Annotated in this window: 113 protein-coding genes, 1 other RNA gene and 1 riboswitch (1 of these 115 running past the window's edge); of the genes, 16 read left to right on the forward strand and 98 right to left on the reverse strand. The window is 37.8% G+C overall.

Features of this window, described 5'->3' with window-relative positions; all coding sequences use genetic code 11:
* The 7 genes from LQZ75_RS06660 to LQZ75_RS06690 all read right to left on the reverse strand — a co-directional run.
* On the reverse strand, window positions 1-2,619 hold a 2,619-nt coding region (locus tag LQZ75_RS06660), incomplete at its 3' end, for a KxYKxGKxW signal peptide domain-containing protein (protein ID WP_230097059.1).
* 293 nt (window positions 2,620-2,912) lie between these two features.
* The gene (frr, locus tag LQZ75_RS06665; protein ID WP_230097060.1) at window positions 2,913-3,470 is read right to left on the reverse strand and encodes a ribosome recycling factor; all 558 of its coding nucleotides are present in this window, start codon (window positions 3,468-3,470) and stop codon (window positions 2,913-2,915) included.
* Window positions 3,471-3,475: 5 nt separating this feature from the next.
* Window positions 3,476-4,201, reverse strand: a complete 726-nt coding sequence (gene pyrH, locus LQZ75_RS06670) for a UMP kinase (RefSeq protein WP_230097061.1) — start codon at window positions 4,199-4,201, stop codon at window positions 3,476-3,478.
* Window positions 4,202-4,306: 105 nt separating this feature from the next.
* Complete coding sequence (tsf, locus tag LQZ75_RS06675; RefSeq protein WP_230097062.1) at window positions 4,307-5,185, reverse strand: translation elongation factor Ts; 879 nt, start codon at window positions 5,183-5,185, stop codon at window positions 4,307-4,309.
* 186 nt (window positions 5,186-5,371) lie between these two features.
* Window positions 5,372-6,151, reverse strand: coding sequence for a 30S ribosomal protein S2 (gene rpsB, locus LQZ75_RS06680; protein ID WP_230097063.1), 780 nt, complete (start codon window positions 6,149-6,151; stop codon window positions 5,372-5,374).
* Between the two features lie 166 nt (window positions 6,152-6,317).
* Window positions 6,318-6,593, reverse strand: coding sequence for a GIY-YIG nuclease family protein (locus LQZ75_RS06685; RefSeq protein ID WP_230097064.1), 276 nt, complete (start codon window positions 6,591-6,593; stop codon window positions 6,318-6,320).
* Entirely contained in the window at window positions 6,583-7,335 is a 753-nt protein-coding gene (locus LQZ75_RS06690; RefSeq protein ID WP_230097065.1) for a tRNA1(Val) (adenine(37)-N6)-methyltransferase, read from the reverse strand. Before LQZ75_RS06690 ends, LQZ75_RS06685 begins: the two co-directional genes overlap by 11 nt.
* Window positions 7,336-7,416: 81 nt before the next feature.
* Between LQZ75_RS06690 and LQZ75_RS06695 the strand changes: the two genes are divergently transcribed.
* Window positions 7,417-8,055, forward strand: a complete 639-nt coding sequence (locus LQZ75_RS06695) for a lysophospholipid acyltransferase family protein (RefSeq protein WP_230097066.1) — start codon at window positions 7,417-7,419, stop codon at window positions 8,053-8,055.
* Window positions 8,056-8,104: 49 nt separating this feature from the next.
* On the opposite strand, the gene LQZ75_RS06700 is transcribed toward LQZ75_RS06695, so the two are convergent.
* From LQZ75_RS06700 to LQZ75_RS06770, 15 genes are all read right to left on the reverse strand, one after another.
* Complete coding sequence (locus LQZ75_RS06700) at window positions 8,105-8,320, reverse strand: YneF family protein (protein WP_230097067.1); 216 nt, start codon at window positions 8,318-8,320, stop codon at window positions 8,105-8,107.
* 65 nt (window positions 8,321-8,385) lie between these two features.
* Window positions 8,386-8,625 (reverse strand): DUF896 domain-containing protein, encoded by a 240-nt coding sequence (locus LQZ75_RS06705; protein ID WP_230097068.1) that lies wholly within the window; start codon window positions 8,623-8,625, stop codon window positions 8,386-8,388.
* A gap of 17 nt (window positions 8,626-8,642) precedes the next feature.
* Window positions 8,643-9,272, reverse strand: coding sequence for a transcriptional repressor LexA (lexA, locus tag LQZ75_RS06710; RefSeq protein WP_230097069.1), 630 nt, complete (start codon window positions 9,270-9,272; stop codon window positions 8,643-8,645).
* A gap of 94 nt (window positions 9,273-9,366) precedes the next feature.
* A complete protein-coding gene (locus LQZ75_RS06715) occupies window positions 9,367-9,729 on the reverse strand; it encodes a hypothetical protein (RefSeq protein ID WP_230097070.1) in 363 nt (120 codons plus the stop codon).
* A 101-nt stretch (window positions 9,730-9,830) separates the two neighbouring features.
* A complete protein-coding gene (locus LQZ75_RS06720; RefSeq protein WP_168721933.1) occupies window positions 9,831-10,130 on the reverse strand; it encodes a DUF1292 domain-containing protein in 300 nt (99 codons plus the stop codon).
* A gap of 10 nt (window positions 10,131-10,140) precedes the next feature.
* Window positions 10,141-10,578: a Holliday junction resolvase RuvX gene (gene ruvX / locus LQZ75_RS06725; RefSeq protein ID WP_230097071.1), complete on the reverse strand. Its 438-nt coding sequence runs from the start codon at window positions 10,576-10,578 to the stop codon at window positions 10,141-10,143.
* A complete protein-coding gene (locus LQZ75_RS06730) occupies window positions 10,575-10,826 on the reverse strand; it encodes an IreB family regulatory phosphoprotein (protein WP_230097072.1) in 252 nt (83 codons plus the stop codon). The genes ruvX and LQZ75_RS06730 overlap by 4 nt, the downstream gene beginning before the upstream one ends.
* A 103-nt stretch (window positions 10,827-10,929) precedes the next feature.
* Window positions 10,930-13,578: an alanine--tRNA ligase gene (alaS, locus tag LQZ75_RS06735; RefSeq protein WP_230097073.1), complete on the reverse strand. Its 2,649-nt coding sequence runs from the start codon at window positions 13,576-13,578 to the stop codon at window positions 10,930-10,932.
* A gap of 298 nt (window positions 13,579-13,876) precedes the next feature.
* Window positions 13,877-14,218, reverse strand: a complete 342-nt coding sequence (locus LQZ75_RS06740; RefSeq protein WP_230097074.1) for a DUF1831 domain-containing protein — start codon at window positions 14,216-14,218, stop codon at window positions 13,877-13,879.
* 126 nt (window positions 14,219-14,344) lie between these two features.
* Complete coding sequence (locus tag LQZ75_RS06745; RefSeq protein ID WP_230097075.1) at window positions 14,345-14,869, reverse strand: phosphoribosyltransferase; 525 nt, start codon at window positions 14,867-14,869, stop codon at window positions 14,345-14,347.
* A gap of 20 nt (window positions 14,870-14,889) precedes the next feature.
* Window positions 14,890-16,188 (reverse strand): adenylosuccinate lyase, encoded by a 1,299-nt coding sequence (gene purB, locus LQZ75_RS06750; RefSeq protein WP_230097076.1) that lies wholly within the window; start codon window positions 16,186-16,188, stop codon window positions 14,890-14,892.
* Window positions 16,188-17,486, reverse strand: a complete 1,299-nt coding sequence (locus LQZ75_RS06755) for an adenylosuccinate synthase (RefSeq protein ID WP_230097077.1) — start codon at window positions 17,484-17,486, stop codon at window positions 16,188-16,190. Before LQZ75_RS06755 ends, purB begins: the two co-directional genes overlap by 1 nt.
* A gap of 276 nt (window positions 17,487-17,762) precedes the next feature.
* Window positions 17,763-19,100 carry a hemolysin family protein gene (locus LQZ75_RS06760; protein ID WP_230097078.1) on the reverse strand — a complete coding sequence of 446 codons (1,338 nt, stop codon included), beginning with the start codon at window positions 19,098-19,100 and terminating at the stop codon, window positions 17,763-17,765.
* A 169-nt stretch (window positions 19,101-19,269) separates the two neighbouring features.
* Window positions 19,270-19,419 carry a 50S ribosomal protein L33 gene (gene rpmG / locus LQZ75_RS06765; RefSeq protein WP_168721942.1) on the reverse strand — a complete coding sequence of 50 codons (150 nt, stop codon included), beginning with the start codon at window positions 19,417-19,419 and terminating at the stop codon, window positions 19,270-19,272.
* A gap of 123 nt (window positions 19,420-19,542) precedes the next feature.
* Entirely contained in the window at window positions 19,543-21,621 is a 2,079-nt protein-coding gene (locus tag LQZ75_RS06770) for a peptidoglycan D,D-transpeptidase FtsI family protein (RefSeq protein WP_230097079.1), read from the reverse strand.
* 211 nt (window positions 21,622-21,832) lie between these two features.
* On the opposite strand from LQZ75_RS06770, the gene LQZ75_RS06775 reads away from it, so the two are divergent.
* Window positions 21,833-24,448, forward strand: a complete 2,616-nt coding sequence (locus LQZ75_RS06775; protein ID WP_230097080.1) for a YfhO family protein — start codon at window positions 21,833-21,835, stop codon at window positions 24,446-24,448.
* Between the two features lie 139 nt (window positions 24,449-24,587).
* Here the strand turns inward: LQZ75_RS06775 and LQZ75_RS06780 are convergent, their stop codons facing one another.
* From LQZ75_RS06780 to LQZ75_RS06795, 4 genes are all read right to left on the reverse strand, one after another.
* Window positions 24,588-28,892, reverse strand: a complete 4,305-nt coding sequence (locus LQZ75_RS06780; protein WP_230097081.1) for a PolC-type DNA polymerase III — start codon at window positions 28,890-28,892, stop codon at window positions 24,588-24,590.
* 70 nt (window positions 28,893-28,962) lie between these two features.
* On the reverse strand, window positions 28,963-29,958 hold the full coding sequence (locus LQZ75_RS06785) for an aldo/keto reductase (RefSeq protein WP_230097082.1): 996 nt from the start codon (window positions 29,956-29,958) through the stop codon (window positions 28,963-28,965).
* A 38-nt stretch (window positions 29,959-29,996) separates the two neighbouring features.
* Window positions 29,997-30,176 (reverse strand): hypothetical protein, encoded by a 180-nt coding sequence (locus LQZ75_RS06790; protein ID WP_230097083.1) that lies wholly within the window; start codon window positions 30,174-30,176, stop codon window positions 29,997-29,999.
* A gap of 48 nt (window positions 30,177-30,224) precedes the next feature.
* Window positions 30,225-30,515 (reverse strand): HesB/YadR/YfhF family protein, encoded by a 291-nt coding sequence (locus LQZ75_RS06795; protein ID WP_230097084.1) that lies wholly within the window; start codon window positions 30,513-30,515, stop codon window positions 30,225-30,227.
* A gap of 218 nt (window positions 30,516-30,733) precedes the next feature.
* On the opposite strand from LQZ75_RS06795, the gene greA reads away from it, so the two are divergent.
* Window positions 30,734-31,219: a transcription elongation factor GreA gene (gene greA / locus LQZ75_RS06800; RefSeq protein WP_230097085.1), complete on the forward strand. Its 486-nt coding sequence runs from the start codon at window positions 30,734-30,736 to the stop codon at window positions 31,217-31,219.
* A 196-nt stretch (window positions 31,220-31,415) separates the two neighbouring features.
* On the opposite strand, the gene LQZ75_RS06805 is transcribed toward greA, so the two are convergent.
* From LQZ75_RS06805 to racE, 6 genes are all read right to left on the reverse strand, one after another.
* Window positions 31,416-32,363: an L-lactate dehydrogenase gene (locus LQZ75_RS06805; RefSeq protein WP_230097086.1), complete on the reverse strand. Its 948-nt coding sequence runs from the start codon at window positions 32,361-32,363 to the stop codon at window positions 31,416-31,418.
* Between the two features lie 125 nt (window positions 32,364-32,488).
* Window positions 32,489-36,274, reverse strand: a complete 3,786-nt coding sequence (gene addA / locus LQZ75_RS06810) for a helicase-exonuclease AddAB subunit AddA (protein ID WP_230097087.1) — start codon at window positions 36,272-36,274, stop codon at window positions 32,489-32,491.
* Window positions 36,267-39,839, reverse strand: coding sequence for a PD-(D/E)XK nuclease family protein (locus LQZ75_RS06815; RefSeq protein ID WP_230097088.1), 3,573 nt, complete (start codon window positions 39,837-39,839; stop codon window positions 36,267-36,269). Before LQZ75_RS06815 ends, addA begins: the two co-directional genes overlap by 8 nt.
* A 90-nt stretch (window positions 39,840-39,929) precedes the next feature.
* Window positions 39,930-40,457: a YfcE family phosphodiesterase gene (locus LQZ75_RS06820; protein ID WP_230097089.1), complete on the reverse strand. Its 528-nt coding sequence runs from the start codon at window positions 40,455-40,457 to the stop codon at window positions 39,930-39,932.
* Entirely contained in the window at window positions 40,457-41,062 is a 606-nt protein-coding gene (locus LQZ75_RS06825) for an XTP/dITP diphosphatase (RefSeq protein ID WP_230097090.1), read from the reverse strand. The genes LQZ75_RS06820 and LQZ75_RS06825 overlap by 1 nt, the downstream gene beginning before the upstream one ends.
* Window positions 41,063-41,065: 3 nt before the next feature.
* Complete coding sequence (gene racE, locus LQZ75_RS06830; protein WP_230097091.1) at window positions 41,066-41,893, reverse strand: glutamate racemase; 828 nt, start codon at window positions 41,891-41,893, stop codon at window positions 41,066-41,068.
* A gap of 176 nt (window positions 41,894-42,069) precedes the next feature.
* On the opposite strand from racE, the gene LQZ75_RS06835 reads away from it, so the two are divergent.
* Entirely contained in the window at window positions 42,070-42,522 is a 453-nt protein-coding gene (locus LQZ75_RS06835) for a DUF2507 domain-containing protein (RefSeq protein WP_230097092.1), read from the forward strand.
* Between the two features lie 143 nt (window positions 42,523-42,665).
* Here LQZ75_RS06835 and LQZ75_RS06840 read toward each other — a convergent pair whose 3' ends face one another.
* The 22 genes from LQZ75_RS06840 to LQZ75_RS06945 form a co-directional block, all read right to left on the reverse strand.
* Window positions 42,666-43,145, reverse strand: coding sequence for an S-ribosylhomocysteine lyase (locus tag LQZ75_RS06840; RefSeq protein WP_230097093.1), 480 nt, complete (start codon window positions 43,143-43,145; stop codon window positions 42,666-42,668).
* A 265-nt stretch (window positions 43,146-43,410) separates the two neighbouring features.
* A complete protein-coding gene (accA, locus tag LQZ75_RS06845; protein ID WP_230097094.1) occupies window positions 43,411-44,193 on the reverse strand; it encodes a carboxyltransferase subunit alpha in 783 nt (260 codons plus the stop codon).
* Entirely contained in the window at window positions 44,193-45,026 is an 834-nt protein-coding gene (locus LQZ75_RS06850; RefSeq protein ID WP_230097095.1) for an acetyl-CoA carboxylase carboxyltransferase subunit beta, read from the reverse strand. Before LQZ75_RS06850 ends, accA begins: the two co-directional genes overlap by 1 nt.
* Window positions 45,013-46,395 carry an acetyl-CoA carboxylase biotin carboxylase subunit gene (locus LQZ75_RS06855; protein ID WP_230097096.1) on the reverse strand — a complete coding sequence of 461 codons (1,383 nt, stop codon included), beginning with the start codon at window positions 46,393-46,395 and terminating at the stop codon, window positions 45,013-45,015. The genes LQZ75_RS06850 and LQZ75_RS06855 overlap by 14 nt, the downstream gene beginning before the upstream one ends.
* 18 nt (window positions 46,396-46,413) lie before the next feature.
* Window positions 46,414-46,851: a 3-hydroxyacyl-ACP dehydratase FabZ gene (gene fabZ / locus LQZ75_RS06860; protein ID WP_230097097.1), complete on the reverse strand. Its 438-nt coding sequence runs from the start codon at window positions 46,849-46,851 to the stop codon at window positions 46,414-46,416.
* Window positions 46,852-46,910: 59 nt separating this feature from the next.
* Complete coding sequence (gene accB, locus LQZ75_RS06865) at window positions 46,911-47,372, reverse strand: acetyl-CoA carboxylase biotin carboxyl carrier protein (RefSeq protein ID WP_230097098.1); 462 nt, start codon at window positions 47,370-47,372, stop codon at window positions 46,911-46,913.
* Window positions 47,372-48,604, reverse strand: a complete 1,233-nt coding sequence (gene fabF, locus LQZ75_RS06870; RefSeq protein ID WP_230097099.1) for a beta-ketoacyl-ACP synthase II — start codon at window positions 48,602-48,604, stop codon at window positions 47,372-47,374. Before fabF ends, accB begins: the two co-directional genes overlap by 1 nt.
* Before the next feature lie 12 nt (window positions 48,605-48,616).
* Window positions 48,617-49,345, reverse strand: coding sequence for a 3-oxoacyl-ACP reductase FabG (gene fabG / locus LQZ75_RS06875; RefSeq protein ID WP_230097100.1), 729 nt, complete (start codon window positions 49,343-49,345; stop codon window positions 48,617-48,619).
* Window positions 49,332-50,264 (reverse strand): ACP S-malonyltransferase, encoded by a 933-nt coding sequence (locus tag LQZ75_RS06880; RefSeq protein WP_230097101.1) that lies wholly within the window; start codon window positions 50,262-50,264, stop codon window positions 49,332-49,334. Before LQZ75_RS06880 ends, fabG begins: the two co-directional genes overlap by 14 nt.
* A 15-nt stretch (window positions 50,265-50,279) precedes the next feature.
* On the reverse strand, window positions 50,280-51,233 hold the full coding sequence (locus LQZ75_RS06885; protein ID WP_284707469.1) for a nitronate monooxygenase: 954 nt from the start codon (window positions 51,231-51,233) through the stop codon (window positions 50,280-50,282).
* Between the two features lie 19 nt (window positions 51,234-51,252).
* Window positions 51,253-51,495 carry an acyl carrier protein gene (locus LQZ75_RS06890; protein ID WP_230097102.1) on the reverse strand — a complete coding sequence of 81 codons (243 nt, stop codon included), beginning with the start codon at window positions 51,493-51,495 and terminating at the stop codon, window positions 51,253-51,255.
* 36 nt (window positions 51,496-51,531) lie between these two features.
* Window positions 51,532-52,497 carry a beta-ketoacyl-ACP synthase III gene (locus tag LQZ75_RS06895; protein ID WP_230097103.1) on the reverse strand — a complete coding sequence of 322 codons (966 nt, stop codon included), beginning with the start codon at window positions 52,495-52,497 and terminating at the stop codon, window positions 51,532-51,534.
* A gap of 27 nt (window positions 52,498-52,524) precedes the next feature.
* Window positions 52,525-52,962 (reverse strand): MarR family winged helix-turn-helix transcriptional regulator, encoded by a 438-nt coding sequence (locus tag LQZ75_RS06900; protein ID WP_230097104.1) that lies wholly within the window; start codon window positions 52,960-52,962, stop codon window positions 52,525-52,527.
* Window positions 52,963-53,011: 49 nt separating this feature from the next.
* A complete protein-coding gene (gene fabZ, locus LQZ75_RS06905) occupies window positions 53,012-53,485 on the reverse strand; it encodes a 3-hydroxyacyl-ACP dehydratase FabZ (RefSeq protein ID WP_230097105.1) in 474 nt (157 codons plus the stop codon).
* 276 nt (window positions 53,486-53,761) lie between these two features.
* On the reverse strand, window positions 53,762-54,031 hold the full coding sequence (gene rpsN / locus LQZ75_RS06910; protein WP_230097106.1) for a 30S ribosomal protein S14: 270 nt from the start codon (window positions 54,029-54,031) through the stop codon (window positions 53,762-53,764).
* Between the two features lie 113 nt (window positions 54,032-54,144).
* Window positions 54,145-54,558: a hypothetical protein gene (locus tag LQZ75_RS06915; RefSeq protein ID WP_230097107.1), complete on the reverse strand. Its 414-nt coding sequence runs from the start codon at window positions 54,556-54,558 to the stop codon at window positions 54,145-54,147.
* Window positions 54,558-55,475, reverse strand: coding sequence for a hypothetical protein (locus tag LQZ75_RS06920; protein ID WP_230097108.1), 918 nt, complete (start codon window positions 55,473-55,475; stop codon window positions 54,558-54,560). The genes LQZ75_RS06915 and LQZ75_RS06920 overlap by 1 nt, the downstream gene beginning before the upstream one ends.
* A gap of 130 nt (window positions 55,476-55,605) precedes the next feature.
* Window positions 55,606-57,411 (reverse strand): oligoendopeptidase F, encoded by a 1,806-nt coding sequence (gene pepF / locus LQZ75_RS06925; RefSeq protein WP_230097181.1) that lies wholly within the window; start codon window positions 57,409-57,411, stop codon window positions 55,606-55,608.
* A 63-nt stretch (window positions 57,412-57,474) separates the two neighbouring features.
* Entirely contained in the window at window positions 57,475-58,554 is a 1,080-nt protein-coding gene (locus LQZ75_RS06930) for a competence protein CoiA (RefSeq protein ID WP_230097109.1), read from the reverse strand.
* A 67-nt stretch (window positions 58,555-58,621) separates the two neighbouring features.
* Entirely contained in the window at window positions 58,622-59,353 is a 732-nt protein-coding gene (locus tag LQZ75_RS06935) for an adaptor protein MecA (protein WP_230097110.1), read from the reverse strand.
* 134 nt (window positions 59,354-59,487) lie between these two features.
* Window positions 59,488-59,892: a transcriptional regulator Spx gene (gene spx, locus LQZ75_RS06940; protein WP_230097111.1), complete on the reverse strand. Its 405-nt coding sequence runs from the start codon at window positions 59,890-59,892 to the stop codon at window positions 59,488-59,490.
* 129 nt (window positions 59,893-60,021) lie between these two features.
* Window positions 60,022-60,762 (reverse strand): MBL fold metallo-hydrolase, encoded by a 741-nt coding sequence (locus LQZ75_RS06945; protein ID WP_230097112.1) that lies wholly within the window; start codon window positions 60,760-60,762, stop codon window positions 60,022-60,024.
* Between the two features lie 77 nt (window positions 60,763-60,839).
* Here LQZ75_RS06945 and LQZ75_RS06950 point away from each other — a divergent pair, with 77 nt between their 5' ends.
* Window positions 60,840-61,340 carry an antibiotic biosynthesis monooxygenase family protein gene (locus tag LQZ75_RS06950; protein WP_230097113.1) on the forward strand — a complete coding sequence of 167 codons (501 nt, stop codon included), beginning with the start codon at window positions 60,840-60,842 and terminating at the stop codon, window positions 61,338-61,340.
* 41 nt (window positions 61,341-61,381) lie between these two features.
* On the opposite strand, the gene LQZ75_RS06955 is transcribed toward LQZ75_RS06950, so the two are convergent.
* The 8 genes from LQZ75_RS06955 to LQZ75_RS06990 form a co-directional block, all read right to left on the reverse strand.
* Window positions 61,382-63,094, reverse strand: a complete 1,713-nt coding sequence (locus tag LQZ75_RS06955; protein WP_230097114.1) for a proline--tRNA ligase — start codon at window positions 63,092-63,094, stop codon at window positions 61,382-61,384.
* Between the two features lie 24 nt (window positions 63,095-63,118).
* Window positions 63,119-64,405, reverse strand: a complete 1,287-nt coding sequence (gene rseP / locus LQZ75_RS06960; protein ID WP_230097115.1) for an RIP metalloprotease RseP — start codon at window positions 64,403-64,405, stop codon at window positions 63,119-63,121.
* A gap of 19 nt (window positions 64,406-64,424) precedes the next feature.
* Complete coding sequence (locus tag LQZ75_RS06965; RefSeq protein ID WP_230097116.1) at window positions 64,425-65,222, reverse strand: phosphatidate cytidylyltransferase; 798 nt, start codon at window positions 65,220-65,222, stop codon at window positions 64,425-64,427.
* Window positions 65,223-65,237: 15 nt separating this feature from the next.
* Window positions 65,238-66,008: an undecaprenyl pyrophosphate synthase gene (gene uppS / locus LQZ75_RS06970; protein ID WP_230097117.1), complete on the reverse strand. Its 771-nt coding sequence runs from the start codon at window positions 66,006-66,008 to the stop codon at window positions 65,238-65,240.
* 93 nt (window positions 66,009-66,101) lie between these two features.
* A complete protein-coding gene (gene pknB / locus LQZ75_RS06975) occupies window positions 66,102-67,949 on the reverse strand; it encodes a Stk1 family PASTA domain-containing Ser/Thr kinase (protein ID WP_230097118.1) in 1,848 nt (615 codons plus the stop codon).
* 2 nt (window positions 67,950-67,951) lie between these two features.
* Window positions 67,952-68,692, reverse strand: a complete 741-nt coding sequence (locus LQZ75_RS06980; RefSeq protein WP_230097119.1) for a Stp1/IreP family PP2C-type Ser/Thr phosphatase — start codon at window positions 68,690-68,692, stop codon at window positions 67,952-67,954.
* Window positions 68,693-68,870: 178 nt separating this feature from the next.
* Complete coding sequence (locus LQZ75_RS06985; RefSeq protein ID WP_230097120.1) at window positions 68,871-69,365, reverse strand: hypothetical protein; 495 nt, start codon at window positions 69,363-69,365, stop codon at window positions 68,871-68,873.
* A gap of 38 nt (window positions 69,366-69,403) precedes the next feature.
* Window positions 69,404-69,805, reverse strand: coding sequence for a DUF948 domain-containing protein (locus LQZ75_RS06990; protein ID WP_230097121.1), 402 nt, complete (start codon window positions 69,803-69,805; stop codon window positions 69,404-69,406).
* A 182-nt stretch (window positions 69,806-69,987) separates the two neighbouring features.
* On the opposite strand from LQZ75_RS06990, the gene LQZ75_RS06995 reads away from it, so the two are divergent.
* Window positions 69,988-70,503, forward strand: a complete 516-nt coding sequence (locus LQZ75_RS06995) for a hypothetical protein (RefSeq protein ID WP_230097122.1) — start codon at window positions 69,988-69,990, stop codon at window positions 70,501-70,503.
* Between the two features lie 118 nt (window positions 70,504-70,621).
* On the opposite strand, the gene LQZ75_RS07000 is transcribed toward LQZ75_RS06995, so the two are convergent.
* A complete protein-coding gene (locus tag LQZ75_RS07000; RefSeq protein ID WP_230097123.1) occupies window positions 70,622-71,989 on the reverse strand; it encodes an RsmF rRNA methyltransferase first C-terminal domain-containing protein in 1,368 nt (455 codons plus the stop codon).
* Window positions 71,990-72,097: 108 nt separating this feature from the next.
* Here LQZ75_RS07000 and LQZ75_RS07005 point away from each other — a divergent pair, with 108 nt between their 5' ends.
* Complete coding sequence (locus tag LQZ75_RS07005; protein WP_230097124.1) at window positions 72,098-73,234, forward strand: ArgE/DapE family deacylase; 1,137 nt, start codon at window positions 72,098-72,100, stop codon at window positions 73,232-73,234.
* A gap of 76 nt (window positions 73,235-73,310) precedes the next feature.
* Here the strand turns inward: LQZ75_RS07005 and rbsK are convergent, their stop codons facing one another.
* The 10 genes from rbsK to LQZ75_RS07055 form a co-directional block, all read right to left on the reverse strand.
* Window positions 73,311-74,240, reverse strand: coding sequence for a ribokinase (rbsK, locus tag LQZ75_RS07010; protein ID WP_230097125.1), 930 nt, complete (start codon window positions 74,238-74,240; stop codon window positions 73,311-73,313).
* An 88-nt stretch (window positions 74,241-74,328) separates the two neighbouring features.
* Window positions 74,329-74,838, reverse strand: coding sequence for a hypothetical protein (locus LQZ75_RS07015; protein WP_230097126.1), 510 nt, complete (start codon window positions 74,836-74,838; stop codon window positions 74,329-74,331).
* A gap of 2 nt (window positions 74,839-74,840) precedes the next feature.
* Complete coding sequence (locus LQZ75_RS07020; protein ID WP_230097127.1) at window positions 74,841-75,824, reverse strand: hypothetical protein; 984 nt, start codon at window positions 75,822-75,824, stop codon at window positions 74,841-74,843.
* Window positions 75,817-76,695: an exonuclease SbcC gene (locus tag LQZ75_RS07025; protein WP_230097128.1), complete on the reverse strand. Its 879-nt coding sequence runs from the start codon at window positions 76,693-76,695 to the stop codon at window positions 75,817-75,819. The genes LQZ75_RS07020 and LQZ75_RS07025 overlap by 8 nt, the downstream gene beginning before the upstream one ends.
* A gap of 257 nt (window positions 76,696-76,952) precedes the next feature.
* Window positions 76,953-77,198, reverse strand: coding sequence for a DNA-directed RNA polymerase subunit omega (gene rpoZ, locus LQZ75_RS07030; protein ID WP_230097129.1), 246 nt, complete (start codon window positions 77,196-77,198; stop codon window positions 76,953-76,955).
* Window positions 77,195-77,815: a guanylate kinase gene (gene gmk / locus LQZ75_RS07035; protein ID WP_230097130.1), complete on the reverse strand. Its 621-nt coding sequence runs from the start codon at window positions 77,813-77,815 to the stop codon at window positions 77,195-77,197. The genes rpoZ and gmk overlap by 4 nt, the downstream gene beginning before the upstream one ends.
* 74 nt (window positions 77,816-77,889) lie before the next feature.
* Complete coding sequence (coaE, locus tag LQZ75_RS07040) at window positions 77,890-78,489, reverse strand: dephospho-CoA kinase (protein WP_230097131.1); 600 nt, start codon at window positions 78,487-78,489, stop codon at window positions 77,890-77,892.
* Between the two features lie 18 nt (window positions 78,490-78,507).
* A complete protein-coding gene (mutM, locus tag LQZ75_RS07045) occupies window positions 78,508-79,341 on the reverse strand; it encodes a bifunctional DNA-formamidopyrimidine glycosylase/DNA-(apurinic or apyrimidinic site) lyase (protein ID WP_230097132.1) in 834 nt (277 codons plus the stop codon).
* 26 nt (window positions 79,342-79,367) lie between these two features.
* Window positions 79,368-82,046 (reverse strand): DNA polymerase I, encoded by a 2,679-nt coding sequence (gene polA, locus LQZ75_RS07050; protein WP_230097133.1) that lies wholly within the window; start codon window positions 82,044-82,046, stop codon window positions 79,368-79,370.
* Window positions 82,047-82,075: 29 nt separating this feature from the next.
* Window positions 82,076-84,874, reverse strand: coding sequence for a helicase C-terminal domain-containing protein (locus LQZ75_RS07055; protein WP_230097134.1), 2,799 nt, complete (start codon window positions 84,872-84,874; stop codon window positions 82,076-82,078).
* A 217-nt stretch (window positions 84,875-85,091) separates the two neighbouring features.
* Here LQZ75_RS07055 and mvk point away from each other — a divergent pair, with 217 nt between their 5' ends.
* The 5 genes from mvk to LQZ75_RS07080 are packed head-to-tail and all read left to right on the forward strand — an operon-like array spanning window position 85,092 to window position 89,637.
* Window positions 85,092-86,057 (forward strand): mevalonate kinase, encoded by a 966-nt coding sequence (mvk, locus tag LQZ75_RS07060; RefSeq protein WP_230097135.1) that lies wholly within the window; start codon window positions 85,092-85,094, stop codon window positions 86,055-86,057.
* Window positions 86,050-87,024 carry a diphosphomevalonate decarboxylase gene (mvaD, locus tag LQZ75_RS07065; protein ID WP_230097136.1) on the forward strand — a complete coding sequence of 325 codons (975 nt, stop codon included), beginning with the start codon at window positions 86,050-86,052 and terminating at the stop codon, window positions 87,022-87,024. The genes mvk and mvaD overlap by 8 nt, the downstream gene beginning before the upstream one ends.
* A 14-nt stretch (window positions 87,025-87,038) precedes the next feature.
* A complete protein-coding gene (locus LQZ75_RS07070) occupies window positions 87,039-88,118 on the forward strand; it encodes a phosphomevalonate kinase (RefSeq protein WP_230097137.1) in 1,080 nt (359 codons plus the stop codon).
* Between the two features lie 2 nt (window positions 88,119-88,120).
* Entirely contained in the window at window positions 88,121-89,158 is a 1,038-nt protein-coding gene (gene fni / locus LQZ75_RS07075) for a type 2 isopentenyl-diphosphate Delta-isomerase (protein ID WP_230097138.1), read from the forward strand.
* Between the two features lie 17 nt (window positions 89,159-89,175).
* Entirely contained in the window at window positions 89,176-89,637 is a 462-nt protein-coding gene (locus LQZ75_RS07080; protein WP_230097139.1) for a flavodoxin domain-containing protein, read from the forward strand.
* Between the two features lie 83 nt (window positions 89,638-89,720).
* Here LQZ75_RS07080 and LQZ75_RS07085 read toward each other — a convergent pair whose 3' ends face one another.
* The 4 genes from LQZ75_RS07085 to LQZ75_RS07100 form a co-directional block, all read right to left on the reverse strand.
* Complete coding sequence (locus LQZ75_RS07085; protein ID WP_230097140.1) at window positions 89,721-90,296, reverse strand: hypothetical protein; 576 nt, start codon at window positions 90,294-90,296, stop codon at window positions 89,721-89,723.
* Between the two features lie 120 nt (window positions 90,297-90,416).
* Complete coding sequence (locus LQZ75_RS07090; protein WP_230097141.1) at window positions 90,417-91,304, reverse strand: RluA family pseudouridine synthase; 888 nt, start codon at window positions 91,302-91,304, stop codon at window positions 90,417-90,419.
* A 19-nt stretch (window positions 91,305-91,323) separates the two neighbouring features.
* On the reverse strand, window positions 91,324-92,124 hold the full coding sequence (locus tag LQZ75_RS07095) for an NAD kinase (protein WP_230097142.1): 801 nt from the start codon (window positions 92,122-92,124) through the stop codon (window positions 91,324-91,326).
* A 13-nt stretch (window positions 92,125-92,137) separates the two neighbouring features.
* Window positions 92,138-92,743 (reverse strand): GTP pyrophosphokinase, encoded by a 606-nt coding sequence (locus tag LQZ75_RS07100; protein WP_230097143.1) that lies wholly within the window; start codon window positions 92,741-92,743, stop codon window positions 92,138-92,140.
* A gap of 235 nt (window positions 92,744-92,978) precedes the next feature.
* Between LQZ75_RS07100 and LQZ75_RS07105 the strand changes: the two genes are divergently transcribed.
* Window positions 92,979-93,569, forward strand: coding sequence for a DsbA family protein (locus LQZ75_RS07105; protein WP_230097144.1), 591 nt, complete (start codon window positions 92,979-92,981; stop codon window positions 93,567-93,569).
* Between the two features lie 151 nt (window positions 93,570-93,720).
* Here LQZ75_RS07105 and LQZ75_RS07110 read toward each other — a convergent pair whose 3' ends face one another.
* The 4 genes from LQZ75_RS07110 to LQZ75_RS07125 are packed head-to-tail and all read right to left on the reverse strand — an operon-like array spanning window position 93,721 to window position 97,325.
* Window positions 93,721-94,368 carry a TIGR01906 family membrane protein gene (locus LQZ75_RS07110; protein WP_230097145.1) on the reverse strand — a complete coding sequence of 216 codons (648 nt, stop codon included), beginning with the start codon at window positions 94,366-94,368 and terminating at the stop codon, window positions 93,721-93,723.
* Entirely contained in the window at window positions 94,352-95,128 is a 777-nt protein-coding gene (locus LQZ75_RS07115) for a TIGR01457 family HAD-type hydrolase (RefSeq protein WP_230097146.1), read from the reverse strand. Before LQZ75_RS07115 ends, LQZ75_RS07110 begins: the two co-directional genes overlap by 17 nt.
* 19 nt (window positions 95,129-95,147) lie before the next feature.
* Entirely contained in the window at window positions 95,148-95,936 is a 789-nt protein-coding gene (locus LQZ75_RS07120; RefSeq protein WP_230097147.1) for a YutD family protein, read from the reverse strand.
* A gap of 9 nt (window positions 95,937-95,945) precedes the next feature.
* Window positions 95,946-97,325, reverse strand: coding sequence for a bifunctional metallophosphatase/5'-nucleotidase (locus LQZ75_RS07125; RefSeq protein WP_230097148.1), 1,380 nt, complete (start codon window positions 97,323-97,325; stop codon window positions 95,946-95,948).
* 153 nt (window positions 97,326-97,478) lie between these two features.
* Window positions 97,479-97,573, forward strand: a riboswitch (THF riboswitch).
* 45 nt (window positions 97,574-97,618) lie between these two features.
* Here LQZ75_RS07125 and LQZ75_RS07130 point away from each other — a divergent pair.
* Window positions 97,619-98,161, forward strand: coding sequence for a folate family ECF transporter S component (locus LQZ75_RS07130; RefSeq protein WP_230097149.1), 543 nt, complete (start codon window positions 97,619-97,621; stop codon window positions 98,159-98,161).
* Between the two features lie 91 nt (window positions 98,162-98,252).
* Here LQZ75_RS07130 and LQZ75_RS07135 read toward each other — a convergent pair whose 3' ends face one another.
* The 14 genes from LQZ75_RS07135 to LQZ75_RS07200 all read right to left on the reverse strand — a co-directional run bounded on the left by LQZ75_RS07135 (window position 98,253) and on the right by LQZ75_RS07200 (window position 108,468).
* Window positions 98,253-99,764, reverse strand: a complete 1,512-nt coding sequence (locus tag LQZ75_RS07135; RefSeq protein ID WP_230097150.1) for a carboxypeptidase M32 — start codon at window positions 99,762-99,764, stop codon at window positions 98,253-98,255.
* An 85-nt stretch (window positions 99,765-99,849) separates the two neighbouring features.
* Window positions 99,850-101,040: an acetate/propionate family kinase gene (locus LQZ75_RS07140; RefSeq protein ID WP_230097151.1), complete on the reverse strand. Its 1,191-nt coding sequence runs from the start codon at window positions 101,038-101,040 to the stop codon at window positions 99,850-99,852.
* 28 nt (window positions 101,041-101,068) lie between these two features.
* Window positions 101,069-102,022, reverse strand: a complete 954-nt coding sequence (locus LQZ75_RS07145) for a class I SAM-dependent methyltransferase (protein ID WP_230097152.1) — start codon at window positions 102,020-102,022, stop codon at window positions 101,069-101,071.
* 85 nt (window positions 102,023-102,107) lie between these two features.
* Window positions 102,108-102,443, reverse strand: coding sequence for a hypothetical protein (locus tag LQZ75_RS07150; RefSeq protein ID WP_230097153.1), 336 nt, complete (start codon window positions 102,441-102,443; stop codon window positions 102,108-102,110).
* Window positions 102,406-102,879, reverse strand: coding sequence for a prepilin-type N-terminal cleavage/methylation domain-containing protein (locus LQZ75_RS07155; protein WP_230097154.1), 474 nt, complete (start codon window positions 102,877-102,879; stop codon window positions 102,406-102,408). The genes LQZ75_RS07150 and LQZ75_RS07155 overlap by 38 nt, the downstream gene beginning before the upstream one ends.
* Window positions 102,848-103,045 (reverse strand): hypothetical protein, encoded by a 198-nt coding sequence (locus LQZ75_RS07160; protein ID WP_230097155.1) that lies wholly within the window; start codon window positions 103,043-103,045, stop codon window positions 102,848-102,850. The genes LQZ75_RS07155 and LQZ75_RS07160 overlap by 32 nt, the downstream gene beginning before the upstream one ends.
* Complete coding sequence (locus LQZ75_RS07165) at window positions 103,011-103,460, reverse strand: hypothetical protein (protein ID WP_230097156.1); 450 nt, start codon at window positions 103,458-103,460, stop codon at window positions 103,011-103,013. Before LQZ75_RS07165 ends, LQZ75_RS07160 begins: the two co-directional genes overlap by 35 nt.
* Window positions 103,457-103,789 (reverse strand): competence type IV pilus major pilin ComGC, encoded by a 333-nt coding sequence (gene comGC, locus LQZ75_RS07170; protein ID WP_230097157.1) that lies wholly within the window; start codon window positions 103,787-103,789, stop codon window positions 103,457-103,459. The genes LQZ75_RS07165 and comGC overlap by 4 nt, the downstream gene beginning before the upstream one ends.
* Window positions 103,786-104,838, reverse strand: coding sequence for a type II secretion system F family protein (locus LQZ75_RS07175; RefSeq protein ID WP_230097158.1), 1,053 nt, complete (start codon window positions 104,836-104,838; stop codon window positions 103,786-103,788). The genes comGC and LQZ75_RS07175 overlap by 4 nt, the downstream gene beginning before the upstream one ends.
* Window positions 104,759-105,733 carry a competence type IV pilus ATPase ComGA gene (gene comGA / locus LQZ75_RS07180; RefSeq protein ID WP_230097159.1) on the reverse strand — a complete coding sequence of 325 codons (975 nt, stop codon included), beginning with the start codon at window positions 105,731-105,733 and terminating at the stop codon, window positions 104,759-104,761. The genes LQZ75_RS07175 and comGA overlap by 80 nt, the downstream gene beginning before the upstream one ends.
* Before the next feature lie 116 nt (window positions 105,734-105,849).
* Window positions 105,850-106,989 (reverse strand): THUMP domain-containing class I SAM-dependent RNA methyltransferase, encoded by a 1,140-nt coding sequence (locus LQZ75_RS07185; protein ID WP_230097160.1) that lies wholly within the window; start codon window positions 106,987-106,989, stop codon window positions 105,850-105,852.
* A gap of 85 nt (window positions 106,990-107,074) precedes the next feature.
* An RNA gene (gene rnpB, locus LQZ75_RS07190) (RNase P RNA component class B) lies at window positions 107,075-107,452 on the reverse strand.
* A 28-nt stretch (window positions 107,453-107,480) separates the two neighbouring features.
* Window positions 107,481-107,834, reverse strand: a complete 354-nt coding sequence (gpsB, locus tag LQZ75_RS07195) for a cell division regulator GpsB (RefSeq protein ID WP_230097161.1) — start codon at window positions 107,832-107,834, stop codon at window positions 107,481-107,483.
* 70 nt (window positions 107,835-107,904) lie between these two features.
* Window positions 107,905-108,468 carry an SLOG family protein gene (locus LQZ75_RS07200; RefSeq protein WP_230097162.1) on the reverse strand — a complete coding sequence of 188 codons (564 nt, stop codon included), beginning with the start codon at window positions 108,466-108,468 and terminating at the stop codon, window positions 107,905-107,907.
* Between the two features lie 119 nt (window positions 108,469-108,587).
* On the opposite strand from LQZ75_RS07200, the gene recU reads away from it, so the two are divergent.
* Complete coding sequence (recU, locus tag LQZ75_RS07205) at window positions 108,588-109,202, forward strand: Holliday junction resolvase RecU (RefSeq protein ID WP_230097163.1); 615 nt, start codon at window positions 108,588-108,590, stop codon at window positions 109,200-109,202.
* A gap of 40 nt (window positions 109,203-109,242) precedes the next feature.
* A complete protein-coding gene (locus LQZ75_RS07210) occupies window positions 109,243-111,573 on the forward strand; it encodes a PBP1A family penicillin-binding protein (protein WP_230097164.1) in 2,331 nt (776 codons plus the stop codon).
* A 44-nt stretch (window positions 111,574-111,617) separates the two neighbouring features.
* On the opposite strand, the gene LQZ75_RS07215 is transcribed toward LQZ75_RS07210, so the two are convergent.
* The 3 genes in view from LQZ75_RS07215 to rnz are tightly spaced (at most 43 nt apart) and all read right to left on the reverse strand, a layout consistent with a single transcriptional unit that may run on beyond the window.
* Window positions 111,618-112,142 carry an adenine phosphoribosyltransferase gene (locus LQZ75_RS07215; protein ID WP_230097165.1) on the reverse strand — a complete coding sequence of 175 codons (525 nt, stop codon included), beginning with the start codon at window positions 112,140-112,142 and terminating at the stop codon, window positions 111,618-111,620.
* 43 nt (window positions 112,143-112,185) lie between these two features.
* Window positions 112,186-114,486, reverse strand: coding sequence for a single-stranded-DNA-specific exonuclease RecJ (gene recJ / locus LQZ75_RS07220; protein WP_230097166.1), 2,301 nt, complete (start codon window positions 114,484-114,486; stop codon window positions 112,186-112,188).
* Window positions 114,487-114,501: 15 nt separating this feature from the next.
* A protein-coding gene (gene rnz / locus LQZ75_RS07225) for a ribonuclease Z (protein ID WP_230097167.1) crosses the window boundary here: on the reverse strand, window positions 114,502-115,343 show its 3' portion. 94 nt of this gene lie beyond the right edge of the window; 842 of the gene's 936 nt are visible here — the last part of the coding sequence; the start codon falls outside the window, past its right edge — the gene reads right to left on this strand; it ends in the stop codon at window positions 114,502-114,504.

The following is a 115,343-nucleotide window of genomic DNA, read 5'->3' on the forward strand; positions in this document are numbered from 1 at the left end:
TGTTGACTTAACTGCTGAATCACTTGTACTTGTTGACAATGAGTCAGCGGTTGATTTTGATGTTGAGTTTGACTTAACTGTTGAAGCTGAATCAGATTCTGATGTACTCAATGACGTTGACTTAACTGCTGAATCACTTGTACTTGTTGACAATGAGTCAGCGGTTGATTTTGATGTTGAGTTTGACTTCACTGTTGAAGCTGAATCAGATTCTGATGTACTCATCGATGTTGACTTAACTGCTGAATCACTTGTACTTGTTGATAATGAGTCAGCGGTTGATTTTGATGTTGAGTTTGACTTCACTGTTGAGTCAGATACTGATGTGCTCATTGATGTTGACTTAACTGCTGAATCACTTGCACTCGCAGAACGAGAAGGTTGCAAGATACTGTCACTTTGTGACATCGAATCACTCATACTCATAGAATCACTAGTACTTACAACCTTTGAGGTACTTGCTGGAATCGAATTACTAATACTTGTTGATTGTGATGTACTATTTGAGATTGAAGTCGAGTTTGATGGTGTATTTGAGATCACATTCAAAGTTGCTTTGTTTGTCGTGAATGAACTTGTATGTGATTGACCCTTACTATCAATTGACGTAGTTGTGATAATAGCATAGTATTGTGAACCATTATCCTTAGATGTTGTGTTTGGGAGTACTAATGTTGGCCCAGTTTGACCATCTAACTTTGTATCAAGTATTGATATTGCACCAGCTTTATACCATTGGTAAGTATTGGTTGTTGTACTATCTGCTGGTTGCGCCTGACCAGCTTTACCTTGAAGATTAAAGGTAGCGGGATTACCTGCCAAAACAGTTTGGTCGTTCAATCCACCACCGACTTGGACTTGAACAGAACTCGAAAGAGTCGTGCCATCTGGATTAGTTATTGTTGCTGTAAAAGTTACGACACCTGACTTACCATTGTTATTTGCCGTAATAAATCCTGTTTGCGAATCAATCGTTGCAAGACCAGTATTACTTGATGCCCATGTAATCGTACCCGTACCATTACCAACGTTAGCAGTCGCTTGCGCATTTTGTCCATTGTAATACAAGTAATTGTTATCAACACTTGTTGAAATTGTAGTTGCGTTTTGTGGCTTATCAAAAACATGAACAGTAATAATATAACTGTAGTACGTTGTAGAAGGAATAGAACCAAATACAATGTTAACCGTAGACTGCACTTGGAAATAATAGGTACCGGCCTGAGATGCCGTAAAATTAACTGTCGAACCAAAAAGTTTATTATTGTCCGTAAATCTTGCAACCCATTGAGATGTTGCATTATCATATTGATACCACGTATAGAAATTCTGACCTGTGAAAAGCACCGCATCAACACCCGTCATGACATTGGTTGCTGAAAGCTTTGTTGGTTGATTAACAACCGCATTAACCACTTTTGGTCCAGAAGTAAATCCACCTTGATAGAAAATTATAAACCAAAGTGGGGCTGCACTAGGTGTTTTGAATGGCTGTGGCATCCCATTAGCTGCCGCAACATTTAATTGTTTTGGTTGTGTCAAGAAGCTTTGGTAACTACCAGCTAAGGCCGATTGAAATTCATCTGAATTAATTTGTGCTTGAGTATACAAATTATTTTTAGTTACATATGAAAGAACTGAACTCTTGTAATCACCAAAGTTTTTAGGTGTTGTATCATCAGCCGTCGTTGCATCACGGTGGTTGAAGTTAACTACCAAGCCATTTGCTTCCGCATAAGCTTGCGCTGCATTCAAGATGGCCGTGCTTGGTGTTTGATCATTTACTAACACGATTGATAATTCGTGTGTTGTAGAATCAACTACCAAGTTCGCATCACTTGGTAATACAGCAGCTAAAGCTTTTTGTGCATCAGCTGTAGCATCCTTATCAGCAGTGAGTGAAGTTACCGTAGTGCTAGTTGGAAGACCATTTGAGGCACTAGTACTTGCATCAGATGCGCTCAAGCTTTGACTTGTAGAAGCAGTGGTTGAATCACTTGCTGTTGAAGTGCTTGCATCTGATGTACTTGTGGTTGAGTCACTCTTTGATTCACTTGTAGTTGAAGTGCTTGAGTCTGATGTACTTGCTTTTGAATCACTCTTTGATTGACTTGCTGTTGAAGTACTTGCATCTGACGTACTTGCAGTTGAGTCATTCTTTGATTCACTTGTAGTTGAAGTACTTGCTGGTGTCTTGCTTACTGAAGATGTACTTGATGAAGCAGTACTTGCATCATCTTTAGTAGTAAGTTGACTCTTACTAGTAGATGCTTGAGTTGTACTTTCAGATTGACTTACTGAAGTACTTTCAGAAAGACTCTTTGATGTTGAAGTACTTTGGCTTGTACTATCAATAGTTGAAGTACTTGTTGAAGCTGCCGGAATTGTCGCCGTTTTTTGTGTGGCGAGCACCGTCCCCTGATCAACTTCTTTAGCAGTGTCATTGTTACCATTAGTAACATCAGCGTGTGCTACTTGTGTACCAACAGCGCTTGCTCCTAATATTCCCCCGAATAATGACATACCGGCAACAAACCATTGCTTACCAGCTTTATACATTTTAAAGTGTTCATACTTTGTTTCATGCATTAATTTGTAATAATTGTTCTTCTTGGACATAAAAAATCCCCCACATTAATTTAGTTTTAGAACTATACTTATTATTACATCAAATATTAATATGGTTTGTTTATTCTCAATCATGGGAAACCGTCTACAAAAAACGACATTTTCTTTTTATTTATTTTATGTTTTATACACATTATTAAAAAATGTACAAAACTCTTGAGCATATCACTTGCTTTAATTAAAAACATATGGCTAAAAACATAAATATTATTTATCGCTAATAAAAAAATAAGGTCTGGAAAATATATATTTTCCAGACCTTATTTTAATGATTATCAATTAGCTTAGATAGTTAACAATTCTTGTTCCTTATTCTTAGCAATTGCATCAATATTTTTAACAGCCGCATCAGTTGCCTTTTGAACTTGCTCTTCTAAATCGTGCAAGTCATCTTCGGTAATTTCATTGGCTTTTTGTTGTTTCTTAAGTGAATCCATTGCATCACGACGAATGTTACGCACTGCCACTTTAGTACCTTCCGCTTCACCCTTCACATCCTTAGCTAATTCCTTACGACGTTCTTCCGTCAATTGTGGAATAACCAAGCGAATTGATGAACCGTCATTTGATGGTGTCAAACCAAGATCAGACGCATAAATAGCGTGTTCAATTGCGTCCAAAGCTGATTTGTCATATGGTGTGATCAATAATACCCGGGCTTCAGGCACTTGAATAGATGCCATTTGGTTAAGGGGTGTCATGGCACCATAGTATTCTGCTTCAACGCGGTTTAATAAACCAACGTTGGCGCGACCAGCTCGAATGTTTTGTAATTCACGTTGGAGCGCTTCACCAGCTTTTTCCATCCGTGCTTGAGCATCAGTAATAATTGCGTTTGGCATAGTAATTATTTATCTCCTTTAACAGTAGTTCCGATGTTTTCACCTTCCACTACACGTTTGATGTTTCCTTGTTCATTAAAGTTAAAGACGATCAATGGCATATCAGTATCCATTGATAATGAGCTTGCTGTTGAATCCATAACTTGAAGACCCTTGCTCAAGATATCCAAGTGCGTTAAAGTATCGAATTTTTCAGCATCTGGGTTAGTACGTGGGTCAGCAGAGTAAACTCCATCAACCCCGTTTTTAGCCATCAAAATCGCATCGGCGTTAATTTCAGCAGCCCGTAAAGCAGCTGTTGTATCAGTTGAGAAGTAAGGTGAACCAGTTCCCGCTGCAAAAATAACAATGCGGTTCTTTTCGAGGTGGCGTACAGCCTTACGACGAATATATGGTTCAGCAATCTGACGCATTTCAATTGAAGTTTGTACCCGTGTTGGGACATTAAGGTTTTCAAGGCTATCTTGCAGTGCTAAGGCGTTCATAACTGTCCCGAGCATTCCAATGTAGTCAGCCTGTGAACGTTCCATTCCAAGTTCAGCTCCCGCTTCCCCACGCCACATGTTACCACCACCAACAACGATGGCAATCTCAACACCTAAATCATGTACTTCTTTGATTTCTTCTGCAACTTGTTTCACAAAGATCGGATTAATGCCCCGTCCTTGATCTCCAGCGAGGGCTTCCCCACTTAACTTCATCAAAACACGCTTATATTTTACTTCCGTCATTCGTATTAATGCTCCTTTAGCAAATCTCTTTAACGTCCCATTTTTCTTAAAAAAAAGAGGTGCGCCCGAATGCGCGCCTCTTTTAAATAACTAATTAATTTAAAATTAGTTGATTTGGCCCATAACTTCAGCAGCGAAGTCAGTGTTCTTCTTTTCCATACCTTCACCAACTTCGTAACGGATGAATGACTTAAGTGAACCATTCTTTGATTCTACGTACTTAGCAACAGTTTGGTCACCATCTTTAACGAATGGTTGGTCTGCCAATGAAATTTCAGCAAGGAACTTGTTTAAACGACCTTCAACGATCTTTTCCTTGATGTTTTCTGGCTTACCAGCCATATCTTCGGCGTTCATTTGAACTTCTTTTTCGTGTGCTACAACTTCTGCAGGCACTTCTTCGCGTGAAACGAATTGTGGGTTGATTGCAGCAACGTGCATAGCAACGTCCTTAGCAGTTTCAGCATCTGCACCGTTAAGCAATACAAGTGATGAGATACGGCCACCCATGTGTGAGTATGCACCGAAGCTTTGTGAGTCTTCTTTTTCAACGATAACAAAACGACGGAGAGTAATCTTTTCACCAGTGATTTGTGTAGTGTGGATGATTAAGTCGTTAAGAGTTTCTGCATCATCGTTAACTTTAAGTTCCAAAGCAGCTTCAACATCAGCTGGTTTGAATTCAACGATTGCGTTAGCAACAGCGTGTAATAAGTCGTTAAATTCTTTGTTACCGGCAACGAAGTCAGTTTCAGAGTTTAATTCAACGATAGCTGCGGCGTTATCCTTAACAGCAACGTAAGTCATACCTTCAGCAGCGATACGATCACCCTTCTTAGCAGCCTTAGCCATACCCTTTTCACGGAGTAAGTCGATAGCTTTTGCCATGTCTCCATCAACTTCGACAAGCGCCTTCTTGGCGTCCATCATACCAACACCTGTTTTTTCACGTAATTCTTTAACTTGAGTAGCAGTAATAGCCATGAGTTATTAAATCTCCTTAAAATCGTTATTATAAAAAATTATCTTCTTGCTTAATTGTACCTTAAATCTGACAAAATAGCAGTTAAAAAAGCTAGAAACCTAGTTTTTTTCAAAAAAATAGACCACCACATGGTTAGCTAGAATAATCTAGCAGAACTATTGTGACAGCCTACTCTAAACATTTAATTACTTTTCAGCGTTGTCGCCTTCAACTACGGCAGCGATTTCTTCGATTGATTCAACTGAATCATCTGCACCAAATGAGTTTTCATCAACTTGGTCTTCACCTTGGTTACCTTCGATGATTGCGTCAGCCATCTTAGCAGTGATCAAACGTACGGCACGGATAGCATCATCGTTAGATGGAATCTTAACATCGATGTCATCTGGGTCGGCGTTAGTATCAACCATAGCCACGATAGGAATGTTCAACTTGTGTGCTTCTTGAACAGCAAGTTGTTCCTTACGAGGGTCAACAACAAATAACAAATCAGGAATCTTAGGCATATCTTCGATACCACCCAAGAACTTTTCAAGCTTAGCAGTTTGCTTTACAAGTAAAGAAACTTCTTTCTTAGGAAGACGGTCAAAAGTACCATCTTCAGCCATAGCTTTAAGTTCCTTCAAACGTGCGATACGCGCTTGAATAGTGTTCCAGTTTGTCAAAGTACCACCCAACCAACGGTGGTTGATGTAGTATTGACCTGCACGCTTTGCTTCTTCAGCAATAGCATCTTGAGCTTGTTTCTTAGTACCAACGAACAATACAACGGCACCGTCTTTAGCAGCGTCACGTACGTAGTTGTAAGCTTGGTCAACAAGTTTTACAGTCTTTTGTAAATCGATGATGTAAATACCGTTACGTTCAGTAAAGATAAATTCTTTCATCTTAGGGTTCCAGCGACGAGTTTGGTGACCAAAGTGGACACCGGCTTCGAGCAATTGCTTCATTGAGATAACTGCCATGAGTTATTCCTCCAAAATTTTGTTTATTCCTCCCCTAATCGCATCTGCAGCTGGACGATCGCTCGCAACCCAGTCGACATTGATTAAGGTGTGAATTGGTTTTAACACCGTTTAATATGTTACCAAATATAAATCTTTGTTGCAAGCAAAATTATGCAATTTTTTATTAGATATCAACCCCATGCTCTCTGAGGTACATTTCTTTTTGTGCCCGGCTTTGATGTTTAAAATGCCACTCCGCAGACAACGCGTCATGTTTAGTGGCAAATGCTTCCTGGTACAACAACGTCAGCGGATGTTTGCTTTTAATCTTTGTAAACTTCGCTCCTTTAAACGCCTGATGCGTTGCAAAGCGCCGGGCCACATCATCAGTAAAACCGGTATACAACATGTTGTCGGCTGTTAAAATGACATACATATAATATTCTTTTTCACTCACCATATAGTACCTGATGAACCATTGGTGTATATTGACCATCTTGGTCATAAACGACGATTGGTTCTAAAACCCGCACCCCACCGCTTTTACCATTTTTAATCGCCTCAATCAGTACCATGTTGGCTTTTTTACCGACTTTAGGATACACAAATTGAATGCGTTTTGGCGCTAATTTTACTGCTTGCATTGCACTTACCACATCAACTAAACGATCTGGGCGGTGAACCATAAATAACTTACCGTTCATTTTAAGTAATCGACTTGCAACATCACACACGGTATCGAGATTGGTTGTAATTTCATGCCGAGCAATCGCTAAATGTTCATTCGGATTTTTTTGCGAAGTTTCACTGCTCAAAAAGTATGGCGGATTACATAATACCGTTTCAACTGAACCACCTTTGATATGTTGTAACGTATCAGCTAAATCAATATTTAAAACATTCATCCGTTCATCTAAATGATTCAGCTCAATTGAGCGTTCTGCCATATCAGCCAAGCGTGGTTGTAATTCAACTTCCGTAATGTGACCAGAACTTTTTTGTGAATAAAAAAGCCCGATTGCCCCATTCCCGGCACATAAATCAACTGTCAGTCCCCGACCACCTTTGGGGGCATTAGCAAAATGCGCTAATAAAACGGCATCTAATGAGAATGCAAAAACACTAGCACTTTGAATTATTTGAATATCTTGACTGAACAATTGATCAATTCGTTCATCAGATTGTAGTTGTACATTTGTCATAAAAATTTCCCTACTTGCTTTACGGAGCTAAATTTTGCATACTTAAAAAGTATAAAAGTTTTTTAAAGGAGCTCCAAGATAATGTTTTATTCTATTGCACGGACAATAGTTCGTTTTCTGCTTTTTATTATTAACGGAAAAACCAAAATTTACAACCACAATAAACTTCCTGAAGGAACTTTCATCCTCGCAGGTCCTCACCGGACTTGGTGGGATCCTTTGTTTTTTGCGGTTGCTGGTGCACCACTCAAATTCAGCTTCATGGCCAAGATTGAGTTATTTAAAAATCCCATTCTTCGCTGGATTTTAGTCCATGCCAATGCCTTTGCTATTGACCGTCAAAATCCTGGTCCATCTGCTATCAAGACGCCGGTTAAGAATCTCAAGAGTGAAGATCTTGGCTTAATCATCTTCCCAACTGGTTCACGTCACAGTAGTGAATTAAAGGCCGGGACAATGATGATTGCTAAGCTTTCTGGTCGCCCAATTGTGCCAGTAGTTTACCAAGGACCCGTTAAATTCTCACAACTTTTCAAACGTAATAACGTATCAATCATGTTCGGTGATCCGATTTATGTTGAACGTCGTGAAAAACTTGACGATACTAACGTAGCGGCCTTCACACAGAAATTACAAGCATCTTTTGATAAATTAGACCATGATTTGGATCCAACGTTTAAATATATCGATCCAAAACCAAAGACTCCTACAAAAGAATAGCATACAAAAACCGGCTAATGAATTTAAATTCATCAGCCGGTTTTTTTAATTATTTAGTGTGGCTCTTCATTGATGCCATCACTTGCTTCAAACGTTTTTGTGAAGGTGATTGACCCATTGAAACCATCATTGAACGTACCATTTCTTCAGAAATTGGTGGGTTGTTCTTTAAGTAAGTTTCCATGTATTTGCGGGCAGCAAAGAAACCACCAACAAATCCAACTACAAGCGCTAAAATAATTAAAACAACAGCTAAGAAAGACATGTAAGCTAACTCCTCAATATTTGTAATACATTTAGTTTACTTTATTCTGACTAATAAAAAAAGGGTTAATCGTCACGGAGACCCTTCTTACGTTGAATTTCTTTAACTTTATCCGGTGTAACTTCCTTACCTTCTTTGTCAAAGAGTTGCATCATTTCAATTTGTGAACGAAATGCTTCCCGGAAGTTAGCTAAAAACTCTTCCCGTAATGCTTGCCGTTCAATTTCTTCCGCTTCAGTTAAGCCTTCTTTTTTATGCTTAGCTGACAATTCATTAATCCGTTGACGTAATTGTTCTCGTTCCACTATCTTTACCTACCTTATTAATATACTGAGTTACGGTACAGACCTACAACTTTACCTAAAATTGTAACTGTATCCAAGATAATCGGTTCCATTGTATCATTTTCTGGTTGTAACCGGTAATGTCCACTCTCGCGGAAAAAACGCTTAACGGTTGCTTCATCATCTTCCGTCAAAGCAACGACAATATCACCATTATCAGCTTGATTTTGTTTACGAACAATCACTTGGTCACCATCTAAAATTCCAATGTTAATCATTGACGTTCCTGTTACATTTAACATAAATAAATCGCCATCATAGGCTGCTAAATCATCTGGCAACGGAAAAAATTCCGTTGCTTGTTCTTCAACTGCTAAAATTGGTGATCCGGCGGTTACTAAACCAACAACTGGAATTTGACCCGGGTTATTTGAAATTCCTAAAATTTCTAACCCTTCATCAGTAATTTCGATTGCTCGTGGTTTAGTACTATCTTTACGTAAATAACCTTTAGTTTGTAAGCGGACAATATGTCCGTGTACTGTTGATGTTGAAGCTAAACCAACCGCTTCACAGATCTCACGAACTGTTGGCGGATAACCTTTTTGAGTTTGTTTTTCGTAAATAAAACGCAATACCTCAATTTGTTTACTTTCGCCACGTGCCATTGTCTCACCCCTTGTTTCTCAAATTCTAATTAGTGCCTATTATACTTGAAATATCAAGGTTTTTCAAACTAATGTTCGCATGTGTTCGTATCGTTTAATCTTTAAAATCATCTTCATAAACATAATCACTGTAAAACGTGGCCAAAAACTGAGTAACATCCATCGGTTTAGCTGGCACAATTTGGCGACTATTAACTTCTGGATTACCTTCAAAAGTCACTTCGTCAATTAATTCATATACATCTAAAATCTTAATTACCTTTTCAGTGACCATTTGGCCCATGCCATCATCATAACTTGGCATTAATTGGGTATCGGTGGCTAGTTGCTTTAAAGCCGCCACGTCCGCTAACTGACTAGTCTCCAAATTAGCTAGAAAGGTTACCACATCAAAAAATGGTTCGGGTTGATCACCAACAAAAGTTTGGTTAAGCACTGTAATTGCGTAATTATGCATTATCTTTCCTCTTTCTGTAAAGAAAAAGACTGATCGACTCATGCGAATCAACCAGTCTTTTTTATTCTAAAAATCAAATCTTGACCATTAGAAACGGCGCATTAAGCTTCAAAGTTACCATCGTCGTCTAAGAAAGTGTTCAACACTTCTTCAACCATGTCCCATTCAGCGTCGTCTTCAATTGCTTGTAAGTCACCTTCAGTAGCTTCACCATCTTCATCAGGGTTAAATGAAAAGGCTTGAATATCTACTTCTTGGTCATCTTCAGTACCTTCTGGGTAAAGTAAGATGTATGACTTGTTGTATTCATCAGATGTGAATGTGAAGAGGACGTTGAATAAAGTTTCTGTACCATCTTCATCTACTAGTGTGATTTGTTGTTCTTGTGGTTCTTCAGCCATAGGGCATACCTCATACTTTCGTTAATTTACCATTTGCATCTAAATAGTTTTGCAAAATTAAACTTGCGGCAAGTTTATCAATAACTTGCTTCCGCTTTTTACGTGATGTATCAGCTTCTTCAACTAACATCCGTTCAGCTTCAACAGTTGTCAGCCGTTCATCAATGAAATCAACTGGCAATCCAAAAGTTTCGACTAATAAATCACCATATGCTTGCGCAGCTTCGGCCCGTGGACCAAGCGTGTTGTTCATATTTTTAGGCAAACCAAGGACAAAGCCCCCTGGTTTATATTCAGCAACAAGCTCTTTCATTCGTTCGATACCAAATTCTTTTTGATCTTCATCAATCCGAATAATTTCGACCCCTTGCGCAGTCCAGCCCATGATATCACTGACAGCTACTCCAACGGTCCGAGAACCAACGTCTAAACCTAATAATCGACTCATTTATTTAAATAACCCTTCACAAGCTCTTCGATAATTTCGTCGCGCTCGTGCTTTCTAATAAGATTCCGGGCATCATTCAAACGTGGAATATATGCTGGGTCACCAGAAATAAGATAACCAACAATTTGGTTGATTGGGTCATATCCCTTCGCTTCCAATGCACTATAAACAGTTTGAAGTGTATCATGCACGTCAATTGGTTGTACATTACCAACATCAAATAAGGTGGTCTCGTCTAATGAACTCATATAGCTACCTCCAGACTAAAACGTTACTATCAACATTGTATACGTAAATAATGCTTCTGTATACAATAAATGACTAAAACTTACCATTTAAGCATTTTTAACCTTAATGCTCGCTTAACCAACTTGCTGCTGCACTTAAAGCGTCTGAAATGCCGGCTGGGTTACTACCACCAGCTTGTGCTAAATCAGGACGACCACCACCATTACCGCCAACAAGTGGCGCAACTGCTTTAATCAAGTCACCAGACTTAATTCCAGTGGCGATAGCTGGTTTACTCATCGCAACAATCAAATTAACTTTATCAGCACCAGTTTTGGCAATCAATACTAAGACATCTGAACTAGCATTTTCTTTCCATTGGTCAGCAATTGCCCGTAATTGTTCCATTCCTGAAACTTCTACTTGGCTGATAATTGCTGAATGGTCCCCGATTGTTTGGACATCATTAAAGATGTTAGCTGCAGCTGAATTAGCAATCTTAGCTTCTAAGCTCGTAACTTGACGTTCTAATTCTTTAATTTGGGCTTGTAAAGCCAAAACTTTTTCAGGAGCGTCTTTTAATTGTGGCGCTTTAACAGCATTGGCAATTTGGGCCAATTGGTTTTCGTGTTCTTTGGTTAGCTTGAAGGCGACATTCGCAGTAACGGCTTCAATCCGACGAACACCCGCCCCAATTCCTGATTCACTGACAATCTTGAATAAACCAAGTTCACTCGTGTTATTAGCGTGGGTTCCACCATCAAATTCCGCATTGAAGTCGCCAATTGAAACGACCCGAACTTTTTCACCATATTTTTCAGTAAAGACCGCCACAGCACCAAGTTTTTTGGCTGATTCAATATCGGTTTCAACCCATGAAATTGGTAAGGCTTCAGCAATTTTTTCGTTTACTAACGCTTCAATTTCATCAAGTTTTTCAGCAGAGACTGCACCATTGTATGAGAAGTCAAAACGTAGATATTCAGGTGTCACTAATGAACCAGCTTGACTAGTGTGACCACCTAAAATATTCCGCAATGCTTGGTCCAACATGTGAGTTGCAGTATGGTTTTTAGATACTAATTCGTGGAATTTGTGGTCCACTACTAATTGGTAGTGTTCACCTTGCTTCATTGGTGCTAATACATTTAATGAATGAATGTGTTGGCCGTTTGGTGCTTTTTGGACATCAGTAACTTCCGCAACTACATCACCGGTTAACGTCAAAATTTGACCTTGGTCAGCTACTTGTCCACCCATTTCGGCATAGAATGGTGTTTCGGCAAAAATAACATCAGCCGTTTGACCTGCAGCTACTTGATCAGCCAATTCATTATCAACAATAATATCAGCTAATTGTGTATCCGCAACTTCTTCAGTTGTCCAACCAACATACTTAGATTCAGTGTGTAAATCAGTAAGTAATGGATTTTGCACACCCATTGATTTGGCATCACTACGCGCTGCTCGTGCGCGTTCACGTTGCGCTTGCATTTCAGCATCAAATCCAGCTCGGTCAACTTTCAAGCCTTCATCATCGGCATATTCTTCGGTTAATTCATATGGGAAACCATATGTATCGTAAAGTTTAAATGCCACCTTACCATCAATAACATCACTATCAGCTGCTTTTACTTCAGCGATAACATCGTTTAACATCTTCAAGCCATCTGATAGTGTTTCATTAAAGCGTTTTTCTTCAGCTCGTACAATACTTTCAATGTATTCAGCATTAGCTAACACTTCAGGATAGTATGATTCCATGATATGACCAACAACTGGTACTAATTGCGTTAAGAATGCGCCATTAATTCCTAATTTACGACCATGTAAAACGGCCCGACGGAGAAGACGGCGAATAACATAACCACGACCTTCATTTGAAGGTAAGGCACTATCAGAAATCGCAAACGTAACTGCCCGTGCGTGATCAGCAATCACCTTAAATGAAATATCAGTTACTGGTGAGTCACCGTACTTAACACCACCACCAAGTTCTTCTGCTTTTTTGATAATTGGCATGAATAAATCAGTTTCAAAGTTTGTCTTCGCATTTTGGAAGACTGAAACAACCCGTTCAAGACCCATTCCGGTATCAATATTCTTATGTGGTAATTCTTCATAAGTATCTTCTGGAGTGTGGTTAAATTGTGAGAACACAATGTTCCAAATTTCTAGGTAGCGTTCATTTTCTCCACCAGGGTAATTTTCGGGATCATCAGCTGGAATATCCAAGAATTCTTCACCACGGTCATAGAAAATTTCTGAATCGGGACCTGAAGGACCTTGACCAATATCCCAGAAATTATCTGCAACATCAAAAATATGACTCGCTGGAACACCTGTTTTAAGCCAAATTACTTTAGCTTCCGTATCTTCTGGATATACAGTTACGTATAACTTTTCAGGATCCATCGCATACCAATCTGGTGAAGTCAACAATTCCCAAGCCCAAGGAATGGCATCCTCTTTAAAGTAATCCCCAATTGAGAAATTACCCATCATTTCAAATAAAGTATGGTGGCGAGCGGTATGACCCACATTTTCAATATCGTTAGTCCGAATTGACTTTTGGGCGTTCGTGATTCGACGATTTGCTGGTACGACTGAGCCATCAAAATACTTCTTCAATGTTGCCACCCCAGAGTTAATCCAGAGTAACGTTGGATCATCATTAGGAATTAATGACTTTGAAGGTTCAATACTGTGTCCTTTGCTTTCAAAGAATTTAAGAAACATTGACCGAATTTCGGCTGATGATAATTCTTTCATGTTAATATGTCTCACTTTCCAAAAATTAAAATAAAAAAAGACCATCGCATGTAGAGACGCTATCCACGTGGTACCACTCTACTTGCAACGATCTAAATCGATTACCTCTTAAATACTCGTTAACGCTGAGTAACGGTACTATTACTAGTACAATTGCCGTAAGAGCATCACTAACCGAACTGCGTTTTTTTCACCATCCAAAACGTCTCTAATTACCATTCTAGTTATGACATGTTTACTAATTAATATAATACCATTTTTTCAATCGTTTGAAATCATTTAAAAGTAAAAAATTAGTTTATTTACGAATCAAAATATCACGGGCAATCAATTCATCGACAAAATAACCAAATTGTTCTTTTAAAGCAGCAGCATTTTGATGATTAAAAATGTTAATTACAGCTGTCCCTTTTGCATTAACTACCTTAATTTTAAAGCCCGTTAAATCCGCATTCACGACCACTTTCAACTTAAACGAATCTTCAAATGATTTAGCGGTTTCTAATTGCCGTAACAATTGAAATGAACCGTTAGTTTGTTGAATAAAACCAGTATCCATCAATGCGTATTTTTTGATTTGCGGACTAATTTCGTAAGTATCCGTATCACCTGTTAATTGTGCAACTTGTGTAAATGCCATTTTACTTTCACCTCGTTTTTTCTAATATATATTATTATAACGAAATATTACTTTGGTACAAGTTAGTTATTATTACTACCTAAAAAGGCTAGGACCACTAAAACAGTCCTAGCCTTTTCATACATCTTAAGCTTTAATGGCCACAATTTGTGGAAGGAAACGATGTGAACCATCTAAATCCATTCCGTAACCGAGTAAATATTCATTAGGAACATCCGCCCCAACGTAATCCGCCTCAATATCAATTTTACGACCAGCTTTTTTATCAACTGCCACAACTGTTTTCACAGATGAAGCACCTAATTTAGTAAATTCCTTAATTAAGAAATCAACTGTTAAACCTGTATCGATAACTTCATCAATCAAGATAACGTCACGATTAGTAATATCTTTACGAACATTTACTTCAACTTTTAATTCACCAGTTGAAGCGCCATGTTCATAACTAGATACATCAACGTAATCAAAATCAAATTCAATATCGCTAAGTTCACGTAATAAATCAGCAGTAAAAACAACTGCCCCTTTCATAATCGGAACCATTACTGGGCGTTTATCTTTATAGTCACGACGAATTTCATCAGCAACTTTCTTTACTGCTGCTTGAATTTGGGCTTCGTCCATAATTACTCGATCAATTTGAATATCCATTATTTATAATCCTTTTGTGGTTAATCTAACAAACCAACCCGCTTGAAGATTGCGTCAACATTCTTTAAGTGGTAACTGTAATCAAACGCATCATTAATATCATCAGCGCTCAAGTATTCTTGTACAGTTGCATTTGCTTCAACCAATGGACGGAATTGTACTTGTTCGTCCCATGATTTAGCAGTCATTGGTTGTACAGTGTCATAGGCAGCTTCACGGCTTAAACCAGCATCAATCAACTTCAACAAGAGACGTTGACTGTAAATCAAACCATAAGTTCGATCCATATTAGCTAACATTGTGTCTGGGAAGACTGCCAAGTTTTCTAAAATACCAGTAAAACGGTGAAGCATGTAGTCAACAAGAATTGTTGTATCACCTAAAATAATTCGTTCCGCACCAGAGTGTGAAATATCACGTTCATGCCAGAGCGTAATATCTTCCATTCCAGTAACCATGTGACCACGCACGACCCGTGCTAAACCAGAAATGTTTTCTGATCCAATTGGGTTACGCTTGTGTGGCATTGCTGAAGAACCTTTTTGACCCTTGCCAAATCCTTCTTCAACTTCATGAATTTCTGAACGTTGTAAGCTACGAACTTCCGTAGCAAAGTTTTCAAGACTTGTCGCAATCAAGCCCAAAGTATTAATGTAATCAGCATGTAAATCACGTGGTAAAACTTGTGATCCAATCAAAGCAGGTTGTAAACCAAGTTCACGCATCGCAACTTCTTCAACTTCCAAAGGAACATTGGCAAAAGTACCAACGGCTCCAGAAAGTTTTCCAGTTTCAACGGCAGTGGCTACTGTCTTGAAACGTTCAATATTACGAACAGCTTCCGCATAAAAACGCGCAACTTTCAAACCAAAAGTTGTTGGTTCAGCATGAACCCCGTGGGTACGACCCATCATAACAGTATCTTTATACTTAAGGGCCATTTCAGCAACCACATCACGATACTTGATAAGGTCAGCTAAAATAATTTCGTTAGCTTGCTTTAAACGTAATGCTTGAGCAGTATCAACAACATCGGTACTAGTTAAACCATAGTGAATCCATTTTTTCTCATCACCTAATGATTCTGACACATTCCGAGTAAATGCCACCATATCATGGCGCGTAACTGCTTCAATTTCTGCAATCCGATCAACATTAAATGTTGCGTTAGCACGGATTTTATCATAATCAGCCGCTGGAATATGGCCTTCTTCAACCCATCCCTTAACTACGGCTGCTTCAACTTCTAACCAACTTGCATACTGATTTTCAAGTGACCAAATGGCACTCATCTCTGGGCGTGAATAACGATCAATCATTAAAACTTCTCTCCTGTCCAAACATTTAATAATACATTCGTTTGATCCCGGTCAGGACCAACAGCGAAGGTTGCAATTTCAACACCGACTAACTCTTCAATACGCTTCAAGTAATTTTGCGCATTTTGAGGTAAGTCTTCGCGTTTTGTAACACTAGTAATATCTTCTGTCCAACCTGGTAACTCTTCATAGATTGGGGTTACTCGTTCTAAATCTTTAAAGCTTGCTGGGTAATATTTAATTTCTTTCCCATCAAGTTCATAGGCTGTAGCAATCTTTAATGTATCAATACCGGTCAAGACATCAATACAGTTAACAGACAACTTCGTTAAACCTGACACACGGGCTGAGTGGCGCATAACCACAGAGTCAAACCAACCGATCCGACGAGGACGACCAGTAACAACTCCATATTCATGACCAACTTCACGGATGTGATCACCAACTTCATTAAGTAATTCAGTTGGGAAAGGACCTTCACCAACTCGTGAAGTATATGCTTTAGCTACCCCAACAACATCAGTAATGTTTGTTGGGCCAACTCCAACCCCAGTAGTTACACCACCGGCAATTGGGTTTGAAGATGTTACATATGGGTAAGTACCGTGATCAACATCAAGCATCACCCCTTGCGCCCCTTCAAACAAGACTTTCTTACCTGCACGGAATGCTTCATCAACTAAGTAGGCAGTATCTGTAACATATTGCTTCAATTGTTGACCATAAGCATAGTACTCTTCAACTAATGCATCAGCATCAATTGGTGCATGGTTGTAAATTTTTGTTAATAATTCATTCTTTTGGCTGACAACCGCATGCAAACGTTTTGATAAAACATCCTTGTCAAGTAAATCACAGACACGAATACCAATCCGAGCATACTTATCAGTATATGCAGGTCCGATACCGTTACCCGTAGTACCAATTTTGTCATTACCTTTTGCTTCTTCTTGTAAGACATCAATTAATTTGTGGTATGAGAACAACACTTGAGCACGATCTGAAATCCGAAGATTATCAGTGTTCACATTTTGTGAATTTAAGTATGCTAGTTCTTCGAGAACAGATTGTGGGTTTAACACAAAACCGTTACCAATAACTGCAAGCTTGTCATCATCAAAGATACCTGATGGAATTGAACGCAATTCAAACTTTTGACCGTTAAAGACGATCGTGTGACCTGCATTATCTCCACCTTGGTAACGAACGATTACATCTGCATCTTGGGCAAGGAAATTAGTAATTTTACCTTTTCCTTCATCACCCCATTGACTCCCAACAACAACAATTCCAGCCATTATATATACCTCTTCATCAATATCGATTGAATAAATAAACCTCTAATAGCATACCTTAACATTGAGCACTTAGCAAGCTCATAGTTCGGGTTTTATCGACTTTTTTACTTGTTTTTTTAATTTTTTTTAGAAAATTACGTACTTTTTTCACTTGCTTTAAAATTCTTAGCGTTAAAAATGAACTTTAGCAATCCTCTTTACAATAAAAATATCTCTTTTACGATAACAATAAAAAAGGATATCAAGCGTTTTCGCTTAATATCCTTTTTATTAATTCTATTCTTCAGTATCTTCAACAACTTCTGGAATTAACTTAGTAATTTCAAATTCATTGATGTACGCATTATCGTAGTCCAATGCTTTAATTTCAAAGTTAGCCACATGCATCACGTCACCGGTACGGAAATCTGGTTCATGATTAAGGACATATCCTGTTAAAGTTACCGCTTCATCTTCTTCGAAATCTTTAATATTAACATCAAAGTAGCGTTCCAAATCATAGAGCGAAACTTTTCCGCTTACTTTGTACTTGTAGTTTCCTAATTTTTGAATATAATCATCGGCAACATCATCGATTTCATCGCGAACTGATCCAAATAATTCTTCATAGATATCCTTATCTGTAATCAATCCTGATGTTCCACCATATTCATCAACAACAATTGTAATTGGTGCCCGTTTAGCAACCATTACTTTAAGGACATCATGCACGTCCATATTTTCAGGCACAGCTGGAATGTCACGCATAATTTTAACGACTGGTTCAGAATCATCAATTCGACCTTGACGAATTAAATCATACGTATAGACATATCCAATCACCTTATCTTTGTCACCATCGGCAATGATTGGCAGGCGTGAGTAACTTTCTTGAATATAAATTTCAAGTGCTTCATGAATCGTTGTGTCAACATCCACTACACACATTGATGTTCGGTCAACCATAATATCAACTGCAACCTTATCATTCATATCAAAGGCCCGTTCCATAAATGTTAAATCTTCTTCATCCAATTCACCCGCCTTAGCAGCATTTTTAGATAATGATAAAATTTCATTTTGTGAATAGATGTCTTCATCAGCTGCCGTTGGATATCCAAGTAAATGAGTAAACAAATTAGCAGTCCGATCCAAGATGAAAATCAATGGGTAAAGGACAATATGGAAAAACCGTACTGGCCGTACAATGAGTAATAAAATTTTAACCGGATCAGCAATCGCAATATTTTTAGGCACCAAGTCGGTAAAAACCGCGTGAATAACTGTAAATAATAAAATTGCGATAATTGATGAAATTCCTTGGGCCACATTGGCTGGTAGAATTCCACTTGCAATGATTGCATCAGCAATCGTAACCTCACCAATCCACCCTAAAATAAGACTCGTAAGGGTAATTCCAACTTGCGCAGTTGAAAGGTATTCAGTTAAATTTTCTGTCATGTGAATAGCAGCATCAATTAAACGTGTTGAGCCTTTACGTTCTTCCTTAAGAGAGCGCAAAGCACTAACTCGCACACGTACCAATGCATACTCTGTTAGCGTAAATAAAACAGCTAACATTAACACTAATACAATGACAACGACATTAATTAAATAAGACGGACCAGGTTCCAAGACGGTAAACCTCTTTTCATAATAAATTTTTTTGGTAATACATATTATAGCACGCCAACATAAAACGACCAACAAAACTATTATGTTTCAATGATCAATATTATTGACGTTAACAAACAAAAAAAGCACAATGAGAAAACTCATCGTACTTTCTTGTTAGTAAATTTAATTACTTAGTTTCACGGTGTAAAGTAACCTTACGATCACGTGGGCAGTACTTGTTAACTTCAAGACGGTCAGGGTTGTTCCGACGGTTCTTATTTGACAAGTAGTTGCGTTCACCGCATTCAGTACATTCTAAAGTAATGTTAATGCGCATGTCAAAACCCTCCAGTATTAATTTCTCAATAAATCTAGGGGGTGGCTAATTTCTTAGCACACGCTCCCTCAACTCAAACTATAATACCAGAAATTAAATTCAATTACTAGCCCTATTTGAGTTTTATTGCTTATCGTCTTTATTTGGTGTGTATCCTTTGACCGTTGACTTATCATTGACATATTTGAAGTAGGCATTATAAATATCCATCGCCATATTAATATTCAAATTTGATCCAAAGTTTGATTGCGGACCATTTGGCATTGCCAAAGCAATTGCAATATTAGATCCTGGAATATAAGTAATCAAACTCAAAGTCAAAGTCGGTTGACCATCAGTAAATGTTTCGGCCGTCCCCGTCTTAGCGTATGGGGTTGGTGAAATTTTGGCTAATGCTTGCCCTGTCCGACGAGGATTAGGACCATCAACAACTTGTTGCATCCCCTCAGTAATAACTGCTCGTTGTTCTGGTGTCCAGCCAACTGAATTCAAAATTTTAGGCTGTACAGTCGTTTGAATGTTACTTAATTTACCTTGCGAATTTGAAGCTGCAATTGATTGCACTACGTGTGGTTGCATCCGGTAACCACCATTGGCAATTGTTGAAACATATTGTGCTAATTGTAATACAGTGTAAGCATCGTATTGACCATATGATTCCATCAACGCTTTCCCTAAATCCGCACGACCACTTGGTCCCACAATCCCAGCTGATTCACCTGGCAAGTCAATTCCGGTCTTAACTCCAAGACCAAATAAATTGAAGTTGTTACGCATAATTTTGAATAAATCTGGGTTAACATCTTTCAAGCCCATTCCTGGGTGGTATTGCGTACCACCTTCTCGTAATGCTAATTGCATCATATATGAGTTTGATGATACTGCTAACGCTGTTTGTGCGTTAATTGGCACGACTCCATTACGGTTCCAGTCAGAACTCATCGCTGGTGTCCCCGCAATTTTGATTGGTTGGTCATTAATAATGTTATTGGTTGGGCTAATCACCCCTAACTTCAAACCACCAGTAACCATTGCCGGCTTAACTGCTGACCCCATAACAATCGCTTGGTTAATTGCGCCTAAGGCATTTGAAGTAACCTCACCTGTCTTGGAATCACGGTTAACTCCCGCGATTCCATAAATACCACCAGTGTATGGATTCATCGCTACCGCATAAGCTCCAGAGGTTAAACCACCAGAGATATTCTTACGGAGTGTTTCTTCCATGGCTGCTTGGAATTTTGCATTAATCGATAAAACTAAGTTATCACCCTTACGGCCAGGATAACCTTCAACCGCATTGACAATTTTATTGTTTGAAGCCGTTTCAAATTCGGTTTGACCTTTTGTTCCCTTCAAAACAGGTTCATATTGTTTTTCAAGGTAGCTTTGTCCAACTGAGTCATTACGTGAATATCCCTTACTTAACAAGACATTCAAATTATCTGCTGGTAATCCAACTTTTTCAGAAGAAACTGTTCCGATAACTGCTTGAATTGACTTACCTTGTGGGTAGTCTCGTTTCCAAGCAGTTGAGATAGAAACGCCTGGCATTGAGTTTAAGTGTTCACCGATTTCGGCAATTGACTTATCACTCACACCACCTTCTTTAATATAGGTCGTTGATAATTGATATGCACCTGTCATCTTTTGAAAGATCATCGCCGCATTTTCTTGCTCATCTGATAATGCATAGCGCTTTGGATGATTGAAAACTTCTTGTAATTGCGCTTTATATTGCGCGTTTGGCCCTAAAGCTTTAAAGTTCTTAATATTTGAATTAATTTCTTTAGCAGTCGCACTATCAGCTAACAAGTAATCAGCGACTGTTCGTTTCGCCAATTGGGATGTATCGACATTTAAATACCGACCTAACCGATTAGCAGTATCATACATCTGGCTACTTAAAACATTAACCCCTTTAGTATATGAAATCGCCTTAGCTGCTTTATTACCAACTAAAACTTGTCCAGTTGAGTCATAAATCATCCCCCGCTGTACATTTGTCGTTTCAACTAAGGTATCCGTCCGACTGACATCCGCTACAAAGAAGGCCCCTTTGGAAATTTGTAAATAATAAAGTTGTCCAATCAAGGCTGCAAACAAAGCAAAAACAACTGCTAAAATCAAATTTAACCGAAATGGTAAATCTGAACGATACCCCTTTTTCTTACGTGCTCGACGTGTAAATCGATTTTCCATGTATCTCCCACCAACTAAACTGCACACCATACTGTACAATTTTCAATTTTTATTTTTCTTATACCTGATATCAAATCACTACCTGATAACATTTAACGTTATTTATTGTAACATACTGAATTGAATTCAGTTATGCTCTTATACGTTGTTTTAATTTTTTATGGTAAAGTTATCTTAACTTAAAACCAAAAAAGGAACGTTAATTTATAATATGAAAAAATATTTTAATGACAAAAGTTTACCATTGTGGTTAGCTTTTGGGCTACCAATTATTATCATGGGTTCTTATTTTGCAACTAGGCATATGATGCCATTTGGTAAATCAACAATTTTAACGGTTGATTTAGGCCAACAGTATGTCGATATGTTTGCCATAATGCGTAATACATTGCTTCATCATCCGGCAACTTTCCTCTATTCTTTTAGCAACGCCCTTGGTGGTGATATGTTAGGTATTTGGACATACTATTTAATGAGTCCCCTCAACTTACTTTTATTGTTTTTCCCACCCGCGTTACTACCTACTGGCATCCTCATCTTAACGCTCTTAAAATACGGACTTGCCAGTGTTGCCATGACCTGTGTTTTGATTAAAACGCAGCGGCAAACTGGTTGGCTGGCCACAAGTTTCGGCTTAATGTATGCCTTTATGGGGTGGATGATAGCTTACCAACTAAATTTACTTTGGTTAGATGCTTTAATTTTATTACCATTAATTATCTATGGCCTTGAAACTTTGTTAACTACGGGAAAATATCGTTACTATGTGATTACCTTTACCCTCATGTTAGTAATCAACTACTATATGGCCTATATGATTGCCCTCTTCCTGATTTTATACTGGTTTTGGACAATTTCACAAAACCATTTTTCATGGCGGCAAATCCGACAAGCATTCATCCGCTTTGCCACAGGTTCCCTCTTAAGTGTTGCTCTAGCAGCAATTAGTTTATTACCAACTTTTTTTCAATTAACCCAAGGAAAAGGCCAATATAACACTACCAACATTGGCCATTGGATTGAATACAATCCCCTATTTTTCTTTAGTAAGCTGTTTATTGGAAGCTTTAACTTTGCACAAATGCCTAGTGGGCAGCCGAATATTTTTATCGCTAGTATTGGGGCCTTTGGTGCTATTTTATATTTCATCAACACCAATATCCGCTGGCAAAATCGTTTAATTGCGGGCCTAGTAACAGTATTTATATTTTGTTCAATGTTTATTGCTCCTTTGGATTTATTCTGGCACGGTTTACAATTTCCCGTCTGGTATCCTTATCGCTTTAGCTTTCTTTGGTCATTTTGGCTCCTTTGGTTAGCAAGTACTAGTATCGATGCCCGCCAACCGTTAAAAATTAAACCATTTATTGCTTTAATTAGTAGTTTGGGCATTGTCTTTGTAATTGTTGCAGTTACCTTTAGTAAAACTAATTTTATGACCTGGCCACAATTATTAGTAGGTACTGCCTTTGCCCTCTTAGCGTTAGTCCTATTATTAAGCCCTCGCATTAAAATATGGTCATGGCTGGTTTTATTATTAACAATTACGGAAGTAAGCACTAATGCAATCTGGTGTCTCAATAACTTTAGCTATTTGACTAAAACCGAATATCAAAACCAAATTAACGCTACCCATGCAGCTCTATCTACCATACCAAATACCAGCACACATTTCTTCCGTGTTGGCCAAACGTATTCACGTACTAAAGGTGATCCATTTATGCAAGATTATTTTGGTGGCTCTGCATTTAGCTCATCTTTTTCAAAAAAGACCAGTGATTTTATGGGGCTAATTGGAAATCCTAACGGCGATAATTATGCGACTTATTATAACGGTACAAAAGTTACCGATAATCTACTTGGTTTCAAATATTTCTTAGATGCATCAGCGCATTTTGCGACGGCACCAGGAGCACCAGCACGGATGCAAAATACGCAACGGCCAGATTTAATCAGCGACCTGTTCCATGCGGAAACTCCTGATGTAACTATTTACCAAAACCCAGGCGCCTTACCACTTGGCTTTGCGGTTAATCCAAGTGCATTAAATGTAGCATTAAAAAATGATAATCCATTGGTTAATCAAACGAATCTCTGGAATAATCTAATTGGGCAACCAAAGCAAACATTGTTCACCCCGATACCATTCTCAAACTTCACCACAACCAATACTAATCGACCTCAAAATATTAATGGGGCGTTCTTAACACCTAAAAATTTAGTTAAACCAACGACATTATCGGCTACTTTTACGCCCCAAGATGATAATCCTTATTATTTAACATTGGGGGCTAACTTAACACCAGATGTCGTGACAATTACCTTAAACGGCCGTATTTTACACACCAACGATGCTTTTAAAGCACCAATCGTGCTTAATTTAACTAATATGGCCAAAGATCAGCCACAAACATTAGTTTTCACTTTAAAGAAATCAACCTTATGGCTCCAACAAGTTGGCTTGTATGAACTTAATGCGCCATTATTACAAGCACAAACTAAGCAACTTCAAGCACACTCATGGCAAATTAAGCACTTCAGCCAACGGAATATTAGAGGCGACATCACCATTCCAGAAAGCAAGCAATTACTAATGACCACGATTCCACAAGTCCCTGGATGGCACGCCACCGTTGATGGCCAAAGTATTAAAACCAAAACCATCGCAAATATGTTCATCGCCGTTCCCGTGACTAAGGGTCACCATACAGTTACGCTTAAATATACGCCACCATTTCTGCTCCTAGGTAGCCTTATTAGTGGGCTGGCCTTATTAGTTTCGCTGTTTTATATAATGTTCAAACGCTCACAGCAGCTACGTAATTAAAAAGCGCCTGCCATAACTAAGTTGTCGGAGTAATTCATTACCAAAATACATCAAAAGCCTCCTTGAAGAAAAATTCTTCAAGGAGGCTTTTTAGTAGATTGCTTACTATTATTTGATTACCGTCACAGCGGATTTTAATTTAGAAATCAAATAATGATAATTGGTTCTCATCAGGAAGCCCATCTAAAACGTGGTGTGTCGTCATAAACTCAATTAACGTTGATGACACTTTCCCTCGTAATTTTAAGTCTTCTTTTGAAATAAATTCTTGGTCGGCTCGAGCCGCAATAATTTGCTTAGCGACGTTATCACCAAGACCTGGTAAGGCATTGAATGGGGCAATCAAAGTATCCCCATCAATTAACCAATCTAAAGCATCTGATTTCTCTAAATCAACCATCTTAAACTTCAAACCACGTTCAAGAGCTTCATTGGCTAATTCCAATACGGTCAGCGTTTCTTTGTCTTTAGCTGTTACATCGTTACCTAACTTGTAAAGTTCGTTAATAGCCGCTTTAACGCTATCTTTACCATTCGCCATAGCGACAACATCAAAGCTATCCGCTCGAACAGAGAAGTACGCACTATAGTAAAGCGTTGGGAAATAAACTTTAAAGTAAGCTACACGTAACGCCATCAAAACGTATGCCGCTGCGTGGGCCCGTGGGAACATATATTTAATCTTTAAACATGAATCAATATACCATTCTGGCACACCAGCTGCACGCATTTCCGCTTGGTATTCATCACTAATTCCCTTACCCTTACGAACTTTTTCCATAATTTGGAAGGCTGATTCCGATTCCATCCCGTAATTGATTAAATCGGTCATGATCTTATCACGAGTCCCAATAACATTGGCGATCGTTGCCGTCCCGTCTTTAATCAATTCATCAGCATTCCCTAACCACACGTCTGTTCCGTGTGATAATCCTGAGATTTGGAGTAATTCAGAGTAATTTTGGGGATGCGTTTGTTCCAACATCCCCCGGACAAAGCGAGTTCCAAATTCAGGTATTCCAAGGGTTCCAGTTTTCGAATAAATCGCATCGGGAGTCACCCCTAGAGCAGTTGTCCCAGAAAATAAGCTCATCACGCCTGGATCATCCATTGGAATAGTATGCGGATCAATCCCAGACATATCTTGTAACGTCCGAATCATCGTTGGATCATCATGTCCCAAAATATCAATTTTTAAAATATTATCGTGAATTGAGTGGAAATCAAAGTGCGTCGTTTTCCACGTTGCATTAATATCATCGGCTGGAAATTGAATTGGCGTAAAATCATAAATATCCATATAATCGGGCACAACTAGAATTCCGGCGGGGTGTTGGCCGGTTGTTCGCTTAACGCCAGTCGCTCCTTTAGCAAGCCGTTCAACCTCTGCAGAACGTAATTGCGTTTCCGTTTCCCGCTCAAAAGCTTTAACGTATCCAAAGGCGGTTTTATCAGCAATTGTTCCAATTGTTCCCGCTCGGAAAACATTATTCTCACCAAACATAACCTTAGTAAAGTTATGGGCAATTGGTTGGTAATCTCCTGAGAAATTCAAATCAATATCGGGGACCTTATTCCCTTTGAATCCCAAGAACGTTTCAAACGGAATATTTTGACCATCTCCAACCATGCGAATATGACAGTTAGGGCAATCTTTATCTGGTAAATCAAAACCCGATTCATATTCCCCTTTTGTAAAGAATTCACTATATTTACATTCGGTACACCGATAGTGTGGTGGTAATGGATTAACTTCTGTAATCCCAATGAAGGTCGCTACAACTGAAGAGCCAACCGACCCCCGAGAACCGACTAAGTACCCATCTTTATTTGACTTTGCAACTAACCGTTGGGAAATCAAATAAATTACGGAGAATCCATTAGAAATAATTGATTTTAATTCTTTATCAATTTGCTTTTGGACAACATCTGGTAAGGGTTTACCATATAAATCCCAAGCTGTTTCATATGTTCGGCGTTCAATCTCTTCATCCGCTCCCGGCATGTTAGGGGTATAGAGTTGATCTTTTAACGGTTTAATATCCTCAATCATATCAGCTAATGCATTGGGTGCTTCAACGACAATCTCATGGGCAACTTCTGGACCTAAGAAGCTAAATTCAGCTAATAATTCATCCGTCGTTTTAAAGTATAAATCTGGTAAAGTTGTCCGATTAAGCGGATTAGCCCCACCTTGTGATTTAACAATAACATCCCGATACACTCGGTCTTCAGGATTTAAGTAGTGAACATCCCCAGTAGCAACAACTGGAATATTTAGTTCGTGACCAATTTGGACTAAATTAGTCAAGATATCTTCCAGCTTGGCTTCATCGGCAATTAGTTCACTTTCAATTAATGGCGCATACGCTGCCTTAGGTTGCACTTCGATATAATCATAGTACCGCGCTAATTCTTTAGCACGTGGCATCCCTTTTTGCATAATTGCTTCAAAGACTTCACCCGTATTATCACCGGTTCCAATTAGTAACCCTTCACGATATTGATTTAATAGTGAATGTGGAATCCGTGGTACTCGATAAAAATAACTAATATTAGATGTCGAAATCAACTTGAACATATTTTTAAGCCCAGCTTGGGTCTTCGCCAAAATCGAAACATGGTTTGGCCGGGCATGCTTCCAAGAATCATTATCCGTCATATGCTCATTTAATTGATCATGGAACGTAATATCATATTGTTCTTTGGCATCTTTTAAGAAGAGCATATTTAACTTACCGGTTGTTTCCGAGTCAAAAATAGCTCGGTGGTGGTGTTCAAGATTCACACCGAATTTTTTAGCCAAAGTATTCAACCGATAGCTCTTTAAATCTGGATATAAAAACCGGGCTAACGTTAACGTATCAATCACGGGGTTAGTAATAGGTCCCATGCCATGCCGATCATAGCCGGTGTTCATAAAGCCCAAATCAAACGTTACGTTATGACCAACTAAGATGGCATCACCATAAAATTCACGAAACTCACTGAAAACTTGTTCTTCTGATTTCGAACCTTGAACCATCGAGTCGGTAATTGACGTTAAATTAGTTGTCGTTTCGGACAAGTGAAAACCAGGATCAATAAACTCTTCAAACTCCGCAATCACGTTACCTTTAACCATTTTAACAGCTGATAATTCAATTACTTTATCATAAATTGCTGAAAGCCCCGTTGTTTCCACGTCAAAGATTACATATTCAGTATCGGCGGCGTCTAAAGGAACATGTTTTGGATTAATCCCAATTTCAGCCCCGTCACTAACCAAGTTAGCTTCCACCCCGTATAACATTTTGATGTCATTTTTCTTTGCTGCAGCAAACGCATCCGGAAAGGCTTGAACACCAGTTGTATCAGTGACTGCAATTGCCCGGTGGCCCCATTTACTAGCTTGCTTAACTAAATCACCAATATTATTAGTCGCATCCATTGCCGACATGTTTGAATGCACGTGTAATTCAACGCGCTTTTCATCCGCTAGGGCTGTATCTTGCCGATTTTCGTGTTCAACAACTTGAATATCATAAATATTGATTACTAAATCATGTTGATACGTATCTTCTTGAACTGATCCCCGAATACGAACCCACATCCCCGGTTTAATATTCTCAAAGAATTTAGTATCTTCATCGTCGCGCGAGAATTTTTTAGCAATATATGAACTTGAATAGTCTGTTAATTTAAGTGATAGTAATTGACGTTCTGACCGTAAAACACGAACCTCAGAATCAAAAATATAACCTTCGATAACGACTGAACGTTCTTCTTGATTAATATCAATCATGCGAGTAATTTCAGCATCATCAGCAATCCGCCGACCTAAGGATAATTTAACATCCCCATTTTGTCCGGCTGCTTCCATTTTAGCTTGGGCCTGTTGGGTAATTTCACGTTCTTTTTGGATTTGGGCTTCCCGTAATTGTTGAGTTGTTGCTTCATTTAATTCGGCATCAACTAAAACCTCAAAAGCTACACCATTGATACCTAATCGCCGATAAGCATCACTAATAGCGGCAAGGCCAGTTTGGTTAAAGTAACTCGCCGCAATTTGATTTTGAACTTTTAGTTGTAGTTTACGGCCTTGATCAACTACCCCCGCATCAACAATCATCTGTTGCATCCCACCTGATAATTCGGCAAATTGCGCCACAAATGGCCAGTATTCCATGACCACTTCATGGGGCTGTTGATTTGGATTGGCTAAAATAAAATTCCACTTAACTTTAGCAATTTTGTTAAAAGCCGTTTGTAAATTAATGGCAAATTGCGTCAAAACTGGTAATGACCATAGATTTTGTGTTGCAAAATTAAATTCCCATACTTCTGAAATTTCATGCACTACTACACTGTCAATTTGCGCGTCCTGATAAACCGTTTGATCGCTGTTAGCTAAGTTAATTTGTTCTAATAACTTAACAAATAATTCTTGTTTATTTAAACTCACGTCGTAACCCTTTTCTCTAAGTCCTATACCTGGCTAGAAAACAAAAAAGCAGCCCAAGGCCACTTTTTAATTATTTTCCAGATAAAATATCATCAATTATTTTAATTTCGCTATCAGACAATGTCATATTGTCACTAAAACGTACATTATCCAACAAATGATTTACGCTTGATGCACCGATAATCACTGATGGAACTCGTTCATCTTTAAGTAACCATGCTAATGCAAGTTGTGATAACTGTTGGCCACGTTCTTTAGCTAAATTGTTCAACGCATTCAACTTAGCAACGACTTGCTCGGGGCCTTGATCAAGCATTAATTTATTTGACCAGTGTAATGGCATATCTGCAGGAATACCATCCAAGTAGCGATCAGTTAATAGTCCTTCCGCTAATGGACCATAGGCAATTACTCCCGCCCGGTGTTTAGCAGCTGCTTCTAATAAACCATCATCTTCAATTTCACGATTTAACATGTTATAAGATACTTGATTCCCAACAAATGGTGTACCAAGTTCTTCAAAAATTTCAGCAATTGCGTTAAATTGAGCCGTTGTGTAGTTTGATACCCCAACATACAAGGCCTTACCTTGTCGAACTAATAAGTCCATGCTTTCAGCAACTTCACGCACGTTAGTTTCTGGATCAAAACGGTGAGCATAAAAAATATCAACATAATCAAGGTGCATCCGTTGCAATGATAAGTCTAATGCTTGAACCATCGTCTTTTTTGAAGTAAATTCACCAAACGGACCAGGCCACATATGAAAACCTGCTTTGGTTGTAATTACCAATTCATTTCGGTATGGTTTAAGGTCTTTTTCAAAAACGGCCCCAAATGTCTCTTCCGCACTACCAGCAGATGGGCCGTAGTTTGATGCATTATCAAATGAAAAAATTCCATTATCAAAAGCTTTTAAAATCACTTCACGTGAATTACTTAAAGGTTTTTCATCCCCTAAGTTACGCCATAATCCAAAAGATAATGTTGGTAAAATCATTCCTGTATCTGCCACACGACGGTATGGGAGTTTTTCGTATCGATCATCAGCTGCTGCAAAAACCATTAAATTCCTCCATTTATGCACAATCAAACGTGCTCAGTTTATTTTTTACTTTCTCGAACAATTTCCGCATCCAAAAGCTTAATTAATAAACGCTTCCGGGCCCGTGGCCGCTTAGTTGCTTCTGTATAAATTGCATGTTTTTCTTGGACCAATTTGAGTTCAGCTTCGTAATTGGGATTCATTTCCGCTTGCATTGCTAAATATTCATCTAAATTCATCTAGTTCTCCTCATTGATTCAACATTTTTGTTGTGATTACATCGATAATTAACTAAAGTTATACTCCGGGCCAACTTCATCATCATTAACGTTTACAGTTAAATGATAGTCGCTAAACAGCCACTCATCACGTTCATTAACATAATAGTTAACACCATCTTTTTCAATCAAAATAACGGGATTATTAGGCGTATCATCGCGAGCCATTGCTACTGAAAAACCTTTATGAACATTAGTTGCCCCATAGGTCTTCCCGTAGAAACGCACCCCATTACCTGGGACTAATCCCATTTCACTTTGGAACCATTTACTTGCTTGATCTGTAATCGTTAATTGCATTTATCCGGCCTGCTTTCGTTAACATATCCTGCAATCTCTCTGATGTCAGTATAGCACATTCTCATTTTTAGAAAAATAGTTAATCTAGCTCATTAGCTTAACCTTCTCAATATATTTAATTATTACTTTAATTAGCCCAAAACAAGAAAAGGTACTTGTCACAATGCCGTTTGCGTGCTACATTAATCTTGCTATATTTATAAAAAGGACGTGAACTCATGGCTGAAGACAAACAATTTCCAATGACCCTTGATGGTAAGGAAAAGCTTGAAGCAGAATTAAATGATATGATCACCAACAAGCGTGGTGAAATTACAAAACGGATTCAAATTGCTCGTTCATTCGGGGATTTATCTGAAAACTCAGAATACCAATCAGCAAAGGATGAACAAGCCTTTGTTGAAGGTCGCATTAAGACCTTACAAAACATGTTGCAATACTCTGTTATTATTGACAGTGATGCCATTGCATCTGATGAAGTTTCAATTGGTAAAAACGTAACTTTCAAGGAACTTCCAGATGAAGAACCTGAAACTTACTCAATCGTTGGTGCCGTTGAAGCCGATCCTTTGAGTGGTAAGATCTCTAACGAATCACCAATCGCCAAGGCCCTTGATGGTCACAAAATTGGTGACAAAGTTAGCGTACCACTTCCAAATGGTGCTAGCATGGATGTTGAAATCCTTAACGTTAGCGTTAACTAACTTAAATATCAGTTATGCTACACAAAAAAGCCCTAGATTGCTCAAGTCTAGGGCTTTTTGATTGTGTAAATAATCCGAAGAAGCCTACAACGTACGCTTTGCAATAGAATTCTTTTGGATAAGCTTATTCTAACTCATTAATTCATATAATTGAATTTATTTTAGTACATTAAGCTGTAAATTTTTTGATAATAAGTTACAACTTCGCAAACGCATCGTTGGTAATCTCTTTTAATGTTTTGGCAGACGCTTGCATGCGTTCATTTTCGGTGGGTGATAATGGTATTTCAATTACCTTTGCAACTCCTTGCGCATCAATCACGGCTGGCGTTCCAATATAAATATCATCTAATCCATAGGCCCCATCTAGATAAGCACCAACTGGCAACACCGCATGTTCATCCCGTAAAATAGCTCGACTAATCCGCACTAGCGAAGTCGCAATTCCATAATAAGTTGCGCCCTTCCGGTTAATAATTTCATACGCCTTGTGCGCCGTTTGATACAAGATTTTTTCAAGATCTGCATCCGTTAGCTTGGCATCACTAGCAAAGGCTTTCAATGGCCGTCCGCCAATGACCGCTTCATCATAGTTTGCAAATTCTGAATCACCATGTTCCCCTAGAATATACGCATCAACTGAACGGGGATCAACCTTAAATTGTTTCCCTAAGGCGACACGTAACCGAGATGTATCTAATGACGTCCCCGATCCAAACACTCGCGTTTTAGGTAATCCTGAGAATTTTTGAGCTGCATACGTCATTATATCAACCGGATTGGCCGCCACAACAATAATCCCATTAAACCCTGATGCCATCAGTGGTTCAATAATTGATTTCATAATTTTGAGATTTTTATCGACTAGTTGTAACCGTGTTTCACCCGGCTTTTGGGGCGCACCTGCTGTTATAACGACTAATTCAGCATCGTGAGCATCGGCATAATCACCACTGTAAATCTTTTTGGGTGCTGTAAATGCAGTTGCATCTTCCAAGTCCAAAGCATCCCCTTCAGTCTTATCTTTGAAAACATCAATAATAACTAATTCTTCGGCTAATTCTTGTTGGACCATCGCAAATGCGTAGGCTGACCCCACGGCACCATCACCAACAACTACAACTTTATGTCCTTTTAAAGCCATCTTTAAATCCTCCAATTCAAGTTAATAATTTGTGTTTATCGCCGCTTTTTCCCTCTTAATGTAAAAAACATAGCCTGACACATATTGGTAACTTTTAAATCACAGATTTAAACTACCCATCCTTATTAAACCTCAATTGCTTGCCCAAGCGCTAATGAAATGATGTATTTTTTATCAACTGGTCGTTTCATAATTTTTTCCAAAGCAACTGCATACAAGTTAAGTTGCCCTTGATAGCGTTCAACCAAAACATCAGCTTGATTGGCTGCTACAAAATCGGTCTTATAATCAAACAGTATTAATTGGTTATCATTTGTGACAAGATAACCATCCATAATACCGTGAATCAATACCCGTTCGTCACCTCCCGTATAACCATGATAAAGATCGCGCGCATGCATCAACATACTAAATGGTTGTTCACGTTTAACTACATCAGCTGATTGTACTAGTATTTTACCAAACGGGGTGTTAAATAATTGACTGAGCGCATTAACATTAATTTGTGCCGCCACATCTTCAGTCAACGCCCCTTGCAATACTAATGTATTGATACAATTTAAAATTGTGTCATGATTAAGTGGCTCTTGTAACGCTAGTGTTTGTAAAACTAAGTGCGTTGCCGAACCAATTGCCATACTAGCCGGCTTAGTACCACCATCGAGAAATTTAGGTGTAGCAAAATTTTCATCAACCAATCGATTGGCTTGCGCAAGTCCATTAGTTGTTAACTTAATTTGGACACCTGCTGAATTATCGGGATCCTCAAAAACGCGTTTAACTTCGCTAACACTTTGATATGCGGTTGTTTGTGTCGCAACTTGATGTGGATATTTATAGGCCATAATCGCTTGGGCCTTGGCCACCGCATTCACATCATCAATATCTATTTCTGCCAGGTGAGTTGACGTACTTTCAGAACTTGGTGCTGCCATTTGCGTAGTATCAAGTGCTAATACTTGTGCGCGATCATATGTGTGAACTATGAATTGACTGGGATCATCTTGAAGTGCCCGTAATGGCTGTATTTCTATGTCGGTAAATAATTCCGTTGGAAAACCAGGATGCCGTAAAATAGCTAACCCGATTAAATCCATAAAATTATTTACACCTAAACGTGTTAAATCATCAATAAATAACGTCTTTTGCTGGCTGCTAGCCGCCCAACGACTTTGTAATTGTTTACTACTATTATAGGCACCTACTAAATATAGCTGTTGTTCTGCTCGGGTAAGCGCGACGTAGAGGACCCGTAATTCTTCAGCCCATAAACGTCTTTTAGCTAAATCTTTAATATATGCTTGTTGTGGTAAATCAATTTGCAAGCGTTGCGTTGGTTCTAAATACGGCATTGCAATCCCTGCTTGGTCATCAATTAATAGTCCTTTATTTAAGTCTAACACATTAAACTGATGGGTAGCGTCTAGCAGAAATACAATCGGGAATTCGCGCCCTTTTGAGGCATGAATTGTCATTACTTGAACTGCATTTTCACTTGTATCCACAGCAGCAGATGCTAAGTCTTTTTCATTTTTACGGAGCTGCTCAATATATTGAATAAAGCTAAATAAGCCAATATAACTACTAGATTCAAATGTCTTAGCCCGTTCGTATAACGCATGTAGATTAGCTTGCCGTTGTAATCCAGCTGGCATCCCCCCAACGTATTCAAAATAACCCGTTTCTTCATAGATACGCCATATTAAGTCAACTAGTTGATTTTGAGTTGCTAACTGGCGCCAAATTTTGAACTGGGCAAAAAAAGCTGCCAACTTCTCATAAACCGTAACCATTGCGGTATCCGTAATAATTAAGGTTCCATCAGCATAACCTTGCATAAACTTAGATACAGCAACATAGAAGTTTCCTTGCATATCTTGCATTCTAATTCGTGCTAAGTCATTTTCACCTAACCCAACAATTGGCGAGCGTAAAACGGCCGCTAAGGGGATGTCTTGATTCGGATTATCAATAATCTGAAGTAAACTCAACATGATATTAATTTCAACCGTTTGAAAATAATTATCCGCATCATTGACAACTACCGGAATGCCGGCAGCTTTAAAAATTTCAACTAATTTTAAATTCAACTTCCGGGTTGGTTCTAAAATCGCAATATCACCCCAATTAATATTGACCATTTGTTGAGTTTCTTTATCAAATCGTTGGCCACCATTTAAGACCAAGTTTTTGATTTTATCAGCCATAATCATTAATTGGGCACTAGCTTTATCATTATTTAATTCTTCATCGTCATCTGAAGTTGCAATTTCACTATTAGGCGTATCGGGGGCCCCATAGCCAGCCTCATCTTGATCTAAATAGATCAGTAATTCAGCAACTGGTGGAACTTCTTCATATACTTTCGCTTGATAAACTAATTTCGCACTACCATCATAATCTAAATCACCTAGCGTTTGATTCATGATTTGTGTAAAAATCATATTCGTAAAACTGGTCACATTTTTATGTGAGCGGAAATTTTCTGGCAAAATAATCCGTTCATTAGCCGGCGGAGCTTGGTTAACATCTTGCCAACTGGTATAAGCTTGATATTTAGCCATAAATAAACTCGGGTCAGCTAATCGGAACCCATAGATTGATTGTTTAACATCCCCAACCATGAACATATTATGCCCATTACTCAAGCTCGTTAATAACGTTTCTTGTAACGGATTAATATCTTGATATTCATCAACCATGATTTCCCGATACCGTGCTTGTAACGTTTTCGCAGTTGCGGGGTCTTGTAATATTTGTAAGGCAAAGTGCTCAAGATCACTAAAATCAAGTACTTGTTTTTGACGCTTAAAATTACTAAATTGCGTATTGAACTCTTTAACAATCGTAACTAATTGTTGGGTAGCTTGGGCAACCTTAGCCGTTACTGCTAGTAAGCTTTTTTCATCTAATAAGAAATAATTTGCCGCAATTGTTTGGAGTTGTTCTTTAGCTTGCTCACGATAGCCTTTAGCGGTTTCCATCGCTGCTTTAACAAGTTCATCAGTATCTTTATTAGCCCGCCCAGCAATTGAACGCCATTCAAGGGCTTGGATACCTTGACGTAACTCATCCCATGTACTAGTACTATCGTTAAATTTAGCTTGTAAATTAATCAACTGTGCTAATTCATCAGCAATAAAATCGGCTCGTTTTTTGGCATTTTTATCATCTGTATACGGTTCAATTTCAGCTACCGCATCTTGTAAACTACCTTTTGCTTGTTCTAAACGAGGTAAGATCAACGGCCGTAAATCAGCTTGATAAAATGCGGATTGTGTATAATTATCGTCAATTAGGTACCGCTGAACTAAGCCATCTAACCAGGTATCCATATCGGCCCGGGCATTGGCAAAATTATATAATCGTAAAACGGTTTCAACCATACCATCATCCCCTTTTTTACCAAAAAGTTGGACTAAAGTTGGGAACTCTTCATCAGTTGCATATAAATTTTCAAATAACGCTGCCAAAACTTCATTTTGCATCATTTCAGCTTCAGCAGTATCAGCTAATAGCCGAAATTGTGGATCAAGATCAATAACGTGATAATAGTTTTCAATCAACCGTAAGGCAAATGCATGGAGGGTTGAAATATTAGCAGTCGGTAATATTAAAAGTTGCTCTTGCAGGGCTTGTAACCGCTCGTTATCGACTGGTTCTTGACTCGCTATATCAATCCCTTTTTTCAAAGCAACTTCAATGCGGTCTCGCATTTCTTTTGCAGCCGCATCGGTAAACGTTACGATTAACATTTGGTCTAAACTCACGGGATTTTCCGCTGCCAATAATTTTTGAATCACCCGCTCAACCAAAACTGTCGTTTTACCCGAACCAGCTGAGGCTGAAACTAAAATATTGTGATTAGCATGCGTAATGGCTGCTTTTTGATTAGCTGTAAATTCAGGCATCTCCACGCTCCTCTTGTTCTTTGGCTAAAAGCGCTAATACATCACTCGCTTTTAAACTATTTAATTGCTTATATTTATTGTCAATTAGCGCATCAAAACTCATCACCGCCTTATAGGGTGAATATTGTAAGGCGGTTTGTTGATTACTCCAACGAACTGGTTCGATTGGGAATTTCCCCGCTAAGATGGCTTCACCAGCAGTTTTTAAGTTAGTAATATTGTGCGCCAACAGTAACTCTAAATCTTCAGGTAAGATTAAATCCCCTGTTTTATTCAATTGCTTTTTCGGACTAAAACTAAAATTATAATGTTTGGCTTTTCGGTCATCTTCAATTTCGTCATCAAGTGAACGTAAAAATTCTTCATCTTTAACTAGCAACCCATTATATTTGAAACTTAACGTCCGCTTAGCCTGTACTAAATCGAGACTAGCTGCAGATAACACATCATCAACTTGACCACCAAAATCGCTCAATTTAAGTTTAGGATCATCAATATGGGCAAATAAGGCCCCCCCTAAATTAATTGCTTGGTTAAATTTATCCGCATTAATTTTTACCACATTTAGATATGTTAACAATTGTAATGCTAAGCCATAGTACGCATCGCGATAATTAAATTTCTTATCACCAGACTTATAATCAATCACATTGACAAATAAATCTTGTTGCACCATATCGGTATCAACCCGGTCAATCTTCCCTCGTACGCGCATTTTATGTTCATTACTCAACATAAATTCAAGTGGGACCCAATCATTTTGACCCCGGCGTAATCCAAACGGTACTTCCGTTGCAAATGGTCGACTATTGTCCAAATTACTAGCATGCGCTAAATTACCAAAAACTTGTACTAAGGTACTGACCAGTTGCTTTTGAATAAACTGTAAGCGCGCCGAACTTTTTAAAATTTTAAACGTTGGGTCAGCTAAAATTTGACTCGATTCTTGATAGACTAATGCTTGTAATTCAGCGACTGGCACTTGACCAGGCTTGCGATTTTGCTTAATCAAAAGCTTCATCACTTGATCTAACACAGCATGATAAAATTGCCCGGTATCAGCAGCACTTAATTCAAAAATTGGCCGTTCCCGTAATCTCAAACCATACTCTAAAAAGTACGCAAATGGATTTTGGTAGTATTTTTCTAATTGTGAAATCGAGACATTTAAAGTGTCACCAAAAATATGTTGGCCAATCTCTGGTAATAATTGTTCACTTTGGTTCGTGTAGTTAAGAGCTGCTAAGACTTTATCCGCAAGTGGTTCTGCCTGACGAATATAACGCTCAAGCACTTGCCAAACATGCGGGATTGGTTGTTGTTCATTATGGGCTTGCCGTTTAATATTACCAATGTGGTTTAATGTTGAGCGGGTTGTCCCGACAAATTGACGTAAATCATGCCCTGCGGCAGCTAACTTAGGTTGACTACTTAAAGCTTGTACCGGTAAATCAAAGGCTTTTACCAACCGGGCCACATATGGCGAAATTTTTTGAAGCTGACCATCCATATTGCGAACTGGATAACTCAAAATCAAACTATCTTTAGCACGCGTCCAACTTAAATAAGCTAATAGTGGTTCAGCAGCCATTTGTTCTCGACTAGTATCACGCAAGTATATGTCTTTATCTAAGGTCTCACGATATTTTTCAAAATCGATGCGATCTTGATCATTTAACAAGCTATGATTTTGTAACTGGGCTGGTAAATTAAGGCGGGTTGCCCCTAACACCATAACAACGCGATAACTATCGTTTTGTGTAATTCCCATTTCAGATATTTGAACTTTATCAATTGCAGCTGGAATACCCGCAAATTTAGCCCCACTAAAGCCCGCACTTAAAATATCGGTAAATACTTTGATATCAAACGGCTGATTACCCATTAAATCGACAATTTCATCAAAGGTCTGGATTAACATCTGCCAAACTTCTTCTGGCTGCTTTGCTTGAACTAAATCTTGTTGGCCCAATGCATTTTGGCGCCATTCTTTTAAAACATTTACAACACCGTATTGCTCTAACCATCGATAGATTGCCATCACCGCATCTTGATTAGTTTGGGCCTTTTGGACTACTTGGCGAATATCAGTCAGTGCTTGGGCTACAAACTGCCGAATGACATTAATTTTAGTGTTGATTTCAGCATCTGGTGAGACTAATTGCCAATCGTCTTCACTACCATTGGAACGAGTGAATGTCCAATCTTCATCCCCGACCCATTCTGATCTTCGTGGATTAAAGGCCAAGATGTAATTTTCGGTTACATCCAAGGCTTGCCGAAATTGCGTTTCATCCATCGATGCAGGACGTAATAGTTGTGTCTTTAATAAACGCATTAAAAGATAATATTGAAAATTATCAGTGCTCGCAAGTGCTAATAGCGACCGCATAAATTCGACTAGTGGATGATTGGTCATGGCAAAATCCAAATCCGTAAAAATCGGAATTTGATAGCGTGCAAAAATTGGGGCCACCATTGTTTCATATTGATTTAAATCACGAGCCACAATTAAAAAATCACGATACCGATAACTTGGATCTGCCTGGACCTTTTGGCGAATTAAGCGCGCAAATTGCTCAACTTCGGTTTGTAATGATTCAGCAGCAAACACTTTGATTGCTTGCTGGGCAGCTTGTTTTTCGCCCTGATTACCAATAACTAATTGGCCCGTTTTATGACTATCAATCCAGATACGTTCGTAAGCTTTGATTCCAGCACTTACATTACGTGCTTGCGTCACTAACTGTTTTTGGACATCAATCCCATGTAGTTTAGCAAAATTAGTTAATTCTTGAATCAACACCTTAGTTCGTTTGAATAAATCGCCGCGCTGATTAATTTTTAAATTATCCGTAACCATTGCGATGGTTACATCGGCTTTTAAAATTAACATTTCTAAAACACGACGTTCAGGAATCGTAAATGATGAAAAACCTTCAAAATAAAAATGCATGCCCGTTAACTCATTGGCAGCTAACCAATCTGCAAACACATTTAACAAATCGGTATTAGTAATGAGTTTATTAATAACCTGCGTTTCCACTGCTTGCATAATAATTGTTAAGTCATGCATTTTAGCATTCAACTCATAATCCGCACTCGTTGCTGGTAACAGTGTGGCCAAATCTTGAGCGGTAATTTTAGATAGGCGTAGTTCACTAATTTGATTAGCGAGTTGATCAATGAAGCCCGGTTTTTGACCTAAGCGCTGAAATAAAATCAATTCATCAGCCGCCTGCGTTAACGCTTGGCGAACAAGCATTAACAAACCCGGATTACTAATACGATCCCGTTGATAGACGGCCGTATTAGCCATAAAATACCAGACTAGTCGCGAAATTGAGAAAACTTGTAGTCGACTTTCAGCAATCACTTGCGTATTATCGCTCGTTAATGCACCATAGCGGGTTAAGACATCAACTTCCGCATCAAATTTAATGTGGTTTGGCACTAAATAAAAAGTCTGCATGTCAACGTCGGTATCTGACTGTTGCTGAATCATTTCTAAAAGGGCTTGGCGATGATCATATTGTGCTTCTCCGTACAGGATTTCTAAGGCCATATTTTCCTCCATATCTTTTTTGATAGTTATTTGCGTTAATTAATTAAAAAACGATCCAATTCTTTGATTAGATCGTTTTTAACTGACGCTTTATTCTGAAAGGTTAAAAATAAAATGTAAATCTGGGATAGCCACCATTGCACGATTATAGTATTGAACATCATAGGTACTTGCATCAACGGTAACAATTGCATACGTGCCACCTAAATGTGCATATTTCCCTCGTGGTTGACTGATTGATCCTGGATTAATAATTAACATATTATCTGCAACTTCAACCCCTAACTGGTGGGTATGTCCAAATGTTACGATTTGGGCATTTACTGCTTTTGCCGCTAAAATTAACTTTGTTAATGAGTAGTTAACACCTAATAAATGACCATGCGTTTGAAAAATACTTTGTTCTTTAGTTTGATAATGATTAGTCAATTCATACTTACGATCAAAATCCATATTCCCTGCAACCGTAATAACATCATCAAAGACCTCATCATTAGCTGGAAGTTCGGAATCACCATTGTAAAATATTTGTGTAACTTGGTCTTTATTAGCCGTAAAAATTTGCGTTAAAATATCACGATCACCGTGGGCATCACTAATAAATAAGTATTTTGCCATTAAGCTACCCACCATGCGTCAAATTGAGCTAAGAAAGCATCAATGGTTCGACGACGATGACTAATCAGATTCTTTTCTTCCGCACTAGCCTCTCCAAAAGTTTTCCCTAATTCAGGAGAAAAGAAAATTGGATCATAGCCAAATCCGCCGATCCCACGTACTTCAAAAGTGATATAACCATCAACTTCACCACTAACAACTAATTGTTGCCCATTTGGTTTTACGGCTGCAATAGTTGCATGAAAACGCGCCTTACGTTCTTCAAACGGTAACGCACCTAATTTACCGAGTAATTTTTCAATATTAGCCGCATCATCATGATCACCAGCATAGCGGGCTGAATAGATTCCTGGTTCATCATTTAATGCGCTAACCATTAAACCTGAATCGTCGGCAATAACTGGATATGTTTGCATTAAATCAGCAATTGTTTGGGCTTTAATAAGCGCATTCTCTGCAAAAGTTGTCCCTGTTTCAGCAATGTCAATATGCTTATCAAGATCACTTAAACCTAACACTTCAATCCCTTTAGGTGCCAATAGTGCCTTAAATTCAGTTAATTTACCCGCATTATTTGTAGCTAGAATAATTTTTTTATCTGTCATGTGTTAATTCTCCAATTTAAGTCCAGTAGTTGTCATTGCTAAGTGTTGTACATTTAAGTTATCATCGTTTAACCAACGACTAGCTAGCGTATGAAAGGCCGCTGCATCACCTGTTGTATAGTATTCATCCTTACTACGATCAATTGATGCTGGATTACTAATATTTAATTCATCAAGCATCGCTGAAACATTCTCAATTGCCACCGCACCTGAATTTACTAACGCTACATTTTCACCCATTACCTTAGCAATCGTTTGATCTAGTAATGGAAAATGGGTACATCCCAAAACTAAGGTATCAATATCTTTATCTGCAAAGTACGCCAATTTATCAGAAATCACGGCCGTTGCTGCTGCTGAATCTGATTGATTATTTTCTACAATTTGAACAAATTCTGGGCAGGCAAGTTGTGATACCACAACGGCACCATCCTTGTGTTCAAGTGCTTTAGCATATGCTTGTGATTTTACCGTTCCAGCGGTCGCAATAACCCCAATACGTTTATTCTTTGTCGCTCGTAAAGCCCCACGCACGCCCGGCGCAATTACTCCAATCACAGGAATATCTAATTTAGCCCGTAAATCTGGTAATGCAGCTGCTGTTGCCGTATTACAAGCAATTACCAGCATTTTGATATCTTTTTTTACCAGAAAATCAACCATTTCCCATGTATAAGCAAGAACTTCTTCAGTTGGCCGCGGACCATAGGGCATCCGAGCAGTATCACCAACGTAATATACAACCTCATGCGGTAATTGACGAAGTGCTTCACGGGCGACTGTAATGCCCCCAATTCCTGAATCAATATAACCTATTGCTTGTGTTGTCATTTTTTTACCTCTAATCATGATGTTATTAATTATATTATACTTTAATCAACTGAAATTTCAGTGCTTTTTTAGCTTAGTTTCTTAAAGCTTGATAATAAGCATTTCTTAATTATTTTTGCTAACATTATGCGCTCGTTTTTGCTAAAATTATAGTAACTAATTATTGGGAGAATTCGATGGACGCGCATACATATGATCTTTTAGTTGCAGCAAATGGCGCTCCTTCACCATTTGCAATCAACCTATTACGAGATATTCTAATTCCAGATGTTTTACAAGAAGATACGTCTAGTATTTCATACTGGGCCGGGAAAAATTTAGCTCGGACTTATCAAGTATCCCTTGATGAAGAAATAGCAATTTTTTTCTTAAATGCTGGTTTTGGTGAATTAACTAAACTTTCCCAACAGGGAAATCAACAAACTTGGCAGTTAGCCGGTGATTTCGTTAAAAATCGCTTCCTTGTCAATTCAGCACACCCCGATTTTAATCTAGAAGCTGGCTTTTTATCACAACAAGTTGAGCAGGCCACCCATCTTAATGCAGAAGCCAATTTTGAAATCAATTCAGAAACGCAAATTGTGTTAATTAACGTACATGTCGAAGATATACCGGCAAATCTGCCTTAATAGTGTCCATGTTAGCCTTTTAAATTAAAGGTATATCCCATCTAAAAGTGCTTTCAATAAAGTAAGGCACCCAAAAACACCCCGGAAATTAATTTCCAGGGTGTTTTATTTTAAGTTAATGGTATTTAATAAACCGCTTAAAATTAAATTACTTTACGTTCATAAGGATCTGTTGAAATTCCACGTGATAAAATCAATTTAGCCCATTCTTTAGCACTAAATAAACTGTGATTTTTGTAATTCCCGCAACTTTCAATGGCTGTCCCCGGTACATCATCCCATGTAACCACATTCGCAATCTCTTCTAAAGCTGATTTTAAAGCCTTAGCAACTGCTTCGTTATCTTGTTCACCCCACATAATCAAGTGAAAACCAGTTTGACAGCCAAATGGTGAACAATCAATTACACCATCTAAGCGGGTCCGTAAAAGGCCTGCGAGTAAGTGTTCGATAGTGTGTAGTCCCGCCATTCCAATTGCTTCTTCATTCGGTTGTACTAGGCGTAAATCAAAATTAGTAATTTTATCACCGACTGGTCCATTTTCAACAATAATTTTGCGTACATATGGCGCTTTGACAGCTGTGTGATCTAGTTCAAAACTTTCAACTTTTGCTTGTGGCATATAACTACCCTCCAAATTATTCACATTGATTTTTAATCTACATGTATCATACTACAAATTACCAACAACACAAGCCCTTCTACTAATTAATAAGCTTTCTGTTTTAGGAACATGTTATCATTTACTAAAATTATAATAGATACTTATCAAAAAGCCTTTTAAGACACCAATTTAAGCGTTTTAGTTAAAGCGTATCTCTTCCTTGCTAACTAACAAAAAACGACATACACAAGCATGTACGTCGTTTTTATTGCTATACAGATGTTTAGAATTTACTAAAACGATCCATCCGATGTGCAACAAGTGCTTCACCATCTAAATCTTGATACTTAGCAATAGTATTAATTAATTCTGTCCGTAACGTTGCGGTTAAACGTTCTACCCGCTTTTGGTCAGGAATAACCTTTTCAATCACACCGTTATTTAATAAATCTTTTGGTGTCAAGCCAAGTAACTCAGCTGCTTCATCACTCCGACTAGCATCTTTCCATAAGATAGCTGCAAAACCTTCTGGTGATAGCACCGAATATGTTGCATGCTCAAACATCCAAACTTCATTAGCAGTTGCTAATGCCAAGGCACCACCTGAACCACCTTCACCGTATACAATTGCAATTACCGGTACGGTTAATTGCATACTTTGCAAGATGCTTTCAGCAATAGCTTGTCCTTGCCCCATCTCTTCAGCTTCTTTACCTGGATAAGCACCTGGTGTATTAATTAATGTAATGATTGGTCGGTTGAATTTAGCCGCTTGAGCCATTAACCGTTGAGCTTTACGGTATCCACTAGGGAGCGGTGAACCATTGTGCTTTTGCACTTTTTCAGCAAATTCAATTCCTTTATCAATTGCAATAATTGTAACCGGTGTTGTCCCCAAGAAACCAAGACCACCAATGATTGATGAATCATCATAACTTTGACGATCACCGTGTAATTCAAAGAAATCAGTTACAATCCCGTCAATCAATTGGCGGGCAGTATACCGATCTTCTCGGGCAAGTTTAACTGTCTGTGCTGCGGTTATTTCACGTTTAAAAATATTCATTAAGCTTGACCTCCATGTTGCTTGACAAGCATATTAATGACGCTTGGAAGCTCTTGACGAGTCACAATGGCATCGAGGAAGCCACACGTTTGTAACATTTCAGCACGTTGAAAATCAGCTGGTAATTTTTCATGCAGTGTTTGTTCAATAACTCGTCGACCAGCAAATCCAATTAAGGCATGTGGTTCAGCAATGATTACATCTGCTTGCATCGCAAAACTAGCCATCACCCCACCTGTCGTTGGATCAGTTAAGACGGTCATATAGAATAACCCAGCTTGTGCATGCTTAGCTACAGCTGCCGAAACTTTAGCCATTTGCATTAATGACATAATCCCTTCTTGCATTCGAGCCCCACCAGATGCCGTAAATAAAATTACGGGCAATTTTTCTTTTAAGGCAACTTCAAACAAGCGGACGATTTTTTCACCAGTCACTGAACCCAATGAACCCATAATAAAGCTTGAATCCATCACTCCTAAGGCAACTTTAGCATCCTTAATTGTGGCAATTCCTGTTAAAACAGATTCATTTAAGTTTGTGAGAGCTTTGGCTTTTTCAAGTTTTTGCGCATAACCAGGAAAAGTAGCTTCTGGCAACGCTAAATCATGATCAATTTCAGAGAATGAAGATGTTAATAATTTAACACGTTCATACGCCTTTAACCGAAAACCATAGTTACATTCTGGACATACTTTTAAAGTAGTTAATGCACTCCGGTAGATGGCTTTATGACAAATTGGACACTCAATCCATAGTCCATCCGGAATTTTATCATTGATTGTTTTACTATCAACTTGAGGAATCGCATGTTCTTTATTAAACAGTTTCATGAGCACTTACCTCAGCTAACCAAGTTGGTAAAAATTCATTCTCTAGGTACTTAGTATTAAAGTCCCCTGTTTTAACATGCGCATCTTGAACTAAGGCCTTTTGGAAATTAATATTCGTTTTAATCCCACCAAGCACAATTTCATCTAATAACCGGTGTAAACGAGTTAAGGCCGCTTCACGATCTTCACCACTCGCAATTAACTTACCAATCATTGAGTCATAAAATGGTTGTACTACGGCACCAGTAAATAAATCAGTATCAATACGAACACCATTACCACCATTCGGTACGTATAAGTAATCAATTGGACCAGCACTTGGTGCAAAGTTCAATTCTGGTTGTTCGGCATTCAAACGAACTTCAATGGCATGACCTTTAATTTGAATATCATCTTGCGTTAACGTTAATTTTTGGTTAGCAGCAATTTCAACTTGTAGCTTCAACAAGTCCAAACCAGTAACCATTTCCGTAACCGGGTGTTCAACTTGAATCCGTGTGTTCATTTCCATAAAGTAGAAATTACCATCACTATCACGTAAAAATTCAAGGGTTCCTGTACCACGGTAATCAAGGGCATTAGCCGCTTTAACTGCCAATTCACCTAAGTAGGCCCGCTTTTCAGGAGAAACCCCGACTGAAGGACTTTCTTCTAGAACCTTTTGGTTATTACGTTGTAACGAGCAATTTCGTTCAGGCAAGTACACCGCATTACCAAAATTGTCACGTAAAATTTGCACTTCAATGTGTGAGACATCCGTCAAAACTTTTTCCAGATACATCGCCCCATCACCAAAGGCTTTTTTAGCTTCATTTTGTGCTTCTAAAAACTTAGGTGCTAATTCACTAGCTTCAGTAATGAACCGCATCCCTTTACCACCACCACCAGCAACAGCTTTTAATAACACTGGATAGCCAACTTCATCAGCGACTTTTTTAGCTTCATCCGCATCGTGGATAAAACCTTTTGAACCAGGGGTTACTGGAATACCAGCTTCACGCATGTACTCACGGGCATTCGCTTTGTTACCCATCAAATCAATTGTCTCTGGCTTTGGACCGATAAATGTGAGATTTAAATCCGCTACCATTTGCGCAAACATTGAATTTTCTGATAAGAAACCGTATCCTGGGTAAATCGCTTCTGAACCAGTAATCACTGCCGCACTAAGGATGTTCTTCATATTTAAGTATGAATCTGTTGGCTTAGGGCCCCCAACACAAATTGCTTCATCCGCTAACTGTACATGTAAACTATCAGCATCAGCCGTTGAATATATTGCAACGGACGCAATGTTCATTTCTCGCAATACGCGTACCATCCGCGTGGCAATGTCACCACGGTTGGCAATCAATACTTTTTTAAACATTAAATTCTACCTTCCAAATTATCCAATCACAAAGGTCAATTCTGCATCAACAGCCTTTTTAGTGCCGATGTAGGCAATTCCTTTTCCTTGTCCAATATTACCACGGATTTTATCTAAAGTGACCTCAAGTCGTAATTGTGTACCTGGTTTTGTCATCTTACGGAACTTAGCCGTCTTAATACCACCAAAGTACGCCGTTTTACCTTCAAATTCAGGCATTGAGAGTAAAGCAACTGCACCAGTTTGAGCCAAAGCTTCAATCACGAAAGCCCCTGGTAAGACAGGATCACCTGGGAAATGGCCAACAAAAATTTCTTCATTTACTGATACATTTTTAATAGCAGTACATGAAACACCTGGTTCAAGACCAATGACTTGATCAATCATCAACATCGGATAACGGTGTGGGAGAATCTTTTGAATTGCAACTGTATCTAAAATAACTTCTTCTGACATATTTATTTCCTCTTTTTTAAAAAAAATGGGCTGATCGTCACCGAGCAACCCATTATATTTTAATCGCGAACGACTTTGAACAATGGTTTGTCAAATTCAACGATTTCTTCATTTTTAACTAACACATCGGTAATTTTACCGCTAAATGGTGCTTTTATTTCCGTCATCATTTTCATTGCTTCAATGATTGCAACCGTTTGACCTTTTTCAACTTGTGAACCAATTTCAACAAATGATGCCACACCTTCACTTGGTTGTAAGTAAACACTACCCACAAGTGGTGCTTTAATAAACTCGGCGTTTTCAGCAACTTCTGGTTGTGGTGCAACAGCAACCGGGGCACTAGTAATAGGAGCTGGAGCAGCCATAGTTGTTGGTGCTACACTAGCCGTTGATGTTACAAGCGTTGCATTTTCATTTTTACTCAATGCCAAATGAAAAGCACCATCTTCAATATTTAATTCACGAATTGAGCCAGCTTCAAAATCGGCAATTAATGTTTTAATATCTGCTAATTCCATTAATCATCCCACCGTTTCATTGCAATAACTGCATTGTGACCACCAAATCCAAATGAATTTGAAATCGCAATTTTAGCAGCTGTGTGCTTATTAGAATCGTCAACAAGTGGAATATTAACCACTGGATCTTTTTCTTTCAAGCCGACGTTAACTGGTAATTGGCCTTTAATCAAAGTCATCGCAGTAATTACGGCTTCAATCCCACCAGCCGCACCAAGCAAGTGACCAGTCATTGACTTGGTTGATGATGTCAAAACACCACTTTCCAAGCCAAATACGTTTTCAATTGCTTGTGCTTCAGAGCTATCGTTAGCCCCTGTTGCTGTTCCGTGAGCATTGATGTAATCAACATCACTTGGTTGGATATTGGCATCACGCAAAGCTTCTTGCATGGCACGAGTTGCACCTTCACCATGTGGTTCTGGTGATGTCATGTGGAAGGCATCAGTCGTTGCCCCAAATCCGATAATTTCACCTAGAATTTTAGCACCACGCGCTTGGGCATGTTCAAGGTCTTCAAGTACCAATACACCGGCACCTTCACCCATCACAAAACCATGCCGATTAGCATCAAATGGAATTGAGGCATCTTCAACTTCAGTAGCTCGTGATAATGTGCTTAAAGCATCAAATCCTGAGATACCAATTTTGTTAATTGAAGCTTCTGATCCACCAGTAATCATTGCATCAGCATAACCAAGACGAATACGGTTATAAGCATCCCCAATGGCATTAGTTGCACTAGCACATGCCGTTACAACAACTGTTGAAATATTTTGGGCGTGGAAACGTAATGCAACATTTCCGGCGGCCATATTAACAATTGATTGTGGCACAAACATTGGTGACACACGGGTCATTCCTTTATCATGCATTTTAATAACTTGGTCTTGGATCGTCGTCAAACCACCAATCCCTGAACCTAGAATAACTCCTAGGCGTGTGCTATCAATATTTTCATCTGATAACCCACTTTGGTTCATGGCTTCAGTTGCGGCATGAACGGCATATTGTGAAAATAAATCCATCCGTTTAGCTTCTTTTTTACCAACATATTGGTTAGCGTCAAAGTCTTTAACTTCACCAACATACTTAACTTCAGTTTCGTTATCAGCAAATTTAGTAATTTCACCGAATCCAAGCTTACTATTAAAGATACCGTCAGCAAATTCCTCAACACTATTTCCAAGTGGAGTAACTGCTCCAAGCCCAGTAATTACAACTCGTTTCATTATTTATTACCTCTATCCAATCATTCCACCATCAACAACGATGGTTTGACCTGTAATGTAGTCATTTTGTGCCAAGAAGAGCGCTGTTTGCGCAATTTCTTGGGCTTCACCAAAGCGTTTTAAGGGAATTTGTTCTAAAATTTCTGTCTGCACTTTTTCACTTAATACTGCCGTCATATCAGTAGCAATCATTCCGGGAGCAATTGCATTAACCCGGATGCCACGCATGGCACCTTCTTTGGCCAATGTTTTAGTTAAGCCAATGATTCCAGCCTTACTTGCTGCATAGTTAGCTTGGCCAACATTACCACCAATCCCAACGACACTACTCATGTTAATAATTGTTCCTGTCCGTTTTTTCAACATTTGCTTGAAAATAGGTTGGGTCAAATTAAAAGTACCAATCAGGTTTGTTTGAATGACATGCATAAATTGCGCGGGTTTCATCCCCATCGCTAAGCTATCATCAGTAATTCCAGCATTATTAACCAAAATGTCAACAAAGCCAATTTCTTTAACAGCCGCTAATAATTCGGCAACCGCATTTTCATCAGCTAAATCACCTAAGCAAACTGCAGGTTGATGTTGGTAGTCAGTAAATTGTGCTAGAATCTCATCACTCGGTTGTTTACGACCGTGTAAGATAACTTGGGCCCCAGCCGCTGCAAAAGCGTGTGCGGTTGCCAAGCCAATTCCACGAGTTGATCCCGTCACGAGGACAATTTTATCAGTTAACTGCATATTCTTCTCCCATCACCTTTTGTAATGATGCAAAATCATAAACACTAGTCCGTTCACTATCTTTAACTGTTTTACGAGCAAACTTCGTTAATGTGTTATCTGGTCCAAATTCAACAAATTCCGTAATCCCTTGTTCGGCCATTAAATTTAAATCTTGGGCAAAAAAAGTTGGATTAACTAATTGATCAACTAAGACTTGCTTGATTGTTGCTAAATCAAAAGGTGCTTTTGTTGTGTTACTAAATACTGTAAAAGCTGGTTGCTTAAAAGTAACATCAGCTAATACGTTAGCAAATTCAGCTTGCGCACTTGCTAATAATGGCGTATGGAAGGCTCCGGCTACATTTAACGGAATAACCCGTTTAATACCTGCTTCGGTTAAAGCTGCAATTGCTTGTTCAACTCCAGCTGGGCTTCCACCAATAACAAGTTGTTGACCACTATTATAGTTAGCTGGGAAAACTTGTTCCCCATTATTCCGAATTTGCGTTAAAACATTTTCAACTAAAGTGAAATCTTCAGTCATCACCGCTGCCATTGTTCCAGGCGTTGTTTCAACGGCATCTTGCATCAACTGACCGCGCTTAGCAACTAAGCGTAATCCATCGACAAAATCTAAGGTACCACTGGCAATTAATGCGGTGTATTCCCCTAAACTTAAGCCCAATGCAGCCGTTGGTGCTGTAAACTGATCTTTTGCAACTTCATATAAACCAAACGAATGCGCGACAACAAGTGGTTGCGTATACTTTGTCGTTTTTAACGCTGCTTCATCTTGTAATTTAGCCAAAACATCATAACCTAACACAGTCGTTGCTAAATCAATAATTGCGCGGTACTTTGGAAAATTTTCATATAAATGAGCTGACATGTTAACGTTTTGACCACCTTGGCCACCAAACAAAAATCCAACTGGCATTAATACAACTCCTTTTTACTTGTTGTTAAGTAATTCGTTAGCTTGAGACCAAACAGATTCTAAAATCTCAGCTGCGGTTGGTTCATCGTTAACCATTCCTGATACTTCACCAGCCATGAATGAACCATGTTCTGAATCACCTGTTTGAACCGCTGTCCGAAGGGCACCGTTACCTAATTGTTCCAATGCTTCCATATCTGGTTCTTCTTTGGTTGATTCAGCTTTTTCAAACTTAATAAAGTTTTTTGACATTTTATTTTTAAGAACACGCGCAGCATGACCAACATATGAACCTGTAACTAATGTATCCACGTCCTTAGCCTTAAGCACAGCATCTTTATAGTTACGGTGAATGTTTGATTCTTGCGCAGTTAAGAAACGAGTTCCCATCTGAACTCCAATCGCCCCTAACATTTGTGCCGCAGCAAGGCCACGACCATCAGCAATCCCACCAGCTGCGATAACCGGAATGTTAACGGCATCAACTACTTGGGGAACAAGGGCCATTGTTGTTAACTTACCGATGTGACCACCTGATTCAAGCCCTTCGGCAATCACAGCATCAACACCAGTACGTTCCATAATTTTAGCCAAACCTACAGATGGCACAACAGGAATAACTTTAATCCCTGCAGCGTGCAAGCGATCAATGTGCTTGGCTGGGTTTCCGGCACCAGTAGTAACTACTGAAACGCCTTCTTCGATAATTGCATCAAGTACTTCATCCACATGTCGGTTAAGTAGCATTACGTTAACCCCAAATGGCTTGTTAGTAATTGATTTAGCAATTCGAATTTGCTCACGAGTTTGATCACCATTGAAGTGACCAGACCCAATAATACCAAGCCCACCAGCTTCGGACACTGCAGCCGCTAAATGACCATCAGCAACCCATGCCATTCCGCCTTGAAAAATTGGGTACTTTAGGCCGAGTTCTTGGTAAAACGGATGTAATTCTTTCACTTTCAGGACTCCTTTTTTGATATTATTAAGCAGCGTTTAAACGTTCGTTAATAACGTTAACTAAATCTTGTACCGTTTGAACACCATCTTCAACGTCCAACTTGATATCAAATTCGTCTTCAACTTGGTTCATTAATTCAAAGATATCTAATGAATCTGATTCGATATCGTTACGTAAGTCAGTTGCAGGCTTGATTTCGCTTGCTTCCAAGTCAAATTGGTCTGCCAAGATTTCAGTTACTTTTGCTAAGATTTGTGCTTCAGTCATAATATTAATTCCTCTTTTTTTAATTTAATGTATTTTTTAATAAGTTATAATTGTTGTTCCTAAGCTAAGCCCACCACCAAAACCAGTGAAAACTAATTTGTCACCACGTTTAATCGCTTCTGACTTAATTAGTTCATCAGCAAGAATCGGAATTGAAGCTGCCGAGGTATTGCCATATTCGGCAATATTAGTTGGAAACTTTTCCAACGGTTGTTTTAATTTTTTGGCAATTTGTTCGACCATTCGACCATTGGCTTGGTGTAATAACACTTTGTCAATATCACTGAGAGTTAACTCAGCACTGTCTAATGCTTTCACAATTGACATTGGTACTTGCCGCGTTGCAAAGTTATAAACATCACGTCCACTCATTGCAAAATATGGCTCTGCTGGTGAAATTTCACCGGCAATCACATTTTTATTAGCAACCTTACCGGCTCTAATTGCGTGATTATCAATACCAAATGTTGCTAAGTCAGTCGCATGAATTGCACTTACTGGGACGCCTTCTACTAAGAAGCCACCAGCACCATCCCCAAAAAGAACAGCAGATGTGCGATCATCCCAATCGATTAGTTTTGACAACACATCAGCGCCAATCACTAATCCACGTTGACCTTCAGCAATCAATTTATCAGCTACTGTGAGGGCATAAACAAAACCTGCACAAGCAGCATTAACATCGAGTGCAAAAGCATTAATCGCACCTAAAGCTCCTTGAACTTGGGCTGCAACACCAGGTGTTAAATAATCTGGTGACATCGTTGCAACTAAGATAAAGTCAAGCTTAGCGGGCTCTAAGTCAGCTTGAGCTAGTAGTGCTTGAGCAACTTTTAAAGTTACATCACTCGTATTTTCAGCGGTAACCACATGGCGCCGTGAAATACCAGTTCTACTACTAATCCATTCATCACTTGTATCCATGTAATGGGTTAATTCTTCATTTTCCACAATACGTTCTGGAACATAATGTGCTGTTTCAAGAATTCGAATTCCTGCCATTTTCATTTTCTCCGCAGAGTTAAATGGTTATTTACGATTTAAGAAATTTTGGACATTCGACACTCCTTGCATTAACATCTTAATCTCTTGTTCATCCATATCACGCGTAAGCGCTAAGACGAGATTTTGATGAAAGTGTAAATGCTCTAGAAAAATCGCTTGTCCCTTCTCTGTTAAACCTAGGTGCGTTATTCGCCGGTCTGTTTTGCTTGGCATCCGTTTTACATATAATAGCTCAACCAATTTATCAATAATTTTTGTCATCGATCCAGGTGATAAACACATTATATGTGCAACCTGGGAAACCGTCTGATTTTCATCAACCGAGATGGCTTCAATCGTATGCATATCTCGAAGATTTAAATCTGCAAAGTTCGACTGGGATAAATTACGTTCCTCAACCCATTTAACATCGTTAAATATCTTTACTAACTTTGCATTTAAATCAGTTAATTCATTCATCATAAGACTGTAATTCCTCATTAATGCAAAGACTAATAATCAAATGTTTGAATTATGCTTTTGTATTTGGTGCCACAATAAACATTAATTCTGCACTTGTTGCAACTTTACCGTCAACCATTGCTTTTGCCGAAACAATTCCCATGTTGGCGCGTTGTTTTACAAATTCAATATGTAACTTCAAAACATCCCCAGGTTTAACCATCCGTTTGAACTTCGCATCGTTAACACCACCAAGATAGGCAGTTTTACCTTTAAAGTCGGGTGATGAAAGAATTAAAATTGAAGCAGCTTGCGCCAATGATTCAATAATTAGCACACCAGGCATTACTGGATTACCAGGAAAATGGCCTTGGAAAAACTGTTCATTAATTGTTACGTTCTTGGTTGCGATAATTGATTTACCAGGTTCCATTTCATCAACGTAATCCATGTAAAGAATTGGATAACGGTTTGGAATAAGATCCATAATTTCTTGTGCATTTAAGACTTGCAAATAATTACCCTCCAAAATTATTTCGAACATCAAAATATTCGATGTTGAAAGAATATTATATATACCGTTTATTGTCAACGGTGTTAACTATTTTATTTTGAACACTTTTACAAAAAGTGTTGATTTAATCATGTTTTTACCCCTAAAAAAATTTTTAAAAAATTTTTCTAATATCCGATTTTTGCGTCTATCAGCTAATTTAATAATTAGTTTTTTAAGCGTAAAAAAATAACCGTCAAAACATTTTCTGTTTCTAACGATTATTTATATCATATTCATTTTGCTTTTAGACCGAGCAAGTTGAATCTACCAAGATGCTTTTTGTACACCTGGAATTTGTCCTTTATGGGCTAATTCTCGAAAATTAAGCCGACTAAGGCCAAATTTACGCATATATGCATGTGGTCGTCCATCTAACATGTCACGATTATGCATCCGAACAGGTGAAGCATTCCGTGGTAATTTTGCTAAGGCTGCATAATCCCCCGCCGCTTTCAATTCGGCTCGTTTAGCAGCAAACTTAGTTACGGTTGCTTCAATTTTCTTTGCTTTTGCAATCTTAGATTTTTTTGCCATTATCTTCACTCCAATTCATTGATTTAGCATTACTTCAATAAAATAAGCAATTGTCAATTACGAGTAAAATATTTTAGATAACTTTGTCAACCTAGCTATCATATCACATTAACTTACAAATTGTAAGCGAAATAATGACGGTTTTTAGTATATGGTTCCAATTCAAAGTTCGCATCCGCGATAATTTGTTGTTGTTTAGCAGTTAATGGTTGTAAAATCATCGTCCGCACAATCTCGGTTTCAGGGACAACTCGTACTAATCCCGTTGCTTCATGGACAATACTCCAAAAATTATTTTTATTAACTGTCAATGCTTGATAAGCATCAAATTTCATTAAATAATCTTTAATATTGGCTTGAATTTCACGTGGATTTTGGTCATTTTCAATACCGTACATAATGCCATCAACCGTCAACCATTGGGCTTGATGTAAATCATCAACGACCTTAAGACCTTGTTGATCACAAGCCCATGTCGCAAATTTTTCAGCGACATATAAAGGAAATAAATTATTTTTATCAGTCATTAAACTTGCCCTTCTAACACTAATAAGCCAACACTATTCAATTCCGCCTTACGTTCGCTAACATTAATTTGCTTAAATAATTTAGTTGCCTGTAACCAAGCTTGTGTAACTTGATCACCAATTGCTTGATTTTCTTGTAAATTAACGTGTAATTGATAGCGTGAACTTAACTTTGGTCCATGATCAGTTAAAATACAGAGTGTTTCTTGGGTATCCCGTGTCCGAATATCAACATACCAATTTCCATCAACCGCATACCGTTTTACATTTAGTTCAACCGGAACGTCATTACCATCGATTGGATACGTCAATTCATCTAAGATTTCACTTGCTGTAAGCTGATCTTCCATACTAGCAGCGCCGTTAGCAGTTTGTTCAGAATTACGGCGCTGACCACTACCACCATCTGCCATCCCTAAATCAGGATTTTCTCTTAGCTGTGCGTCACGATCAAAAATTAACCGGGTAAACCCACTTGTTGGGCGTTCTACAACAAAGCTTACTGTTACATCGCGCTGGTCGGTCATATTATAGCCACTTTGCTGTTCAACAAACGCTATAAAGTCAGGTGTTAGCTGATAAGTCTCATTAACTAAAGGTCGTATTTCACCAGGTTGGCCTGTTTTTTCCATAAAAAAAGGATGTTTAACAATAATATTGTTATTCAAAAAGAATTTAATATATTCCCCTTGATTACTGGCTAACGCAATAAAGTCATCTGCTATTTTTGATTTTAATGGGACCGTTACCTCATTAGCTAAAGTTAATTGGTCATTATCATCTGTAACTTCCGCTAAATTAACACACCAATTACCATTTTCATAACGTGTAAAACTTAAATTAAATGGCTCGCCACGAAAGCGATAATTCGGTGCAGCTTCAGCACCAAATTTTTGGGAAAATTCACTTAAATCCATGTAACATCTCCTCTTTTCAAGTTCTTACCTACTATTATAACGAAATCAGCTACTGAATTGGTGGCTACCTAGCTAAAAATACGCAAAAATGACCGAAAATAATTCGGCCATTTTTTAATAGATTATTTAATTATCCTAGAAGTGCTTCTAACTCGTTTAAACGTTCTTCAAAGACCTTAAACGCTTGTTCTAAGTAAGCCGGTTGGGTCATATCAACACCAGCCTTTTTCATAACTTCAATTGGGAAGTCTGAATTTCCGGCTTTAAGATAATTCTTGTACGCTGCAACAGCTTGGGCATCACCACTAGTGATATTATCAGCTAAAGTAGTGGCAGCTGACATTCCAGTTGCATATTGGTATACATAGTAATTGTAGTAGAAGTGTGGGATTCGAGCCCATTCAAGAGCAATTTGATCATCAAATGCTAAATCAGGACCATAGTAGCGACGATTCAAGTCACCATAGAAATCACTCAAAATTTCCGCCGTCAATGGTTCACCAGCTTGATCTTCTTCGTGTAACCAGTGTTCAAATTCAGCAAATTGTGTTTGACGGAAAACTGTTCCCTTAAAACCATCTAAGTAATGGTTTAAAATGTAAGCCCGTACTTTTGGATCTGTTTCACGTTCCAATAAGTATTCCGTTAAAATATTTTCATTTGTTGTTGATGCAATTTCAGCTAAGAAAATTGAATAATCACCATATTGGTATGGTTGGTTTTTACGCGTGAAATATGAGTGGACAGAGTGACCCATTTCATGCACTAACGTAAACAAGTTATCCAAGTTATCTTGCCAGTTAAGTAAGATGTATGGGTCTGTGTCATAGGCTCCACCAGAATATGCACCTGAACGCTTGCCTTTGTTTTCAACAACATCAATCCAACGGTTGTCAAAGGCTTCTTGCACAACATCAAGGTAATCATCACCAAGTGGTTTTAAAGCGTCTAATGCAGTGGCTACCGCACTTTGATAGTCATATGTTAATGATGCTTCACCAGTAATTGGTGTGTACAAATCATATGTGTGGAGTTCATCAACCCCTAAAATACGTTTACGTAAAGCCACATAGCGGTGTAATAAAGGTAAATGTTCATTTACTTGGTCAATAAGGGTTTCAAAAACACTCTCAGGAATACTATTACCAGCTAGGGCTGATTGCCGGGCGCTGTCGTAATTATGAACACTTGCTAAGTAATTGTGGCCATGGACGTGTTGTGACAACGTTGAGGCAAATGTGTGTTGGAATTGATCATAACTTTCGTAAAGGGTTGTAAAGGCTTGCTTACGAACTTCACGATTAGTTGATTCTAAATGCCGTGAATATACCCCATTTGAAAGTTGCACATCATTACCATCTTCATCTTGGACAATGCCAAATTTTAAATCAGCGTTATCTAAAACACCAAATGTATTTTCCGAAGCAGAGAAAATGTCACTAGCCCCAGCAAGTAACTTTTCTTCATTAGGGGTCAACACATGTCCACGTGCTTCCGTGATTTTATCAAAGAAGTGTTGGTAGGCGTTTAATTCATTGTTAGTGCCAATAAATTCGCTCAACACGGCAGGTGCAATAGCTAATACTTCTGGTTCAAAGTAGGCAATCGCACCACTTGCTTTGGCCCATAACATACCAGCTTGGGCATTATAACCTTGATATTTAGAATTAGCTGTATCTTGGTCTGACTTCATTGATGCATACACATAAATTTTTTCAACTTTACGAGTTACATCTAAAATTGCTTGCGTAGCTGCTAATAATTGGGTCGCTGACTCTGCCAAAGTACCAGCATATTCTGCTACTTCGGGAAGTTCTGCTTGAACCCCTTTTAATGCTTGTTCCCAAGCTTCATCATTTGCAAAAATTTTGCTTAAGTCCCAAGTTTGACTTTCAGCAACTTCATCGCGGGTTGGTAATTGCTTTACTTCTGACATCATCGTCCTCCAATTTCTATTGATACTTTACATATTACCATAAAATGAGAATAATCGTATATTTTAATTTAATTTTAATGAATTCGTTTTAAATTGCCAATTGGCGTACCATTCTGGATAGCAAATTAATTCAAGTTTACCTGGACCAATCCTAGTTAAAACCTGATTACTAACTAATTCAATGATAAATTGATTAACAATATACCGACAGAGGCGTTCATCGATTGTTAACCAACAGCCTTGCTTAACAAACATATTTTGTAGCTTTGAAACTGCAAAAATAGTTTCCAATGGGTAATGCTCTAGTAATAGCACGCATCGACTACGCCATAAAATATGGGGCATCGCCAAACCAAGTGGCATACTTTTTTTAGGATGACAAATCCAAGGCACCCCACTAAGATTATGCTTTACTTGGTAGCACTCTTGTTGTATTTGTAACCATTCTTTATTTTTTCGAACCAACTGCTGTTGAATTTTAATACTTTGTTGTATTAACACTTGCTTAGTAGTTGGACTATCTTGCCAAAACACCCGTTTTTTATATATTTTAATTACTTGTAAGAGCTGGTCTAATTCATATTCTTGACTGATTGATTGTAAACTTTGAAAATCAACTTCATTAAAATTAGCGGTAAGTGTACATTTTTGCGTTTTATAATTATAAAAAATCAGTAACGCATCATTAAATTTTGCGACTAAGCTTTTACGGATTTTACTTTGCTGATATTTAGGGCCGAGTAACCATATAACTTCATAGCCTAATTGTTGATAAGCTCGGGTTCTTTGCTTTACTTGGGTACGACTAATCGGACTGCATTGATACTCTAAGATATATTTATTTTTCTTATATTCTACAACAACGTCTGCTCGTTGCTTAATTGTTGAAAAAACGACTTCAACCTGCGCCTCACCAATTTGCGTTCCAAGCTGATATAATTGCAGTTTCCCCATTAAATGAGCAGCTGATTCTGGTTCCGCTTCAAAAGCACATCGAGCACTAATATGGGCAAAATGAGCAACATTAAGCTGTCCATGCCGATACCTAACTTGCGCTCCACAGCCAGGACACCGAAAATTTGCTTGCGTTACCAATACCTCATTAGCACTAACTAATTTTTGATCGATTTGAGCATAAAGCATCACCCGTACCTCTTTTATTAATAAAGTACGGTAATTAATTTTAAAAGTAATAAAAAAAAGCGTATTTCTACGCTTTAAAATAGTATCGCAGTAACTCAATCGCCACGTTTTTCATAATATGTTCACCACGCTCAACTAACATTGGTTTGGTCACATTACGAGCCACATCGGCATAATCAAGTACATATGAAATTGTTTTAGCAACTTTAGCTGATATTGCATTTTCATACTCAAAATCAAGTGTTAAGTAATAACAATCATCAAGTTTAAATAAATCACTAGCTGCATCATCAAACACAAAATTTTGAGCTAATAAAATCACATCGTTAAAGTCTTTAAAAACAAATACTGGTGAATAGATGCCCTTTTCAACGCTCTGTTTAACTTCTTCCTCATTTGCAGCCGCAATATGATTTAACTCAGCAAATAAGTTAGCATCAGTATCGTCATCATCACTAAAATCTAGTGGACTTTCAATTTCAAAAGCCGCTTCATCACTTGAGAAAAATTTCTTTTGTGCTTCTAAATTACGTGAAACAACAAATGACTGTAAGCCATTTTCATCATCAGTATTACTTAAGAAAATCTGCATTTGGTTTTTTTCTTCAAATTGAATAGCAACTTGCTTAATATCAAATTGTTGATTTTCTTCATCAAGATCGCGAAAAATAGCCTCAAAAATCGTTTCCATTTCGACTTCTCCGCGAACAATTTCAACGACACTTATGCCGTATTTAATTAAATCATCTCCTGCAAGAGTGATTTGCAAAACATGTTCACTTAGGCGGGAACACTTCATAATTATCACAACCTTTCGCCCGGACTATCATTTTATTATATTAAATATATAGTTAAGTATAAAGTAAAAAAGTTACAGCATACGGTTACTATGACCAAATACTGTAACTTATTCATTATACCTTATTAATTTGGTTAAGCCATTCGATCTAGTAATTGTGCTTGGAATAATTCTTCCTTGCGGACATGCCGTGGCAGGAATAAACGAATTTCATCTTCATTATATCCAACCTGTAAACGGCGTTCATCTAGCATAATTGGCCGTTTTAAAATCGCTGGATTAGCTTGAATTAAATCAACTAACGCACTTAGCGTTAAATCATCAATTTTAATTTTAAGATCAGTGAATACCTTTGAACGTGTAGAAATGATTTCCTCAGTCCCTTCCTCAGTCAAACGAAGAATCCCCTTAATTTCTTCTTTTGATAGAGGTTGCTTGAAGATGTTACGCTCTACAAATTCAATGTCATGGTCTACTAACCAACCACGTGCCTTCCGACATGACGTACAACTTGATGAACTATATAATGTTACTACCATAAGATTACCCCCCATTTTGTTTAATCTCAATGTAACTATTAATAACTTAAGCTCATTATAATCGCTCCCCTAACGAATTGTAAACCTTATTATTAATCTTTTTTTAAATATTTAATCGACTTACATGATTTAAATTTCACAAATTAAACCTTCACGAGCAAATTCAACATCAGTTTCATTTACTAACCCAGCTACTACTTCACGTTTGAAAGCATTCGCATCACCAAATGGAGGTAAATGGGTTAAAATGACATGTTGCACATGCGCTTGATTAGCCAATTGGGATGTTTCTAAAGTTGTTAAATGCCAACGTGGTTCCGGCTTGTCTGCTAAAAAATTAGTATCTGCTAATAAGACTTTGGCTCCCGTGATAAAGTCAGCTAATCCAGCAACCATCGTTGTATCAGCCGTATAAACTAATTCATTTGAATTACCTTGCTCTTTTATTCGCACAGCATACGTTTCTACCAGATGTTTAGTCTTAAAAAAAGAAATGGTGAATGGGCCAATCTGCATTGGCTTAGTAAAATCAAGGGCCTGTTTTTGCGTTGAAGCAGGCCAATCTAGTTTATTAAAATTTTCGGGCTCATGATTACTTGCATAGATTGGTAGGATGGGGACCTTTTTTACTCCAGGTGCCAATTGCCAAAAATGTTGCAACACCCCAACGTCAGCTATATGATCAGCATGAAAATGCGTTAACAAAGCGGCATCCAGCTGTAAAGGTGACAAAACTTTTTGTAAAGCTAGCAATGCCCCACTGCCACAATCAATTAATAAGTTAAAACCTTTACTTTCCAATAAAAAGCAACTCGTTGCCTTTCCTTCAGCGGGAAAGCCACCTAAACAACCAATAACTGTTAATTTCACTTTTTTAACCTCTTTCTTCGCTTTTCATTAATTTTAGACTATACTTAAAGTGAAAACAATTACTAGGGGGAATTAATATGTTAAAGCAAGTTTATGTTACTTACGGTTCAAAAGATATTCTCAACAGTATCAAACATGACTTTCCAACACACACATTCGTAACACTCGCACCAAGTGGCGTTGACGCATCCAATCTTCAGTTACTTGATATCACTGGGACTGACAATATCTTTAAATCTGGTGTCGGTTATGACGTTAAAAATTCTTGTGGCACAATTGATTGGCATGGTTTTTTCAATTATAACTATATTACCGTCTATCCCGAATACTTAAACCTTTTCGAACGGCGTATCAATAGTTGGTTTTCTGCACCAAGAGCGGCGGGCTTGAAAGCTATTTATTTATTAAAGCGTTCACACAGTGACAACAATAATTATGTCGTTTTAACCGTTTGGGATAATCCAAAAAATTACCAACGTTGGAAAGCAGCAGATAATTACTTCTTTGCACCATATGCTAATATTACTACCCATAATTTTCATGAAAGTAATTATGAATTCCGTAATATCACCAAATAAAATAAAACGCCTGGAAAAATTTCCAGGCGTTTTATTTTATGCTATTTGGCTGATGATTTTAATAAAATTTCAATTGTTTGTTGGATTTCTTCAACGCGCACTTCAATAGTTTCACCAGTTTTACGTAATTTAACTTCAACAATGTTTTCGTTAGCCTTTTTACCAACGGTTACTCGAATTGGTAATCCGATTAAATCAGAATCGGCAAATTTAACACCGGGACGTTCTTTACGATCATCCACAAGCACTTCAAAGCCTGCGCCAACCAATGTATCTTCAATCGTTGTTGCGACACGCTTTTGATCATCATCATTTAAGTTAATTGGTACAATATGGATATCATAAGGGGCGATGGCAGCTGGCCACACAAGACCGTTTTCATCAGCTTGCTGTTCAGCAATTGCTGAAAGTAGCCGTGACACACCAATTCCGTAACAACCCATGATGATATCTTTTTGACGACCATTTTCATCCAACACTTGAGCACCCAAGGCTTTGGTGTATCGTGTTCCTAATTTGAAAATATGCCCGATTTCAATTCCCTTAGTAAAGACCAAATGTCCTTTACCTTCTGGATCAAGATTACCTTCTTTAGCAATCCGAATATCTAACACATCTGTAGGTTGGTAATCATGCCCAATGTTAACATTCGTAAAGTGGAAGCCATCTTTATTAGCACCAGCGACCGCATTAACAATATCTTGGACAAATTCATCGGCAACAATCCGAATGTCATCACTTACCCCAACTGGGCCAAGTGAACCAAATTTAGCACCTAGATATTTTTGGGTATCGGCTTCGGTTGCTAATTCTAAGGAGTCAGCCCCTAAGAAATTCTTCAATTTAACATCGTTTACTTCATAGTCACCACGGACAAGCGCCATAACGGGTTGCTCATCAGCAATAAATACAACCGTTTTAATAATTTGTGTTGGTGCAACTTTAAGAAATTCAGCCACTTCTTCAATTGTGTGAATATCAGGCGTAGCCACTTCTTCTTTGGCGTTTTGAACATCCAAAGCCTTGTTACTGTGATAGTAATCTTTTGCCATTTCAAGGTTAGCTGCATAATCATTTGCGTCAGAATATGCAATGATATCTTCACCAGCAGCAGCTACGGCAGAAAATTCTTTCGAATCTTTACCACCCATGGCGCCACCATCACCAACGATAACCCGGTAATCTAGACCAACCCGGTCAAAGATGTTGATATAAGCACCTTCCATGGCACGGTAGGTTTTATCAAGGCCAATTTCATCACTAGAAAATGAATAAGCATCCTTCATGATAAATTCGCGACCACGTAACAAACCAGAACGTGGACGACTTTCATCACGATATTTTGGTTGAATTTGGTAAAGTGATAATGGTAACCGTTTGTATGATTTAATATCATCGCGAATCAATTGCGTTAATGTTTCTTCATGGGTTGGACCAAGAATAAAATCACGATCATGCCGGTCTTTTAATCGGAATAAATTAGCACCGTACGTTTCATAACGACCAGACTCACGCCATAAATCAGCTGGTAATACAGCTGGTGTCATCATTTCAATTGCATCAATTGCTTCCATTTCTTGACGGATAATCGCATTAATTTTGTTAATAACACGTTGCGCCAATGGTAAATAGGCGTACATTCCTGCTGTGACTTGACGGATATACCCTCCGCGAATCATCATTTGATGAGAAATAACTTCCGCATCAGCAGGTGTTTCCTTTACAGTTGGAATAAAAACTTTGGATTGTTTCATCTAAACAATACCCCTTAATTTAATTTATTTAATAAAATAACGAATAACATCGTTAAATGTAACAGCTAACATCAATAACATGAGGAAAATGAAACCTGCGATTTGCACCATATTTTCTTTATCTTCTGAAAGTGGTTTACGCCGAATTGCTTCAATAATGTTTAACAATAACTTACCACCATCCAACGCTGGAATTGGCAACAAGTTCACAATTCCAATGTTAATACTTAAGAATGCTAATAAGAGTAATACTGAAATAAAGCCCGCTTGAGCAGCTTGTTCAGTATTAGCAAAGATAGCAACTGGGCCACCAAGTTTATTTAAACTAAAGCCACCATGAAATAAATTTGCGAGCGCATGCAAAACATTTGCAGCCGTTGAATACGCACCGGTAAATCCGTAAAGTAAGCGATCTCCAATTCCGCGTTTGACAACTTGTTGAACACCAATTTGACCAAATTTTTGACCATTACTTGTAACCGTTGTCGGTGTTAATGTAATTTCTTTTGTGTGCGTACCTTGTTTTACAGCAAGATCAGTTGATTTACCTGGACGACTCTGTAGCATTGTTTGTAATTCGGTCCAATTTTTAACCGGCTTACCAGCCACTTTTTCAATCGAATCACCTGCTTTTAAACCCGCTTTTTGTGCAACCGAATTATCAATAACTTGCCCTAATTGCGTTGAATTACTTGGAACAAAGCCTTGCATCAAACCAATAATCGCAAAGACAACAATGGCTAAAATAAAGTTATTTAATGAGCCTGCAAAGTTAATTAACGCTCGTTGCCATAATTTAGCTGACTGGAACTGCACATCTTTAGGTGCAATTTGGACTTCAGTACCGTCTGCTTCAATAATTGTGGCGTCATGATCAACATGGAAAGTTTTGATTTCACTTTCATCGCCATTTTCATAACCTTTAATCCATAGTTCATCGACTAAATCAACGGCACTTATTTGAACTGGAATACCTTGAAATAACGTTTGCTTCTTTTGACTGGCATTTATTCGAATTACTTCGTTAGCAGCATTGGTTTGAATCGTAACCATTGTCCCTGGTTGCAATTCATCCCCTTCATCTTCTTGGGCTCCCGCCATCCGGACATAACCACCAACTGGTAGAATCCGAATTGTATAACTAGTTGTTCCACGACGAAAAGCCACTAATTTTGGCCCCATTCCAATTGAAAATTCACGGACTAAAACACCTGATTTTTTAGCAAAGAAAAAATGTCCTAATTCATGAACAAAAACTAAAATCCCAAAAATAAAAATAAACGTAATAATCGTTAAAAGTGTATTGTGCAAATTATTTTCCTCTCTCGGTTTAGTAAATTACTCCTAACAGATAAAGCACTGGTAATACAATTAGCAAACTATCAAACCGGTCTAAGATTCCACCGTGACCAGGTAAAATTTTACCTGAGTCTTTAACGTTATAATAACGCTTTAATGCAGATTCAATCAAATCACCAAACTGACCCGCCACAGAAGCGATTAAGGCAATTACGACCATGATGGTCCAATCATATGCTTGTGGGAAAAATTTTAAGTAAATAGCTGAAACAATTACTGAAATAACTGTACCACCAATTGAACCTTCCCACGTTTTATTTGGACTGATACGTGGTGCTAACTTATTTTTACCAAGTTTACGTCCGACCAAGTATGCACCAGAATCAGTAATCCAAACAATTAACAACGCAAAGAATAGTGTTGCTAAACCACCAGGCATATTCCGAGCAGTAATAAAGAAGTGAAATCCAAATCCAATGTAGAACACTGCTAAAATAATTACCGCAGCATCATCAAAAGTGAAATGGTTCTTACTTACAACAGTGTGCGCTAACATCAATAGTATAAAGATATACAATAATGTTGATTGTTGTAATAAGAGTGGCGTTTTAACCGGCCAATAGTTACTAGGTAAGACCGCCACAATAACGGCTAAATTACTGATAATTGCTTCAAATGAAATCAATAATTTCTTACGCATTACTAATATTTCATTAACAGCAATAACCCCTAATAAGGCAACTAAAACTTCCAACGGAATGCCCCCGATAAATAATAAAGGGACAAAGACTAATAACGCGACAACCGCTGTTATTACACGAGTTTTCATAAAATTCTCCTAAATCTATTTCTTCAAACCACCAAAGCGACGATTCCGTTGTTGGAATTCTGCTAAGGCTTGTTTGAAGCTTATTTCATCCATATCTGGCCAATGTGTATCTAAAAAGATAAATTCACTATACGCAACTTGCCAAAGTAAAAAATTACTAATCCGCATTTCACCACTTGTTCGAATCACGACATCCGGATCTTGGTATGCTCCAAGCTTAGCTGTCATCATTGATTGACTGAGTAAATCAGCTGTAATCTCTTCAACTTGTAAAGTTTCATTTTGAATCTTAGTGGCAATTTCTTGCACGGCGGTCGTAATCTCTGCTCGGCCACCATAATTTAGGGCAAAATTTAATACCATCCCAGTATTATTTTTAGTTTGCTCCATAGCATTTTTAACGGCTACTTGTGTTGCATTTGGCAATTCATCAATATAACCAATTACTTCCACTCGGACATTATTTTCAATTAATTCCGGAACAAAAGTATCAAAAAATTTGATTGGTAAGCCCATCAAATAACTTACCTCAGTTTCCGGTCGTTTCCAGTTTTCGGTTGAAAAAGCATATAAAGTTAAAACTTTAACACCTAAGCCACTAGCCACTTTAGTAATCTTTTTAACCGTATTCATGCCTTCTTTATGACCAGCAATTCGTGGTAAATGGCGTTGTTGAGCCCAACGACCATTACCATCCATAATAACGGCCACATGCTTAGGAATATGTTCTAAATCTAATTCCGTATCTTCTACTATTTCAGTATTTTTTTTCCAAAATGAACCCACGTCACACCTCCATGTGCTACTAAACTTAAATTTTACCATAAAATAATTATATTTCGCACATTCGATCAAAGGTTTTACCTTTTGCTAAGCGTCTTACTTTGTTGAATTGCTACTACTATCTATTGAACTTTGATTACTTGACGATGTTGCTTGTGAACTACTTGATGATTGGTCACCAGGCTGACTTGATGCTTGCTCACTAGATTGGCTTGACGTGTTTGCAGACGCTGAACTTGATGATTGTTTTTGATCACTACCACTTGAAAGCGTAACTTGCATTGTTTCCCCAACCGTTACTGTTTGACCAGCCGGAATTGTTTGTGAAATCACCTTATTGGCCGCAACTTTATCAGAACTCATTGTATTTGGCTGTAAAATTTTAATGCCATTTTGATTGGCCCAGTTATAAAACACCGTTGCATCTTGGTTCGTAAAATCAGGTACGGTAACAGTTTGTGGTCCTGAACTAACTGTAAAGGTCACCGTTGTATTTTCAGGATTCACCTTACTTTCCGCACTTACACTTTGACTTATAATCTCTCCGGCAGGTACATCAGTTGAAGATTGTAATTTCTGTCGCACATTAAACCCTTTGAGGGTTAATAATTTAGCTACCTCATTAAAAGGTTCTTCGGTGTAATCACCAAACCGTTGTAACTTTTTACCACTTGAAATAACTAAATTAACTGGCGTCCCACGCTTAACAGTTCGTTTAGCACCAGGCGCCGAATTAATTACATTCCCATTTACAATAGTTGCTGAAGATGACTTCGTAATTGTGCCAACCTTTAATCCTTCACGTTGAATTAGCGCCACTGCACTTGCTTGCGTTTTATTTGTTAAGGTAGGTATCGTTACATTATCATGTCGCACCATCGCAAAAGCGCCCCCCACAGTACCAAGTAAGACGACAATTATTGCTAGCCATAACCAACGTCTACGTGGCTTTTTATATGGTTGTTCTTTAACATCTTCCATATCTTCTTGTGTTGTGACATTTTGTTCCTTACTACTAACACTGTGCATTTTTTGTTGAGCTGCTTGAATTTCATCAATGGGAATAAGCCGCGTTGCATCATCATCTAACTGAGTTGGGACAAAACGTGGTTCCATAATTCTTGAAGCATCTAGTGCAGTCCGTAAATCAATTAACATTTCATCAACTGAAGCATATCGATTTGTTGGATCTTTTGCGGTAGCTTTTAAAACCACATTTTCTAGTGCTTGCGGAATGGCATCATCAAAGTCACGCACTGATGGTATTTGTGATTGTGCATGTTGTAAGGCAATTGCGACGGCATTTTCACCCGCAAAAGGAACTTTCCCTACAAGCATTTCATACAAAATAATTCCTAATGAATAAACATCAGACTTATCAGTAGCCATACCACCACGGGTTTGTTCAGGTGATAGATAATGAATCGAACCAAAAATGGCATTTGTTTGCGTTAACCCAAGTTCAGAATTAGTCATAGCAATCCCAAAATCTGAGATTTTAGCGTTACCATTATGATCAATCAAAATATTTTGCGGTTTTAAATCACGATGAATAATCCCCGCTTTATGCGCTTCACTAACCGCTGATAAAACTTGCTTAAGAATTTGAATAACTTTTTGTAATGGAATTGGAAAATGCCGTTTAATGTATGTCTTCAAATCCGTCCCGTCAACATATTCCATGACCAAGTACTGAATCCCATCTTCTTCATCAAAGTCGTATATTTCCACAATATTTGGATGTGTCAGTTCTGTAGCTGCTAAGGCTTCCCGTCGAAAGCGGTTGATTGTCTTTTCATCGTTTGAGAGGTCTAATCGTAAGGTCTTAATTGACACATCACGATCTAAAATCAAATCATGCGCTAAATAAACATTGGCCATGCCCCCTTCGCCAAGTGTCCGAATAATTCGATAACGCCCCCCAATTAATTGATTTGGCATCATAATCACATTACCTCTTCTTCACGTTCAATTAACAGAACGGTTATATTATCACGTCCTCCAGCTTCATTTGCGTGCTTGATTAATTCGTCTACACGTTCTTCTAGTGAAACCGGCATCTGCAAAATTGATGCAATCTCAATATCACTGACAGATTTTGTCAGACCATCCGTGCTGAGCATTATGACATCCCCAACCTGAGCATGGTACTTAATAATATCTAACATTGCATCATCATTAACACCTAACCAACGAGTAATAACATTCCGATTTGGATGTAGCTTGGCATCTTCTTCAGAAATTTGGCCCGTTAAAACCAGTTCATTTACTAACGAGTGATCAACCGTTAATTGTTTAAATTCACCATTATGCAAAATGTAACCTCGTGAATCACCAATATTTGCAAATACAAGCTCATCATCAAATAACATAACCGTTACTAAAGTTGTTGCCATTCCTTTCAAATCATGAAAGCGTTCTGAAGCCGCTAAAATAGCAGAATTTTCAGCTTTAACTTGATTATTTAACCATTCTCGAGCCGCTAATGGTGTTTTTATTTCTGATAATTCCCATTGATTTCCGAGATGTAAAACAGCCATTGCTGAGGCGACATCACCGGCAACTTGACCACCAACCCCATCAGCAACAACGGCAAACTTATATCCTAATTTATTAACAAAAGTTCCCACAAAGTCTTGATTTGTTTTACGTAACTTTCCGATATCGGATTTATAAGCAATTTTCATATTTTTTATGCTCCTAAATTAGTTTACAGCCCTAATTATAGCGAAATTTTATAGCGTCTTAAATGAATATATTTTCTATGTCATCATACTAGGCTTAACAATTATATCAAATTAGCATGAAAAAATGGTTGATTGTATCAACAATCAACCATTTTTTCGTAAATTATCTAAATAATTTTTATTTTTCATCGACCGGTTTAGTTGGTTCTAAAACCTCAACCTTAACCTTTTTATCATCTTCGAAAGCTGCTTTGACATCATCTGTCTTAGGTAAAGTTACTTTTTCAGCAACATCTTCGGCCGTTAAATCTAAATCAATGTCATCGTTTTCGTCGACATCAACTTCTTCTTTGTTAATAAATTTTTCTTTCACATCACTAACGACATCTTGCGCCTTTTCTTTAGCCTTTTCAGCTAAATCTTGTGATTTGGCAACTAGTTCACTGTAGTGACCTTCTTCTTCCTTACGTTTTTGAATTTGATCACGCATATCTTCAACCATATCAGTTGCATAGTACGCATAGTCAATTGCACTATCACGCATTTCATCAACCTTGGCCCGTGCATCTTTAATTAATTTTTCTTGTTTTTGTGGTGTAAGTGCTTTAAAAGCAGCAAACGCAGCTGCACCACCAATTGCTAACCCAGTTAAAAGTCCTAATTTTTTCCCCATGTTTGGTTCCTCCAATTATTAAAATTTAGTAAGTTACGCTATTTAGCTTTTTTATTTTTACGATGATTCCGGTAACCTTGAAAGGCAGATTTTGAAACTTTTGAAGCTAATGATAACCCCGTAAGTCCCTTTGCACTAGAACCAACTCCTGAAACACGTGTTGTTAGGTTTCTTGTTGCATCATTTAAGCTTGAAACTGATTCACCTAAATCTCCAACGGCTTTAAAGGCCGGATCAATTGTTTTTACTTTGCCATTTACATCAGTCAATAATTCATTAGCATTAGCTAAAATTTCTTCAACTTCACGTGAAATTTGATCAACATCGACGGTAACGACTCCAATACTTTTAGTTAGCCGGAGTAAAAATACACCAATAAATGCTACTAAAATCAAAAACGCAATCGCAGCAATTAGACCAGCTATTTGCCCACCTGTCATACTCTTTCCTCCAAACAATTGTTATTATTAGAAGTTTAACATTGAATTTATAATGTTTCAATTAATTACGCCAATTATCCCAAAATACTAATTTGTACTGTCAATATCGATGTTATAGTTGACCTACCTCGTAGTTTGTCTATAATTATTACTAATTAAATAAAATAGAATAGGTTAATAATATGCTTGTCATTCATAGTTCAAAACTTTTAGGAACGCACGTCAAAGTTCCTAAAGATCTTCAATTACCCGCAGATGTTCCCAATTTAATTAATTGGCACGCTGATTTTTTCACCCACAATGGGAGCTTTTACTACATTTTAATCAATGATGCTAATCCTGAAGAAACAATTGCCCTTTTTAGTCCAACACCACTTCATTACAGCCAATTAGCACAAAGTGCTGCTGAACGTATCGCCCGCTTCTATGCTCAAACGCAAAACAAGGTCGCTTTTGATAATTTCCAAGCAAGTGCTAAAGAAATTATTATCCTTCCTGACACTAATAAACAAAACTTTACATTAGTTGAAGCAAAGATTAAAGCCCTTAAAAAGCAATTAAAAGCCCAAACAAAAGCAACGCCGGCTTCAGGTCAAGTTAACCAAGGTAGTGTTACGCCAATGGTTGATAAGCATGCACGTAAATTTTATGGCGGTCTAATGACACATGCGGTTCACAAAAACACCAAAGGCCGTTAAAATACGTTTCCGAAGTCCAATAAATTTAAATTACGACAATAGCCTCCCTGAAGAATTTTTTCAGGGAGGCTATTTAGGGTATTTCTTGATATTATCTGTTTACTGTCAGCGTTTTTTACTACCCTTGTTCATGGTAAATAAATCGTAAGCCTTTTGGATAATAATTTTTCAATGTTTGTCCAACGACTTTCGCAAAACCTAAGCCATTGCCATTGATGACAACTTGATACCACCCATTACCTGTTGCAGGAGCAGCTGGCAACATTACCGTATCACCATGGACATATTTAATCCAATCTTCTTTGGTAATTGTGACGTGTTGCTTGACTTCATGTGGTTTTAAAGTTAATCCCAGTGCCAAACTTGGTTCAAACCGATTTTTCTTAAATGTTCCTAAGTGTAATCCTGGACGGACAACACTTAATTTTTTGATACTTAACATTCCTTCAGGAAGACAATACAATTGGTCCCCAAAAGTTAACAAGGTTCCTTGCAGCGGGGTAACTAAGTTAGCATCAGCAAAGGTTTGCCATTGCTTAGCTTGTTCCACTGTCAAATTAGATTTTTCCAAAATTTGTTTTGCTGGTTGAGAATCTTGTGCACACCATTTTAATTTTGCCACAAAATGGCCTTCACCATTAAAATGATTAGGAAAAATACGCGCCGTCTTACTTAATTCAGGATTACCGTCTGCCCATTCTGGCCGACCATCATCAATACCAGCCGGCTTATCAATTGGTAACACTGAAAATTCTGGATATGTTTCCAATAACCAAGCAATCATTTGTTCATTTTCTTCTGGCGCAAAAGTACATGTTGAATATATTAATTCTGCTTCTGGTTTCAACATTTTAACAGCATCTGCCAAAATTTCACGTTGTAAACTAGCACACTTAGCTGGATAATCTGCATCCCAATATGTCATTGCATCCGGATCTTTACGAAACATACCTTCACCAGAGCATGGTGCATCGACTACGATTTTATCAAAGAATTGTGGTAGTTGCTTACTTAATCGGGCTGGTGATTCATTCGTAACCACCGTATTTTTAGTACCAAATCGTTCAATATTTTCAGCTAAAATTTGCGAACGTTTCTTTATAATTTCATTAGCAACTAACAACCCTGTTTGTTGTAAGTAACTAGCCAAATGTGTTGCTTTCCCACCAGGGGCTGCTGACAAATCTAATACAAATTCGCCTACTTGCGGATGGGCAACTTCCCCAACAAACATAGCACTGGGTTCTTGTGAATAAACCAGTCCAGATGTGTGATCAATTGAATGCCCGTAAACTTTCCCTAAATGACCAAATGGACTATATTCCAAGTGACCATCATCAGGAGTATCTACGAGTTCTTGATTTTCTTTTAAGGGATTAATCCGATATGCTTTTTTGACTGGCGCATCAAAAGCAGCAAAAAAGCTTGTAGCTTCATCCTTTAACAAGTGCGTATATTTTTCGACAAATGCGACTGGTAATTCCATATTTATTCTCCTAAATTAATCTTATATCCTAATGTTTCCATTGCACATTACTCCTCGTTAGAATATCATTAAATTAAAATTAATAAACTTTAACATGAGGTTCTTAATATGCATGAAGCTGTCTTATTATTACAAAAACTCATTCAAATCCCCTCAACTGATGATAACGAAGAACAAGTTGCTTTACTAATTCGTGATACATTAGCAAAATATGATATTTCATCTAAAATCATTAAGCATGCACCTAATCGTTGCAATTTGATTGCCGAAATAGGTAATCCAGATAGCACAACGGTTCTTGGCTTGACTGGTCACCTAGATGTCGTCTTACCTGGTAATCTGCAAGACTGGCAATATCCACCATTTGCTGCCGAAATTCATGATGGCCGGTTATACGGACGAGGGGCAGCCGATATGAAATCTGGTGTTGTCGCTATGGTATATGCCTTCATCGGTCTAGCTGCTGAATCAGCCAATTTAAACGGCCGAGTTCGGCTTATTTTAACCTTTGGTGAAGAGACCGGAGGCCAAGGTGCTCATCAGTTAATGACGCTACACTATGCTGATGATTTAAGTGGTTTGATTGTTGGTGAACCTACTAATGCGCAAATTGTTTATGCCCATAAAGGTTCTTTTAACTATACCGTCACGGCGAAAGGGAAACAAGTCCATTCATCAACGCCTGAACTCGGTATTAATGCCATCAACGGATTAGTTGATTTTGCTAATGTTGAAGCACACCTTTTTGATGATGCTCCCGCTGATGAAGCTCTTGGTAAATTAGCACATGCGATTACCCTTTTTCATGGTGGTGAACAAATTAATAATATTCCTTCAGATGCTTACTTACGTGGTAATATTCGGCCTATTCCGACTTTTAATAATCAAGCCGTTACGGACCGTTTAACCGCAGCGATTAGCAACATTAACGCTAACAGTAAGGCAACATTAACATTGACCATCGATGGTAGCTTTCTACCAGTTAAAACTAATCAAGAGGCTGCCTTGGTTAAAGCCGCCCAAACAGCAGTTGCCAATATCTTACATCAATCTACTGAATTGACAATTTTTGCTGGTGCAACCGATGCATCAGAATTTGTTCTGGCACCTAAGAAATTTGAAACTATCTTATTGGGCCCAGGTCCTTTTGAAATTGCCCACCAAGTTGACGAATATGTTGAATTGGCCCAATTTGAAGCAATGATTGCCGTTTATCAACAAATTGCTCATCAATTTTTACAATAACTTTTAATATAGAAAGGGACGAACTTTACTGAAGTTCGTCCCTTTTTTATATTAAATGAACTATCACTATACTTGGCTAAGCTTCGGCATCAAAGGCTGCTTGCACTTGGGCAAGTTTTGGAATTGATGGTAATGCACCGGCCCCTTGAACCGTAATTGATGATGCCCGATTTGAAAAACGGATTGCTTCGGCAATATTACTTAAATCTAGTTTTAATTGTGAAGCTAACGTTCCAATAAAGGTGTCACCAGCCGCGGTAGTGTCAATTGCATTGACTTTAAATGCTGGCACAAATCCTGCGCCATTTACGGTACTAAAGTAGGCCCCACGTGCACCTACTGTAATAATCAAGTTTGGCACCCCTAATTCACGGAACTTACGGGCATTGTCAGCCATTGATGCTTCATCAGTTACTGCAATTCCAGAAATCGTTTCTGCCTCAATTTCATTAGGAACAATTAAATCAGTTAAGCTAAGTAATTCTGGCTGAATATCAGTTTTAGCTGGGGCAGGATTAAGAATCGTAAATACCCCATTTTGTTTGGCCAACTCAAAAGCTTTCAAGGTCACCGCAAGTGGTGTCTCAAATTGCGCAACTAAAACATCGCAATTGATAATTGCATCCTTTGCGCTCTCAATATCTTCAATTGATAATGATTGATTAGCACCACCATGAATCAAAATAGTATTATTACCATCTTTTTCCAGCATGATAAATGCTGAACCCGTCCCAATTTCTTGATGTGTTTTAATATTGGCAATATCAATATTATCAGTCGCCATCGCATCTAATAACATTTGACCATTTTGGTCATTTCCAACTGCGCCAACAAAGGTTGTTGCAGCATCCATCCGGGCCGCAGCAATTGCTTGATTGGCACCTTTTCCACCTGGGGCGGTAGTGGCATCATGCATTGCCATGGTCTCCCCTTGCTTTGGTAACCGATCAATATGCATGATGGTATCAGCATTTAAACTACCTAATACTGTAACTTTACGTGTCATTCTTTGACCCCTCCGTCTTAAAAAATAAATTCTAACTTTAGAATACCATATATTTACTACTGCTTCGGTAAATATACTCGTACCATTTTTAATTTATTTCATCTATTGCATTATACTGCTCATTAAACTTTTGCATAATGTCATCAGGGACTAGTTGTAATTCAACTAACCCTAATTTTAAATATGATTTAAGTAGATGTTTGTAATCACTTTGGCTATGCCGTAAATAACAATTCCAGGCCATCGTTTTCAAACCAAGATAATGATTATTTAAGTTACCATGAGGGAATTGACTTAATTTATTGATCTCATCTGGTTCAATTACAACTAGATGCATCCATTGTTCTACTTGGGCTAACCATAAAATACTATCTAATCCTTGCACGTATGCCGATAATAACGCTTGGTAATCGGCTACTGCGGGCATTTCCCAAAATTTAAACCACCCAGATACATCGGCAACCTTGGCTAAATCGATATCCAAGTTTTCATAACAAATTTTACGTAAATCATCGCCGCGAAAGCGAATTCCTTTTAAATTCGGTAATTCTCGATGATACATCCGTGATATTCGTAATAACTCACTAGTATCTAACATGCTTACATACTCCGTGGTTGTAAAACTTCAACTTTAATCGGATTATCTACAATTGTTGGTTTTGCAGGTTGAATTTCTAAGACACTCCGGTTTTCAAGATACCAACGTTGAATGAATGGGAAGTTAACGAGCACATTCATCAATGAAGCTTTCCCTTGCGCATCAATCACTTCAAAATGCCAAAACTTACTTAATTGTCGATTATTTTCACTTTGTAAGAAACGAACTTCTAACTCATCAGTAAGCACTAAACGAGCTCCAAAGCCACTATCAACCGGTTGCATCAAGACATTAGCTGGTGCTGAGGCAATAAATAACTTATCAAGAATTTGGCTTGGTAATTCCGTGCTGACTGTTTCATATTGATAATCATTATTCGTTTCTAAAATACTGTAATCAATATCAAATTCAAGTGTATCGGCCAGAATTGACGCAAAATTCATCAACACCGTAATCACTTGATCACTTTCTTCAGGCAAAATTTCCATGTCAGATTGCACAATAAAAAAGTCAATAATGTCGGTACTATTAAATGTTAATTTATTGGCAGCAAAATCAAGATAAAATAGCTTTTTACCAGATTCAATTTCGGTAAAGTACGCACCGTTAGTTGATGCTTCACTAAATTGATAACGAACCTTAGTTGCTGTGCCGGCCAAAAAGACGCCTAATTCTTCATGATCAGGTGCACTGGCAAGACTAAAGCTATTGACATTGTTTATCTCTAATAAACGTGTGGTAAACAATAAGAACCAATCCGCTATACTATATTGATTTGGAAATTGAACTTGTTTTGAACCTAGGTGTAAATTTATTAAGCCTTGGATAGCTGTTAAAAGTTCATGTGGATTAGACGTTGCTAAAACTTGGCTTAAAAGTTCCGTAAATTCAAAACCAGCTTGTAAACTTTGCTTAATTTCATTATTGTAACTTGTTAAACTTTGACTTGGTAAAATACCTACTGGTAAATTTGTTTGCTTATTCATAGTCACCAAATGCCCCCTGTTGTTCTTTTGAAATCAACGTTACTAAATATGCTTTGTACAGGTTGGCAACAGCAGTTTCAAATTTTTCAAAGTCCCCAAATTTTTCAATAATACTCTTATATTCGTAGCTCAAAATCGTATCTTCTTTTGAAAGGAACAAAATTTGGTCGTTATTTTCAATAATTTGTGTACGGGCGTTTTTAGTTTTTTCGTCATCGCTTTGAAGAGCTTCCAATTGTGCTACCAATTCATCACGTTGTTCTTTTAGCTTACCGTTAGCAAACAAACCTTGACGGGCATTTGTTACTTCATCAATTTGTGCACGTAAGCTTCCTTTTTGGACATCGCGTTCACTTTGCCCATCAACTAATTTTTGTAAATCTTCATTATCTTTAGTCAAAGTTGTAATTTTTTCAGTATTTAGACGCTTATTGTCTTTACTTAAGGCAACTGAATCCGTTAACTTTTGGTACTCTGTAGTATCAAACACAAATTTGACATCTAGTACATCCAAATAACCAAAGTTACGGCGGTCCCACCAATTTCCAAAGTAGATTTGGTACACACCTTCATCAATTTCTTTGTAGTAAAAGAATGGGAATGCTTCAGATAAATAGGCAATCAATTTATTAGCAAGTAAATGACTTAATTGTGGTTTTAAATTAGCTACCATTTCGGCCAAATCATCATTGCTTTGGCTAGGTTGTTGCATTACTTGTTGCTGATATTTTTTACGTGCAAGTAATTCGAATACTAGCCGATCGTCTTGCACTAAAATTGCTTGGCGAAGCTCAGATAAATATCCAAGTTTTTCGTCAAGCTTACCGATTAGTTCGGGATTTGTCGTTACAGTTTTTGCATTTTCTAACATACTATTCACGCCCCATTTTTATTGATATCTCTATTTTACCAATAAATTACAGATTTAGGCATTTGAATGTAACAAATTTCAGTTTTTTTCGCTTATCGTTAGTTTTTTTAATATAAATATTCCCATATGAATCGAAAAACAGTAAAAAAAGCAGCTTGGAAAATTAAATTTCCAAGCTGCTTCGCTAATTAGTGTTATTATTACGCAATTCTAACCATCAGGTTTTACAGCACATAATAATCTACACACATCTTAACTTACTTAAAGTTATTTTTACGTAATTTAGCGGCTTCAGCAATTGCATCCGTTCCTGGTTCAATAATTACATCACCAGCTTCGATTTCTTCAAGAGCTTGTCCAATTGACTTAACTGAGTCAAAACGTTCAAGTGTTGGTTTAGCACCAGCTTCAAGTTCATGAGCTCGCTTTGAAGCCAATGAAATCAACTTGTAACGTGAATCAACATTTTCTAATAATTTATCAACAGATGGGTATAAAATCATCGTTCTAATTCTCCAATCATTTCTGTGTACTCTGGCATTACGCGGTTAACACTCAAGTGTTCAGCACGGATAATATCCTTAATCCGTTCAACGGCTAAAGGCACTTCATCATTTACAACCGCATAATCATAATTTTGCATCATTTTAATTTCCGTAATTGCCGTTTCAATACGCTTATCAATTACTTCAATCGAATCAGTTCCTCGACCAACTAATCGGTTTTTTAATTCTTTCAAATCAGGTGGCGTTAAGAAGATGTAAACCCCATCAGGCATCTTTTCGCGAACTTGCATCGCTCCTTGAACTTCAATTTCTAAAAAGACGTCATAACCTTCATCGAGCGTTTGGTTAATGTATTTTAATGGCGTACCGTAATAGTTGTCAACATATTGTGCATATTCTAACATGCCACCATTGGCAATCTCAGCCTCAAATTCTGCCTTTGTAACAAAGTAGTAGTCTTCACCGTTTACTTCGCCCTCACGTGGTTGACGTGTGGTCATTGATACTGAATAAACAAAATCATTACCACCTTGTTCAAAAATTGCCTTACGGACAGTCCCCTTACCTACACCAGATGGTCCAGATAAGACGATTAACATGCCGCGTTTCACCATTACGCATATCCTCCAATAAAATTGTCAATTAACTAAATATATTAGATTATGATACCACATCAAAATTAACTTTACTATGACAAACTGTTGACAATCGTTAGTAGCTCGTCAACTTGGCGATATGTTTGCGCTAAATCACCTTGATTATCAATGACATAATCGGCCCGATTACGTTTATCTTCAATGCTTATTTGGGATTGAATCCGTTTAGTGGCTGCTGCTACCGAAATTTTATCGCGTAATACTAAGCGTGCCAATTGAATGTCTGGTGCAACATATACCACAACGACATAATCAACACTTTTTTGATAATGAGCCTCAAATAACGTTGGCGCATCAAGACAGACTATTGGTTGACCAGCAGCACGTAATTGCTCTAACTGTTGTAAAATCGCAGTGCGAATTGCTGGATCCATTAACACATTTAATTTTTTAAGCGCCGCAGCATCATTAAATACAATTTCACCAAGTGCCTTGCGGTTTAATTGGCCACTCGGTAGTAAAATTTTTGAGCCAAATTGGGCCACTAATTCTGTTAACAATGCATACTCTGGACGGACAACTTCTCGGGCAATTAAATCAGCATCAACGATTGGAATCCCACGTTGGGCTAAATACTTACTCACTGTAGATTTGCCAGTCGCAATACCACCCGTCAGACCTATAATTTTCATTACTTACCTTCTTTGAGTTTATGCATGAATTTGTTGGCATTGTGGACAATAAGTCGTGCCACGTTGAGCCACTTTCATTTTTTCCATCAATGTGCCACAACGCAAACATGGTTCACCTTTGCGGCCATATGCTTGTAACTCATTTTGAAAAGCGCCCGCCTCACCAAACGCATTGGTATATGAGTGTACGGTTGTCCCGTGATGCTCGATTGCTCGTTTTATTTCACTAATAATATTAGTCCGTAAAACGGTAATTTCAGCTAAGGTAACTGTATTGACTGGTTGTTCTGGATGAATCTTACTTTGCCACAATACTTCATCAACATAAATATTACCCAAACCTGCTAAATTACTTTGATCAAGTAAAAATGGTTTAATAATTTTTCGAGATTTAGCCATAATTTCAGCTAAATAATCCGTGGTTAAATCACTCTCAGTTGGTTCTGGACCCATTTTTTTAATCCCCGGTACCAATTGGTTTTCCATTCCCGTTGGTACAAATTGCATCCGCCCAAACTTACGTGTATCTAGGTACCACAAATCAGTGGCCTGGTCTAAATGAAATACTACGCACACGTGTTTTTCTGGAGGAGTCCCAGCTGGAACCGTGTTGTACTTACCTTCCATCCGTAAGTGACTTACTAACGTATAATCACCACTTAAACGAAAAAGTAAAAATTTTCCACGCCGATCGATATCTTCAATAGTACGATTAACCATCGTTTTAAGAATCGTTGCAACGTCGCCTTCAATTGTCTTAGGCCACAATAACTCAACCGCTTTAATTTGTCGATTTTGAACTAAGCGTAATAGTCCGCGTCGTACAGTTTCGACTTCAGGTAATTCTGGCATACTTACTTAATCCTCATTATTTTAATTTATTTAGCGTCAAACCACGTTGGACCATAGTGGCTTTCAACTTTTAATGGTACATCTAATGTTACGGCCGAATCCATAATTTTGGGTACTAAGGCTTCCAATGTCGCAATTTCACTCGTTGGTGCTTCAAAAATCAATTCATCATGAACTTGTAATAACATTTTAGCTTGTAAACCATGTTCTTGTAGTGCTGTTTGCATATTAATCATTGCCAATTTAATAATATCTGCTGCTGAACCTTGAATTGGTGTATTCATTGCCGTTCGTTCCGCAAAACTACGTAAATTAAATGATTTTGCATTTATTTCTGGTAAATAACGCCGCCGTTTTGACAACGTTTCGACATAACCATTCAACTTAGCTTCGGCAACAACACTTTTGAGCCATGCATCAACACCGGGGTATTGTTCAAAATATGTTTCAATCATTTTTTTAGCTTCTGGCCGTGATACCCCGATACTTTGACTTAAACCAAAATCAGAAATTCCATAAACAATCCCAAAGTTAACAGCCTTGGCTTTACGCCGCATATTACCATCAACTGGTTCATCTTTACTTAAACCAAAAATCCGCCGAGCCGTTGCGGCATGGATGTCATCATCTTCTTTAAACGCGGCTTGTAGATGCTCATCCCCTGTAATATGTGCCAATACACGTAGTTCAATTTGTGAATAGTCAGCCCCAAAAATTTGCCAATCAGGATGACTTGGGACAAATGCTTGGCGAATTTTACGCCCTTCTTCTAAACGAATTGGAATATTTTGTAAGTTAGGATCAACTGATGATAACCGTCCCGTTTGCGTTAATGTTTGCATATACCGGGTATGAATTTTGGAATCTGTACTATGAACGACTTTTAATAGACCTTCAATATATGTTTGTTGTAATTTTGCGACTTGCCGATATTGTAAAATATCTTCCACGATTGGTGCTTCAGGAGCTAATTTTTCTAAAACATCAACCGCTGTTGAATAACCGGTCTTAGTCTTTTTAATAACTGGTAATTTCATTTTTTCAAATAAAATTTCGCCTAATTGCTTTGGGGATTGAATGTTAAATTCTTCGCCAACTTGTCGATATATAGCTTGTTCTAGTTCACTTAGTCGTTCAACTAATTTACTACCTTGTGCCCGTAATTGTTCAGTGTCAACGGTAATCCCCGTAATTTCCATCGCCGCTAACACATGTGTCAATGGTAATTCAATTGATTCATACAATGGTAATTGCTCATGTTCAATCAATTTAGCGGTTACTTTCGGTGCTAATTGATCAATTGCATGCACTTTATTAACTAAATGCTTAAACAAAATATCATCATCGGTTGGAATCGCAAATTTCGCGCCTTTACCGTAAATCGCTTCATCACTTTCAACATCGTAATAATCAAATTGCTGCGCTAATTCATCAATATCATCAACATTAGTATTAGTGTCAAGTAAATATGCCGCCAAGATAATATCAGTGGCAACATTCACGAGTTTAATACCTAAGCGATTTAACAAAACTAGTGCGGCTTTAGCATTGTAGACGTTTTTCTTAATTGCTGGACTGGTTAATAAGTTACTTAAAACAGGCGTTAATAACCAATCAACACTCCGAGCAACAAAGTATCCTTGGGTTGCATTACCAATCGCAAAGCCGACCATTTCGCTAATATGATAGTTTGGTGATGTTGTCTCTAAGTAAAAGCTTATTTCACCTTCAAGCGCTGCCACTTGAGCTAAGTTAGCTTCAGTAATCACTTGCATTTTAATTGCCGGATTATTTTGCGTGGCTTCATTAGCTTCCTTACCGTAACCAGCTGCATGTAATTTCGCAAGTTGTTGCTTAAAATTAAGCATTTGATAAAAGGGCACAATCCCTTCGTAATCAGCACCCCGATAATTAATATCTGCAATGCCAATCGGTAAAGCTACATCCGTCCGAATTCGTGCTAAATCTTGTGACATAAATGCTTGTTCACGATCATTAATCAAATTATCTTTCATTTTTGATTTTTTCAAAGATTCAACATTATCGTATAGATTTTCAAGCGTTTGCCATTCCTTAAGTAACTTAATAGCTGTTACCGGACCAATTTTAGTAACCCCTGGATAATTATCAGCAGTATCACCGGTGAGGGCCTTCATATCAACAACTTGTGCAGCTGTTAAACCATCATATTTTTCAATAACTGCAGCTGGATCAAATGTTTCTAATTCAGTAACCCCTTTTTTAGTTACTAGGACCGTTATATTTTCATCAACTAACTGTAATAAATCGCGGTCACCAGTAACAATCGTTACCGCTAAACCTTCTTGTGCACCCGCTTTGGCAATTGTGCCAATAATATCATCCGCTTCATACCCCGGTAATTCGTAAGAGGTGATTCCATGTAATTCAACTAGTTGTCTTAAATATGGAAACTGTTCTACGAGTTCTGGCGGCGTTGATTGCCGACTACCTTTATAAGAATCGAGTTTTTCCGTTCGAAATGTGGTTTTACCAGCATCCCATGCAACAAGACAATAATCTGGTTGCATCGGATCAACTAGCGTATCTAAAAAATTATTAAATGCAACTAACGCATTGGTGTGCAAACCGTCTTGATTTTTCATGCGTTCCAATTGCGAATGCATCGCATAAAATGCCCGAAAAGCGAGGCTATTACCATCAATTAATAAAAGTGTTTTTGCCATTTGCTCACTCCTTATGTGATTTTTGTAGTTTATTTGAGTGTGCGCTTAAAAAAATCGGCAGCTGTTGCCTTAATCTGGGCACTTGTAATCGTCGTAATCGGTAATTTTTTGGGTAATGAATTGATAATGGTTTTCCCATATTTTTTATTAACAATCCGTGAATCTAAAATTATCACCATCCCAATCGCATTTGGTGTTCGTAAAATTCGTCCAATGCCTTGCCGCAATCTTAAAATTGCCTTGGGGAGACTTAAATTATAAAACGGATTACGATGTTGTTGTTCAAGCCAATCATTTTGTGCTTGCACTAAAGGTGTATCCGGATTTTCAAACGGTAACCGCGTGATAACAAGTAATTCAACATCTTCACTAGGGATATCAACGCCTTCCCAAAAACTACCACTACCTAATAAAATAACGTGTTCTTCATCCTTAAATTTGCGTAAAATCTTACTGTTTGAGCCACTAACACCTTGCGCTAGAATCGTAAAATGATGTAATTCTGGCATTGCATGTAAATGCTTGGTAACTTGTTCAATCGTCGTTAAGGAATTAAATAGGATTAATGCTTTTTTTGAAACACCCGTTAATAACTGTTGAACTTGGCGTGCTAAGTAATCACTATACATAAACTGATTTGTTTGCCGAGGATCAGGCGCATCACTAACCAGCACTAACTCTGCTTGATTTTCATACAGAAAATTATCCGCAAAGCGCTTAACCTTAACATCTTCTTTAGCTAAATTTAGCTGATCAAAAACATATTGTGAACGTGCTGAGCTAAATAATGTTGCCCCCACAAAAATTGGCGATTGGAAAAATGGATATATTTTATCAGTAAAAAATGCTTCCGTATTAATTAATGAACTACTTAACAGTAAATTAGTTGATTGATTTTGGGAATTACTGTTTAACCAGAAGACCCCTTTATCCGGATTACTTAGGACTTGCGCATGTAATTGCCAGAACATTTCAAGCTGTTGTTCAAGTTGATTAGCTTCCGCTTGAAAGGCCGTCATTTGTTCAAAGTCATTAACTAACCAACGTTGATTCTCGGTTTCAAAAACATTATTTAATCCCGCCAAAGCCAACTTCAAATCTGTCACATCATTTTGTAATCGTGTAATCAAATCTGCATGTTGTTCAAAAAATGTTACCATCCCTTGAGAGCTAACCCGCTTCTCAAAGCCTAACGTTGTCGTAACTAATTGCACATTTAATAAAAAATGCCGGTATAACAACATCAATAATTGATTTAAATTTTCAGCAATTCCTTGTGAGGCGCTACTTATTTTCTTTAATAATTCGTCATTGGCCATACTACCACGGAAAATATCAAAAATATCACGTGCATGATTATTTAGTAACATGCTTTGAATCTGCGTAATACTTTTTAAAGCCGTTGCAAATGAAAATTGATTACGGGAGACATTCAAAACACTTGGTGCTAACTGGTGCGCTTCATCGACTACTAAAAATGGTTTTTCACTAAATTCATCAGCATGTTGAATTAAAAAAGCATGATTAACTACTAAGATATCCGCTATTTTAATCGCTATTTGTTGCCGTTCATGAAAGGCCAATTCGCCAAATTCATTAACGTCATTTTTAGTTGTGTAAGCTATTTGTTGGCGGAAAAAAGTATTGGGATTCCCAATTTGAATCTCATCTAAATCCCCCGTTGTCGTCATCGTCAGCCAAACTATGATCCGCATTTTTAAAAACTGATCGGCATAATTAGGCGCCTTACTAAATAAAATTTGGCGAAATTTAGTTAAATCCAAATAATATTGCCGGCCTTTTAACATAACCGCATGCACCTTGAATGGAAGCATTGGGGATAACTTTTCTTCAATAACGCGGATTACTTGTTCTTGTAATAAAAATGTTGGTACCGAAATAACGGTCTTACGGCCAGTTTGACTTAAATATGCAAACGGTAATAAATATCCGAGCGTTTTACCCATCCCGGTTGGTGCTTCTAACATCATTGCGGAACTATTTGGGTGAGCGAAATTATTGTAAATCAAATTCATAAATTTGGCTTGTTCACCACGATACTCAATGGCACCTTGAAATAGTTGCTCTTTGGCCCGTTGTGTATTTGGATAGCGTTTTGGTTGGACCCGTTTAGGTATGCTAGAACTTACTTTTGTGAGTACCAAATCATTAGCAATCACTAGATGCGGTGCTAATTGACTTGTACTTTGTTCCCGTTCAGCGACAATTGCATCAAAAAAAGCACTTGTTTGTCGTGGTAAAATATTGGCAAATTTTTGTAAGGTTTGCAAAGTCAACAATGGTAAATCTTTCGCAACTTGCCATAAATCCATAAATAACCGCGCCGTGGCTTGGGCATCAGAATCAGCCCGATGCGGTTGTAAATGCTTAATTGCCAAATATTGGCTTAAATCAGCTAGTCGATATCCAGGAGCGGTTGGATATAAAATTTGTGCCAATGGAACCGTATCAATTCCTTCAATTTCAAGCGTTGGTAACCCCACTCTTTTAAATTCAGCAATTAAAAACGGTAAGTCAAAATTAATATTATGTGCAACGAAAATGGTATCACTTAAAAAATGCCACAATGTTTGGGCAATATCTTTAAAGAGTGGTGCATTGACAACATCTTCATTGGTAATTCCTGTTAATTGGATAACGGCGGGGGGAATCGCCGCTTCAGGATTGATATTAGTGGCAAAAGTTTGAATAATTTTATTGTTTTGCACGATAACTGCCCCAATTTGAATAATTCGGGCGCCGTCTTTTATATTGGTGCCAGTTGTTTCAATGTCAACAACGGCAAATTTTTGATTTTCTAATAACAAAACACTGCCTCTCCATCCTGAATGTTCAATACTAATGTATAATTATAAATACATTTTATCAAAAAAAACACGAAACTTGGGCGAAAGGTTCCACAAAAAGTGGTTAGTTTTGCGGATATGCGATAAAATAATCTAGGATTATTTCTATAGTAAATAATAAATATGTAAAATAGCCTCTTTTTATATAACTCAGAGGAATGAAAGAAGACCTTAATTTATGTTAACTAAAGCACTTGGGCAAAGTCATGCCAAAGCTATTTTAATGGGAGAGCATTCGGTTGTTTACGGAGAACCAGCCATTGCAATTCCACTTTTAAACATCAATATGATTGTCACAATTATTCTTCGACACGATCACCAACAATTAATTAAAAGTCGCTATTATAACGGTAGCCTTTCTGATTTAGCCGGTGCCTATGAAGGCGTACGGCAATTAATTGTTTTTTTACTTGGAAAATTCAATAACCCTGACTTGGGCTTTGAATTAACTCTTAATAGTCAAATTCCTCAAGAACGTGGCATGGGTTCATCTGCTGCGACTTCAATTGCTGTCATTCGCGCATTTTATGAATTGTTTGAAGAACCCTTGGATCGTAAAACTCTTTTAAAGATGGCCAATATTGAAGAATCCATTACACATGGTTCCCCAAGTGGTATTGATACGGCCACCAGTAGTTCTGAGGATCCGATTTTCTTCATTAAAAATCAAGAAGTTACCCCTTTTAAAATCGATGTTCCAGGATATCTTGTTATTTCAGATACTGGTATTATGGGCCAAACAGGACTTGCTGTAAGTGCTGTCCGGCATTTGTTTGATGAGGAGCCTTCTAAAACACGCCGCTTAATTTCTGATTTGGGTGAAGCAGCTGCCGCCGCAAAAATCGCCTTACAAACTGGTGATTTAGTGTGCTTAGGCCAATTAATGACCAAAGCACACTCTCATCTACGCACACTTGGTGTTTCACATCCGCACCTTGAAACATTAGTTAAAACTGCCATTGAAAAAAATGCCTTAGGTGCAAAGTTGACTGGTTCAGGAATTGGTGGCAGTATCATCGCCTTAGCCAAAAACTTAACGGATGCCCAACATATCGCAGAAGCCCTCAGTGAAGTTGGGGCACAAGAATATTGGATTAGTCCACTTGCTAGCCAAACAAACATGGAGCACCTTATCAATGAATAAAAAAGTCACGGCACGAGCACATACAAATATCGCTTTAATCAAATATTGGGGTAAAAAAAATCCGGAATTAATTATTCCAACGACTAGTAGTCTTTCATTAACACTTGACCAATTTTATACCGATACGGCTGTCGTTTTTAATTCAAACTTATCCCACGATGAGCTTACCTTAAATGGCCAACCAATTACCGACCATACACTTCTTAAAACAAGTACATTTTTAGATATAGTTCGGCAAATGGCGGGTATTAATACCTTTGCCCGTATTGAAAGTACTAACCATGTCCCAACAGCAGCTGGCTTAGCATCATCAGCCAGTGGTTTTGCTGCTCTGGCTGCCGCAAGTAGTAAAGCCGCTGGTCTTAACCTTGATCGTCAAGCTCTCTCGCGCTTAGCTCGCCGCGGATCTGGTTCAGCTTCACGGTCAATCTTTGGTGGTTTTGCCGAATGGATTGCGGGAGAAGATGATTTAACATCATATGCCCATCCAATTCAAGAAAATGTTACAATGGATATTCAGATGTTAACTGTCGTCCTGGATGGTTCGGTTAAAAAAATTGGTAGTCGCCAAGGTATGCAACACGCGATTGCTACATCACCTTTTTATGACACGTGGGTTGCCGAATCTGAAGTTGACCTGGTTACTATGAAACAAGCCATCGCAAATAATGATTTTCAAACACTTGGTGAATTAGCCGAACATAATGCTTTACAAATGCATAGTTTGAATTTCACCGCAAAACCTGCGTTCACGTACTTTAATGGCGATACCCTTAATATTTTAAATCTCGTCCAAAATCTCCGCCACCAAGGTATTCAGGCTTATGCAACAATGGATGCCGGTCCAAATGTTAAGATCATTTCGCAAAGTACAGCAACACAAGTTATTTGTGAGGCTATCAAAAAAGATTTCCCCAATGCCACGGTTGAAGTTGCAAAACCTGGTCCGGGAATTAGTTATTTATAAATAAGGAATAAAATATGCAAATCAACGTACCTGGCAAACTCTATATCGGTGGCGAATATGCTGTCGTTGAACCTGGCCAATCAGCAATCTTAGTCGCTGTCGACAAGTTTGTTTTTGCTGATATCAATCCCAGCACAGTTGGTGAAATTCGCTCAACGCAATTACCGGATGCCATTATTAATTGGACACGGGTTAACAATCAATTAATGCTCCAAGTTGATCCTCAATTAGAATTTATTGCTGCTGCTCTTCAAATTACTTTTAACTATTTTCAAAAAAATGACTGGTTATTTGAAGATTTTAGTCTCGTTATTGACAGCCAACTTGATCATACTAATGGTATTAAACTTGGCCTCGGTAGCTCAGCAGCCGTAACTGTCGCCGTTGTAAAAGCAATTTTAGCATTTCACCACCGGAGTCTCCAAGCACTCGAAATTTATAAGTTAGCAGCTTTGGCCCATTTTCATGTTCAAGGAAATGGTTCATTAGGTGATATTGCCACAAGTGTCTATACTGGGTGGATTTCATATAATTCACCAGATCGCACCTGGTTTGCCACTAAAACAACTAATTTACTAGATAGTTCGTTAGTTGATATGGAATGGCCTGAATTAAACATTCAATCTATTCCAACGCCACTCAATTTAGAGTTATTAGTTGGGTGGACTGGTTCACCTGCTAAAACCAAAAATTTACTAAAAAAAGCAGCTTCATATACTGACGATACGATATATCGTGAATTTTTAGCTGGTTCAAATGCGGCCGTTTCGATGCTTTTAAATGGTTTGTTAACGACTGATTTTGATGTCATTAACCGGGGAATTGCTTTAAATCGGGAATTTTTGTTAATTTTAAGTGAACAAACCGATATTGAAATTGAAACACCCCTACTTAGAACTTTAATTGAAATTGCTACTAATCTAGGTGGTGCGGCCAAGACATCCGGGGCTGGCTTTGGTGATAATGGATTTACATTAATTACCCCAGATGCAAACCGAGAACAAATTATTGCAAGTTGGCAAGCAGCTGGTATTACACCACTAAATTTACAACCTTACGTTAGTCCAACCGTTTTGCTCGAAAGTGAGGAATAGTTATGGAATCTGCACATGCGCATCGTAAAGACGAACACTTAGCCATTACGGAAGCCAATATTCGTAAAGCTGGTAGCAAAGAAAACTTTGCTGACCTACGAATAATCCATGATGGGTTACCTGAACTCGCCGTTGCTGATACAGATATTAGTGTCAACTTAGCTGATTTCAAGCTGCCAATGCCCTTCTATATTGAAGCAATGACCGGTGGTTCATTCCGAACTGGCCAAATTAATGGCCAACTTGCCCAAGTCGCTAAGGAAACCCAAGTTGCTATGGCCGTGGGTAGTCAATCAATTACCCTTAAAGATAAAAGTTCTTATGAATCTTTTGAAATTGTTCGAAAAGTAAATCCTGATGGCTTTATTTTTGCTAATCTAGGAGCTGGTAAAACTGCCCAAGATGCACAGTTTGCGATTGACTTAATTAATGCTAATGCGTTAGAAATTCATATCAACGTGGCACAAGAAATCGTTATGCCTGAAGGTGACCGTAACTTTAATTGGCTTGAAGACATTGCTGAAATCGTTAGGACCGTTAACGTACCAGTCATCGTCAAAGAAGTCGGCTTTGGGATTAGTCAACAAACGCTTGCTAAATTAGCAGCGATTGGCGTTCAATATGTTAATGTTGGTGGCCGTGGTGGTACTAATTTTGCGGCTATTGAAAATCAACGTAATCATGACACTGACTATGACTTCATGCTTGATTGGGGTCAAACAACCTTGGAATCTTTAATTGAAGGTCAACTCAGTAACACTGATATCACCCTTTTTGCAACGGGGGGCATCAATAACCCCTTAGATATTTTAAAAACCCAAATTATGGGTGCTAAAATGACCGGTGTCGCTGGCCATTTCTTACATACGTTGCTAACTAAAAAAGAAGTTGGTTTGACAAATGAAATTCTAACTTGGCAAAGACAATTGCATGAACTATACGCTCTTGTGGGTGCTAAAAATCAAGCAGACTTGGCACAAACTGAGTATCTTTTAAGTTCGCAACTAGCTAACTATCGACAACAACGAACAAACAATTAAAAACAAGCGAGGCTTTTATGACAAATGCATTAGTGGTATATGCAACCCTAACTGGAAACAATGAAGCAGTGGCTGATTTGATTATTTCGAATTTTCAACAAAATAACATCAATGTGACTAAAAAAGAAATTTCGCTGTGTGATGTGCAAATATTACGTGAATTTGATTTAGTTGTCCTCGTACCCTACACCTACGATCAAGGCGCTTTACCAGAAGAAGGGCTAGATTTTTATGATGATTTAGCGCTAATTAAGCTTCCAGAGACCGTTTATGGTGTTGCAGGGTCTGGTGATGTATTTTATGGTGATGATTATTGTGTAGCCGTTGACGCCTTTTCAAGTGCTTTAGGCGCCACAGAGGCTATTCAAGGTACCAATAACTTAAAACTTAATTTATACCCTGATACGGCTGCTCAAGGGCAAATTAAAACATTTGTTGAACAACTACTACTAACATTTCAAAATAAAGTATCTAAATAAAAACGAGATGCCTATGGCATCTCGTTTTTATTTAGATACTGATTTAATAATAATTGCAAAATTAATTTTATTGAGTCACCACATTAAGCATGCACTCGACGTATCCGACCAAGCCATGCTTTAAAGCGTGTCTCTCCATTTGATGGGCGCACTTTAACGCGCCCCTTTTTTCGTGCTTGGCGAGCATAACCAACCGCATCCGAATGTTTTTGTAACTTTCCTAATTCAAATTCATCACCGTTATTCACTGCAATAACTGAATAGAAATATAAATCTTCTGGACGAATAAATTGTTCACCATCTTCAGTAACGGTGCTGGCAATTAACGTTATTTTTTTTAGCGTATATTCATCTGAATTAGTTGATCTAATATGACCATTATCATCTTTATATCTTCGTTTATATGTGCCTACAAAGCCGCGTAGTTGAATTTTAGAACCGCGTTGAAGTTTCATCCCTACTAAATAGTGATAAAATTCTGGATTGGTTTTTAACCACAAATGCGTTGAAATGAACTGTCCATTACTATCATGAACATCTTCAACTAAAATTCGCTTTTGTTTATCAATCACTCGATAAACGCCAGTAACCTCAATTTCTTCACCAAATAGTTCGGACAGATAAAGTCTAACTTTGTATTTTTCTCGCGTAACGACCAAAATACTATTCTCCTTTTTATGACTGTTACCTTATTTTAATGGTGATTTATAAAATTTAAAAGAATTATTTTTAAAAAACAAAAATAATTTAATATTCATTTTATTTAATCAATATATGTGCTACTTATTTATTAATAAATCCTGCATATCAGCAGGTAATGGTGCTTTAAATTCTAATGGTTGATTTGTAAAAGGATCTTCAAAACTCAAATAAAAAGCGTGTAATGCTTGGCGGGTAATTCCACGATCAAGAGGACCACCATAAACATCATCACCAAGTAATGGATAGCCTAAATGGCTAAAATGCACGCGAATTTGGTGTGTCCGGCCCGTATGCAGTTGAATACGGGCAAGTGTAGCTTCCGGCGTCCGACCTTCCACCCAATATTCAGTTTGCGATGCACGGCCATCTTCACGGACTTCACGACGAATAAAGTCATCATCCATCCGGCCAATTGGGGCATCAATCATCGCATGTTCTTCAGGTAAAACACCTAAAACGACCGCATAATACTGCTTATTCATCGTATGCGCCTGTAATTGTTTATCCATCATGGCGTGCGCAAAACGGTGCTTGGCAATTAACACCAATCCAGAAGTAAAGCGATCAAGGCGTGTTACAACGTGTGGTACTAAATCAGTAGCACCTTGTTGCTTTAAGTATCCTTTAACCCGATTTACTAACGTATCTTCACGATCCGCACGCCCAGGGACCGTTGTCATCCCGGCTGGTTTATTAACAATTAAAAAATTACGGTCTTCATAGACCACATCTAATTCCCCATAACTTGTCGCAACAACATCGTTATCAACTTCAGGTGGCATAATAATGGTTACTTCATCGCCATTTTTTAAAAAATCAACTGTTCGACCGTGAACACCGTTAATTAAAATATCACCACCATTATGTTTAATTTGTGAAAACATCCGATGACTAACACCATGTGTCCCCAAAAAGGATTTAACTTTTTGCTCAATATCGTTATCTTTTTTCCATGTAAATTCCATTAAATTTTTCCTATTACTTCTATTCCTTTAAATGACCGATGAATGATTCATTCACCCGCCGCCAAAACTGCATGTGGCGATATTCAGCAAACGCAATTCGATGTGGTGCAATCCGATAACTTATTTCTTTAACCGCATGTGAATTAATTAACTCTTGATCATAGGTTAATATCAACCCATCAGCATCTTGAGGAATAATTTTTATTATTTCATCAGGAGCGGTGACTAGCGGTGAACCCAACGTCCGATAGACTTGATTGTTAATTGAAGCCAGTTCCGCTAACTGTAATGCTGCTAAGCTAGGATGTAAGACCGCCCCACCAATCGCTTTATTATATGCCGTCGATCCGGTAGGTGTACTAATTGCCATCCCATCACCACGAAAACGTTCAAACCATTGATCACCAAGATAGACATCGGCAACAACTGTACCTGAAACTCGTTTGACCATACTTTCATTAAGTGCCAACTTAACTTCTTTTGAGCCATCAGCATATGTTACGGTCGTTTCTAATATCGGATATTCAACTCGTTCTTGCTTGTCATTAACAAGTGAGGCAATTAAATCGTCAATTTCATATTCACGCCAGTCAGTATAAAAGCCAAGATGGCCGGTATGCAAGCCAACAAATCGAATCGTCCCTAATTGATCTTGATATTTTTGAAAAGCACCTAGTAACGTGCCATCACCACCGATGCTAATTAATACATCTGGATGATCGTTATCAATGGTTAAATCCATTTTAGTCAATGCCATAGTTAGATTCTTAACAACTCGTTGTGAACGCATACTATTATTTGCATATAAACCGACTCGCATCGCCTACGCCTCCTTATTTATCTTCATTATCGGTTTGAATTTCTTTCCTAATTTGTGATAATTCCTCATCTATTTGATAGGCCCGCGTTGCCAAATCACGTAGATGTTCGCTTACTTCATCCGTAAACCCTACACTATTTTTATATTTTAATGAATGTTCAATCGTCGCCCAAAAATTCATTGCCATCGTTCGAACTTGAATTTCAGCTAGAATCTTTTTTTCACCCGTCACTAATTGGACTGGATATTCTATCACAATATGATATGAACGGTAACCTGATGGTTTCGCATTCGATACATAATCACGTTCTTCTAAAATTTTCATATCGGTACGCTGACGTAAAATATGTACAATTTGATAAATATCATCCACAAATTGCGTCATAATTCGTACACCGGCAATATCTTGCAAATCTTGTTCAATTCGTTCTTCATCAATATGGCGCCGTACTAACTTTTCTTTAATACTATCGGCGGGTTTTACACGTCCTGTCACAAACTCAATTGGTGTCTGTTGATCTAGTTGATCAAATTGAGGTCGTAAACCGCGTAATTTAACCTTCAATTCAGCAACTGCTTGTTCATAGGGTAGTAAAAAACTGTCCCAGTTTTGAATCATGGCAAGCCTCCAATTCGTCTACTTATAAAATTCCATTCTTAAATTATATCACTCTAGCTCATATTTTCTATATTCAAACTTATCATTCAGCACAAAAAAATTTAATTCCTAATACCAATCAATAGCGTATTTCGATATTCAGTGCTACACTATGTTTTGAACTTAATCGAGTGTTACTTCACAAGGCTATCCCCTTTTATAATACCTTGTTTTCTTCCCAAAGGAGGTCCCCCATTTGATAGAAGTCTTTCATTTTATTACCCCCCTGCAATTTGAAAGCTATCAAGCACAAAAAGCACTTACTCAAGTACTAAAGTCGCTCAATACTAAATATTCTTACCATGTTTTGCCATTAATTAGTTTAGCAACAATGGATGAAGCATATCGTCAAGGTATTGAGACCAACACGCATATCTCATTTCAGGTTGATTATGCAATTAGTCTTGATTATGTCGCCATGCTTTCACAAGGGCGTAATCTAGCACGTAAATTCTTATACGCATTACAAGAACAATTGTTAGTTCGCCAAAATACTTATTCTGATTTAATCATCAAACAAGTTATAACAGATATCGGTGGCGATTTGGAGTTATTTGTTGAAGAACGTAATTCTAAGCAAACTACTGCAGCATTAATTAAAAACCAACAATTTGCTAATGAATATCAAATTGTTAAAAATCCTGCTGCACTTATTTTTGACAGCAATAATCCCGATCATGGTATCATTCTTGAAAATTTTGTCACGACCGAACTTGAAACTATCCTTAACCAATATCTAAACAACCAACGGACTTTAATAGAACCATACATGGTTCTTCATCGTTAAGTTTAGCTCTATGCATAAGGAATGTCGGTTCATAATTAAGCTTTAAATAGTAGCTTACTGCTAAAGCATACTTTGGTACTCCGTTATATGCACAAAAAGACCATGGAAAATAAGTTTTCCATGGTCTTTTTGCTACTTTCTGTCATAGTTGCTATTTACGTTGGGACTTTCCTTGGTGAAAATATCTATTACCCCATATGTAAAGACTACTTAACGCAATAATAACTAGGACAAAAAACAAGCCAAAGCACTGATTAAAATAAGCCTCCGGTAAAGCATTAATAATAGGGTCTTGCACTGGATAAAAAATCCAATCATTATTTCTAAACAACATTTTGTGAAATGCAATAAAAAATTGATTGAATTGCATCATCATCATTGCTAATACAACAAAAACCGCAGCAAAAACACCTTGAAGTGGCCATAACAAGCGCCATTGCTCTTGCCGTTTAGCCAAGTGTTTAATAAACCCAATACTAGGAATTAACGTAACTAATAAAACAAGATAATTTATTAAAAATAAATTTTTTACTTCACGAAAATGTTCTAACCCATCTTTTGAGTCAGTAAAATTACTCATTTTCAATTCCGTAATCCATGGTAAATTTAAATAAGCCATTAATTGCTGGAAATTATGCATCATTTGCTTAGCAGATAAATTAATAAGCGGCAAAAAATCACCAAACTTAACATTCAGATAATACAGCCACGTACTATTAATTGTAATTGTAATTGCCAATGAAATAATACAAAGCAATAAGCTAGTAAATGCCAGCCAAAATCTAAACTTGCCAATCATTTAAGTTTTCCACCTCGTATGTTGGCGCCTGCGCATATTCAGCAACTTCAGCTCTAGTACTAATGCCTGTGTATGTCATCAACGTATCCACCTGGGCATTAATTCCCGCCATAATATCAGTAAAGTAATTATCACCGACTAGTAACGCTTCTGTTGATTGTATTTTCATTCGAGTTAAAGCCAGATTTACAATCTGCGCATTTGGTTTGCCGATTGCCAGTGGTTTTATACCCGTTGCTGTCGTAACTAAGGCATTTAGAGACCCCGCACCGGGTACTAGACCACGTTCATTTGGAATATTTGTATCTAAATTAGTTGCCACATATATCGCCCCATTGCGAATTGCTAATGCCGCCTGTTCAAATTTCGCATAAGTTACTTGTGTGTCCATACCAACGACAACAACATCTGGCTGTTCATCAGTTACTATATAACCAGCATCGGTTAAAGCTCGTTTAAGGCCCACCTCGCCAATTGCAAAAACCCGCGTCCCAGCACCAAGTGATAAATTATTAACTAAATAGTCAGCGGTTGCCATCGCTGAGGTATATATTTGCTCAGCTGATGTCGGAATACCATGAACCGTTGTTAAAAATTCAGCAACCATCGTCGGTGTTTTTGTGGAGTTATTTGTTAAAAATAAATAGTTAATTTGTTGAGCATTAAGCTTAGCAATAAACGCTTGTGCTCCTTCAATTCTATCTGTTCCTTGGTATATCGTCCCATCAAGATCAATTAAATAACCTGTATATTTTTTCATAATTATGTTTCTATACCTATTATTTTTCGTTTTTTTGTTGAATGGTAAAATGCCGCTTCCGTTGATTTGGTTTCTTCGTACTTGCACTCATACTACCATCTGGCTTTTTAACACCCTTACCATCAGCAATTGGTCTTTTTACTTCTTTCACATCAGCCCGTTGCTTATTGGCATTTGAACGTCGGCGCCGACGTTTATTAACTGACGCATCATGTGTCCGCTCGTTGTTATTATCTTTTGGTGATTTTGATAAGTTAGTACCTTTATTATTGGGTTTATTTGCGGCAGTTGTTTTTGCAGAATTACCTTTACGTTGCCACGCTGTTCTAGACGTAGGTGTTTCTTTGTTCGCCACTGCTTCATCACTACGATTACCACGATTGTTTCGTTTACGTCGGCGATTATTTGAAGTAGATGGTACGACTTCAAAATCCGTTTTACTTTCAACTGGATTTTCATTTTGAACAACAAAATATGGCGCCCCAAAATTCATGTATTCCAGTAAATAATCCTCGAATGCATCAATAGAATTAAACTTTGTCATATTCTTATTGTCTTGAGCATAAAAACCCTTTAATCGTAGCTGATCAGCCGCAATGTCACCAATAATATAATCATATTTTGTTAAAATATCACTAAAACGTGCCTTGAACTTCAATTCGTCAAAAGCATCGCGATAGTTTTTTAAAATTGTCATAGCCAAGCCATTAACAATAAATTGATTGTTGCCTTTATTTTCAAAATTAGTTGTAGCAGCACGCTCTGAAACTTGCGCTTCTGCTTTAATTTTTAATGATTCTCGATCCACAATTGTTCCTCACTTAATTGGAAAATTTTGCGCTAAATAATCGGCAAAATCTTCACGTAACATTTTTTGCATCATAATTTTATTTTCGCCAACTAAATCGATTGTTGGGAAAAATGGTAAATATTTATAGTAATCTAAACTAACAAATTGATATTGCTTATTATCATCAATTAATTGATTCTGATAAGTTAACTGCCCTTTATGAATATCAATCGCCATTTCACATAGTTGAATATCACCAACTAATTTACCGCGAAAGCCTAAACCGACCATCGCGAATGCACTCACGAACTCGGCATTTTTATGAATTTCTTGTAATAAACGTTTTAATTCTTTTCCGGTAAGCATCGTTTGCATGACATACATTTGATGTGGTAAAAGTGCCAATAAATCAGCTTTGGTCACCTCACCAGCCGGTAGATCACCTAAAACTAAGCCGGTTGAGAGCAATGCGGCCTTGATACCTGTTTTTTGGACTAACATCGCAAAAAGTGCATCCATAAAGCTATTATCAGCTCTTAATAACGGCTTAGGAAGATATGCAACTTTAGCTGCTCGTAACTGCTCTAAGCCAGCATCCTGTAATCCTTGAATTTCAGCAATATCAGTGTCCTCATCCGGTAAATCACTCGTCGTCACCAACCTTGCGACTTTACTGACTACCTTATGATTTTCAATCGTCAAACTAATCTTGCCGATATAACGCCCCCATTTACCAGCCGCCGCAATTAAAGTATTATTAAGCATTTCACCTTTTTCCAAACGATGATGTGTATGCGCACCAATAATAACATCTAAAGTTGGAAACATCTGTGCCAATCGGCGGTCTTCTGGCAATCCTAAATGTGATAATAAAATTATTACATCTGCTTGTGCGTTAATTTGGGGTAACATAGCCGCTAAAATCGGTGCCACTTCACCAATTCCCCATTCACGTAACGGATACGTCTCAACAAATGGTGCCGTCATGCCAATCATTGCAACTTTAGTTCCATCCGGCATGACCTGATAGACAACTTCTTGACACCATGACGGTTGCTTATTAGTTCGTAAATCTTTAATATTAGCCACCGTCACCGGGAAATTAGCATCATTATATAATTTTTGTAACTTATCATGTTGTAAACTTAAACCTTCATTATTACCAATCGTAACCGCATCATATCCAATCTGATTAAGCAACTCAACATTAATTATGCCCGCCGTTGCTTCTGTTAATGGATGCACTAAATCTAGGGCATCACCAATATCAACAGTTAAAACACCATTATCACCTAAGCCTAAAATTTTCTTTTGCCCACTTAGATAACGGCGAATTTTAGGCCAATTTTCAAAATGTGAATGCAAGTCATTAGTATGCATGATTGTTATGATACTTTGTTCTGCCATGAATAAGCCTCCAAAGATTAATATCTATTATTATAACAGACAACCTAGCTGTTTGTTGTTTATCATTTTTTTCGTATGATTTAATAAAAAATAAAATAGGTCTATTATTTTTATTGTAAATAAGTTAAACTAAGATAGTGCATTGCACAAATAAACAGGGTAGAATATTGTGCGTTAAGTGTTGTGGAAACGGAATGTGAGCCACAAACGAAGGATTTTTCCGCGGTACAATATTCGCATTCACTGTATTTTTCTTATATAGTGAAACCCTCCAATTTTAGGAGGTTTTCAAAATGAAAACATTATCGTTTGGATATCCGAAATTATCCACCAAAGCAATTGCTCTTTTAGGTATTTTGTGTGCCTTGCAACTTATTATTAGCCGGTTTACATTTGGCACAAGTTTCCTTAAAATCGCCTTTACTTTTATTGTAATCACTTTGATTGCTAAATGGTTTGGTCCAGTTTGGGGAACTTTAGTTGCCATCATCAATGATTACCTTGGTACGTTAATTCAAGGCAGCCCATTTTTTATTGGCTTCACATTATCAGCGATTATTGCGATGTTGATTTACGGTACTTTCTTTTACCAACAAGACCATGTTAGTTGGTCACGCGTAATTATCGCAAATTTCTTAGTGTTATTAATCTGTGATGCCATTTTGAATACTGCATCTTTAATTATGATGTATCACTATACCGGTAATGCTGCCATTCATTTAATTCAGTTACGTAGTTTCAAAGAGCTAATTATGTGGTTTATTGAAGTACCAATTATTTACTTCATCATTAATAATCCTCAGCTTGAAAAGCTCCGCCACCAAGCTTTAGGATAATTAATTTTAGCCTAAGCAAAGTAACCCCCCCTTGGAATATAATTCCAAGGGGGGGTTTTTATATTTTGCTCTTACATTAAATACGTTATTTTTATAATTCGTTATCGAGTTGATACACTTTTCGATAGATTTTAGTTTGTAATTGTAACCAATACTGTGGATTTAAGCTTTCACCAGTCGTGGCCATTAAAATTTCATGCGGTGTTTTTGAGGCCCCATATTGCCAAATATGTTCCTTACGCCATGCAAAAATTGGTGTATAATCGTGGCTGGCAAAAATGGCTGGTAAGTCTAAATCTTGGCCCATTTTATTAAAGAATTGGGCTGCATATAAATGGCCTAGTGCATAACTTGGGAAATAACCAAAATCGCCCCCTGCCCAGTGAATATCTTGTAAAATTCCAACTAAATCATTCTCTGGTTCAAGCCCTAAGTATTCAACATATTTGGCATTCCAAAGAGCTGGTAAATCATTAACATCAATATTGTCGTTAAAAATGGCCTTTTCAATTTCATAACGGATAATAATGTGTAACGGGTACGTCAACGGATCAGCCTCTGTTCGAATTAACGTCGGCTTAGTTACCATCCAAGCCCGATAAAAGGTATCAAAATCAATATCATTAAAGGTTTCACCAGTATACGCTTGCAATGTTGGATATTCATTCCGCCAAAAATCCTCTGAGCGACCCATCATAACTTCATTAAATAAGGACTGTGATTCATGAATACTCATAGCCATATCTTTTTCAAATGGGGTGTAATCAAATTCTGAACTAACATTTTGCTCAAAGAGGCCATGACCAGCTTCATGTAAAATTCCTAAAACAGCCATTTGAAAATCATGCTCATCCCAACGTGTCGTAATACGGGCATCATTACGGTTCATCGCTTCCATGAACGGGTGAATGGTGTCATCAAGACGGCCTTTTTTTAACGAATAGCCTAATTTTTGAGCTAAATCCATTGATAAATCACTTTGTTGCTGTTTTGATACAAAGCGACTAAGAATTTGATTATCTGGAGCATCGCCTTGCTTTAATTCTGCTTGGAGCTTCGTCAAACCTGCTTTAACTTCACCAAATACTTGATCAAGCTTTGCAACCGTCAAACCAGGTTCATATTGATCTAAAAGAACATCATATGGTGTGGCACTACCTTGTTGCCAAAGTTGAATAAATTGCTTTTTAAAGGTAATGATTTTAGCAAGGTATGGTGCAAAAATCGAAAAATCTTTAGCTGCCCGCGCCTTTGACCAAGCATCTTGGGCCAATGAAGTTAATTTTTGATATTCAATGAAATCTTGGGCCGGGATTTTAGCATTTAAATCGAATTTTTTGCGTTCATGCACGACTAATTGTTGGCCTAACTTTGATAATTCTGTTGGATGTTCCTCAAAGTAAGCCAACATCTCACCATATTTATTACCGGCTTGGAGTTCAAAACTCTTACCAGCTAGGTAACTTAATAACTCTGCGCGAAATGGCGCAGCATCTTCTGGCATACCAGTTAACGAGTCCCACCCTAATAATGCTTGATTTTCTTCAAGTAATGAAATTTCTTTTAAAACTGCCCGTAGGTCAGCTTCCGTATATTTTCCCACAATCGTTCCTCACTTTTAAATTAAGATATTCTCATTTTATCACAATTTACATAAAAAAAAGCATGCTATTAAGCATGCTTTTTAATTATTTGTTTTTAAGTAATTCAACGTCACGAGCAATCATTAATTCTTCGTTTGTAGGAATCAAGAATGCTTTAACCTTAGAATCATCAGTTGAAATTTCACGTTCAACACCACGAACATTGTTCTTTTCAGAATCAATTGCGACGTTGAAGAAAGCTAAACGTTCAGTAATTGCTTCACGAACATTAGCGGCGTTTTCACCAATACCAGCAGTAAAGGTAATTGCATCAACTCCACCCATTTCAGCAACGTATTGACCAACGTATTTAACAACACTGTTGATGAACATATCAATTGCCAATGCAGCGTGATCATTTGTGTCAACAACATCTTCCAAATCACGCATATCTGAAGAAATTGTTGATACACCAAGTAATCCTGACTTAGAGTTAAGAATGTTCAACATTTCTTCGTTTGACAAGCCTTCACGTTCTTGAATGTAGTATACCAATGATGGGTCAACATCCCCTGAACGAGTTGCCATTGTAACACCAGCAAGTGGTGTGAAGCCCATTGAAGTATCAAATGATTTACCGTTCTTAACAGCTGTGATTGATGCACCGGCACCAAGGTGTAAAGTGATAATCTTTAAATCTTCAAGTGGTTTACCCATCAAAGCTGCTGTCCGTTCAGCAACATAACGGTGTGAAGTACCGTGAGCACCATACTTACGAGCACCGTAACGTGCGTAGTATTGGTATGGCAATGCGTATAAGTAATTTACTTTAGGCATTGTTTGGTGGAAGGCAGTATCAAACACAGCAACTGAAACTGCATTTGGTAAAAGCTTCTTGAAAACACGGATACCCATTGCATTTGCTGGATTGTGAAGTGGTGCATAAGATGCTAAGCGATCAATTTTTGATAACACTTCATCATCAACAACAACTGAGTGGTTAAACCATTCACCACCGGCAACAACACGGTGACCAACACCAGTAATATCTTCAAAGTTATCAATAACATTCAAGTCCAAAAGTGCATCCAAAATCTTTTTAATTGCAACTTCATGGTCTTCAATATCTTCAACTGTTTCAAACTTTTGACCGTCACCATATTTCACAGTTACGATTGAATCGTTCAAACCAATTCGTTCTACTTGTCCCTTTGCGATAACTTCTTCAGCAGGCATTTCAAGTAATTGAAATTTTAATGATGATGAACCTGCGTTTACTGCCATTGTTTTTGCCATTTTTACGGCTCCTTTTATTTTGTTAAATTTATAACGTAGTAATCCATTGATCTAACTCAGCGAAAAACTGCGGTAATGCCTCTTTTGCTTTTAAAGCCGGTACTTGCGCTAACAGAACTTGTTCTGCTTGATGCGCTTGTCCTCCATGCCGCTGCACGATTAAAAGTGCTTTGGCAGCTTGCTCATTTTTAAATGTTGATGGTGCAAATTTAATGATTCCTTGCACATACACAGATTTAGTAAGTGTTCCTAAGAAATCAACGGTAGCCGTTGTCTCTAAAATATTACTTGGAACAACATACACTGCTAACCCAGCTGGTTTTAAAGCGTTATTGGCTGCATAAATGATTTGATTATCAGCGACAACCGTATCAATCCCATGCATTAATGGAATATCCGCAACAACCACATCAGCCATTGGTAATTGAACTTCTCGGGCATCCCCTTCAATTAAATTACCATTGATATGTTGCAAATCAAAACTACTCCCTGTTAATGCCAATAGCGTATCATCTATTTCCACACCACTAACATTACCTAACTGATTAGATACTTTTAAATAATTTGCAACCATCGCCAATAAATTCCCAATTCCAACAGTCGGGTCCAGTACATCAACTTTATCACCTGATTTTACAAACTTAGCAACGATATACGCAACTAAAGTCGCAATTGAATCTGGTGTTTGATGGTGCGTAGCTTGAATATTATCGACTTGAACTGCTCTTAAGTAAGCTAAACCGATACCACGACGAATATCATCATCGTTATATTTTTCCAGATTTAACCCATTAAGTAAAGTTTTTAAACGTTCAGCAACATTAGCTGTCGGTTGATTGTTCTCAACCTGAATTGTTTTTTGTAAAACATCTTCACAAATCTCAATTAACGCTTCAAGATATGAACTATCTAAATCCTCTGCCAATAGTTGGCTTGCTTGATCAAGTATGCGATATAATTCTTCAACTTGTACTTGCTCCAATTACGCACCTCCTATCTTTATTAATTTTAATTGAATTAAACTTAATTGTTACATTCGATAGTTTACCACATAAAAAGGCTACAATCTAGGTTTGCGGCGGTTGTGGAAGAATAAATTTGCGTTCGATGACATCTTGCTCATTAAACTTAAAAATTATCGTACCATTATCAACCGTTATATCTATCCCTTTAAGATAAAATGTATGTATGTTACTGCCTGATAGCATTTGTATCTTAATTTCATTTTCGGCGATTTTCATTTGATATTCACGTGAAATTTCTTGGTACAATTGCATTTGTTTTTGATAATTGTAACTTTGCCACAATTCAATGCCACCGAGTAACGTTAATATCATTACTAACACGCCTAAAGCAAAAGCTGGCTTATGCTTTCTGTTTATTAATTGCCAAGTAAGCTTCATTACTCTCTCCATTGATATAGATTACTTTAATCCAAATTCTTTGATGGCGTTCTTGAAACATTACCTGCCTAACATTGTAGACGACTGGCATATACCCTCGCTCAATACCACTCACATAAAGTGTATGTGTTACTTTGGTTACTTTTAGGATATATTCCTTACTAACTTGGTTTTTACTTGTTAATCTCGTCAATTTTAAGTTATTACCATCATTTAAAATTTCTATCCATTCAAACGGATTACTACTTTCTTCGAGCGTTGAAATCATATTTTGCCACGTTAAATTTACTGGATTATTTAAGATTGGGTGCTTATGTAATACTGGGTTAGCAAAATTTAAAAGCGCAATTATGATGCTAATAATTACCAATCCGAGGCACGCTTCAATTAATGTGAATCCAGGTTTATTTTTGTAAAACCATCTGTAATTTTTCATCACTGTGCTCTTTTTCTATCCGTAAACTGGTTAACTTAATTTCTTGTTGTTTAATATAGGTTGCCATTTGAACTTGGTTTACTAGAAACCATGTCATTGTTCCGATAATGATAATTAATGTAATCAGTGCTTCAATGGCTATATAAGCCGGTTGGTATCGGTTCAATTTTGTAAGCCCCCCATTCCAAGCCCCAAGAAATTTTATAGTCTTTGATAACGCCATTTTCAATGACATCAATAACAATATATGCTGGCATTTGCTGTTGCTTATTAAAAATGACCGTTTCTGTTTGACGATTTTGTAGATAAATTGTGCTTGGGTACTTAATTACCTTTAGGTGGTGTTTATTATCTGATATTACCAATTCTCGTCGATCAAAAAGAAATATTATGAAGCTATCATTAAGCTTAACGTGATGTTGCGCATACCGAATTTCTAAATCTAAAGTTTGCCAAAAATGAATTTGCTCATTTTTAATACTCTTTGCATGTGCTACATAACTAAAGAAACTAACACCGGCAACAATTATTAATACTATCAACATTTCTAACAAAGTTACGGCCGGCTTTTTAATCGTCATTTTGTTGGCCCAACCACATGATTACTGCTATCGATAGAAATCTTTGCATTTGCTGCTTGCTTTTGTTGTTCCATGGTTAAGTAGTTTTCACCTACTAATTCCGCCATGGTTACTGTCCGACTACCATTTTCAGCCAAATACAAATCAACTTGGGTTTGAATCATTTGTACCATTGCCGTTGTTTGATGCTCACTTGCGCTATTCCGAATTTTACTCACATTCGGAATTACTAGTAACAATAACAATCCGATGATTAATAAGACCACCGTCATTTCAAGTAACGTAAAAGCGCGTGAACGTTTTATATGTGCATATTTTTCTAAATTCATCTAAGATCTCCAATCATTTTATACATTGGCAACAGCATTGCTGCATACATACTAACGATTCCCATGGCAATCGTTATAAACATCACTGGCTGAATCATTGCTAATAAGCGCTCATATCTGCGAATTACTTTTTGAAAACATATTTTACTGTATGCCAATAAGTCATTGCCTACTTCTACATTTGTTTTTCCACGACTGAAGAAAAGTGTAAATTCAACCGGGATATATGGTATTTCTCGCATATATGTTGTGATATTTTCACCAGCATGACTACTTTTAGCAATCATCCCTCCGAGATGATGCAACATTGATTTTTGAGGTAGTTTCAAAAATAATTGACTAATTTCTTGATACGAATGCCCAGCTTGTAATAAAAGTGCAAACGTAAAACTTAACTGATAACTAACTTGCTCTTTTAATAATGATTTAAGTAACGGTATTTTTAAACAAATCATTAATTTATTAGGTACTGATAAATGCCGAAACCACCAATAAACTAATAAACAGCTAATTGCTCCAAAAATTAGTAAAATACCGATACTACTAAGATTAACAATCTGTCCACTATTATTGGTCCCTTTTAAGTGCATTAGCTGCTCAATGAAATAGAATCGCAAAAAAATTCCAACAGCAACAAGTAAGCCTATTAGTACCATTGGATACTGCATTAATTGCCGTAATTTACATTGTTGTGCTAATCTTTGTTGGAGATTTTGTGCAAGGATGGCAATCGTTGCTGGTAACGAGCCATGCGCTTCTGCTAACTCAATTTGCCAACTTATTTCCGCTTCTATAAACGGCTTAATACTCATTGCAAAACTTTGTCCATTTACCATTCTTTGAACCATTACATTAACAACCGTCTTATATCGTTTAGCATCGACTTGTCCAATAAATACTAAGGCGTTTTGTAATTGAAAACCAGCATGTAGTAAATCATTAATTAGTTCAAAGAAAATTACTTGTTCCTTAAGCTTCAAGGTTTTTAAACTGTTCGTATGTGGTGGTTGTGATTTTTTTACTTGCCAATGCCTCTGCCAACTTTTCATGCCATTTTTCTCCCTTATTTTCCCAAATTGTTTGCCCAGCCACTTGAGCTTGTAATGCATGTAACTCTCCTTGCAAATCAGGTAGTAAGCGCTGATAGGTGACTGTTTGCAGACTCGCTTTTAGATAAGCCGGCTTGATACCCATTTCTAATAGCCGTACTGTAACATTTGTGGCTGATAAGGCATGAATAGTTGTTAAGACCGTATGACCGCTTAACGCCGCATTAACGGTTGCCTGGGCCGTTTGTTCATCCCGAATTTCACCAATAACAAAAACATCCGGCCGATGACGCAAACCACTTTTAATTAAATTGGTATATGTCATCTTAGCTGCATTATTAACTTGTAACTGAATGAAATTAGCATGCTTAATTTCTACCGGATCTTCAATCGTTAGTACAATTTTATTATCATTTGCTAAGGCTTGGGCTAAACTATACATCGTTGTAGTTTTCCCACTCCCCATCGGGCCAGCCAAAATATGTAATCCCGGTTGCATAGTTTGCAGTTGTAATTGCTGAAATTGTGCGGGAAAAATAAATTCTGGTTGAATTGAATAGCAATCATAAATAAAGCGGCAAACCAATGTCTCACGTTGTTGATAATCACCAACGGTCGATATTCGGAAATTAATTTGGTCAAAATCTGGTAAGGTAAATTGCCCTATTTGTGGTCGCCGTTGTTCGGTGATATCCATGTTAGCCAAAAATTTTAAATATGTAATTAATTGTGTACCCATTACCGCAGTTAAGGTTGTTGCTTTAATTAGCTTCCGCGTTGTTCTGATTGTTACTTGATATTGTCCAGTGCCTATTGGTAAGCAATAAATATCACTCACATGCATATCTAGATAATCATTAACAATAGTTTTAAAAAGTTGTTGTACCTTACTCATTGACCACGCTCCTTCATTATTTTTGATACACATTAGTGTACGTTGGGAATTTCAAAAACAACAAAAAAAGAACCCAGAAAAATTCTGCGTTCTTAATAAGTATTTAATTCATACGTTTAATGGCGTTCTTTTTTACCCCAATATTGGAAGAAGTCGGTCCGCAAAGCCCCATTATAGAGTTTACGTTTTTTAGTTGCACGTTCACCATAGAATTTTTCAAATTCCAAATCACTCGTCAAAATGTATTTACTCCAAGTTTTCATTGGACGATATACTTGACCCATTTCTTTATAAAGTTGGTGGACAGCATCAGCATCAAGTAACCGTTCACCGTATGGTGGATTAGCTACTAAAATCCCGTTTTTCTTATCAGTATGCCAATCTTTTGCCGCTAATTGCTTAAAGGTAATATCTTGAGCCAAACCAGCTTCCAGCGCATTAGCTTTAGCAATTGCAATCATATTTTCATCAATATCGTAACCAGTAATATCTAGTTCAATATCGTAATCAGCCGCTTCATCAGCTTCAGCACGTAAATCTTCGCTAATTTGTTTATCAACCCAATCCCATTTTTCAATCGCAAAATCACGATTGAATCCAGGCGCAATATTGCGGGCAATCAATGCCGCTTCAATTGGAATGGTCCCAGAACCACACACCGGATCAACAAATGGTTGGTCCGGATACCAGTGTGCTAAAGTTACCAAAGCTGCTGCCATATTTTCTTTTAGTGGGGCCCCACCCTTTTCAGTCCGGTAACCACGTTTAAATAATGAATCACCAGTTGTATCAAGTGTAATCATCACATGATCTTTGTTAATCATTACTTCCAATTGAAATAATGAACCTGATTCAGGTAAAAATGTCCGCACGTGATATTCTTCTGATAATTGACTAGCAATGGCTTTTTTCACAATTGCTTGGGCCGTTGGAACACTGTGAAGCACTGAGTTGCGTGAACGACCTTGAACAGGAAATTCAGCATCGAATGGTAATAATTGATCCCATTTAAAGGCTTTTGTTTGTTCAAAAAGTTCGTCAAAAGTCACAGCATCAAACTCAGTCACGACAATTTTAATTCGATCAGCAGTTCGTAACCAAAGATTAGTGCGGATAATATCTTTAACCGTTCCTTCAAAACGGACACGGCCATTTTCAACTTCAACATCATATCCTAAATCACGTAGTTCTTTACCTACTAATGCTTCAATACCTGCTGCTGCTGTCGCCATTAAATTAAATTTTTTATCATTCATTTATTTACATTCCTGTTCGATTTATTTGATAAATCCATTTTACCATAAAAAAAAGCCCGCCGAAGCGAGCTGCATGGATGTGAATTTCTGTAAGCCACGTTATGTTCTCACTTAACTTCATGCATAATTAAGCAAGTAGTAATCATCTATCTTCTAGTAGTTTAAAAACTACTAACACGACCATCGTTTCAATTCACTAGGCCGAGCTCCCCTACCATATGTTTGGGTTTCCCGCTTGAGGGGTTTACCGCGTTCCACCTGATTCGTTTCCAAATCAGCATCGTCACTGTGGCACTTTCAGGAATACTAGAGCATAGCCGAAACCTTAGCTGTTTTTTCCGCCGTCACCATAAATGGTGCCCCGGTTTATTTTTTCGCCGAGCACAAACACTACAGACATCGCAGTCTGTGCGAGCATGGACTTTCCTCACATAAGCTAACTTATGCGCGATTACTAGAAATTCACACGGTAGAAACAATTATAGCATAAACTAAATTAAATGAGAACCATTATTTTGTTGTTCATCAACTTGAGCCCCAAAAACACGGCGTTCTAAATTACTTAGTCGCTTAAGAATGTCCATATTTGTCGTACCAGTTGCTTGTGGTGTTACCGTTTTTTGTGATCCCGCCACTGCTAACTGTTTATTTAATTCTTCGATTTGTGAACGTAAACGACGATTTTCATCTTCTAGTTCGTTTTGAATCTTATTAAAAGTATCGTAGTCCTTAATAATTTCATCCAAAAAAGTATCAACGTCAGTAGGATCAAAGCCGCCACCCATGCGCTTTGGCTTAAATTCCTTTCGTACAATATCTTGTGGAGTTAATCGCAAATTTTCCATTAATCTCATTAATCCTCCGTCTTAAGTTCTATTTTATGTTAGCAAATTTCACAAAAAAATGCTATTGATATTAATAATTCTTATCACTTTCTTGTTCCTCACCATAAACAAGCGCATATTCTTGCAAATCATCAAACGAAACTGCTTGCCATGGGTAGTCTTTACCATTTTGATAGTTTGTTATTGCATAATAATCGTACTTTGTTTTACCTTCGAATTCCGGATCATATATCAGTAACGCACCATCCGTATGCGACAGCATGAATGTTTGATAGCTCTTTAGTTGACTTGGATTTTGATATTCATGAGCAGATACACTCGCATAATAATCGACTTGCGTTTTTAATTGGGCCAATTGGGCTTGCTTTTCGGTATTCCAATTTTTCTCAATATTTAAATACGGGGCCATCATGGCAACTTGGACTGCATACTCACTTTTTAATTCATTAACAACCTCAATAGTCCACTGTTCTATCCCTAATTGCGGGCCCGTTATAATCCAATCTACGCCTTGTTCTAATTGGCGAATTATTTCCGCTCTTAAAGCATATTTAATTATTGTAACTTTAGGGTCATCACTTTTAAAAACACCTAATTCATAGGCCCGATAACCCGACACCCATAATCTTGTCATCTGTTACCTCCCTACTTAACTTCTTTAATATTTAATTATGGCACATCTCTATTTAACATGTCAGTCATAATTTTGGTATAATGTACCGGGTATATATACAATTAGAAATGGGGCGGAGAATGATTAAGTATCCAAATGGAAATACATTCGCAGTAAATAATGCTGCACAGGTGCCATCAAGACCATCCCCGGCTGTTAGTTACAGTAAACGGGGGATGACTCTTGAAGATGCAATTAACACCGCTAATACTTTTTATCTTGATCGTCAAATTGCAGTAATTCATAAAAAGCCTACACCCATCAATATCGTTAATGTTTCTTACCCTAAGCGCTCTGCAGCTAAAATTAATGAAGCATATTTTGCGCAAGCATCAACAACCGATTATAATGGAATTTATCGAGGCTTTTATATTGACTTTGATGCCAAAGAAACCCAACATAAGACCGCCATTCCTTTGGCTAATTTTCATGAACATCAGGTAAAACATTTAGCAGCTATTATTCAACAAAATGGAATTGGTTTTGTAATCATTCGCTTTGCGGTGTACAATGAGTCTTTCGTGTTACCTGCGAGTGAATTGATTAGCTTTTGGCAACAAAGCAAAACAGGCGGTCGTAAATCGATTCCATATCAATATATTAAGGAACATGGTTTTATTATCTCTTCTGGGTTAATTCCTGAATTACCCTATCTCAAAGCGGTAGACTTATTAATTGCACAACATCAAAATTAAGCTACCATGCTTATCTAATTAAGACTTAGGAGCAAAATATATGTCGGAACAAGAAACTCAATCACGGATGGCCAATAAAAAACAAGCCAACCAACAGTCAAAGCAATCGAATAAGAAACGACGTCCCCTCAAAATTTGGGAAAAAGTTTTAATTTCACTTTTTGCTTTATTCAATATCGGTTTAATTTCTGGTACCCTGCTGTTCTTTTATTATGTAAGTTCAGCCCCTGCGATTAGTGAAGCTAAATTATCTTCAAGTAATTCAACTGAATTCCTTGATTCTAGTGGCCATGTCATCTGGTCAATGGGTTCTCAAAAACGGGATTATGCTCCCGCAAATCAAATTCCAGAACAATTAAAACAATCTGTGGTATCAATTGAAGATCGCCGCTTTTATCAACATGGTGGAATTGATGTTCAACGAATCGCCGGGGCAACATTTGCTAATTTAACTGGTTCATCACTTGGTCTTCAAGGTGGTTCAACATTAACACAGCAATTAGTTAAATTGTCCGTTTTCTCAACGGCTGCATCTGATCGTACAATTAAACGTAAAGCGCAAGAAGCCTGGCTTGCCATGCAAGTTTCAAAGCGCTACTCAAAAAACCAAATTTTAACGTTCTATATTAATAAGGTTTATATGGGTGAAGGTGTCTACGGGATGAAAACAGCTGCCCGTTACTACTTCGGTAAGCAACTTAATGAGTTATCAGTTCCCCAATACGCCTTATTAGCAGGAATGCCACAATCACCTGTGCGCTACGATCCATACGTTAACCCTGATCTTGCTAGAGACCGTCGTAACACTGTTTTAGATGCCTTAGTAAGTAATAACAAGTTAAGTGCCGCTCAAGCCCAACAATTTAAACAAGTACCGGTTACTGAAGGATTATTAAAAAATCACCCTAAAATTGGCGGTGCTACTTCTGATCAACCAGCTACTCAACAAGTTGTTGATGCTTATGCTCAATCAGTTCTTTCAGAATTGACCAAAATGGGTTATAAACCTGAAACAGATGGCCTCAAAGTATATACTTATTTAAACCTTGATTTACAAAAGCAAGCTTACAAAGTCGTTAACACAAATACTTACGTTAACTTCCCTAACGCTAACTTACAAGTCGGTTTAACAATGACAGATCCTAATACCGGTCATGTTGTAGCCCAAATCGGTGGTCGCAAACAAACAGCAGCCCTTGGACTAAACCGTGCTACCCAAACTAATCGTTCAGCTGGTTCTACCGTTAAGCCATTCTTAGATTACGGTCCAGCTATTGAATATTTAAACTGGCCTACGTACCGAACTGTTGTTGATAAAAAGTACTTTTACCCTGGAACTACAACTCAAGTTCACGATTTTGAGCCCAATTATGTTGGCCCAATGACAGTTCGTAACGCATTAGTACAATCACGAAATGTCCCAGCAGTTGAAGCATTACAAACAGTTGGTCTCAATCGTGCTAAATCATTCATCAATCGTTTCGGTTTAACTAATCCATTATATGCATCCTCTGCCTTGGGAATTGATATTTCAACATTACAAGAAGCAAGTATCTATGGTTCATTTAGTACCGAAGGGGTTTACCATTCACCTGAATTTATTCAAAAAATTGTGACTCAAGATGGTAAAACTGTTGATGTTTCATCACCATCAAAACGGGTCATGCAACCATCAACTGCTTACATGCTTACAGATATGCTTAAGTCGGTTATGACTGATACAAACGGTACAGGGACATTAGCTCACGTCCCAGGAACATTTGAAGCTGGTAAGACAGGGACAGTTGGTTATTCTGATGATGTCAATGTGCCGGCTGGAGCAGTCTCAGACCGCTGGTTTACTGGTTACAATCGTAACTTTGCCCTTTCGATTTGGACTGGTTATGACCAACCAAATCAACCAGGTAATTACATTGCGCCAGGTTATATGTCTAATATTCCGCTTTATATTTATAAAGCAATTATGGGTTACGCCATGCAAGACGTTATCTCTGAAGATTGGAACAAACCTGGTAATGTTCAAGTGATTAATCGTGGTGGCCAACGTGAACTACAAATCGCTGGTGCGGCATTTAGTGATAGTACAACCCCAGTGGTTGTCCCTTCAAGTAGCTCAAGTTCTTCATCTAGTTCAAGTTCTTCATCTAGTTCAAGTGCTGATTCAAGTTCTTCATCTAGTTCAAGCGCTGATTCAAGTAGCTCAAGTTCTTCATCTAGTTCAAGTGCTGATTCAAGTAGCTCAAGCTCTAATCCAAGTAGTTCAAGTTCAAGTAGTGTTGAGCCAGCAAGTTCTAGCTCTTCACAACCTGCACCTCAACCGAATAATCAACCATCAACTGATCCAAATAATAGTTCCACACCAAATAACTAATAAAAAAACCGATTCGAATCGAATCGGTTTTTTATTAGTTATTTTTAGTAATGCATTAAAGAAAAAATATCGTACTCAGTTAATTTATCACGGCCGTGTAAATCATCTAGTTCAATCAAGAAAGCAATTCCAACAACAATACCACCAAGTTGTTCGATTAATTTAACGGTTGCTTCAATTGTGCCACCCGTTGCTAATAAATCATCTGTAATCAAAACCCGTTGACCTGGCTTAATTGCATCAGCGTGCATTTCTAAAGTATTGATGCCACCATATTCTAATTCATAGTCTTGTCGAACTGTTTCACGCGGTAATTTTCCCGCCTTACGTGCTGGTACAAAGCCAATTCCTAATTCATAAGCAACTGGACCCCCAACAATAAAACCACGTGATTCAGGTCCAACAACGACATCAATTCCGCCTTGAGCCTTTGTATACGCGACAAACTCTTTAGTTGCAGCTGCATAAGCTTCACCATCTGCCATCAAAGGTGTCACATCACGGAAGATGATCCCGGGCTCTGGAAAATCAGGAATTGCTGCAATATATTTTTTAAAATCAAATGTCATTTTTCTACCTCATTTATAACACCAATCACGCGTGGTTATTTTATTACGACATTAAATCAGTCAATGTCGTTGTTAACTCACTTGTTTTACTGTAAATTAAACTTTTTTCAATGGCTTGTTTGGTAATCCATGCCTGATAACTTGGTGCTGTAGTTAAATCAGCATGCTTAGGATTTGGAAGCACATTTAAAACACCGCTTTCTATTCTAACAAATCCCAATTCAAAAAACACGGTAATCATCAAACTTAATTGATTTACACCAATTTGTAAAAATTTAGCTAACTTAGGCAACTCTGCACGAATTGGTAAATCAGCATGCCCCAAAATATATTTGTAAAGTTTAGCGAAATCAGCTTTTGTAGGTAAGGATTCCAGATAGACATGTTGTGCTGTATAAAAAATGACACGTAGCTCTTTAAATTGATGTCCCTGTAATAAGGTCAAATCACTTAGGTCTTTAGGTAAATCAACTAAAATAGTTGTGCCATTGTCTACTAACTGATCGCCATTTGTAATTGCAATTGCGGTACTCTCAGCATTTAAATATGGTAATAATTGTTGCATCACCTTAGGATTAAAAAACACATATTGACCAGTTATTTTAAAATTATCTGGTCGCAATTTATTAGTCCGTTGATCAATAATTGCCAGACCACCTTGTTGGATGTCTTTAACCATTAACTGCAAGCTAGTTTGTCCTTGCCACGTGTTTTCTGACAATGTAGCGACAACACTAACAGGTGCTTTATCAATTAATAATCCATCCCCTAATTCGCCTTGTCCAAAAGCTAAGGCTGCTAATTTGCTTTCATTGGTCATTAAATTAAATTTTAAATGTTTTTTATCCGCACCAATTTGTTTAATATCGGATACGTTACCAGTAATCTTAAAATACGGTTGCTCATTACTATTACCAAACGGTGCCAACTTTTGAATAGCCGCAAATAGTTGTTCATTAACAGCTGTAACGGAAATTTCTTTGGCTATTGTCAATGGCGCTTTCATCCCTAGTTGAACATTTTGAACATCTGCTTCATGTTCAAAAGCCTTCTTTAAAGCCGCTAAATTGTCAGTAGCTAACGATAATCCCGCAGCCCCAGCATGACCCCCAAATGCACTAAAAAGCTCTGCATGTGGCGCCAAAGCTTGATATAAATCAAATCCATCAATACTACGCGCTGAACCTTTTAATTTATTATTTTCCTGTGTCAAAATAATTGTTGGTCGATGCGTTAGTTCGACGACTTGACTTGCCACAATACCTAACACCCCTTCATGCCAACCATCTCCAGCTAAAATAATCGTCTTTTGCGTCGTTAAATCTAATTCCGCAAGCTGCTCTTTAGCTTGGGTAACAATTTCAGCAACAATTTGTTTACGGGTATCATTAAGTTGATTTACTTGTTGTGCTAAATCACTAGCCCGCTCAGGATCTTGGGTAACTAGTAACTCTACGCCAATCTGCGCTGATTGCAAACGACCAATCGCATTTAACCTTGGGGTAATCCCAAATGCAACCTGTTCGGCAGTTACTTCATGTAAGCCAACTCCTGCAAGTTCCATCAACGCTTGTAGACCAGGCCGAGTTGTCTGGGCTAACATCTTGAGCCCATATGTAACTAAAACCCGATTTTCACCGGTTAATGCTACTAAGTCAGCAATCTCGCCAAGCGCTACTAAATCCATCATTTCTTGTGGAATTTCTTCTAATAAAGCCGTCGCAACTTTAAAGGCTACCCCAACACCAGATAAGTACTTATATGGATATTCACTTGCGGGATGTTGAGGATGAATAATAGCATATGCAGCCGGTAATTCACTGGGAATTTCATGGTGATCAGTCACAATCACATCAGCCCCTTGTTCATTAGCAAAATCAATCGCTGCATGCCCAGCTACCCCATTATCAACAGTTATGATTAGCTGTGTACCTTGTGTAATTAAACGTTGATAAACATCCTTATTAGGGCCGTAACCGTCCGTAAACCGGTTTGGCACATAAAAATCAACATCAGCATCAAGCATCATAAGCGTTTCGTACATAATCGCCGTGCTCGTTATTCCATCGGTATCATAATCACCATAAATAGTAATATGTTCACCATTCATCAACGCTTCATTAATTCGGTCAATAACGCGTTCCATATCATGTAGCATAAATGGATCATTTATTTCTTCTGGTGATGGATTTAAAAATGCTTCGATTTCAGTGCGTGAAGTTAATCCACGTTGTTTTAACAGTTGAATCATTACCGTTGGCATATTTAAGGTCGTTGCTAACGCTTGTTCTTCATCTGTAACTGAATCTGCTAGGACTTGCCATTCATAATGTGAATCAATCATAGCTTTTCTGCCTCACTATTTCTTAATTGGAATATCAATCTCTTCAAAATCACTGACAACATGCGCACCCGCAAATATTTCCCGTGCTTGCTTCTCAAGCTCATAGGCTAGTTTACCTGCATATCTAGCCGAAATATGTGTAAGTAATAATTTATCAACTCCCGCCGCCATAGCGACATCAACAGCTTGTAAATTAGTTGAATGGTAGTGATTACGAGCCATCCGGCCTTCACCCTTACCATACGTACTTTCGTGAACTAAAACATCCGCACTTTGCGCAAGCGCAATTGAATTAGCATTTTTACGCGTATCGCCTAAAATTGTCACAATCCGGCCTTTTTTAGCATCACCAAGATAATCTACTCCATTAATTACCCGGCCATCGGGTAACGTTACCGTCTTGCCCAATTTCAACTGACCATAAAGTGGCCCTGATGGGACCTTATCAGCCCGTAACTTATCAACTAACAATTCACGAGGATGATCTTTTTCAATAACTCGATAACCATATGAATGGACATTATGATCTAATAACTCAGTAACCACTTTAAAAGTTGTATCTTCAAAAATAACACCCGTTTTAGTTATCTCAACAAATTCCAATGGATAGGTTAAATGTGATTCCGAAACTAATAAACTAGTTTTGACAAATTTTTCAATTCCCTTTGGCCCATATATGGTTAATGGTTCGGAAGCATCGCTACCTTGAAACGACCGCGAACTCAAAAAACCAGGTAACCCAAAAATATGATCACCATGTAAATGGGTAATAAAAATTTTTTCAACTTTTCGCGGCCGAATATTCGTCCGTAAAATTTGGTGTTGGGTACCTTCACCAACATCAAATAACCATACAG

Source organism: Periweissella fabaria, assembly GCF_918814575.1.
In the GTDB taxonomy this organism is placed as follows: domain Bacteria; phylum Bacillota; class Bacilli; order Lactobacillales; family Lactobacillaceae; genus Periweissella; species Periweissella fabaria.

Bases quoted from the DNA above. Each gene is read 5' to 3' on its own strand.
- frr (WP_230097060.1), bottom strand. From the start codon at position 3,470: ATGCCAAACGCAATTATTACTGATGCTCAAGCACGGATGGAAAAAGCT.
- pyrH (WP_230097061.1), bottom strand. From the start codon at position 4,201: ATGACGGAAGTAAAATATAAGCGTGTTTTGATGAAGTTAAGTGGGGAA.
- tsf (WP_230097062.1), bottom strand. From the start codon at position 5,185: ATGGCTATTACTGCTACTCAAGTTAAAGAATTACGTGAAAAAACAGGT.
- rpsB (WP_230097063.1), bottom strand. From the start codon at position 6,151: ATGGCAGTTATCTCAATGAAGCAATTGCTCGAAGCCGGTGTCCACTTT.
- LQZ75_RS06685 (WP_230097064.1), bottom strand. From the start codon at position 6,593: ATGGTGAGTGAAAAAGAATATTATATGTATGTCATTTTAACAGCCGAC.
- LQZ75_RS06690 (WP_230097065.1), bottom strand. From the start codon at position 7,335: ATGACAAATGTACAACTACAATCTGATGAACGAATTGATCAATTGTTC.
- LQZ75_RS06695 (WP_230097066.1), top strand. From the start codon at position 7,417: ATGTTTTATTCTATTGCACGGACAATAGTTCGTTTTCTGCTTTTTATT.
- LQZ75_RS06700 (WP_230097067.1), bottom strand. From the start codon at position 8,320: ATGTCTTTCTTAGCTGTTGTTTTAATTATTTTAGCGCTTGTAGTTGGA.
- lexA (WP_230097069.1), bottom strand. From the start codon at position 9,272: ATGGCACGTGGCGAAAGTAAACAAATTGAGGTATTGCGTTTTATTTAC.
- LQZ75_RS06715 (WP_230097070.1), bottom strand. From the start codon at position 9,729: ATGCATAATTACGCAATTACAGTGCTTAACCAAACTTTTGTTGGTGAT.
- LQZ75_RS06720 (WP_168721933.1), bottom strand. From the start codon at position 10,130: ATGGCTGAAGAACCACAAGAACAACAAATCACACTAGTAGATGAAGAT.
- ruvX (WP_230097071.1), bottom strand. From the start codon at position 10,578: ATGAGTCGATTATTAGGTTTAGACGTTGGTTCTCGGACCGTTGGAGTA.
- LQZ75_RS06730 (WP_230097072.1), bottom strand. From the start codon at position 10,826: ATGAGTTCATTAGACGAGACCACCTTATTTGATGTTGGTAATGTACAA.
- alaS (WP_230097073.1), bottom strand. From the start codon at position 13,578: ATGAAAGAATTATCATCAGCCGAAATTCGGTCAATGTTTCTTAAATTC.
- LQZ75_RS06740 (WP_230097074.1), bottom strand. From the start codon at position 14,218: ATGGCATTTACACAAGTTGCACAATTAACAGGTGATACGGATACTTAC.
- LQZ75_RS06745 (WP_230097075.1), bottom strand. From the start codon at position 14,869: ATGGATATTCAAATTGATCGAGTAATTATGGACGAAGCCCAAATTCAA.
- purB (WP_230097076.1), bottom strand. From the start codon at position 16,188: ATGATTGATCGTTATTCACGCCCAGAGATGAGTGCCATTTGGTCACTT.
- LQZ75_RS06755 (WP_230097077.1), bottom strand. From the start codon at position 17,486: ATGGCTGGAATTGTTGTTGTTGGGAGTCAATGGGGTGATGAAGGAAAA.
- rpmG (WP_168721942.1), bottom strand. From the start codon at position 19,419: ATGCGCATTAACATTACTTTAGAATGTACTGAATGCGGTGAACGCAAC.
- LQZ75_RS06770 (WP_230097079.1), bottom strand. From the start codon at position 21,621: ATGGAAAATCGATTTACACGTCGAGCACGTAAGAAAAAGGGGTATCGT.
- LQZ75_RS06775 (WP_230097080.1), top strand. From the start codon at position 21,833: ATGAAAAAATATTTTAATGACAAAAGTTTACCATTGTGGTTAGCTTTT.
- LQZ75_RS06785 (WP_230097082.1), bottom strand. From the start codon at position 29,958: ATGGTTTTTGCAGCAGCTGATGATCGATACGAAAAACTCCCATACCGT.
- LQZ75_RS06790 (WP_230097083.1), bottom strand. From the start codon at position 30,176: ATGAATTTAGATGAATATTTAGCAATGCAAGCGGAAATGAATCCCAAT.
- LQZ75_RS06795 (WP_230097084.1), bottom strand. From the start codon at position 30,515: ATGCAATTAACGATTACAGATCAAGCAAGTAAATGGTTCCAAAGTGAA.
- greA (WP_230097085.1), top strand. From the start codon at position 30,734: ATGGCTGAAGACAAACAATTTCCAATGACCCTTGATGGTAAGGAAAAG.
- LQZ75_RS06805 (WP_230097086.1), bottom strand. From the start codon at position 32,363: ATGGCTTTAAAAGGACATAAAGTTGTAGTTGTTGGTGATGGTGCCGTG.
- addA (WP_230097087.1), bottom strand. From the start codon at position 36,274: ATGCCTGAATTTACAGCTAATCAAAAAGCAGCCATTACGCATGCTAAT.
- LQZ75_RS06815 (WP_230097088.1), bottom strand. From the start codon at position 39,839: ATGGCCTTAGAAATCCTGTACGGAGAAGCACAATATGATCATCGCCAA.
- LQZ75_RS06820 (WP_230097089.1), bottom strand. From the start codon at position 40,457: ATGGCAAAATACTTATTTATTAGTGATGCCCACGGTGATCGTGATATT.
- LQZ75_RS06825 (WP_230097090.1), bottom strand. From the start codon at position 41,062: ATGACAGATAAAAAAATTATTCTAGCTACAAATAATGCGGGTAAATTA.
- racE (WP_230097091.1), bottom strand. From the start codon at position 41,893: ATGACAACACAAGCAATAGGTTATATTGATTCAGGAATTGGGGGCATT.
- LQZ75_RS06835 (WP_230097092.1), top strand. From the start codon at position 42,070: ATGGACGCGCATACATATGATCTTTTAGTTGCAGCAAATGGCGCTCCT.
- LQZ75_RS06840 (WP_230097093.1), bottom strand. From the start codon at position 43,145: ATGCCACAAGCAAAAGTTGAAAGTTTTGAACTAGATCACACAGCTGTC.
- accA (WP_230097094.1), bottom strand. From the start codon at position 44,193: ATGAATATTTTTAAACGTGAAATAACCGCAGCACAGACAGTTAAACTT.
- LQZ75_RS06850 (WP_230097095.1), bottom strand. From the start codon at position 45,026: ATGAAACTGTTTAATAAAGAACATGCGATTCCTCAAGTTGATAGTAAA.
- LQZ75_RS06855 (WP_230097096.1), bottom strand. From the start codon at position 46,395: ATGTTTAAAAAAGTATTGATTGCCAACCGTGGTGACATTGCCACGCGG.
- fabZ (WP_230097097.1), bottom strand. From the start codon at position 46,851: ATGTCAGAAGAAGTTATTTTAGATACAGTTGCAATTCAAAAGATTCTC.
- accB (WP_230097098.1), bottom strand. From the start codon at position 47,372: ATGGAATTAGCAGATATTAAAACATTAATTGCCGATTTTGAAGCTGGC.
- fabF (WP_230097099.1), bottom strand. From the start codon at position 48,604: ATGAAACGAGTTGTAATTACTGGGCTTGGAGCAGTTACTCCACTTGGA.
- fabG (WP_230097100.1), bottom strand. From the start codon at position 49,345: ATGCAGTTAACTGATAAAATTGTCCTCGTGACGGGATCAACTCGTGGA.
- LQZ75_RS06880 (WP_230097101.1), bottom strand. From the start codon at position 50,264: ATGCCAGTTGGATTTTTGTTTGGTGGCCAAGGTGGTCAAAACGTTAAC.
- LQZ75_RS06890 (WP_230097102.1), bottom strand. From the start codon at position 51,495: ATGACTGAAGCACAAATCTTAGCAAAAGTAACTGAAATCTTGGCAGAC.
- LQZ75_RS06895 (WP_230097103.1), bottom strand. From the start codon at position 52,497: ATGGCAGGAATTCGAATTCTTGAAACAGCACATTATGTTCCAGAACGT.
- LQZ75_RS06900 (WP_230097104.1), bottom strand. From the start codon at position 52,962: ATGATGAATGAATTAACTGATTTAAATGCAAAGTTAGTAAAGATATTT.
- fabZ (WP_230097105.1), bottom strand. From the start codon at position 53,485: ATGTTCGAAATAATTTTGGAGGGTAATTATTTGCAAGTCTTAAATGCA.
- rpsN (WP_230097106.1), bottom strand. From the start codon at position 54,031: ATGGCAAAAAAATCTAAGATTGCAAAAGCAAAGAAAATTGAAGCAACC.
- LQZ75_RS06915 (WP_230097107.1), bottom strand. From the start codon at position 54,558: ATGACTGATAAAAATAATTTATTTCCTTTATATGTCGCTGAAAAATTT.
- LQZ75_RS06920 (WP_230097108.1), bottom strand. From the start codon at position 55,475: ATGGATTTAAGTGAATTTTCCCAAAAATTTGGTGCTGAAGCTGCACCG.
- pepF (WP_230097181.1), bottom strand. From the start codon at position 57,411: ATGTCAGAAGTAAAGCAATTACCAACCCGCGATGAAGTTGCTGAAAGT.
- LQZ75_RS06930 (WP_230097109.1), bottom strand. From the start codon at position 58,554: ATGCTTTATGCTCAAATCGATCAAAAATTAGTTAGTGCTAATGAGGTA.
- LQZ75_RS06935 (WP_230097110.1), bottom strand. From the start codon at position 59,353: ATGAAGTGTTCCCGCCTAAGTGAACATGTTTTGCAAATCACTCTTGCA.
- spx (WP_230097111.1), bottom strand. From the start codon at position 59,892: ATGGTAGTAACATTATATAGTTCATCAAGTTGTACGTCATGTCGGAAG.
- LQZ75_RS06950 (WP_230097113.1), top strand. From the start codon at position 60,840: ATGTTAAAGCAAGTTTATGTTACTTACGGTTCAAAAGATATTCTCAAC.
- LQZ75_RS06955 (WP_230097114.1), bottom strand. From the start codon at position 63,094: ATGAAACAATCCAAAGTTTTTATTCCAACTGTAAAGGAAACACCTGCT.
- LQZ75_RS06965 (WP_230097116.1), bottom strand. From the start codon at position 65,222: ATGAAAACTCGTGTAATAACAGCGGTTGTCGCGTTATTAGTCTTTGTC.
- pknB (WP_230097118.1), bottom strand. From the start codon at position 67,949: ATGATGCCAAATCAATTAATTGGGGGGCGTTATCGAATTATTCGGACA.
- LQZ75_RS06980 (WP_230097119.1), bottom strand. From the start codon at position 68,692: ATGAAAATTGCTTATAAATCCGATATCGGAAAGTTACGTAAAACAAAT.
- LQZ75_RS06985 (WP_230097120.1), bottom strand. From the start codon at position 69,365: ATGGGGAAAAAATTAGGACTTTTAACTGGGTTAGCAATTGGTGGTGCA.
- LQZ75_RS06990 (WP_230097121.1), bottom strand. From the start codon at position 69,805: ATGACAGGTGGGCAAATAGCTGGTCTAATTGCTGCGATTGCGTTTTTG.
- LQZ75_RS06995 (WP_230097122.1), top strand. From the start codon at position 69,988: ATGCTTGTCATTCATAGTTCAAAACTTTTAGGAACGCACGTCAAAGTT.
- LQZ75_RS07000 (WP_230097123.1), bottom strand. From the start codon at position 71,989: ATGGAATTACCAGTCGCATTTGTCGAAAAATATACGCACTTGTTAAAG.
- LQZ75_RS07005 (WP_230097124.1), top strand. From the start codon at position 72,098: ATGCATGAAGCTGTCTTATTATTACAAAAACTCATTCAAATCCCCTCA.
- rbsK (WP_230097125.1), bottom strand. From the start codon at position 74,240: ATGACACGTAAAGTTACAGTATTAGGTAGTTTAAATGCTGATACCATC.
- LQZ75_RS07015 (WP_230097126.1), bottom strand. From the start codon at position 74,838: ATGTTAGATACTAGTGAGTTATTACGAATATCACGGATGTATCATCGA.
- LQZ75_RS07020 (WP_230097127.1), bottom strand. From the start codon at position 75,824: ATGAATAAGCAAACAAATTTACCAGTAGGTATTTTACCAAGTCAAAGT.
- LQZ75_RS07025 (WP_230097128.1), bottom strand. From the start codon at position 76,695: ATGTTAGAAAATGCAAAAACTGTAACGACAAATCCCGAACTAATCGGT.
- rpoZ (WP_230097129.1), bottom strand. From the start codon at position 77,198: ATGATTTTATACCCATCTGTTGATAAATTATTAGAAAATGTTGATTCA.
- gmk (WP_230097130.1), bottom strand. From the start codon at position 77,815: ATGGTGAAACGCGGCATGTTAATCGTCTTATCTGGACCATCTGGTGTA.
- coaE (WP_230097131.1), bottom strand. From the start codon at position 78,489: ATGAAAATTATAGGTCTGACGGGTGGTATTGCGACTGGCAAATCTACA.
- mutM (WP_230097132.1), bottom strand. From the start codon at position 79,341: ATGCCAGAATTACCTGAAGTCGAAACTGTACGACGCGGACTATTACGC.
- polA (WP_230097133.1), bottom strand. From the start codon at position 82,046: ATGGCAAAAACACTTTTATTAATTGATGGTAATAGCCTCGCTTTTCGG.
- mvk (WP_230097135.1), top strand. From the start codon at position 85,092: ATGTTAACTAAAGCACTTGGGCAAAGTCATGCCAAAGCTATTTTAATG.
- mvaD (WP_230097136.1), top strand. From the start codon at position 86,050: ATGAATAAAAAAGTCACGGCACGAGCACATACAAATATCGCTTTAATC.
- LQZ75_RS07070 (WP_230097137.1), top strand. From the start codon at position 87,039: ATGCAAATCAACGTACCTGGCAAACTCTATATCGGTGGCGAATATGCT.
- fni (WP_230097138.1), top strand. From the start codon at position 88,121: ATGGAATCTGCACATGCGCATCGTAAAGACGAACACTTAGCCATTACG.
- LQZ75_RS07080 (WP_230097139.1), top strand. From the start codon at position 89,176: ATGACAAATGCATTAGTGGTATATGCAACCCTAACTGGAAACAATGAA.
- LQZ75_RS07090 (WP_230097141.1), bottom strand. From the start codon at position 91,304: ATGGAATTTACATGGAAAAAAGATAACGATATTGAGCAAAAAGTTAAA.
- LQZ75_RS07095 (WP_230097142.1), bottom strand. From the start codon at position 92,124: ATGCGAGTCGGTTTATATGCAAATAATAGTATGCGTTCACAACGAGTT.
- LQZ75_RS07100 (WP_230097143.1), bottom strand. From the start codon at position 92,743: ATGATTCAAAACTGGGACAGTTTTTTACTACCCTATGAACAAGCAGTT.
- LQZ75_RS07110 (WP_230097145.1), bottom strand. From the start codon at position 94,368: ATGATTGGCAAGTTTAGATTTTGGCTGGCATTTACTAGCTTATTGCTT.
- LQZ75_RS07115 (WP_230097146.1), bottom strand. From the start codon at position 95,128: ATGAAAAAATATACAGGTTATTTAATTGATCTTGATGGGACGATATAC.
- LQZ75_RS07125 (WP_230097148.1), bottom strand. From the start codon at position 97,325: ATGGCAGAACAAAGTATCATAACAATCATGCATACTAATGACTTGCAT.
- LQZ75_RS07130 (WP_230097149.1), top strand. From the start codon at position 97,619: ATGAAAACATTATCGTTTGGATATCCGAAATTATCCACCAAAGCAATT.
- LQZ75_RS07140 (WP_230097151.1), bottom strand. From the start codon at position 101,040: ATGGCAAAAACAATGGCAGTAAACGCAGGTTCATCATCATTAAAATTT.
- LQZ75_RS07150 (WP_230097153.1), bottom strand. From the start codon at position 102,443: ATGAAGCTTACTTGGCAATTAATAAACAGAAAGCATAAGCCAGCTTTT.
- LQZ75_RS07155 (WP_230097154.1), bottom strand. From the start codon at position 102,879: ATGAAAAATTACAGATGGTTTTACAAAAATAAACCTGGATTCACATTA.
- LQZ75_RS07165 (WP_230097156.1), bottom strand. From the start codon at position 103,460: ATGACGATTAAAAAGCCGGCCGTAACTTTGTTAGAAATGTTGATAGTA.
- comGC (WP_230097157.1), bottom strand. From the start codon at position 103,789: ATGAATTTAGAAAAATATGCACATATAAAACGTTCACGCGCTTTTACG.
- LQZ75_RS07175 (WP_230097158.1), bottom strand. From the start codon at position 104,838: ATGAAAAGTTGGCAGAGGCATTGGCAAGTAAAAAAATCACAACCACCA.
- comGA (WP_230097159.1), bottom strand. From the start codon at position 105,733: ATGAGTAAGGTACAACAACTTTTTAAAACTATTGTTAATGATTATCTA.
- LQZ75_RS07185 (WP_230097160.1), bottom strand. From the start codon at position 106,989: ATGAATGATAAAAAATTTAATTTAATGGCGACAGCAGCAGCAGGTATT.
- gpsB (WP_230097161.1), bottom strand. From the start codon at position 107,834: ATGGAAAATTTGCGATTAACTCCACAAGATATTGTACGAAAGGAATTT.
- LQZ75_RS07200 (WP_230097162.1), bottom strand. From the start codon at position 108,468: ATGACAAGATTATGGGTGTCGGGTTATCGGGCCTATGAATTAGGTGTT.
- recU (WP_230097163.1), top strand. From the start codon at position 108,588: ATGATTAAGTATCCAAATGGAAATACATTCGCAGTAAATAATGCTGCA.
- LQZ75_RS07210 (WP_230097164.1), top strand. From the start codon at position 109,243: ATGTCGGAACAAGAAACTCAATCACGGATGGCCAATAAAAAACAAGCC.
- LQZ75_RS07215 (WP_230097165.1), bottom strand. From the start codon at position 112,142: ATGACATTTGATTTTAAAAAATATATTGCAGCAATTCCTGATTTTCCA.
- recJ (WP_230097166.1), bottom strand. From the start codon at position 114,486: ATGATTGATTCACATTATGAATGGCAAGTCCTAGCAGATTCAGTTACA.